This is a genomic window from Rhizobium sp. SSA_523 (genome assembly GCF_030435705.1).
GTDB lineage: Bacteria > Pseudomonadota > Alphaproteobacteria > Rhizobiales > Rhizobiaceae > Neorhizobium.
This window is the reverse complement of sequence record NZ_CP129382.1, coordinates 734498-845650: the sequence shown is the minus strand read 5'-3', so window position 1 is coordinate 845650 and position 111153 is coordinate 734498. Positions and strand designations below refer to the sequence as shown.

The 111153-nt window shown below is 60.9% G+C and carries 126 protein-coding genes, 5 tRNA genes and 1 pseudogene (2 of these 132 only partly in view); 48 read left to right on the top strand and 84 right to left on the bottom strand.

What is annotated here, in order from left to right; translation table 11 throughout:
- Positions 1–554, bottom strand: partial view of a ComEC/Rec2 family competence protein gene (locus tag QTJ18_RS12470; protein ID WP_252754658.1) — the 5' end (the start) only. Its footprint begins 2101 nt before the window's first position; only the first 554 of its 2655 coding nucleotides appear in the window; its start codon is at positions 552–554; the stop codon falls past the left edge of the window.
- A gap of 421 nt (positions 555–975) precedes the next feature.
- On the opposite strand from QTJ18_RS12470, the gene gltA reads away from it, so the two are divergent.
- Positions 976–2265 carry a citrate synthase gene (gltA, locus tag QTJ18_RS12465; protein WP_252754659.1) on the top strand — a complete coding sequence of 430 codons (1290 nt, stop codon included), beginning with the start codon at positions 976–978 and terminating at the stop codon, positions 2263–2265.
- 138 nt (positions 2266–2403) lie between these two features.
- Here gltA and lpxB read toward each other — a convergent pair whose 3' ends face one another.
- From lpxB to rpsB, 13 genes are all read right to left on the bottom strand, one after another.
- The gene (gene lpxB / locus QTJ18_RS12460) at positions 2404–3582 is read right to left on the bottom strand and encodes a lipid-A-disaccharide synthase (RefSeq protein ID WP_252754660.1); all 1179 of its coding nucleotides are present in this window, start codon (positions 3580–3582) and stop codon (positions 2404–2406) included.
- Positions 3579–4466, bottom strand: a complete 888-nt coding sequence (locus QTJ18_RS12455) for an LpxI family protein (RefSeq protein WP_252754661.1) — start codon at positions 4464–4466, stop codon at positions 3579–3581. Before QTJ18_RS12455 ends, lpxB begins: the two co-directional genes overlap by 4 nt.
- A gap of 1 nt (position 4467) precedes the next feature.
- A complete protein-coding gene (gene lpxA / locus QTJ18_RS12450) occupies positions 4468–5283 on the bottom strand; it encodes an acyl-ACP--UDP-N-acetylglucosamine O-acyltransferase (protein ID WP_252754662.1) in 816 nt (271 codons plus the stop codon).
- Positions 5283–5747, bottom strand: coding sequence for a 3-hydroxyacyl-ACP dehydratase FabZ (gene fabZ / locus QTJ18_RS12445; protein WP_252754663.1), 465 nt, complete (start codon positions 5745–5747; stop codon positions 5283–5285). Before fabZ ends, lpxA begins: the two co-directional genes overlap by 1 nt.
- Positions 5740–6801 (bottom strand): UDP-3-O-(3-hydroxymyristoyl)glucosamine N-acyltransferase, encoded by a 1062-nt coding sequence (gene lpxD / locus QTJ18_RS12440; RefSeq protein WP_252754664.1) that lies wholly within the window; start codon positions 6799–6801, stop codon positions 5740–5742. The genes fabZ and lpxD overlap by 8 nt, the downstream gene beginning before the upstream one ends.
- 50 nt (positions 6802–6851) lie before the next feature.
- Positions 6852–9170, bottom strand: a complete 2319-nt coding sequence (gene bamA, locus QTJ18_RS12435) for an outer membrane protein assembly factor BamA (protein WP_252754665.1) — start codon at positions 9168–9170, stop codon at positions 6852–6854.
- Positions 9171–9359: 189 nt separating this feature from the next.
- A complete protein-coding gene (gene rseP / locus QTJ18_RS12430; RefSeq protein WP_252754666.1) occupies positions 9360–10487 on the bottom strand; it encodes an RIP metalloprotease RseP in 1128 nt (375 codons plus the stop codon).
- A gap of 189 nt (positions 10488–10676) precedes the next feature.
- Entirely contained in the window at positions 10677–11510 is an 834-nt protein-coding gene (locus QTJ18_RS12425) for a phosphatidate cytidylyltransferase (protein WP_252754667.1), read from the bottom strand.
- Entirely contained in the window at positions 11510–12253 is a 744-nt protein-coding gene (locus QTJ18_RS12420; protein ID WP_252754668.1) for an isoprenyl transferase, read from the bottom strand. Before QTJ18_RS12420 ends, QTJ18_RS12425 begins: the two co-directional genes overlap by 1 nt.
- Positions 12254–12301: 48 nt before the next feature.
- A complete protein-coding gene (frr, locus tag QTJ18_RS12415) occupies positions 12302–12862 on the bottom strand; it encodes a ribosome recycling factor (protein WP_252754669.1) in 561 nt (186 codons plus the stop codon).
- 55 nt (positions 12863–12917) lie between these two features.
- Entirely contained in the window at positions 12918–13643 is a 726-nt protein-coding gene (pyrH, locus tag QTJ18_RS12410; protein ID WP_252754670.1) for a UMP kinase, read from the bottom strand.
- A gap of 213 nt (positions 13644–13856) precedes the next feature.
- Positions 13857–14783 (bottom strand): translation elongation factor Ts, encoded by a 927-nt coding sequence (gene tsf, locus QTJ18_RS12405; protein WP_252754671.1) that lies wholly within the window; start codon positions 14781–14783, stop codon positions 13857–13859.
- Positions 14784–15025: 242 nt separating this feature from the next.
- On the bottom strand, positions 15026–15793 hold the full coding sequence (gene rpsB, locus QTJ18_RS12400) for a 30S ribosomal protein S2 (RefSeq protein WP_252754672.1): 768 nt from the start codon (positions 15791–15793) through the stop codon (positions 15026–15028).
- A 309-nt stretch (positions 15794–16102) separates the two neighbouring features.
- Here rpsB and QTJ18_RS12395 point away from each other — a divergent pair, with 309 nt between their 5' ends.
- Positions 16103–16456, top strand: coding sequence for an STY0301 family protein (locus tag QTJ18_RS12395; RefSeq protein ID WP_252754673.1), 354 nt, complete (start codon positions 16103–16105; stop codon positions 16454–16456).
- 33 nt (positions 16457–16489) lie between these two features.
- Here the strand turns inward: QTJ18_RS12395 and QTJ18_RS12390 are convergent, their stop codons facing one another.
- On the bottom strand, positions 16490–17323 hold the full coding sequence (locus QTJ18_RS12390) for a cell envelope integrity EipB family protein (protein ID WP_252754711.1): 834 nt from the start codon (positions 17321–17323) through the stop codon (positions 16490–16492).
- Positions 17324–17464: 141 nt separating this feature from the next.
- On the opposite strand from QTJ18_RS12390, the gene QTJ18_RS12385 reads away from it, so the two are divergent.
- The 5 genes from QTJ18_RS12385 to QTJ18_RS12365 all read left to right on the top strand — a co-directional run bounded on the left by QTJ18_RS12385 (position 17465) and on the right by QTJ18_RS12365 (position 22022).
- Positions 17465–17935 (top strand): RidA family protein, encoded by a 471-nt coding sequence (locus tag QTJ18_RS12385; RefSeq protein ID WP_252754674.1) that lies wholly within the window; start codon positions 17465–17467, stop codon positions 17933–17935.
- Positions 17932–18669, top strand: coding sequence for a glycerophosphodiester phosphodiesterase (locus tag QTJ18_RS12380; protein WP_252754675.1), 738 nt, complete (start codon positions 17932–17934; stop codon positions 18667–18669). The genes QTJ18_RS12385 and QTJ18_RS12380 overlap by 4 nt, the downstream gene beginning before the upstream one ends.
- Positions 18666–19895, top strand: a complete 1230-nt coding sequence (locus tag QTJ18_RS12375) for a GNAT family N-acetyltransferase (protein ID WP_252754676.1) — start codon at positions 18666–18668, stop codon at positions 19893–19895. Before QTJ18_RS12380 ends, QTJ18_RS12375 begins: the two co-directional genes overlap by 4 nt.
- Positions 19876–20301 (top strand): HIT family protein, encoded by a 426-nt coding sequence (locus tag QTJ18_RS12370; protein WP_252754677.1) that lies wholly within the window; start codon positions 19876–19878, stop codon positions 20299–20301. Before QTJ18_RS12375 ends, QTJ18_RS12370 begins: the two co-directional genes overlap by 20 nt.
- A 578-nt stretch (positions 20302–20879) precedes the next feature.
- Entirely contained in the window at positions 20880–22022 is a 1143-nt protein-coding gene (locus tag QTJ18_RS12365; RefSeq protein ID WP_252754678.1) for a GGDEF domain-containing protein, read from the top strand.
- Positions 22023–22032: 10 nt separating this feature from the next.
- On the opposite strand, the gene QTJ18_RS12360 is transcribed toward QTJ18_RS12365, so the two are convergent.
- From QTJ18_RS12360 to QTJ18_RS12325, 8 genes are all read right to left on the bottom strand, one after another.
- Entirely contained in the window at positions 22033–22368 is a 336-nt protein-coding gene (locus QTJ18_RS12360; protein ID WP_252754679.1) for an AzlD domain-containing protein, read from the bottom strand.
- Positions 22361–23149, bottom strand: coding sequence for an AzlC family ABC transporter permease (locus QTJ18_RS12355; RefSeq protein WP_252754680.1), 789 nt, complete (start codon positions 23147–23149; stop codon positions 22361–22363). The genes QTJ18_RS12360 and QTJ18_RS12355 overlap by 8 nt, the downstream gene beginning before the upstream one ends.
- Before the next feature lie 353 nt (positions 23150–23502).
- Positions 23503–26016, bottom strand: coding sequence for an ATP-dependent Clp protease ATP-binding subunit ClpA (gene clpA / locus QTJ18_RS12350; RefSeq protein ID WP_252754681.1), 2514 nt, complete (start codon positions 26014–26016; stop codon positions 23503–23505).
- 9 nt (positions 26017–26025) lie between these two features.
- Positions 26026–26379, bottom strand: coding sequence for an ATP-dependent Clp protease adapter ClpS (gene clpS / locus QTJ18_RS12345; RefSeq protein ID WP_252754712.1), 354 nt, complete (start codon positions 26377–26379; stop codon positions 26026–26028).
- Between the two features lie 273 nt (positions 26380–26652).
- Positions 26653–27009 carry a phasin family protein gene (locus QTJ18_RS12340; RefSeq protein WP_252754682.1) on the bottom strand — a complete coding sequence of 119 codons (357 nt, stop codon included), beginning with the start codon at positions 27007–27009 and terminating at the stop codon, positions 26653–26655.
- Positions 27010–27218: 209 nt separating this feature from the next.
- A complete protein-coding gene (locus QTJ18_RS12335) occupies positions 27219–27422 on the bottom strand; it encodes a DUF3126 family protein (protein ID WP_252754683.1) in 204 nt (67 codons plus the stop codon).
- A 128-nt stretch (positions 27423–27550) separates the two neighbouring features.
- Complete coding sequence (gene cysE / locus QTJ18_RS12330) at positions 27551–28375, bottom strand: serine O-acetyltransferase (RefSeq protein ID WP_252754684.1); 825 nt, start codon at positions 28373–28375, stop codon at positions 27551–27553.
- Positions 28376–28459: 84 nt separating this feature from the next.
- Positions 28460–29245 (bottom strand): alpha/beta fold hydrolase, encoded by a 786-nt coding sequence (locus QTJ18_RS12325; protein ID WP_252754685.1) that lies wholly within the window; start codon positions 29243–29245, stop codon positions 28460–28462.
- A 245-nt stretch (positions 29246–29490) separates the two neighbouring features.
- Here QTJ18_RS12325 and QTJ18_RS12320 point away from each other — a divergent pair, with 245 nt between their 5' ends.
- Positions 29491–29736 carry a zinc-finger domain-containing protein gene (locus QTJ18_RS12320; RefSeq protein WP_252754686.1) on the top strand — a complete coding sequence of 82 codons (246 nt, stop codon included), beginning with the start codon at positions 29491–29493 and terminating at the stop codon, positions 29734–29736.
- Between the two features lie 14 nt (positions 29737–29750).
- Positions 29751–30917, top strand: coding sequence for an FAD-dependent oxidoreductase (locus QTJ18_RS12315; RefSeq protein WP_252754687.1), 1167 nt, complete (start codon positions 29751–29753; stop codon positions 30915–30917).
- 72 nt (positions 30918–30989) lie between these two features.
- Here QTJ18_RS12315 and QTJ18_RS12310 read toward each other — a convergent pair whose 3' ends face one another.
- Positions 30990–32183 (bottom strand): cystathionine beta-lyase, encoded by a 1194-nt coding sequence (locus tag QTJ18_RS12310; RefSeq protein ID WP_252754688.1) that lies wholly within the window; start codon positions 32181–32183, stop codon positions 30990–30992.
- 404 nt (positions 32184–32587) lie between these two features.
- Between QTJ18_RS12310 and QTJ18_RS12305 the strand changes: the two genes are divergently transcribed.
- The 5 genes from QTJ18_RS12305 (at position 32588) to QTJ18_RS12285 (ending at position 36920) form a co-directional block, all read left to right on the top strand.
- Positions 32588–33610 carry an amino acid ABC transporter substrate-binding protein gene (locus QTJ18_RS12305; RefSeq protein WP_252754689.1) on the top strand — a complete coding sequence of 341 codons (1023 nt, stop codon included), beginning with the start codon at positions 32588–32590 and terminating at the stop codon, positions 33608–33610.
- 98 nt (positions 33611–33708) lie between these two features.
- Complete coding sequence (locus QTJ18_RS12300; RefSeq protein WP_289852185.1) at positions 33709–33834, top strand: hypothetical protein; 126 nt, start codon at positions 33709–33711, stop codon at positions 33832–33834.
- Between the two features lie 7 nt (positions 33835–33841).
- A complete protein-coding gene (locus QTJ18_RS12295; protein ID WP_489667256.1) occupies positions 33842–34966 on the top strand; it encodes an amino acid ABC transporter permease in 1125 nt (374 codons plus the stop codon).
- A gap of 1 nt (position 34967) precedes the next feature.
- Positions 34968–36122 (top strand): amino acid ABC transporter permease, encoded by a 1155-nt coding sequence (locus QTJ18_RS12290; protein WP_252754690.1) that lies wholly within the window; start codon positions 34968–34970, stop codon positions 36120–36122.
- A 48-nt stretch (positions 36123–36170) separates the two neighbouring features.
- Positions 36171–36920: an amino acid ABC transporter ATP-binding protein gene (locus tag QTJ18_RS12285; RefSeq protein WP_252754714.1), complete on the top strand. Its 750-nt coding sequence runs from the start codon at positions 36171–36173 to the stop codon at positions 36918–36920.
- An 84-nt stretch (positions 36921–37004) separates the two neighbouring features.
- On the opposite strand, the gene QTJ18_RS12280 is transcribed toward QTJ18_RS12285, so the two are convergent.
- Positions 37005–37793, bottom strand: a complete 789-nt coding sequence (locus QTJ18_RS12280; RefSeq protein ID WP_252754691.1) for a hypothetical protein — start codon at positions 37791–37793, stop codon at positions 37005–37007.
- Between the two features lie 349 nt (positions 37794–38142).
- Between QTJ18_RS12280 and QTJ18_RS12275 the strand changes: the two genes are divergently transcribed.
- The 3 genes from QTJ18_RS12275 (at position 38143) to QTJ18_RS12265 (ending at position 39439) form a co-directional block, all read left to right on the top strand.
- The gene (locus tag QTJ18_RS12275; RefSeq protein ID WP_252754692.1) at positions 38143–38385 is read left to right on the top strand and encodes a hypothetical protein; all 243 of its coding nucleotides are present in this window, start codon (positions 38143–38145) and stop codon (positions 38383–38385) included.
- 305 nt (positions 38386–38690) lie between these two features.
- Entirely contained in the window at positions 38691–38981 is a 291-nt protein-coding gene (locus QTJ18_RS12270) for a hypothetical protein (protein ID WP_252754693.1), read from the top strand.
- Between the two features lie 149 nt (positions 38982–39130).
- The gene (locus tag QTJ18_RS12265; protein ID WP_252754694.1) at positions 39131–39439 is read left to right on the top strand and encodes a hypothetical protein; all 309 of its coding nucleotides are present in this window, start codon (positions 39131–39133) and stop codon (positions 39437–39439) included.
- A gap of 10 nt (positions 39440–39449) precedes the next feature.
- Here the strand turns inward: QTJ18_RS12265 and QTJ18_RS12260 are convergent, their stop codons facing one another.
- Positions 39450–39581 carry a hypothetical protein gene (locus QTJ18_RS12260; RefSeq protein WP_289852176.1) on the bottom strand — a complete coding sequence of 44 codons (132 nt, stop codon included), beginning with the start codon at positions 39579–39581 and terminating at the stop codon, positions 39450–39452.
- A 189-nt stretch (positions 39582–39770) separates the two neighbouring features.
- Complete coding sequence (locus QTJ18_RS12255) at positions 39771–39956, bottom strand: hypothetical protein (protein ID WP_252754695.1); 186 nt, start codon at positions 39954–39956, stop codon at positions 39771–39773.
- Between the two features lie 280 nt (positions 39957–40236).
- On the opposite strand from QTJ18_RS12255, the gene QTJ18_RS12250 reads away from it, so the two are divergent.
- Positions 40237–40650: a thermonuclease family protein gene (locus QTJ18_RS12250; RefSeq protein ID WP_225246000.1), complete on the top strand. Its 414-nt coding sequence runs from the start codon at positions 40237–40239 to the stop codon at positions 40648–40650.
- 434 nt (positions 40651–41084) lie between these two features.
- Here QTJ18_RS12250 and QTJ18_RS12245 read toward each other — a convergent pair whose 3' ends face one another.
- The 3 genes and pseudogenes from QTJ18_RS12245 to QTJ18_RS12235 all read right to left on the bottom strand — a co-directional run bounded on the left by QTJ18_RS12245 (position 41085) and on the right by QTJ18_RS12235 (position 42922).
- On the bottom strand, positions 41085–41798 hold the full coding sequence (locus tag QTJ18_RS12245) for a hypothetical protein (RefSeq protein ID WP_301557817.1): 714 nt from the start codon (positions 41796–41798) through the stop codon (positions 41085–41087).
- Between the two features lie 403 nt (positions 41799–42201).
- Positions 42202–42513: pseudogene (locus QTJ18_RS12240) on the bottom strand (FecR family protein); the annotation flags it as partial.
- Between the two features lie 217 nt (positions 42514–42730).
- A complete protein-coding gene (locus QTJ18_RS12235) occupies positions 42731–42922 on the bottom strand; it encodes a hypothetical protein (RefSeq protein WP_252755604.1) in 192 nt (63 codons plus the stop codon).
- A gap of 308 nt (positions 42923–43230) precedes the next feature.
- Between QTJ18_RS12235 and QTJ18_RS12230 the strand changes: the two genes are divergently transcribed.
- The 3 genes from QTJ18_RS12230 to QTJ18_RS12220 all read left to right on the top strand — a co-directional run bounded on the left by QTJ18_RS12230 (position 43231) and on the right by QTJ18_RS12220 (position 48173).
- Positions 43231–43506 (top strand): ribbon-helix-helix domain-containing protein, encoded by a 276-nt coding sequence (locus QTJ18_RS12230; protein ID WP_225246499.1) that lies wholly within the window; start codon positions 43231–43233, stop codon positions 43504–43506.
- A 248-nt stretch (positions 43507–43754) separates the two neighbouring features.
- On the top strand, positions 43755–45743 hold the full coding sequence (locus QTJ18_RS12225; protein WP_301557803.1) for a methyl-accepting chemotaxis protein: 1989 nt from the start codon (positions 43755–43757) through the stop codon (positions 45741–45743).
- 561 nt (positions 45744–46304) lie between these two features.
- A complete protein-coding gene (locus tag QTJ18_RS12220; RefSeq protein ID WP_252754890.1) occupies positions 46305–48173 on the top strand; it encodes a DUF4214 domain-containing protein in 1869 nt (622 codons plus the stop codon).
- A gap of 381 nt (positions 48174–48554) precedes the next feature.
- Here QTJ18_RS12220 and QTJ18_RS12215 read toward each other — a convergent pair whose 3' ends face one another.
- Positions 48555–50348: a beta strand repeat-containing protein gene (locus QTJ18_RS12215; protein ID WP_252754889.1), complete on the bottom strand. Its 1794-nt coding sequence runs from the start codon at positions 50346–50348 to the stop codon at positions 48555–48557.
- 323 nt (positions 50349–50671) lie between these two features.
- Between QTJ18_RS12215 and QTJ18_RS12210 the strand changes: the two genes are divergently transcribed.
- Positions 50672–51064, top strand: coding sequence for a helix-turn-helix domain-containing protein (locus QTJ18_RS12210; RefSeq protein WP_354669091.1), 393 nt, complete (start codon positions 50672–50674; stop codon positions 51062–51064).
- Positions 51065–51455: 391 nt separating this feature from the next.
- Here QTJ18_RS12210 and QTJ18_RS12205 read toward each other — a convergent pair whose 3' ends face one another.
- From QTJ18_RS12205 to QTJ18_RS12050, 32 genes are all read right to left on the bottom strand, one after another.
- On the bottom strand, positions 51456–51836 hold the full coding sequence (locus tag QTJ18_RS12205; RefSeq protein ID WP_252754888.1) for a DUF1515 domain-containing protein: 381 nt from the start codon (positions 51834–51836) through the stop codon (positions 51456–51458).
- Between the two features lie 260 nt (positions 51837–52096).
- Positions 52097–52474, bottom strand: coding sequence for a hypothetical protein (locus tag QTJ18_RS12195; RefSeq protein WP_252754887.1), 378 nt, complete (start codon positions 52472–52474; stop codon positions 52097–52099).
- 1 nt (position 52475) lies between these two features.
- Complete coding sequence (locus QTJ18_RS12190) at positions 52476–53054, bottom strand: lysozyme (protein WP_252754886.1); 579 nt, start codon at positions 53052–53054, stop codon at positions 52476–52478.
- Positions 53044–53256, bottom strand: a complete 213-nt coding sequence (locus QTJ18_RS12185; RefSeq protein ID WP_252754885.1) for a DUF7940 domain-containing protein — start codon at positions 53254–53256, stop codon at positions 53044–53046. Before QTJ18_RS12185 ends, QTJ18_RS12190 begins: the two co-directional genes overlap by 11 nt.
- A 37-nt stretch (positions 53257–53293) precedes the next feature.
- Entirely contained in the window at positions 53294–54457 is a 1164-nt protein-coding gene (locus QTJ18_RS12180) for a phage late control D family protein (RefSeq protein WP_252754884.1), read from the bottom strand.
- Between the two features lie 5 nt (positions 54458–54462).
- Complete coding sequence (locus QTJ18_RS12175) at positions 54463–54690, bottom strand: tail protein X (RefSeq protein WP_252754883.1); 228 nt, start codon at positions 54688–54690, stop codon at positions 54463–54465.
- A gap of 4 nt (positions 54691–54694) precedes the next feature.
- Positions 54695–55129 (bottom strand): phage tail protein, encoded by a 435-nt coding sequence (locus tag QTJ18_RS12170; RefSeq protein WP_252754882.1) that lies wholly within the window; start codon positions 55127–55129, stop codon positions 54695–54697.
- The gene (locus QTJ18_RS12165) at positions 55129–57315 is read right to left on the bottom strand and encodes a phage tail tape measure protein (RefSeq protein ID WP_252754881.1); all 2187 of its coding nucleotides are present in this window, start codon (positions 57313–57315) and stop codon (positions 55129–55131) included. The genes QTJ18_RS12170 and QTJ18_RS12165 overlap by 1 nt, the downstream gene beginning before the upstream one ends.
- A gap of 123 nt (positions 57316–57438) precedes the next feature.
- Positions 57439–57711, bottom strand: a complete 273-nt coding sequence (locus QTJ18_RS12160) for a phage tail assembly protein (protein ID WP_252754880.1) — start codon at positions 57709–57711, stop codon at positions 57439–57441.
- Between the two features lie 103 nt (positions 57712–57814).
- A complete protein-coding gene (locus tag QTJ18_RS12155) occupies positions 57815–58339 on the bottom strand; it encodes a phage major tail tube protein (RefSeq protein WP_252754879.1) in 525 nt (174 codons plus the stop codon).
- 23 nt (positions 58340–58362) lie between these two features.
- Positions 58363–59592: a phage tail sheath protein gene (locus tag QTJ18_RS12150; protein ID WP_252754878.1), complete on the bottom strand. Its 1230-nt coding sequence runs from the start codon at positions 59590–59592 to the stop codon at positions 58363–58365.
- Between the two features lie 340 nt (positions 59593–59932).
- On the bottom strand, positions 59933–60355 hold the full coding sequence (locus tag QTJ18_RS12145) for a hypothetical protein (RefSeq protein WP_252754877.1): 423 nt from the start codon (positions 60353–60355) through the stop codon (positions 59933–59935).
- Between the two features lie 5 nt (positions 60356–60360).
- Complete coding sequence (locus tag QTJ18_RS25550) at positions 60361–61290, bottom strand: glycine-rich domain-containing protein (protein WP_354669090.1); 930 nt, start codon at positions 61288–61290, stop codon at positions 60361–60363.
- Positions 61287–62108, bottom strand: coding sequence for a hypothetical protein (locus QTJ18_RS12140; RefSeq protein WP_252754876.1), 822 nt, complete (start codon positions 62106–62108; stop codon positions 61287–61289). Before QTJ18_RS12140 ends, QTJ18_RS25550 begins: the two co-directional genes overlap by 4 nt.
- On the bottom strand, positions 62080–62487 hold the full coding sequence (locus QTJ18_RS12135) for a hypothetical protein (protein ID WP_252754875.1): 408 nt from the start codon (positions 62485–62487) through the stop codon (positions 62080–62082). Before QTJ18_RS12135 ends, QTJ18_RS12140 begins: the two co-directional genes overlap by 29 nt.
- Before the next feature lie 10 nt (positions 62488–62497).
- Positions 62498–64795, bottom strand: coding sequence for a hypothetical protein (locus tag QTJ18_RS12130; RefSeq protein WP_252754874.1), 2298 nt, complete (start codon positions 64793–64795; stop codon positions 62498–62500).
- Positions 64792–65451, bottom strand: coding sequence for a phage tail protein I (locus QTJ18_RS12125; RefSeq protein WP_225246506.1), 660 nt, complete (start codon positions 65449–65451; stop codon positions 64792–64794). The genes QTJ18_RS12130 and QTJ18_RS12125 overlap by 4 nt, the downstream gene beginning before the upstream one ends.
- Entirely contained in the window at positions 65451–66398 is a 948-nt protein-coding gene (locus tag QTJ18_RS12120; protein WP_252754873.1) for a baseplate J/gp47 family protein, read from the bottom strand. The genes QTJ18_RS12125 and QTJ18_RS12120 overlap by 1 nt, the downstream gene beginning before the upstream one ends.
- A complete protein-coding gene (locus QTJ18_RS12115) occupies positions 66395–66793 on the bottom strand; it encodes a hypothetical protein (protein ID WP_252754872.1) in 399 nt (132 codons plus the stop codon). Before QTJ18_RS12115 ends, QTJ18_RS12120 begins: the two co-directional genes overlap by 4 nt.
- Entirely contained in the window at positions 66780–67043 is a 264-nt protein-coding gene (locus tag QTJ18_RS12110) for a hypothetical protein (RefSeq protein ID WP_252754871.1), read from the bottom strand. The genes QTJ18_RS12115 and QTJ18_RS12110 overlap by 14 nt, the downstream gene beginning before the upstream one ends.
- A gap of 15 nt (positions 67044–67058) precedes the next feature.
- Positions 67059–67577 (bottom strand): baseplate assembly protein, encoded by a 519-nt coding sequence (locus QTJ18_RS12105; protein WP_252754870.1) that lies wholly within the window; start codon positions 67575–67577, stop codon positions 67059–67061.
- A complete protein-coding gene (locus QTJ18_RS12100) occupies positions 67577–68389 on the bottom strand; it encodes a hypothetical protein (RefSeq protein ID WP_252754869.1) in 813 nt (270 codons plus the stop codon). Before QTJ18_RS12100 ends, QTJ18_RS12105 begins: the two co-directional genes overlap by 1 nt.
- Entirely contained in the window at positions 68389–68772 is a 384-nt protein-coding gene (locus tag QTJ18_RS12095; protein ID WP_252754868.1) for a hypothetical protein, read from the bottom strand. The genes QTJ18_RS12100 and QTJ18_RS12095 overlap by 1 nt, the downstream gene beginning before the upstream one ends.
- A gap of 4 nt (positions 68773–68776) precedes the next feature.
- Positions 68777–68998: a hypothetical protein gene (locus QTJ18_RS12090; RefSeq protein WP_252754867.1), complete on the bottom strand. Its 222-nt coding sequence runs from the start codon at positions 68996–68998 to the stop codon at positions 68777–68779.
- A 68-nt stretch (positions 68999–69066) separates the two neighbouring features.
- Positions 69067–70095: a major capsid protein gene (locus QTJ18_RS12085; protein ID WP_252754866.1), complete on the bottom strand. Its 1029-nt coding sequence runs from the start codon at positions 70093–70095 to the stop codon at positions 69067–69069.
- A 15-nt stretch (positions 70096–70110) separates the two neighbouring features.
- Positions 70111–70482 (bottom strand): head decoration protein, encoded by a 372-nt coding sequence (locus QTJ18_RS12080; protein ID WP_252754865.1) that lies wholly within the window; start codon positions 70480–70482, stop codon positions 70111–70113.
- Between the two features lie 15 nt (positions 70483–70497).
- Positions 70498–71559 carry a head maturation protease, ClpP-related gene (locus QTJ18_RS12075; protein WP_252754864.1) on the bottom strand — a complete coding sequence of 354 codons (1062 nt, stop codon included), beginning with the start codon at positions 71557–71559 and terminating at the stop codon, positions 70498–70500.
- A 13-nt stretch (positions 71560–71572) separates the two neighbouring features.
- Positions 71573–71749 (bottom strand): hypothetical protein, encoded by a 177-nt coding sequence (locus tag QTJ18_RS12070; RefSeq protein WP_252754863.1) that lies wholly within the window; start codon positions 71747–71749, stop codon positions 71573–71575.
- A gap of 80 nt (positions 71750–71829) precedes the next feature.
- On the bottom strand, positions 71830–73491 hold the full coding sequence (locus tag QTJ18_RS12065) for a phage portal protein (protein WP_252754862.1): 1662 nt from the start codon (positions 73489–73491) through the stop codon (positions 71830–71832).
- Positions 73488–75608 (bottom strand): terminase gpA endonuclease subunit, encoded by a 2121-nt coding sequence (locus QTJ18_RS12060; RefSeq protein ID WP_252754861.1) that lies wholly within the window; start codon positions 75606–75608, stop codon positions 73488–73490. The genes QTJ18_RS12065 and QTJ18_RS12060 overlap by 4 nt, the downstream gene beginning before the upstream one ends.
- A complete protein-coding gene (locus QTJ18_RS12055) occupies positions 75605–76231 on the bottom strand; it encodes a hypothetical protein (RefSeq protein ID WP_252754860.1) in 627 nt (208 codons plus the stop codon). Before QTJ18_RS12055 ends, QTJ18_RS12060 begins: the two co-directional genes overlap by 4 nt.
- Positions 76232–76386: 155 nt before the next feature.
- On the bottom strand, positions 76387–76956 hold the full coding sequence (locus QTJ18_RS12050; protein WP_252754859.1) for a hypothetical protein: 570 nt from the start codon (positions 76954–76956) through the stop codon (positions 76387–76389).
- Between the two features lie 87 nt (positions 76957–77043).
- Between QTJ18_RS12050 and QTJ18_RS12045 the strand changes: the two genes are divergently transcribed.
- Positions 77044–77832 carry a collagen-like domain-containing protein gene (locus tag QTJ18_RS12045; protein ID WP_252754858.1) on the top strand — a complete coding sequence of 263 codons (789 nt, stop codon included), beginning with the start codon at positions 77044–77046 and terminating at the stop codon, positions 77830–77832.
- Between the two features lie 149 nt (positions 77833–77981).
- Here QTJ18_RS12045 and QTJ18_RS12040 read toward each other — a convergent pair whose 3' ends face one another.
- The 9 genes from QTJ18_RS12040 to QTJ18_RS12000 form a co-directional block, all read right to left on the bottom strand.
- Positions 77982–78782 (bottom strand): hypothetical protein, encoded by an 801-nt coding sequence (locus QTJ18_RS12040; protein WP_252754857.1) that lies wholly within the window; start codon positions 78780–78782, stop codon positions 77982–77984.
- A gap of 405 nt (positions 78783–79187) precedes the next feature.
- Positions 79188–80999, bottom strand: coding sequence for a DNA primase family protein (locus QTJ18_RS12035; protein WP_252754856.1), 1812 nt, complete (start codon positions 80997–80999; stop codon positions 79188–79190).
- A 1-nt stretch (position 81000) separates the two neighbouring features.
- The gene (locus QTJ18_RS12030; protein ID WP_252754855.1) at positions 81001–82404 is read right to left on the bottom strand and encodes a primase-helicase zinc-binding domain-containing protein; all 1404 of its coding nucleotides are present in this window, start codon (positions 82402–82404) and stop codon (positions 81001–81003) included.
- On the bottom strand, positions 82401–82610 hold the full coding sequence (locus QTJ18_RS12025) for a hypothetical protein (RefSeq protein WP_252754854.1): 210 nt from the start codon (positions 82608–82610) through the stop codon (positions 82401–82403). The genes QTJ18_RS12030 and QTJ18_RS12025 overlap by 4 nt, the downstream gene beginning before the upstream one ends.
- Positions 82603–83163, bottom strand: coding sequence for a hypothetical protein (locus QTJ18_RS12020; RefSeq protein ID WP_252754853.1), 561 nt, complete (start codon positions 83161–83163; stop codon positions 82603–82605). The genes QTJ18_RS12025 and QTJ18_RS12020 overlap by 8 nt, the downstream gene beginning before the upstream one ends.
- Entirely contained in the window at positions 83160–83537 is a 378-nt protein-coding gene (locus tag QTJ18_RS12015; protein ID WP_252754852.1) for a hypothetical protein, read from the bottom strand. Before QTJ18_RS12015 ends, QTJ18_RS12020 begins: the two co-directional genes overlap by 4 nt.
- Positions 83534–84106: an MT-A70 family methyltransferase gene (locus tag QTJ18_RS12010; RefSeq protein ID WP_252754851.1), complete on the bottom strand. Its 573-nt coding sequence runs from the start codon at positions 84104–84106 to the stop codon at positions 83534–83536. Before QTJ18_RS12010 ends, QTJ18_RS12015 begins: the two co-directional genes overlap by 4 nt.
- 190 nt (positions 84107–84296) lie before the next feature.
- Positions 84297–84797 carry a hypothetical protein gene (locus QTJ18_RS12005; RefSeq protein ID WP_252754850.1) on the bottom strand — a complete coding sequence of 167 codons (501 nt, stop codon included), beginning with the start codon at positions 84795–84797 and terminating at the stop codon, positions 84297–84299.
- Positions 84798–85324: 527 nt separating this feature from the next.
- Entirely contained in the window at positions 85325–85528 is a 204-nt protein-coding gene (locus tag QTJ18_RS12000) for a transcriptional regulator (RefSeq protein WP_252754849.1), read from the bottom strand.
- 56 nt (positions 85529–85584) lie between these two features.
- Between QTJ18_RS12000 and QTJ18_RS11995 the strand changes: the two genes are divergently transcribed.
- The gene (locus QTJ18_RS11995) at positions 85585–86289 is read left to right on the top strand and encodes an XRE family transcriptional regulator (RefSeq protein WP_354669089.1); all 705 of its coding nucleotides are present in this window, start codon (positions 85585–85587) and stop codon (positions 86287–86289) included.
- Here QTJ18_RS11995 and QTJ18_RS11990 read toward each other — a convergent pair.
- Complete coding sequence (locus QTJ18_RS11990; RefSeq protein WP_252754848.1) at positions 86286–86531, bottom strand: hypothetical protein; 246 nt, start codon at positions 86529–86531, stop codon at positions 86286–86288. The genes QTJ18_RS11995 and QTJ18_RS11990 overlap by 4 nt on opposite strands.
- 149 nt (positions 86532–86680) lie before the next feature.
- Between QTJ18_RS11990 and QTJ18_RS11985 the strand changes: the two genes are divergently transcribed.
- The 15 genes from QTJ18_RS11985 to QTJ18_RS11915 all read left to right on the top strand — a co-directional run bounded on the left by QTJ18_RS11985 (position 86681) and on the right by QTJ18_RS11915 (position 95320).
- A complete protein-coding gene (locus QTJ18_RS11985) occupies positions 86681–86824 on the top strand; it encodes a hypothetical protein (RefSeq protein ID WP_252754847.1) in 144 nt (47 codons plus the stop codon).
- A 9-nt stretch (positions 86825–86833) separates the two neighbouring features.
- Positions 86834–87553 carry a hypothetical protein gene (locus tag QTJ18_RS11980; protein WP_252754846.1) on the top strand — a complete coding sequence of 240 codons (720 nt, stop codon included), beginning with the start codon at positions 86834–86836 and terminating at the stop codon, positions 87551–87553.
- 2 nt (positions 87554–87555) lie between these two features.
- Positions 87556–87717 (top strand): hypothetical protein, encoded by a 162-nt coding sequence (locus tag QTJ18_RS11975; protein WP_252754845.1) that lies wholly within the window; start codon positions 87556–87558, stop codon positions 87715–87717.
- Entirely contained in the window at positions 87717–88226 is a 510-nt protein-coding gene (ssb, locus tag QTJ18_RS11970; RefSeq protein ID WP_252754844.1) for a single-stranded DNA-binding protein, read from the top strand. Before QTJ18_RS11975 ends, ssb begins: the two co-directional genes overlap by 1 nt.
- Positions 88226–88576 carry a hypothetical protein gene (locus QTJ18_RS11965; protein WP_252754843.1) on the top strand — a complete coding sequence of 117 codons (351 nt, stop codon included), beginning with the start codon at positions 88226–88228 and terminating at the stop codon, positions 88574–88576. The genes ssb and QTJ18_RS11965 overlap by 1 nt, the downstream gene beginning before the upstream one ends.
- Positions 88577–88608: 32 nt before the next feature.
- Positions 88609–89538 carry a DUF2303 family protein gene (locus tag QTJ18_RS11960; protein WP_252754842.1) on the top strand — a complete coding sequence of 310 codons (930 nt, stop codon included), beginning with the start codon at positions 88609–88611 and terminating at the stop codon, positions 89536–89538.
- Between the two features lie 53 nt (positions 89539–89591).
- Positions 89592–89888: a hypothetical protein gene (locus QTJ18_RS11955; protein ID WP_252754841.1), complete on the top strand. Its 297-nt coding sequence runs from the start codon at positions 89592–89594 to the stop codon at positions 89886–89888.
- A gap of 93 nt (positions 89889–89981) precedes the next feature.
- Entirely contained in the window at positions 89982–90338 is a 357-nt protein-coding gene (locus tag QTJ18_RS11950; protein ID WP_252754840.1) for a hypothetical protein, read from the top strand.
- Between the two features lie 439 nt (positions 90339–90777).
- Positions 90778–91017 carry a hypothetical protein gene (locus QTJ18_RS11945; RefSeq protein ID WP_252754839.1) on the top strand — a complete coding sequence of 80 codons (240 nt, stop codon included), beginning with the start codon at positions 90778–90780 and terminating at the stop codon, positions 91015–91017.
- Complete coding sequence (locus QTJ18_RS11940) at positions 91014–91853, top strand: HNH endonuclease signature motif containing protein (protein ID WP_252754838.1); 840 nt, start codon at positions 91014–91016, stop codon at positions 91851–91853. The genes QTJ18_RS11945 and QTJ18_RS11940 overlap by 4 nt, the downstream gene beginning before the upstream one ends.
- Entirely contained in the window at positions 91850–93223 is a 1374-nt protein-coding gene (locus QTJ18_RS11935; protein WP_252754837.1) for a hypothetical protein, read from the top strand. The genes QTJ18_RS11940 and QTJ18_RS11935 overlap by 4 nt, the downstream gene beginning before the upstream one ends.
- Complete coding sequence (locus QTJ18_RS11930) at positions 93220–93726, top strand: hypothetical protein (RefSeq protein WP_252754836.1); 507 nt, start codon at positions 93220–93222, stop codon at positions 93724–93726. Before QTJ18_RS11935 ends, QTJ18_RS11930 begins: the two co-directional genes overlap by 4 nt.
- Entirely contained in the window at positions 93723–93998 is a 276-nt protein-coding gene (locus tag QTJ18_RS11925; protein ID WP_252754835.1) for a hypothetical protein, read from the top strand. Before QTJ18_RS11930 ends, QTJ18_RS11925 begins: the two co-directional genes overlap by 4 nt.
- A gap of 69 nt (positions 93999–94067) precedes the next feature.
- The gene (locus QTJ18_RS11920) at positions 94068–94250 is read left to right on the top strand and encodes a VOC family protein (RefSeq protein ID WP_225246529.1); all 183 of its coding nucleotides are present in this window, start codon (positions 94068–94070) and stop codon (positions 94248–94250) included.
- A gap of 32 nt (positions 94251–94282) precedes the next feature.
- Positions 94283–95320, top strand: a complete 1038-nt coding sequence (locus tag QTJ18_RS11915; protein WP_252754834.1) for a tyrosine-type recombinase/integrase — start codon at positions 94283–94285, stop codon at positions 95318–95320.
- 29 nt (positions 95321–95349) lie between these two features.
- Here QTJ18_RS11915 and QTJ18_RS11910 read toward each other — a convergent pair.
- From QTJ18_RS11910 to QTJ18_RS11890, 5 genes are all read right to left on the bottom strand, one after another.
- Positions 95350–95426 (bottom strand) — tRNA-Arg (locus QTJ18_RS11910).
- Positions 95427–95454: 28 nt separating this feature from the next.
- The gene (locus QTJ18_RS11905) at positions 95455–95760 is read right to left on the bottom strand and encodes an ETC complex I subunit (protein WP_252754833.1); all 306 of its coding nucleotides are present in this window, start codon (positions 95758–95760) and stop codon (positions 95455–95457) included.
- Between the two features lie 159 nt (positions 95761–95919).
- Positions 95920–95996, bottom strand: a tRNA-Pro gene (locus QTJ18_RS11900).
- Positions 95997–96079: 83 nt separating this feature from the next.
- Positions 96080–96583 (bottom strand): DUF192 domain-containing protein, encoded by a 504-nt coding sequence (locus QTJ18_RS11895; RefSeq protein WP_252754832.1) that lies wholly within the window; start codon positions 96581–96583, stop codon positions 96080–96082.
- A gap of 28 nt (positions 96584–96611) precedes the next feature.
- Positions 96612–97190, bottom strand: coding sequence for a cold-shock protein (locus tag QTJ18_RS11890; protein WP_252754831.1), 579 nt, complete (start codon positions 97188–97190; stop codon positions 96612–96614).
- A gap of 227 nt (positions 97191–97417) precedes the next feature.
- On the opposite strand from QTJ18_RS11890, the gene gloA reads away from it, so the two are divergent.
- The 5 genes from gloA to QTJ18_RS11865 all read left to right on the top strand — a co-directional run bounded on the left by gloA (position 97418) and on the right by QTJ18_RS11865 (position 99541).
- A complete protein-coding gene (gene gloA / locus QTJ18_RS11885) occupies positions 97418–97858 on the top strand; it encodes a lactoylglutathione lyase (protein WP_252754830.1) in 441 nt (146 codons plus the stop codon).
- 157 nt (positions 97859–98015) lie between these two features.
- A complete protein-coding gene (locus tag QTJ18_RS11880; protein ID WP_252754829.1) occupies positions 98016–98675 on the top strand; it encodes a hypothetical protein in 660 nt (219 codons plus the stop codon).
- Positions 98676–98830: 155 nt separating this feature from the next.
- Positions 98831–98905, top strand: a tRNA-Glu gene (locus QTJ18_RS11875).
- Between the two features lie 311 nt (positions 98906–99216).
- Positions 99217–99291, top strand: a tRNA-Glu gene (locus QTJ18_RS11870).
- 175 nt (positions 99292–99466) lie between these two features.
- A tRNA-Glu gene (locus QTJ18_RS11865) sits at positions 99467–99541 on the top strand.
- A 41-nt stretch (positions 99542–99582) separates the two neighbouring features.
- Here the strand turns inward: QTJ18_RS11865 and recJ are convergent.
- The 5 genes from recJ to QTJ18_RS11840 all read right to left on the bottom strand — a co-directional run bounded on the left by recJ (position 99583) and on the right by QTJ18_RS11840 (position 104996).
- Positions 99583–101385, bottom strand: coding sequence for a single-stranded-DNA-specific exonuclease RecJ (recJ, locus tag QTJ18_RS11860; protein WP_252754828.1), 1803 nt, complete (start codon positions 101383–101385; stop codon positions 99583–99585).
- Positions 101386–101533: 148 nt separating this feature from the next.
- Positions 101534–101764: a hypothetical protein gene (locus tag QTJ18_RS11855; RefSeq protein ID WP_252754827.1), complete on the bottom strand. Its 231-nt coding sequence runs from the start codon at positions 101762–101764 to the stop codon at positions 101534–101536.
- 139 nt (positions 101765–101903) lie between these two features.
- Positions 101904–103220 (bottom strand): homoserine dehydrogenase, encoded by a 1317-nt coding sequence (locus QTJ18_RS11850; protein WP_252754826.1) that lies wholly within the window; start codon positions 103218–103220, stop codon positions 101904–101906.
- 61 nt (positions 103221–103281) lie between these two features.
- Complete coding sequence (locus QTJ18_RS11845; RefSeq protein ID WP_252754825.1) at positions 103282–104505, bottom strand: LL-diaminopimelate aminotransferase; 1224 nt, start codon at positions 104503–104505, stop codon at positions 103282–103284.
- A 92-nt stretch (positions 104506–104597) separates the two neighbouring features.
- Complete coding sequence (locus QTJ18_RS11840; protein WP_252754824.1) at positions 104598–104996, bottom strand: SHOCT domain-containing protein; 399 nt, start codon at positions 104994–104996, stop codon at positions 104598–104600.
- 139 nt (positions 104997–105135) lie between these two features.
- Between QTJ18_RS11840 and QTJ18_RS11835 the strand changes: the two genes are divergently transcribed.
- From QTJ18_RS11835 to sthA, 4 genes are all read left to right on the top strand, one after another.
- Positions 105136–106977 (top strand): PHA/PHB synthase family protein, encoded by a 1842-nt coding sequence (locus tag QTJ18_RS11835; RefSeq protein WP_252754823.1) that lies wholly within the window; start codon positions 105136–105138, stop codon positions 106975–106977.
- Positions 106978–107233: 256 nt separating this feature from the next.
- Positions 107234–108073 (top strand): type I methionyl aminopeptidase, encoded by an 840-nt coding sequence (gene map / locus QTJ18_RS11830; protein ID WP_252754822.1) that lies wholly within the window; start codon positions 107234–107236, stop codon positions 108071–108073.
- Positions 108074–108135: 62 nt separating this feature from the next.
- On the top strand, positions 108136–108906 hold the full coding sequence (radC, locus tag QTJ18_RS11825) for a RadC family protein (RefSeq protein ID WP_489667260.1): 771 nt from the start codon (positions 108136–108138) through the stop codon (positions 108904–108906).
- 159 nt (positions 108907–109065) lie between these two features.
- Entirely contained in the window at positions 109066–110565 is a 1500-nt protein-coding gene (gene sthA / locus QTJ18_RS11820; protein WP_252754820.1) for a Si-specific NAD(P)(+) transhydrogenase, read from the top strand.
- Between the two features lie 91 nt (positions 110566–110656).
- Here sthA and rpsD read toward each other — a convergent pair whose 3' ends face one another.
- Positions 110657–111153, bottom strand: partial view of a 30S ribosomal protein S4 gene (gene rpsD, locus QTJ18_RS11815; protein WP_165219920.1) — the 3' portion only. It continues 121 nt past the right edge of the window; the window shows 497 of its 618 coding nt (coding positions 122–618); its start codon lies off the right edge, out of view; its stop codon occupies positions 110657–110659.

Sequence of the window (111153 nt, the reverse complement as noted above, 5' to 3'; positions counted from 1 at the left end):
CCTTCGATGCGGGTGGTCACCGCGCTGTCCAGAACGACCGTTGTGGTGCGTGCATCTTCAAGCGCCGCAAGCCCGAAGCCGGCCAGGATCAGGCCCGCCGCCATGCAGGCCGCAGCCGCGCGCATTGCGCATTTCTGCCTGAGATGGAAGGCCGCGCCCATGAGCGGCAGGCTGAGCCAGCCCAGCCAGAAGACCGGGTTTTGCGCCGCGCCGATCCACAGCGCTATGCCGCAGGCCAGAAGCACCGGCACGAGGAGAAAGAACAGCCCATGCGCCCGCTCCTCCTGCAAGGCCAGCACCAGGCCGGAGGGCGACCAGGCGGATCGGGCCTGGCGAAGGGCGACCAGACCGGCAAGGCGGCGGGTTGGTCCAGCCCGTTCCCCGGAAATGATGAGATCGCCGCCCGGCCGCGCCGACCAGTCGAGCATCCGGTCGAAGGGCGCCTGGTCGAAAGAGCGGGCCTCCGCCTCCTCGGTCGGGGATGCGATGGCAGACCCTGCGGCGAAGGGTCTCACCTGCACACTACGGCTGTGGTCGTCCTCACGCGGCGACACTGGTCATCCCCGGTCTTTTCCACCCCCTGCAGCAAGACCATTTCCGCATTCTCAAGCTTGCATGCCAGCGGGCCGATGCTGGCGGCGGCGATGAAGGGCCGAAGGTCCGGCCGTCTCGCCCGCATCCTCTCTTTCCGTCGGGCCCGTCCAGCGTCGCACAGGTCAGACTGCACCCGCCGTCATTGCACGGTCAACTGCCTGCGGCTGTGCTTTTCGTCTGGACCTTGCGTTCAGATGTTCTACATTTTGCCGCGACTGGCGAGCGCGATCCTTGGTGGCGGGAGTCAGCCCCACCATAAATTTCGCGCTGCACCAATTAGCCTTCAGGAGTGCTTGGCAGCGCGCGACGGATCATATAGCTAACTCATATGCTTCATTTCTTTGGCGCGTTCGGCGCCATTCCGCCCATCGGAGGATCAGCATGACGGAAACAAGCGCACATCTTGGATTGGGAGATAAGAAGGTCGATCTCGGCGTCCGCAAAGGGACGATCGGTCCCGATGTGATCGATATCGGTTCGCTCTACAAGCAGACCGGCGCCTTCACCTACGATCCGGGTTTCACCTCGACCGCGGCCTGCGAATCGAAGATCACCTTCATCGACGGCGACGAAGGTGTTCTGCTGCATCGCGGCTATCCGATCGAGCAGCTCGCAGAGCACGGCGATTTTCTGGAGACCTGCTATCTGCTGCTCTATGGTGAATTGCCCACCGCAGCGCAGAAGAAGGATTTCGACTATCGCGTCACGCACCACACCATGGTGCATGAGCAGATGAGCCGCTTCTTCACCGGTTTCCGCCGCGACGCCCACCCGATGGCCGTCATGGTTGGCACCGTGGGCGCGCTCTCCGCCTTCTATCACGACTCGACCGATATCACCGATCCGCATCAGCGGATGGTTGCATCGCTGCGGATGATCGCCAAGATGCCGACGATCGCCGCCATGGCCTATAAATACCATATCGGCCAGCCCTTCGTGTATCCGAAGAACGATCTCGATTACGCATCGAACTTCCTGCGCATGTGCTTTGCAGTTCCTTGCGAGGAGTATCAGGTGAACCCGGTTCTGGCGCGCGCCATGGACCGAATCTTCATCCTGCATGCCGATCACGAGCAGAACGCATCCACCTCCACGGTCCGCCTGGCCGGCTCCTCCGGCGCCAATCCCTTTGCCTGTATTGCTGCCGGCATTGCCTGCCTTTGGGGTCCTGCCCATGGCGGCGCCAATGAAGCGGCTCTCAACATGCTGACGGAGATCGGCACGCCGGACCGCATTCCGGAATTCATCGCGCGCGCCAAGGACAAGAACGATCCGTTCCGCCTGATGGGCTTTGGCCACCGCGTCTACAAGAATTACGATCCGCGCGCCAAGATCATGCAGAAGACCACGCATGAAGTGCTGGGCGAACTCGGCCACAAGGACGATCCGCTGCTGCAGGTCGCCATGGAGCTGGAAAAGATTGCGCTGACGGATGAGTATTTCGTCGAGAAGAAGCTCTATCCGAATATCGATTTCTATTCCGGCATCACGCTGAAGGCGATGGGCTTCCCCACCACCATGTTCACGGTGTTGTTCGCGCTTGCCCGCACCGTCGGCTGGATCGCCCAGTGGGCCGAGATGATCGAGGATCCGCAGCAGCGTATCGGTCGCCCGCGCCAGCTCTATACCGGCGAGCCGAAGCGCGATTATCTGCCGATTTCCAAGCGCTGATCGGCGCTACCGGCGCATCGAAAAAAGGCCCGCCTCGTGCGGGCCTTTTGTTTGCCACGATTTCTGTTGAAGAAGGCGTGGTCTCGCAGGCTCGGCCTCTATCTGAGAATGCCGTTCGCCAGCCGGTTGTGCGACGCGCTAGGCGAGATCCCTGGCCGCCCGGTCGGAGAGAAGCTCGAGCACCAGCCGCGCGCCTGCCTCTCCCGGCGCAATGCCGGTGGACAGCCTCTCCCACACGGTTGAAAATCCCTCCAGCATGGCGCGCCGTTGCGGCGTGTCGCTTGAAAGGCATTCGGCCCAGCGCGCCAGATAGCCTGGCCGCACCAGATCATTGACGTGCTCGGGAATGACCGGCTGGTCGGCGATCAGATTGGGCAAGGCCGCCGACCAGATCTTGATTCTGTGGGCCATCAGCCGCACCAGCCAGTCCGCCTTATAGATCGATACGGTTGGAACGCCGCAGAGCGCCAGTTCCAGCGTGACCGTTCCGGACGCGGCAATGGCTGAGTCGGCTGCGGCAAAACCTGCCCATTTCTCGGCTGGGGTCGATGTCAGCTTCGGCTGGATCGACCAGTCGGCCAGCATTTTCTCGAGAAGCGGACGCTGGCGAGCGACGGTGGGCAGCAGGAATTCCATTGCCGGATTGCGGGCCGCAAGAATCTCGACGGTCTCTTTCAGCGCCGGCAGCAGCATCCGGATTTCGGTCGAGCGGGATCCCGGCAGCAGCAGCACCGTCTTGGCCTCCCGGCCCGGTTGCTTGTCCTGCCGCAGGCGCCGAACGGCCAGTACATTTTCGTCCGCCGTCAGGCGATGGCCGACGAAATCCGTTTTCGGTCCGCCGAGACGGCGCATTGCCTCCGGCTCGAAGGGCAGAAGCGCCAGCACCTGATCCACATAGGCCAGCATGGCCGGAGCACGATATTCCTTCCAGGCCCAGACGCTCGGGCAGACATAATCCACCACCGGCAGATCCGGCAGAGCCTCGCGGACCCGCTTGGCGACGCGATGAGTGAAATCCGGGCTATCGATGATCAGCAGCAGATCCGGCCGCGCGGCAATGATGGCATCGGCAGTCTCGCGGATCCGGCGCAGAAGCTTCGGCAGGCGCTTCAGCACCTCGCTGACGCCCATGATCGAGAGTTCGGAAAAGTCGAAGAGCGAGGTCAGACCCTCCGCCTCCAGGGCCTCGCCGCCCACACCGACCAGCGTGATCTCGGCCGGATGCGCGGCTTTCAGGGCGCGGATCAGATCGCCGCCCAAGAGATCGCCGGACACTTCCCCGGCAACGACGGCGATCTTCAAAGGCTTCTGGCTCATCTCAGTCCTCTTCCGGAAAGGCCACGATCAAGGCCGCAGACGAAAATCCGGTTCTCATCCGCCAGATCGATCATGGCTTGCCGATCGATGATCAGGGCGCGTCCGGCTTCCACGGCAATGCCGGCCAGTCCGGCCGCGATCGCCCCGCGCACCGTCGACGGTCCGACAGTCGGAAGGTCGGCGCGCATGTCCTGTTGCGGCTTGCACAGCTTGACGAGCACGCCACGGCGACGAACCGAGATCCGGCCGGCCGTCCGCAAGGCGGCCACTCGTTCCAGCATGCTGTCGGTGCCTTCCGCCCCTTCGAGCGCCACGATCCGTCCGCCGACGCAGACTGCCCCCTGCCCGACATCGAGCTGTCCGAGCATTGTCGCCGCCTGCGCCCCGATCTCGATGTCGCGGAGGTCGTCGGCCTGCGGCTGAAGCCGCGTCAAAGCGCCGGTCTCCGCCAGCAGTGCCGGCACGATCTCATGCACGCCGACGACGCGGCAGCCCATGCCCTCGAAGAGGCCGATCACCATTTGCAGCACCGTATCATCACCGCCGGCCAGCAAGGTGCGCACGACATGCGGCAATTTCAGGAGAGAGCGGAAGGTGGGATGAATATCGCGCCATTCCGGACGCCGGCGGACACCGCCGCAGAGCACGACGCGGGTCACGCCCTTTTCGCGGATCAGCCGCTGAATGCCGGCAAAATCACCGACGCCGGTGACCATTTGCTCAAAGCCGGAGAAGTCGCGATCCGCCTCCTGGCGCAGGGCCACCACCACCGGCTCGTCTCCGGCGGCGCGGGCGGCCTCGGCCACATGCAGGGGCAGATAGCCCATGCCGGCGATGATTGCGAGCCGGCCCTCACTCCTGTGCGCGGGAGCGGCCGGCACCATGTCAGGCCTTGCCGCGATAGGGTGACGAAATGGCCCGATCGCTGTCGGCGCAGATGAAGTCGATCACTTCCAGCGCCTCCTTGCAGTCGAGATAGTCTTCGCGGATCGCGGCCGCATTGGCACGCACCGATCCTTCACCCTCGAAGATCTGTTTGAAGGCGCGACGGACCTGGTGGATCACTGCCCGCTCGATGCCGGCGCGCGACATGCCGACAACGTTCAGACCGCCGAGAATGCCCGGATTGCCGTTCAGCATGCCATAGGGAATGACATCATAATTGACGGCCGAAAGCCCGCCGATAAAGGCGTGGCGACCGATGCGGGTGAACTGGTGGACGGCGCAGCCACCGCTGAGGATGGCGCGATCGGCAACCTGGACATGACCGGCCAGCATGACATTGTTCGACAGGATGATATGGCTGCCCAGGCGGCAATCATGTGCGACGTGCGAATTGGCGAGGAAGAGGCAGTCATCCCCGACGCTGGTAATGCCGCCGCCACCGACCGTGCCGGTGTTCATCGTGACGCCCTCGCGGATCGTGCAGCGCTCACCGATCACCAGACGCGAATCCTCACCCGCCTCGTGCAGGCTCTGCGAAACGCCGCCGATGACCGCCATGGGGAAGATCCGGCTGCCGCGACCGATTTCCGTGAGGCCCGTGACGACAGCATTGGAGATGACCTCCACTCCGTCGTGCAGGACCACGCGCGGCCCAATGCGGCAAAAGGGGCCGACAGTGACATGGTCGCCGATCACCGCCCCGTCCTCGATCACGGCAAGCGGACTGATGCGCGCGGTAGCGGCAATCCTGCTCATCAGGCTTCCTTCTGCCGGATCATGGCGCCGACATCGGCCTCTGCGACCAATGCGCCCTCGACCTTGGCCTCGCAATGGAATTTCCAGATATTGCCGCGCTGCTTCTGCTTGACGACATGGATCTCGACCCTGTCTCCCGGCACGACCGGCTTGCGGAAGCGGGCATTGTCGATGGTCATGAAATAGACCAGCTTGCCGCCCTCACCCTGCTTGCGGGCACAGATCGCACCGGCCGTCTGCGCCATGGCCTCGATCAAGAGGACACCCGGCATGATCGGCTGTTCCGGGAAATGGCCGGTGAAATGCGGCTCGTTGGCCGTGACATTCTTGATCCCGGTCGCGCTATTGTCACCATCGATATCAATGATCCGGTCGACCAGAAGGAAGGGATACCGATGGGGCAGCAGCTTCATGATCTCAAGGATGTCAACGGATCCCAATTCCGCCTTTTCCTGATCAGCCATCCCTGTTTCTCCTTTTCCTTGCCCGTTCGTCCGATCGCGCCATGATCTCTGCGATGTCCCGCATGAAATCGGGCATGGGACGCGCCGGAATTCCGCCGAAACGACCGCCTGCCGGCAGCGAGCTGATCACACCGCTCATGGCCGCAATCTGTACGCCGTCGCCGATCGTGATGTGTCCATTGACACCCGATGCGCCGCCAATCCGAACGCCGTCTCCGATTTTCGTCGAGCCCGCTATACCAGCACCGCTCGCAATCGCGCAATGCCGTCCGATCCATACATTGTGGGCAATCTGGACCAGATTATCGATTTTGGTGCCCTCGCCGATCACGGTGTCGTCCATCGCGCCACGATCGATCGTTGTATTGGCGCCGATTTCCACGTGATCCTGAATGATGACGCGGCCGATCTGAACGATTTTCAGCATGCCGCGCGGACCGGGCGCAAAGCCGAACCCGTCCTGGCCGATCCGCACACCATTGTGGATGATGACGTGATTGCCGATCAGCGCCGCCATCACCGTGGCCCCGGCCGCGACGGAACAGTTCCGGCCGAGCCTGACGCCTGCGCCGATGACGGCGCCGGGTCCGATATAGCTGCCTGCGCCGATTTCCGCCCCAGCGCCGATCACCGCCATCGGTTCGACTGTCACATCGGCCTCAAGACGCGCCGAAGGATCGACATGCGAGGCCGGCGAGACACCGCTCTCTGCCGTGACCGACGGAATGCGCATGGCATCCGGATGGAGCAAAGCGCCCGCCAAGGCAAACGCGGTGGCCGGGTTTGCGGTGAGAAGTACCGCCACATGGTCGGGGATGATCGGACGCAGAGCCGCGTCGCAGATAATGGCAGAGGCCTGGCAGGACTGGAGATCGGCTCTGTGCTTGCGCGACAGAATATAGCAGATGTCGCCCGCCTTCGCCCTCGCCACCGGCGCAACGGATCGAATGACCCGCTCGCCATGATCGAGGGATTCAAGCTCCGCGCCGATGGATGAGGCAAGCTCGCGCAGCCTCACCCCGCTATGCGGAGGAAAGAATGTGTGGTCGTCCATCAGCCAAGGCTCCAGAACAGATTTTCACCCACAGTTCTGGATGCCGAAGGTCAGAACTGGTTCGCCATGCTGAAGCGGAAGCGCTGTTCCTGATCGTAGTCTTCCTTGACGACCGGCACGGCATAATCGACGCGCAGCGCACCGAAGGGCGACGCCCAGGTGATGCCGGCGCCAACCGATGCACGCCAGGAGCCGCTGGTGCCGCTGACCGACCCGGCAACCGGAACATCATTGCCATACAGCGTGCCGGCATCGGCGAAGACGGCGGCGCGCAGGCCGAAGTCTTCCGGAATGGCCGGCATGGGAACGCTGATTTCAGCCGAGGCGTTGAAATAGGTCGTGCCGCCGATTGCATCGCCATTCGAGACGCGCGGACCGATGCCATCGCTTTCGAAGCCGCGCACCTGGCGACCGCCGAAGGTGAACTGATCGAAGACGTTGAGCTTGTCGCCGGTTGCCACAACATGACCCGCGCCGACAGCCACCTGACCGATCAGGTCGAGCTCGTCCGACAGGAGGTGGAAGTAGCGTGCACGACCGTAGATCTTGTAGAATTCGGAATCACCGCCAAGGCCGGCGAATTCGTGCGTGACCGTTGCGTAGACGCCTTCCCGCGGCAGGGTCATGCTGTCGAGCGAGTTATAGGTCAGGGTCTGACCGATGATCGACTGCTGATAGGTGCCGCCGGCAACCAGTTCGCGGAACGGAGAGACGAGGTTGCTGCTGCTCTCGTCATATTCGATTTCCTTGTAGGTATAGCGCAAGGTCGTCGCCAGCTGCTCGGTGATCGGCGCCGTGACGCGGAGCGTGCCGCCCTGTTCGGAATATTCGTAATTGTCGTTCGACGAGGTCTGGCTCTTGAACAGGTCGAAACCGGCCGCCAGGCGATAGCCGAGGAAATAGGGCTCGGTGAAGCTCAGCGAGTAGGTCTGGGCATCGTTCTCACCAGCACCCGCGGCAACGCGGATATACTGACCGCGGCCGAGGAAGTTCTTCTCCTCGATCGAGGCTTCGAGCAGCACGCCGTCATTGGCGGCATAGCCAGCGCCGATGCCGAACGAACCGGTCGACTGATCTTCCACATCCACGACGATCACGACCCGGTCGGACGAAGAGCCGCCCTGGGTGGTGATGTTGACGCGGCTGAAATAGCCCAGGGCCTCAAGACGGCGCTTGGCGCGGGTGATAGCCAGCTGATTGAAGGCATCGCCTTCGCTCAGATCGAATTCGCGGCGGATGACGTAATCGCGCGTGCGGGTGTTGCCGCGGATCTCGATCCGCTCGACATAGGCGCGCTCGCCCTGATCGACCAGATAGGTCACGCCGACCGTATTGGTCTGGAAGTTGCGGTCGCCACGCGGCGTTACGCGTGCAAAGGGATAGCCGGCGGCTGCGACCTTGGTGGAGATCGCCTCCATGCTCTTCTGCACTTCGCGGGCATTGTAGATGTCGCCCGATTCCGTCTCGACCAGATTGTCCAGCTGCGAGCCGTCAATGCCGGGAACCGTCGACTCGACGGCGATGTTGCCGAAGCGGTAGCGCGGGCCTTCCTCGACAGTGAAGGTGATCGTGTATTCGTTCTTGGCTTCATCCAGCACGGCATCGGAGGAAATGATGCGGAAATCCGGATAGCCGTGATTGTAGTAGAACTGGCGGAGCGCCTCTTCATCGGCACGCAGCTTGTCTTCCGAATAGACATCCTTGCGGGTCAGGAAGGAGAGCGGGCCGCTTTCCTTGGTGATCAGCGCGTCATGCAGACGGCGATCGCCATAGGCGTTGTTGCCGACGAAATTGATGTTGGCGATCTTGGTCCGGTCGCCTTCGTTGATCACGTAGGCGATGTTGACGCGGCCCTGGCCGATCGGCGCGACCTGCGTCGTGACCTGGACATCGTTACGGCCGATCTGCGCATAGGCCTCGCGGATACGCTGGATATCCGCATTCATCAGCGCCTCGTTGTAGGGCCCGAGCGGCTGGGTCTGGACGACGCCCTGGAGCTTGTCGTCCTTGATCTTGCGGTTGCCGTTGAAGACCACCTGGTTGACCAGCTGGCTCTCATCCACGGTCACCACCAGCGTGCTGCCGGAAACCGAGATGCGGACATCCGAGAAATAGCCGGTGCCATAGAGGCGCTTGACCGATTCATCGATGTCGGCGTTGGAGAAACTCACACCGGGACGAATGGTGATGTTGGAACGAACGGCTTCCTGTCCGGCGCGCTGCGCTCCGCGCACGTCGATGCGCTGGATCACGGCTGCCTGAGCAACCAGCGGCGAGGCAAGTACGACCACACCCGCACCCGACGCGACAACACCAGCAGACAGCGCAAACGCCGAGACTGCGTTCAAAAACTTTGAACCAGCTTTCATTTTCAAATCTTACCTTTTCCCGTTGTCCCTCGGCGGGCGGCACCCGACTCCGGCCACGTGTGTCGTTTTACCTGCTTTTGACCTACAAGCAAGGCATCCCGTTAATTTCTATTTACTTCCTTACAAGCCGTGACCCAATCGCCACGCAGACTTGTTAACAGGGTAAACAATTGGTTTAAAAGCGTGATATCAGCCGATCCATCGACCGATCGTGTCATTCCACGTCGCGAAGACCATCAGCGTCAGAAGAAGCGCGAAACCGATGCGGAAGACAGTCTCCTGCAGGCGCTCGCTCAGCGGCCTCCCCCTCACTGCCTCCAAGGCATACAAAACCAGGTGTCCGCCATCAAGCACCGGAATTGGAAAGAGATTCATCAATCCAAGGGAAACAGAGATCACGGCGGCGAAATTGAGGACGGCGACGAAACCCAGCGTTGCGACCTGGCCGGTTGTCTCGGCAATGCGGATCGGACCGCCAATCTGGTCGGCCGACATCTTGCCGGCAAAGATATTGCCCAGATATTGGAACGTCCCGCTGATGATGTGTCCCGTTTCGGCAAAGCCCTGGCCGATGGCTTCCAGGGGGCCATAGGTGACGCGGCGGAAATTGCCCCGCTGTTCGTCCGTCACAATGCCGATCTGGCCCAGTTCGACCCGGTTGCCGAACTGGTCAGTGATGTCCACCCGCTTGGGCACCATCGGCAGATCGAGCACCTGCCCGGCGCGCTCCACGGTCACGATGATTTCGGTCTCCGGCCGGACGCTCACATAGCGGCGCACGTCATCGAAGGTGCGGATCTCGCGGCCGTCAAGCGCCACCAGACGGTCGCCGACCGCGACCCCGGCCGCCTGGGCGGCGCTGTCGGCGCGCACCTCGGCCACCACCGGATCCGCGACCATGCGGCCGTATAGGCTGAAGACGACGGCGAAGATGAGAATGGCGAGCACGAAATTGGCGATCGGGCCGGCGGCCACCGTCAGCGCCCGCTTCCACAGCTTGGCGCCGCCCAATGTCTGGGCCCGCTCGGCCTCGCTCATCTGCGCCATGGCGCCGGAGAGATCCGGCCGGCTTGCTGCGTCCTCATCGCCGAGAAAGCGCACATAGCCGCCGAGCGGGATGAGGCTCAGCTTCCAGCGTGTCCCGTGTCCATCGGTAAAGCCCACGATTTCGGGGCCGAAACCGATCGAAAAGGCCGTCACGCGAATGCCGCACCAGCGCCCGACGAGATAATGACCCATCTCGTGGATGAAGACGAGGAAGGACAGCACGAGAAGGAAGGGAATGATGTAACCCGTGATCACGCTCACTATCGCCATTCCGCTGCATTCCTTTCGAACCTATTGCATGTCGCGCAAAAATGTACTGCGGTTTTGCGAAGACGACATGCATAAACAAAGAAATAAAGCGCGTTGCACGAATCCGTTTGAACGCAACGCGCTGTAAGAGATGTCACCAATGCCGCAACCGGCCCGCTCTCCCGATCTCGGTCGAGCGCTTCGGCCAGGCTACAATCCGAACAGGAAGGCCGCGACCGAAGGGGTTACCTGTTCGGACCATGCGGCATGCAGGATTGCAAGTAGAAAAGCGGTGAAGCCGGCAAAGACCAGCCCGTCCACCCTGTCCATCACCCCGCCATGGCCAGGAATGAGATGGCTGGAATCCTTGACGCCGAATCGGCGCTTGATGAAGGACTCGAACAGGTCTCCGATCTGGCTCATCACCGAGAGAAGGCAGGCGAGAAACAGGGTCCGCACAGGCAGGGCGGGGAAGAAGGCCAGCGAGACGAGGCCCCCTGCCGCGACACCGGATACCGTGCCGCCAATCGCGCCAGACCAGGTCTTGCCGGGCGAAATGCGCGGCGCAAGCTTTGGCCCTCGCAGTGCGCGCCCGACGAAATAGGCAAGGATATCCGTGGCCCATACCACCGCGAAGATGAACAGCATGGCAACGAAACCCGGCTGGTCGGCGGCGCGAATGGCCGCCAGGGCCACAGCGCTGAGACCGGAATAGAATATGCCGCCGGCAAGCCAGCCCGTGCCGCCCCGGATCGCCTTCAGCAGCAGCGCGGTGATGGTGAAGCCGCCGATCAGGGGAACGCCGAGCCCCTCGTCGCCGATCACCAGGTTGATGGCGACGCAGGCGGTCGCCAGCCAGCCGAGCGCATTGCCGCGGAAATCCGTATCGGCCAGCCGCGTCATGCGCGACCACTCGTAATAGACGAGAAGGCTGATGAGCGCTGCGAGAAGGCGAAAGGCAAGCCCGCCCATCCAGGTGGCCGCCAGCGTCACGACAGCGAGAACGAGGGCGGATCCGATCCGCTTCTTCAGCTCCGGCGACATCAGCCCGCCACCGCCGTCTTGACCGGAGACAATCCTCCGAACCGCCGTTCGCGGCCGCTATAGAGCTTCAGCGCCTCGGCAAAGGTCTCGGCGGTAAAATCCGGCCAGTAATCCGGAAGGAAGACGAATTCCGAATAGGCCGCCTGCCAGAGGAGGAAGTTCGACAGACGTTCCTCGCCGCTGGTGCGAATGATCAGATCGGGATCGGGAATTCCGGCTGTGTCGAGATTTTCGGCAATGAGGTCCGGGGTGATGAGCGCCGGATCCAGGCGACCGGAGGCCGCCTCCTGCGCCAGCCGGCGCATCGCCCGTGCAATCTCGTCCCTCGCGCCGTAATTGAAGGCGATGATCAGCGTCAGGCCTTCATTCAGCCGCGTCGTCTCCTCCGCCTCCAGGAGAAGCGGCAGCACATCGCCGCGCAGGTTCTCGCGATCGCCGATGACGCGAATGCGTACATTGGCCTTGTGCAGCTCAGCCAGGTCGCGGCGGATGAAGCGCCGCAGGAGACCCATCAGATCGGAAACCTCGGCCGCCGGGCGCGACCAGTTTTCCGAGGAGAAGGCAAACAGCGTCAGATAGCGCACCCCGCAGCCGCCGGCGGCGCGTACCACCTGCCGCACCGCATCGACGCCCTTGGTATGGCCCATGGTGCGCGGCAGTCCCCGCTCCTTGGCCCAGCGGCCGTTGCCATCCATAATGATGGCGACGTGCTCCGGGACTGGGGACAAACCACCGCTGACCATCGTGACCGCTCGCTTTTACCGTTTGAGTGAAACAGGAACCCGCAGGCTTTAAACCTGCATGATTTCCTTTTCCTTTTCCGCAAGCAAGCGGTCCACTTCGGAAATCGTATCATCCGTCATCTTCTGAACCCGTTCCGACTGTGCGCGACTGTCGTCCTGGCTCATCGAGCCGTCCTTTTCCGCCTTTTTCAAGGCTTCCATGCCGTCGCGACGCACATGGCGCACCGCCACCTTGCTCTTCTCGGCATAGTCATGCGCGACCTTGACGAGCGATTTGCGGCGCTCCTCGTTCAGTTCGGGCAGCGGAATCCGCAGGTTCTGGCCGTCGACGATCGGGTTGAGGCCGAGATTCGATTCGCGAATGGCGCGGTCCACGGCGCCTACCATGGTCTTGTCCCAGATGGAAACGCCGAGCATGCGCGGCTCGGGCACTGTGATATTGGCAACCTGGTTCAGCGGCATGCGCGAGCCATAGGCTTCCACGGTCACGGGATCGAGAATGTTTGCCGAGGCGCGCCCGGTGCGCAGCGATGCGATATCGCTCTTGAACGCTGCAATCGCGCCGTCCATCCGGCGCTTGATATCGTTGAGATCAATGGATCCGCTCATTGTTCCACTCCGTTCGAATTCAAAGGGCTAGGGGCACGCTCGGCCTCAAGCCCCGTCAGCTGTCCGTCACGATGGTCTTGCGGCCACCGCCGAGGAGAATTTGCCCAAATCCGCCTTTCTCGTGGATCGAGAAGACGATGATGGGAATTGCATTTTCACGGGCCAACGCCACGGCCGCGACATCCATGACGGCCAGGCCCTTTTCGAGAACCTCGCTATGGGTCAGCGTGTCGAAACGCGTTGCAGCCGGATCCTTCTTCGGATCGGCGGAATAGATGCCGTCGACCTGGGTGCCCTTGAAGATGGCTTCCGCGCCGATTTCGGCGGCCCTGAGCGCGCCGGCGGAATCGGTGGTGAAGAACGGATTGCCCGTGCCGCCGGCAAAGATCACGACGCGACCCTGCGCCATGTGATGCAAGGTCCGGCGCTGGGAGAAGCTCTCGCAGATCTCCGGCATGGCGATCGCCGACAGAACCACCGTCTCGACATCCAGCTTGCGCAGCGATGTCGCCAGCGCCAGCGCATTGATGACGGTTGCGAGCATGCCCATGTGATCGCCGGTGACCCGGTCGCCACCCTTCGAGGCCACGGCCACGCCGCGGAAGATATTGCCGCCGCCGACCACCAGTCCGACCTCGACACCCATCCGCACCGCTTCCGCAATATCGGCGGCAATGCGATCGGCCACGGCGACATCGATGCCGAAGCCCTGGCTGCCCATCAGGGCCTCCCCGGAGACTTTGAGCAGAACACGCTTGTAGACGGGTTGAGTGGAAGTCATGGAAATTCCTTCAAGGATCATACCGGAAGCCGGATACACGAAGGGCATCGCATTGTCACGCGATGCCCCTTGCATTCACAGGTTTTGGCGTCGAAAGCTCAGATCATGATCGTTTCAGACCGGATCGGCCCAAAAACCCTAATCATGATCCACACCCAGAGATGAGCGAGGGAGCCGCGGCGAGAAATACCAGGATTTCCCGCCGTCGCGTCCTTAGTGCTTGACGGCCGCAGCGACTTCAGCCGCGAAATCGGACTCTTCCTTCTCGACGCCTTCGCCGAGCAGGAGACGCACCATGCCGGTCACTTCGATCGATGCGCCGGCTTCCTTTTCGGCAGCCTTGACGGCTTCACCGACGGTCTGTTCCGGGTTGATGACGAAAGCCTGCGACAGGAGGGCGACCTCCTCGAAGAACTTGCGCATGCGGCCTTCAACCATCTTTTCGATGATCGCATCCGGCTTGCCGGACGCGCGCGACTGCTCGATGAAGACGTTGCGCTCGCGCTCGGCGACGGAGGCATCGACTTCCTCGGCGCGAATGGCCAGCGGGTTGGTCGCTGCGATATGCATGGCAACCTGGCGACCGATCGAGGTCAGCACAGCCTTGTCGCCTTCAGACTTCAGCGCCACGAGCACACCCAGCTTGCCGATGCCGTCGCCGGCCGCGTTGTGGATATAGGTCGCGACGACACCGTGCTCGACCTGAAGCAGAGCCGAGCGGCGCAGCGTCATGTTCTCGCCGATCGTTGCGATGGCATCCTTGATCGAGTCAGCAACCGACTTGCCGGTGGCCGGATAGGTGGCAGCGGCAACGGCGTCGACAGTCCCATCGGTTCCGAGCGCGACATTGGCGACGCCGCGAACGAGATCCTGGAAGGCATCGTTACGCGCAACGAAGTCGGTTTCGGAGTTGAGCTCGATCACGACGGCCTTATGGCCGGCGCCGGCAATCCCGATCAGGCCTTCGGCGGCCGTGCGGCCCGACTTCTTGTCGGCCTTTGCAATACCCTTGGCACGCAGCCAGTCGATTGCGGCTTCAATATCACCATTGGTCTCGGTGAGAGCCTTCTTGCAATCCATCATGCCCGCGCCGGATTTTTCGCGCAGTTCCTTAACCAGTGCTGCAGTGATCTCGCTCATGTTTGCCTCTTGTCCAATCAGGGGTGCGCCTGCCGGAATCGCTGGGCGGGCGCCCGTTTGGGGCACGAATGTACCCGGAAGTGTGACAGCGTGATGAATAATCGTCCGCGCGATCTCACGCGATGATTGGCGAAACGGGGTTCCGCCGGCGCCGGACGGCGTTCTTTGGTCGCGACGAGCCTTCAAGGCTCAATCGTCAGCAGGCCGGGACGCGGAACATGTCCGCGTCCCGGCCGCCAGGATCAGGATTCGGCTTCTTCCGAAAGAGCCGGCTCGACCGGAGCATCGGCCATGGCGCCGATATCGCGGCCCGATGCGCCCTGCTGACGAGCCAGGCCGTCAATGGCGGCGCGGGCGATCAGGTCGCAATAGAGGGCGATGGCGCGCGATGCATCGTCATTGCCCGGGATCGGGTAGTCGATGAGGTCCGGATCGCAATTGGAATCGATGATGGCAACGACCGGGATGCCCAGGCGCTTTGCTTCATCGATGGCGATCTTTTCCTTGTTCGTGTCGATGATGAACATCAGGTCCGGCGTGCCGCCCATATCGCGGATACCGCCGAGAGCCTTTTCGAGCTTTTCGCGCTCGCGCTCCAGGTTCAGGCGCTCCTTCTTGGTGAAGCCCTGAGCGTCGGAGGCCAGGATTTCATCGAGCTTGCGCAGGCGCTGGATCGAGTTCGAAATGGTCTTCCAGTTCGTCATCATGCCGCCGAGCCAGCGGGAGTTGACGTAATACTGGGCAGAGCGCTTTGCCGAATCGGCGATCAGCTCGGAAGCCTGGCGCTTGGTGCCGACGAAGAGAACGCGGCCGCCACGGGCCACGGTGTCGGAAATCACCTGCAGGGCGCGCGACAGCATCGGAACCGTCTGGGCCAGATCGATGATGTGGATATTGTTGCGATCGCCGAAGATGTACGGCTTCATCTTCGGGTTCCAGCGATGAGTCTGGTGACCGAAGTGGACACCAGCTTCCAGAAGCTGGCGCATGCTGAAATCAGGCAATGCCATGCCTTTTTCTCCTTGTTTCCGGTTTAACCCCCGCGAGGCGAACAGCCGGCCCTTCGGACCGACCACCGGCGGAACGGTCCGGATTTCTCCCGGACAATCCCATGCCTCGCGTGTGGAATGGGCTGCGCATAACCGCATTGGCGGGCAAATGCAAGATGATACGCAGCCGATTTGCGCGGCACGCATCGGGAATGGCGAAAAACCCGGGTTTTGCCAATCGCATGGACGGGCATGCACCGGCATGGCAAGCTATTGGAGACCAGATGCCAAAGCGAGCAAAATCCGGAGAGGAATGAAATGAGGCCCATCGTGAAACGGAATGCCGTCGCCTGCCTGATCGCAACGCTCATCGGCTTTTCTCCGGCTCTGGCGCAGACGAATGGCTGTCCCGTCAGGCCCGGCAAGATCCTGACCGCAGCGGAGATCTATGACGGTCCTGTCGAGGATAATGCCATTCTCGCTCCGGACAGCTCGACCGGCACGGCCGCGAAGGCGGTGAACCGCTTCGATGTCGGCGCCATTGTCGCACAAGGCCGCAAGATCGTGCTGAGCTGTCACTACAAGGGCGAAGCCAAGCCCGTTTACATCGAGATCAGGACCAAGGTCACGACCTGCGAACAGCGGGTCGACAAGGTGGCGGGCGGCAGTCTCGACTGCCGCTGAGGGCGGTAAGTACAAACCGCCGCCATCTGCCGGTCAGCGGCAGGTTTCCGGCTGTCTGTCGAGGACTTCCAGCTTCGACAGCGTGCCGGACAGGACGAAGTCGCCGTAATCCATCGTCAGGTCGCGGGTAATGCCATTGTCGTAGAGCTTGAAGGACATGCGATAGGCCGGCAGCGAATCGGTCTTCGAATCCTCGTTGTAATAGGCGATGGTCACCGGCCAGTAGGGCGTGCCGGCAAATTCGCCGGCGCTCTTGGCCTCGGGATCGTCGGCCGCCGGCGTCTGCTGCTTGCCGACCACGGTGCTCGTCATCAGGCTCTTGTCGCCATCCTCCGAACCGTCGAACACGCGCGCTTCGAAGAAGCGCTTGCCGGCCCGCGCATTCTCGATCACTTCCAGCATATGTTCGGTGGGGAATTTCGCGGCGATCAGATCGACCTCGCGCGAATCGGGCTTGGCGAGCTCGACGGTAACGCCCTCGGCGCTATCCTTCGCCTCGCCCGTCACCTGCTTGTCCAGCTTCTCGTCCGTATAGCTCTTGGTGTCGAAGCGGAACTGGCCGGCATTGACATTCTCGAAGGTCGTCGTCTGCTGGTCGGTCAGCCGCATGTCCTCGCCGGTATCGATCTTGGTGACGAAGCGGAAATGCGTGGTGAAGCCGGAACAGGCGGATCCCGTGAATTCATAGACCATGCGGCCGAACATGCCCTCGATCCCGGAGCGCTCGGACACGTCCTTCAGTTTCAGGTCGTAGACGGCGCGATGCGGGATCAGGGCGCGCGCGGCTTCGATGCCGGCCAAGGCAGGGCTGGAGGCTGCCGGGATCAGGCCTGCCAAAATCAGTCCTGAAAGGGCAGCGGTTTCCAGTTTCGGTCGCAACATCCACAAACTCCTATGGGACTCGAGAGGCGGTGTTATATGTACGCCATCAGATGATGCGTAAGCTCGCCGTCCACCTGTCATGTGTGACGGAATCTGGTCTTTTTTACAATCGAGTGGGAGAATGAAATGTCGCAAGCGATCGATACGCGCCTGAAAGAACTGGGGATAGAACTGCCGGTTGCAGCGGCACCGGCGGCCAATTACCTGCCCTATGTGCTGAACGGCAACACGCTCTACATTTCCGGGCAACTCCCCATGAAGGACGGCAAGATGGCGGTGACCGGCCTTGTCGGCAGCGAGGTGGACCTGGCATCTGCCCAACAGGCGGCGGAACTCTGCGCGATCAACATTCTCGCCCAGGCAAAGGCGGCATTGGGCGGCGATCTCGGCAGGGTGCGGCGCGTCCTCAAACTCAACGGCTTCATCGCCTCCGCCCCGGGCTTCATCGAACAACATGTCGTGATGAACGGCGCGTCCAATCTCGTCGCCAATGTGCTGGGTGAAGCGGGAAAGCATGCGCGTGCGGCGGTCGGAATGGCGGCCCTGCCCTTCAATGCCGCCGTCGAGGTGGACGCGATCCTGGATGTCGAGGCATGAGCATGACGTCTAGCTGGATCAAGGATCTTCCGGTCGCCCATCGCGGCTATCACGACATGAACCAGACGGTCTGGGAGAACACGCTCTCCGCCTTTTCGCGGGCCGCGGATGCCGGTTTCGCCATCGAATGCGATATCCAGCTCTCCTCCGACAGCGTCGCCATGATCTTTCATGACGATACCCTCGAACGGCTCTGCTCCATCAAGGGCGATGTGCGCGAGAAATCGGCCGGCGAACTCGGCCTTCTCTCGGTCGGCGGCACCGGCGACCGCATCCCGACGCTCAAGCAGATGCTGGCCCTGGTCAAAGGCCGGGTTCCGCTGGTCATCGAACTCAAGGGCCGCTCGCCGCAAGAGGATGACGGCTTTGCCGAAACAGTCCTGGAGACGCTGGAAGGCTATCAGGGCCAGGTGGCGCTGATGAGCTTCGACCATCACCTGCTGGAGGATCTGAAGCGCGCGGAGGCGCCCTTCCCGCTTGGCCTGACGGCCATGGGCGACAAGCCGGAGGACTTCGCCAAGCATGACGAAGCCATGCAACTGGGCCTGGATTTCATTTCCTATCACTGGGCGCATCTGCCCAACAGCTTCATTGCGGCGCAGCGGGAGCGCGGCGTGCCGGTGATTACCTGGACGGTGAGGGATGAAAATGCCCGCGCCCATACCTATACTCATGCTGATCAGATGACCTTCGAGGGCTTCGACCCGAGAGAAAGCGTTGCACCTGCCGCATGAATGACGACCTTACCCTCCGCGTCGCGTCCTCCTTCCTGGACATTGCCCCCGATCAGTGGTCGAGGCTGTCCGGAACCCGACGCGGCGGGCCGGGTCCCTACAATCCTTTCCTGTCGCAGGCCTTCCTCTCCGCCCTCGAGCAATCGGGATGCGCGACCACCCGCACCGGCTGGCTTGCCCATCACCTTCTGCTGGAGGATGCCGAGGGCGCGCTTCTGGGCGCCGTGCCGGGCTACCTGAAGAGCCATAGCCAGGGCGAATATGTCTTCGACCACGCCTGGGCGGATGCCTTCGAGCGGGCGGGCGGGCAGTATTACCCCAAGCTGCAATGCACCATTCCCTTCACACCGGCCACCGGTCCGCGCCTGCTCGTGCGCGGCGACCAGCCGGCGCACCCTCTCCAGGCCACGCTGTCTTCGGGCCTGGCGGAGGTCACGCGTCAGCTGGGCGTCTCCTCCGCCCATGTCACCTTCCTGCCGGAGGAGGAACTGCCCTTTTTCGAGGAAGCGGGCTTCCTGCACCGCACCGACCAGCAGTTCCATTTCATCAATCGCGGTTATGGCAGTCACGACGATTTCCTGGCCGAACTCTCGTCGGCCAAGCGCAAGAACCTGCGCAAGGAGCGGCGAACGGCGCTGGAGAACGGCATCTCCATCGACTGGCTGACGGGCGCCGATCTGACGGAGGAGATCTGGGACCAGTTCTTCGCCTTCTATATGGACACCGGAAGCCGCAAATGGGGCCGCCCCTACCTGAACCGGGAGTTCTACTCGCTGATCGGCGAACGCATGGCGGAGGACATCCTCCTGGTCATGGCCAAGCGCGATGGACGCTATATTGCAGGCGCAATCAATTTCATTGGTGACGAGGTCCTGTTCGGCCGCCACTGGGGCTGTATCGAAGACCACCCCTTCCTGCATTTCGAGGTCTGCTATCACCAGGCGATCGATTTCGCCCTTGCTCACAAATTGAAGCGTGTGGAAGCCGGAGCGCAGGGGCAGCACAAGCTGGCGCGCGGCTATCTGCCCGTCACCACCCATTCCGCCCATTACATCACCCATCCCGGCCTGCGCCGGGCCGTTGCAGACTATCTCAAACAGGAGCGGCGCGAGGTGGAATATACGGGTGAAATCATGACCGAACACAGCCCCTTCCGGAAGGGAGAGCGGCAGGAACCCATCACGATCGAGAAGGATGACGGCCGCCATGACGAGCCAGACCTATGATCCCAACAACATTTTCGCAAAGATTTTGAAGGGGGAGATCCCCTGCCATAAGGTCTATGAGGACGATGACGCGCTGGCCTTCATGGATGTGATGCCGCAGGCGGAGGGCCATCTGCTCGTCGTTCCCAAGGTCGCATCCCGCAACCTCCTGGATGCCGATCCGGCCGTGCTCGCCAAGCTCTATCCGGTGGTGCAGAAGCTTGCCGTCGCCGCCAAAGAGGCCTTCGATGCCGATGGCGTGCTGGTTTCGCAGTTCAATGAAGCGGCCGCCGGACAGACGGTCTTCCACCTGCACGTGCACATCATTCCCCGCAAGGAAAGCGCGCCGCTGCGGCCGCATTCGGGCTCCATGGAGGATCCGGCTGTGCTTGCCCGGAACGCCGAGAGGCTTCGGGCGGTCCTTTAGGGTCAAAACTCAATCAGGTTTCGGGCAGGTTTCGGGCAGGTTTCGGGCGTGGCGCGAGCGGATTTTGTTTGCGAATAGGTGAAGAGGCTGCCGTGGAGCGAAACTCCACAAAGCCTTTTCGACGCCTTCGCAGGCAAAATCCGCCGCGTCCCGTAGGGATATGGCGAAAATCGCCCATTTCTGTGTCGCGAAGCCTTGATGCCTGTTGGATCCACCGGCGGCTTCGCTCCTCGAACTGAACGATTTTCTCTCATACCACGCGCCAAATCCTGATTGGCTTTTGACCCTAGAGGGTCAAACAGCGCCGCCAAGCGGCCATCACTTCGATTTCTCCGACGATCCATGGCTTTGTCGAAGTCAGGGAAAGGGATTGCTAACCGGCAAATGCGATCTTCGATGTATAGTGAAGTGGAATCGCAGTTCTGCGACCGCATCGACTGGTCCAGGTTACAAACCATGCTGTTGCTTCGATTGTCTATACGCCAGATCCTGTGCCAGCGCGACAGATGCGATCGTGATGCTGATGATCTTATACTGTCTGGTAGACCGTCAGCGCATTGCGTATCGAGGATGATTGCATGTTGCTCGGCCTAGCCTCTCCGTTCGATGACAAGCATGAGGCGGCCATCAAGCCGGACCTGATCGACCTCCTGTTCAGGTCGACCTTCACAGCCCTCTATATCGGCGCGACGGGCGCCCTGTTCTGCGGCGCAATCGCCGTCAGGACCGGGGACGTCACCTTTTGGATCCTCGCCACCCTCTCCGGCGTGATCACGCTGTTTCGCTATGCGATCGACAGGGCCTACCACCAGGCGCGGGCCAGCCGCAGCCTGGCTTTCTGGGAGATGTCGCACGCCGCCGGAAGCGTGATGTTTGCCCTTCTGGTCAGCACGATCGGCGTGCAGGTCTTCTTTCAGGGCCCTCCGGAGGCCAGTCTCTTCACGGCTTTCTTCCTTGTCTCCTATTGCAGCGGCGTCGTCACGCGACTGGGCGTCCGGCCCTGGCTGGCGATCGGCTGCATCCTGATCGCGGTCCTGCCGCAGGTGATCGCATTGTTCTTTGCGCAGGACCTGCTGAACCTGATGGCCGGCGTCTTTCTGGGCTTCACGTCGCTCGCCGGCATCAAGGTCATTCGGACCTCTTACGGGCAGATCGTCGAACTGCTGCTGGCACGGGCGAAGATGGCGGCGCTGGCCGGCAGCGACGCCCTGACCGGGCTTGCGAACCGGCTTGCCGCCGATAATTTCCTGCAGCACCTCGTCGGACACAGGCCGCCGGGAGGCCAGACGCTGGTGGCCGTGCATTTCATCGATCTCGTTTTCTTCAAGGCGGTCAATGACGGCTTCGGCCATGAAGCGGGTGATGCCGTGCTGGTGGAAGTGGGACGCCGCCTGACGGCGCTGATGCCGGCACGCGCCATGGCGGCACGCCATGGTGGCGACGAATTTCTCGTCATCCAGCCGCAGATTGCATCGCCCCTGGAAGCCGTACAACTCGCCAAGCGCATTGTGGAGAGCCTGTCGCGGCCCTATCTCGCGGCTGGCCAGTCCCTGCGGATCGGCGCCAGTGTGGGCATTGCCGTGACCAAGGACAGTCATCGCACGGCGGCAAGTTTGGTGGCCTCCGCCGATGACGCGCTCTATCAGGCCAAGCGCAAGGGGCGCGGCGGGATCGAGCTGCATGATCTGCAGATCGACCGAAGCCAAGCCGAATTCGGCTGATGAACCGCGCTCAGAGAAGGGCAAGGCCGATCATCAGCAGCGCGATCGAGACGCCCACGCAGACGATCACGCGCTGGCCCGACAGCAGGAAGGCCAAGAAGCCGCAGCCAAGCGCGCCGACCCGCAGCCAGAGCGGACTATCCGCGAGCGCCCCGGTGGGAAAGAAGACGAGCTTGGAAGTCACTGCCATCACCAGCGCGGTGGCCACCGCCCTCACCCACTGGAGCGCTTCGGAATCCTCGTCCAGCCGGTTGCCCACCAGGACGCCCAGCCAGCGCCAGAGATCGGTCGCCAGCCAGCCCGCGACGATGATGACCACATAGACCCAGAGAGCGCCGTCACTCATAACCGGCCTCCTGCGGCTGGGAGGGGCTCGCTGCGGCCTGTCGGCGCTTCAGACGGCGCGGCCGCAGAAGATAGCGGTCGATCAGATAGGCGAGTGTCCCGCCGCCCAGCCCGGCATAGACGACATCGAATTCGCGATCGACAAGGCTGAACAGCGGTCCGAGAACAACGCCGAAAATGAAGGCGGTCTTCACCACCGGATGGCGCGCGCTGGCCCAGATGGAGCCGAAGAAATAGACCGGGGTCAGCATGAAGAGCGCACCGGCAACAATCGGCGGAAACTGCGCCACAATGCCATAGCAGACACCGACGATCACCGCATTGACGAGGGTCAGGGTAATGGCGAAGCCGCCGAAATAGGCCAGCCGGCGATCTCTCGGAACCGACCCCAGATGCTGATTGGCGAAGACCCAGGACGTGATGGCCACGAAATGCGAGAGAAACAGCAGGAGCCAGGTGGGGCTTTTCTCGCTCTTCATATCCGGCATCAGCGAGGCCACCATGGGCATCATGCGGATCGACGAGAGGGTAACGGCGAGAAAACTCGCTGCCAGCGGTGCGCCGCCCACCATGGTGCCGATCAGGATCATCTTGGCCGGAAGAGCCCAGACGGCCAGCGTCATGAACACGGCCTGGTCGCGCGTGATGCCGGATTCCAGGGCGAAGGCGCTGAAGCCGACGAAGGATGTCATCAGGATCATTGCGGGAAGCGAGAAGATGCCGCGCATTCCCGAGATGATCCACGGCAAGGCGGACTGGCTGTCAGGCGAAGGCAGGGGCATCGATCGTTCCGTGCGCGCGCAGGCAAGCCTGCCGCAAAAGTTCAGATCCGCTTGTCACGCTTTCGCCTTCTGTTTGGTGAGGCCTGTCGGAACCGCAGGACGCGGCCTGGTATGACATGACAGGCTTCCGAGTCTTTTCCGGGCAAGTTTGCCTCTGCAGCCGCGTCGCGCCAAGGTCGAATTCGCCACAAGCCCGCGTTATTGCGATACCGGCAACAAAAGCCATGCGCTGAGGCTAATTTCCCACAGCATACTGGCGCACTTCCGCCGCCGTCCCTCAAGGCACGCAGCAAGCCGCCAGACAGCAAGATGCCGGGGATTGCTCCCCGGCATCCATCTCTTCTTTATCGATCTTACTTCTTCTTCGGCACGCGGGGCACCGTCGATCCCTTGCGCGGCTTGCTCTGTTCCGGCTCCTGCGTGATCACGTCGGAATCGGCTTCGAGCGTGCTGCTCTTGGGCGCGGCCTTGCCTTTCGAGCGATCGGAACCGCCTTTGCCGGTCTTGGCCTTGGGTGCGTCCTCGGCGGCGGCTTCCACCTCCGGCTTGGGCTTCACCGGCGCCGTTTCCGGAATGGATTCCAGCACCAGACCATCGGTACCGTCCTCCTTCTTGCCGACCGTCACCTTCACGACACCGCCCTTGCGCAGCGCGCCGAACAGGATCTCGTTGGCGAGCGGCTTCTTGATGTGCTCCTGGATGACGCGCGACAGCGGCCGTGCGCCCATACGCTCGTCATACCCCTTGTCGGCCAGCCAGGCGACGGCATCCTGATGCAGATCGAAGGTCACATTGCGCTCGGAAAGCTGCGTTTCCAACTGCATGACGAACTTCTGCACCACCTGGTGGATGACCTCCGTCGGCAGCGGCGCGAAGGCGATCGTCGCATCGAGACGGTTGCGGAATTCCGGCGTGAACAGGCGGTTGAGCGCCTCTTCATCCTCACCCGTGCGCCTGGACGAGCCGAAGCCGATGGCGGCCTTGGCCATTTCCGCGGCGCCCGCATTGGTGGTCATGATCAGGATCACATTGCGGAAATCGATCTTCTTGCCGTTATGATCCGTCAGCGAACCGTGATCCATGACCTGCAACAGGATGTTGTAGATGTCCGGATGTGCTTTCTCGATTTCGTCCAGCAGGACAACCGAATGCGGATGCTGGTCGACCTGATCCGTCAACAGACCGCCCTGGTCGAACCCGACATAGCCGGGAGGTGCGCCAAGCAGACGCGAGACCGTATGCCGCTCCATATATTCCGACATGTCGAAGCGCAGCAGTTCCACGCCCAAAGACGTGGCGAGCTGCTTGGCGACTTCCGTCTTGCCGACCCCCGTGGGACCGGAAAAGACGTAGGAGCCAATCGGCTTGTTCGGTTCGCGCAGACCGGCGCGCGCCAGCTTGATGGCGGTTGCCAAAGCCTCGATGGCCTTGTCCTGGCCGTAGACCACCGACCGCAATTCCTTTTCCAGATTGGCGAGAACCATCTCGTCATCCTTGGACACGGTCTTGGGCGGAATCCGCGCCATGGTGGCAATCGTGGCCTCGATCTCCTTTTCGGTGATCAGCTTGCGCCGCCGCGAGGCCGGAAGCAGCATCTGCGCTGCTCCGGTTTCGTCGATGACGTCGATCGCCTTGTCCGGCAGCTTGCGGTCCGAAATATAGCGTGCCGACAGTTCCACCGCCGACTTGATCGCCTCATTGGTGTAACGCAGCTTGTGATATTCCTCGAAATACGGCTTCAGACCCTTCATGATCTCGATCGCATCATCGATCGAAGGCTCATTGACGTCGATCTTCTGGAACCGCCGGACAAGCGCCCGGTCCTTCTCGAAGAACTGGCGATATTCCTTGTAGGTGGTCGAGCCGATGCAGCGGATCGCCCCGGAGGACAGAGCCGGCTTCAACAGGTTCGACGCATCCATGGCGCCGCCGGAGGTTGCTCCGGCACCGATCACGGTATGGATCTCGTCGATGAAGAGGACGGCACCGGGATAGTCTTCCAGTTCCTTCACCACCTGCTTCAGGCGTTCCTCGAAATCGCCGCGATAACGGGTCCCGGCCAGAAGCGTGCCCATGTCCAGCGAAAAGATCGTGGCATCGGCGAGAGCTTCCGGCACCTTGCCTTCGATAATCCGCTTGGCGAGGCCTTCGGCAATCGCCGTCTTGCCGACGCCCGGATCGCCGACATAGAGCGGATTGTTCTTCGAGCGGCGGCACAGGACCTGGATCGTCCGGTTGACCTCGTCATGCCGGCCGATCAGCGGATCGATGCGGCCATCCTTGGCCTTCTCGTTCAGGTTGACGCAATAGGCCTTCAGCGCATCCGGCGCCTTCTTGCCGGCAGCCTCGTCCTGCTCGCCGCGAGGTGCCTTGGCCTCGGCCTCGCCCTCGTCGGCGCCGCGCGGCGGACGAACCCGGGACGAGCCCGGACGCTTGCCAATTCCGTGCGAGATGTAATTGACCGCATCGTAGCGGGTCATTTCCTGTTCCTGCAGGAAATAGGCCGCATGGCTCTCGCGTTCGGCGAAGATGGCGACCAGCACATTGGCCCCGGTCACCTCTTCCCGTCCGGAGGACTGGACGTGGATCACCGCCCGCTGGATGACGCGCTGGAAGCCCGAAGTGGGCTTGGAATCCTCGTCATAGCCGGTGATGAGATTGGTCAGATCATGATCGACATAATCGGAAACCGTCTTGCGGAGGGCTTCCAGGTCGACATTGCAGGCTCCCATGACCGCAGCCGCGTCGGCATCATCGATCAAAGCCAGGAGCAGATGTTCTAGCGTTGCATATTCGTGGTGCCGCTCATTGGCGAAGGTCAGTGCCTGATGCAGCGCCTTTTCTAGACTAGGCGAAAATGTTGGCACGTGCGGTCCTCACTTCTTTTCCATGACACATTGCAGCGGGTGCTGGTGCTGGCGGGCAAAATCCATGACCTGGCTCACCTTTGTTTCAGCGACCTCGTACGTGAAAATCCCACATTCGCCGACGCCATGATGATGGACATGCAGCATGATGCGGGTGGCCGCTTCGCGGTCTTTCTGGAAAAAACGCTCCAGAATGTGAATGACGAAATCCATTGGGGTGTAATCGTCATTCAGAAGAAGGACTCGATAGAGACTTGGCTTTTTCGTCTTCGGCTTCGTGCGGGTTATGACCGACGTGCCGCGACTGCCCTGGTCACCTTGGTCGTCCTTCTCAGTCTCCATTAAGATCGGCGATGCGATCATCATTGTCTATTCCCCGGTCGCCCGGCCCCTTGCAGCGAAGCGCCGTTCCGGACCGAACATCAGATGCCTTTATTTAGTTCGCTGAACGTGGATTTTAAGCCCCTTGCGGCAGGGCGCAATCACTATTCCTTGCGTGGCTTGCCTGGAACAGGAAAAACAAGGCCCCAGCCGGGGGCGAAGCACAAAAAAGAACCGGCAGCACCGCTTGTGCCGCCGGTTCAGGACCGTGGTCGAAAAATGTCGGACGCTTGTCTCTCGGCCTTGTGCCGGAGATCAGGCCGCTGCCTGGGCCGGAACGATGGCCGTCGCTGGCTTCTGCAGCGAAGCCTCGGCGGGCTTGTAGGCGCTCTTTGCCAGATCCGCATACATGTCGCTGAGCTTCATGGCTTCGGCCACGAAAGTCTCGTAGGACGTTCTGGCATAGGCCGTCTGCACTTCGTAGACGGTCTCGATGCTGCGGGCCGAAGCCAGTTGCTCCATGTAGGACATCATGCCCTGGAACGACTTCTTCTGGAATTCGCCCGTCTCCGTCGCGATGGCCTGGAAACCCTTAAACAGGTCCGAGTAACCGCGCATCATGCCGTCCACCGCTTCCTTGCTCTTCCGGTTGGCTTCATCGAAATTGAACATTCTCCGCCTCCTGAGGGGTTGCTTCGCACTGCAAATAGGAGATTTTGCACTGCGAAAGTCAAGCGCGGATCGCCCTTAGCGTGTGAAGAATCGGTAACAAAGGGCCCATCAGACCCATTCGCCGCAAGCAAAACTGACGAAACGCAAACGGGACCCGCAGGTCCCGTTCTGGTGATGTGATCCGAATGGATTGCGCGATGCGCCGCCGCTCACAGATCGACGTCGAGGATCGCCATCGAGAAATTGTAGGAGCGGTCTTCGTCCTCGTCGTCGACATAGACGACGCCCAGGAACTCGTCGCCGGCGTAGACTTCCGCGGAATCATCCTTGCGCGGGCGAGCCTTGACGTTCATCGAGGGATTGAACACCCGCTTGAAATAGGCGTCCAGTTTCTTGATTTCTTCGGCTTTCACTGATGTTTTCTCCGTCAGGATTCGCAGTGCGGTGGCTTTTGGCACGGGTCGGTCACGAAAGTAAAGGACGCAAGGCCCAGCTTTTTTCCGCTCCCTCGACACCTAACATGGCGCACCAGGGCAAAGCCTCAATCCTCTGAGCGCAGCATCTGGTCCATCAGGCGCGAGGGCTCAGAACAACCGGCTTCGCCAACCACCTTGGCCGGCACGCCGGCGACCGTGGATTTGGCCGGCACCGGTTTCAACACGACCGAACCGGCCGCAACGCGCGAGCAGTGGCCGATTTCGATATTGCCGAGGATCTTGGCGCCGGCGCCGATCAACACGCCATTGCCGATCTTGGGATGGCGATCGGCGCCTTCCTTGCCGGTCCCGCCGAGCGTCACGCCATGCAGGATCGAGACATTGTCGCCGATCACCGCCGTCTCGCCCACGACGAAACCCGTCGCATGATCGAGGAAGACGCCGCGGCCGATGCGCGCCGCCGGATTGATATCGGTCTGGAAGACGCTGGAGGACCGGCTTTGCAGATACATGGCGAAATCGCGCCGGTCCCGCTTCATCAGCCAATGCGCCAGCCGATGTGTCTGGATGGCATGAAAGCCCTTGAAGTAGAGCACCGGCTCCAGAAAGCGCAGGCAGGCGGGATCGCGATCGTAATAGGCCTGGATGTCGACCCGCAGGATCGTCCCCCATTCCGGCCAGTCGCGCAGCATTTCCTCGAAGGTCTGACGCAGCAGCACGGCCTGCAGATCCGGATGGTCCAGCCGCTCGCAGATCCTATGGATCACGCAATCTTCCAGCGAGCGATGGTTGAGCACCGTGGAATACAGGAAGGCCGCAAGCAGCGGATCCCGCTCCGCACCTGCCTTGGCCTCTTCGCGCAGCGTATCCCAGATCGGATCCACGGAAGCCACCGGCTCCGAGGCGCGTATATCAGTGCGTGCCGCCATGGCAGAACCCTCGTTTGACTGAGACGTCATTATATAGAACAAACTTGCGCAAACTCCAATGCGCGCGGAAAATCCGCATCGGCCTCACGCCGCGGTCTGCCCGGCCAGGAAATCGAGCACGGCAGCCTTGAACACCCGGTCTCCCACCGCCAGCATATGATCCCGATTGGGGATGTCGAGCGCCTGCGCGTTCGGCATCAAGGCTGCCAGTTCCTGCGCAGAGCCGGCGATATCGTCCCTGGTGCCGACGCCGATCAAGGTCGGCACGGTGATGCGCGCCATATCGGCACGCGTTACGAGATCGCGCGATCCGCGGATGCAGGCGGCAAGCGCCTGGCGATCACTCCTGGTCTGGTCGGCAAAGGCGCGAAACATCCGGCCGCGCTCATGCGTCACGGCGTCGAGCGAGGGCGCCAGGAGGGCGTCGGCGATCGGATCCCAGTCGCCCACGCCGTCCGTCATGCCGATCCCCAGGCCGCCCAGCACGAGGGAGCGGACACGCTCCTGATGCGCGAGCGCTGCGAATGTGGCGATGCGCGCACCCATCGAATAGCCCATCAGATGCGCGTTCGGCAGATCGAGGTGATCGAGCAGGGCGACGGCATCCTCGGCCATGATCCATGGCCGGTAAGCCTCCGCATCGGCTGGCTTGTCGCTTGCGCCATGGCCGCGATTGTCGAGCGCGATCACCCGGTAGCCCGCCTCGCCCAGCACCTTCAGCCAGCCGGGATGCACCCAGTTGACATTCGCCGTGGAGGCAAAGCCGTGAATGAGCAGAATGGCATCGCCTGACGCCGTTCCCTCATCGAAATAGGCAAGGTTGAGGCCTTGATGCGTAAAGGTCGAGTATTTCGGTGTGTTCAAGTTCATCCTGCTGCTTCCCTGCTCTGCGATCCGCCACGCTGATGTCCGGTCCTGCCGGCCCTGGCATGGGTGCTGTTCGATGCCGTCCGTCCCTGCTTTGGTCCTGGCCGGCCCTGGCGATCCGGTCTCGAAACCACCCGCCTGTTGCGGACGGGCCGATTTTTTTAACCCGCCGCACCGTCTTGGCACTACACTTTCAACCCCCGCCTCTATAATGTCCGCGGCAGAAATTCAAAGCATTGGAGACGATAATGGCCGGACACGGTATCCCCCATTTCCAGAACGACGGCGGCCACCGGGTGATCGAGGTCGGCGTGAAGGAATTCATGTGCACCGGAGCGAATGTGCCTTTCGACCATCCGCACATCTATATCGACATGGGCGACGACAATGAGAAGGTCTGTTCCTATTGTTCGACGCTTTACCGCTATAACCCGGCGCTGAAGGCGGACGAGACCGTGCCTGCCGGCTGTGTCTTTCATGTAAAGGCCGCCTAGGCGCAAGGATTGCCATGAGCATCAAGAGTGCCGCCATCATCGGCGCCGGTATGGCGGGCCTGACAGCGGCGCTCGCACTGTCCAAGCGCGGCATCCGCGTCCAGATTTTCGAACAGGCGCCCTACCTCGCGCAGGTCGGCGCAGGCCTGCAGATTTCGCCCAATGCCTCTCGCATTCTCGACGCGCTGGGCGTGCTGGATCGCATCGAGGCGGTCTGGACGGAGCCGGAGCGGATCTCGCTCGCTTCCGGCCGTACACTCGGCCATATTGCGCATGTGCCGGTCGGGACAGTCGCGCGGCAGCGCTGGAAGGCGCCTTACGGCGTGCTGCATCGCTACAGCCTGCAGAATGCGCTGAGCCAGGCCGTGGAGGACCAGCCGCTCTGCACGCTCAATCTCGGCAGGCGGATCAGGACCGGAACCACCGAGGAGATCGCAGCCGAAACCGGCGAGCGCCCGGAGCTGATCGTCGGGGCAGACGGTGTCTGGTCAAGCCTGCGAGAGGCCATCCCCTCCCCGCCGGAGCCCGATTTCTCGCATAATGTCGCCTGGCGCTTCATGCTGGATGCCAGCGACGCACCACGATTCCTGCCGCCCGATTCGGTCACCGCCTTTCTCGGTCCGTCGGCGCACATCATCTGCTATCCGCTGAGGGAAGCCGGCGGTTTCAACGTTGTGGCGATTGCCAGCGGTGTGACCCCGGGCGAAACCTGGGACGCGAGCGCCACGGCGGCGGAACGCAGCATGCTGCTGCGACAGTTCCGGCAGTGGAATCCGCAGATCGTCGAGATGCTGAGACGCGCGCATGATGCGAAATTCTGGCCGCTCTACCAGGTCAGCGACGGGCGATGGCACGATGGGGAGAGCAAGGTGCTGATCGGCGATTCCGCGCATGCGATGATGCCCTTCGCCGCCCAGGGCGCGGCCATGGCGATCGAGGATGCGATGGAACTGGCGCGTCAGGTGAGCCAATGCCCGACGCTTGCCGAGGCGCTCGTCTCCTACGAAGCCATCCGCAAGCCACGGGTGGAGCGGGTCCGCCGGCGTGGCCAGTTCAACCGCTTTGCCTACCATCTGCGCGGCCCCATGCGACTTGGCCGCGACGTCGTTCTTGCCTTGCGTCCGCCGCAGGCGCTGGCGGCGGATCTCGATTGGCTCTACGGCTATGATCGCGGCTCCTGAGGCGTCGCGTGAGGCGTAACCTCGTGCGGCGCGTCACGCCTCAGGCGATGCGTGATGGGATGCGGAACCTGATCAGACGGCAGCGGCGGCGGCAAAGCCATTCTCAAGGTCTCGCTTGAGATCCTCGACATCCTCAAGACCGATCTGAAGCCGGATCACCGGCCCCTCCTTGGGCGCCTTGCAGATTGTGCGGTCCTGCAGATTGACGTGCACGGCAAGGCTTTCATAGCCACCCCAGGAATAGCCGAGCCCGAAGAAGGACAGGGCGTCGAGGAAGGCGTGCGCCTTCTTCTTGAACTGCTCGGGCGCGTCGACTTTCAGGACGAAGGAAAAGACGCCGCTGGCGCCCTTGAAATCGCGCTTCCAGATCGCGTGGCCGGGAAAGCTCTCCAGCGCCGGATGCAGCACCCGCGCCACATCCTCACGCGCCTCCAGGAAGCGGGCGATTTCCAAGGCGCTGGCCTGATGATGCGCCAGACGAACGCCCATGGTGCGCAGGCCACGCAGGATCTGATAGGAATCATCCGGCGAGCCGCAAATGCCAAGCGTCAACTGCGCCTCCAGCAGTTTGGGCCAGTGCCTGGCATTGGCCGAGACCGATCCCATGACGATGTCCGAATGGCCGGAGGGATATTTGGTCGTGGCATGGATGGAGACGTCCGCACCGAAATCGAGCGCCCGGAAGAAGAGCGGCGTTGCCCATGTATTGTCGATGGTTACCACGCAATCATGGCGGTGAGCCGCATCGGCGATGGCGCGGATATCCTGCATTTCCATCGTGTTCGAACCGGGCGCTTCGGTGTGAACGAGGCGCGTATTGGGACGGATGAGCTGCTCTATGCCGGCACCGATAGCGGGATCGTAATAGTCGATCTCGACGCCCAGGCGCTTCAGCATGGTATCGCAGAATTGCCGGCACGGCGAATAGACCGAATCGACGATCAGCGCGTGATCGCCGGCCGAAAGATAGGCGAGAAATGGAACGGTGATGGCGGCAAGGCCGGACGGCACCAATATGGTTCCCGCCGCGCCCTCCAGAGCATTGAGCGCCTCGCAGAGGGCGTCGGTGGTCGGCGTGCCGCGGGTCCCGTATGTATAGGGCTGGGCGCGGGTTTCCATGGTCCGGCTGTCGGGAAAGAGGACCGTGGAGGCATGCACGACCGGAGGATTGACGAAGCCGAAATAATCCTGCGGATCGTGGCCGAGATGGGCAAGGCGGGTATTCGGACCGGATTCGTCGAGAGAGAGGGTTTTCTGTCTTTTCATCGCAAGGCGGGCTTTCCAATAAACAACAGCTGTTTTGTGGAGCCGCCGGTGGCGGTCGTCAACCCGGCAGGATGAGGAATGCGGTGGCCGTCCAACCGTCACGGCGAGGCCGATACTGTCACAATCCGGCTTGCGGCAAGCCGATCCACAGTCCTCTGTGGTCAAGACTTGATCAGCGCCTGCACAAATACGCAGGCTTTGCCTGATATATCACCAGTAAACGACAATTTGTCTGATTTAAGGCGCAAAATTTTCAGGCGAGGCTTGACCCTGCACATATTTGCGACTGTGATACGGCCAGCTCGTCAGGGAGGCCTCACGCGAGCGGTCCCCGCCGACCGAGGAAAACAGGCGCGGTGCCGGGACTATGGGTCGATTTAAAAAAACAGACAAAGGTTGGGAAAATGAAGAAGACGATTCTGTCAGCCGCGATTGGCGCGGCAGCTCTTGGCGCTGCCTCGGCTGCATCCGCTGCCACGCTTGACGACGTGAAAGCACGGGGCGTTGTGACCTGCGGCGTCAGCCAGGGTATTCCAGGTTTCTCGAACCCCAACGACAAGGGTGACTGGTCCGGCATCGACGTCGATTACTGCCGCGGCATTGCTGCAGCCGTCTTCGGCGATCCGTCCAAGGCGAAGTTCGTCGCTCTGTCCAGCAAGGACCGTTTCCCGGCCCTGCAGTCGGGCGAAGTGGATGTCCTGACGCGTAACACGACCTGGACGGTCAGCCGCGATACCTCGCTCGGCTTCAACTTCCGCACCGTCAACTACTATGACGGCCAGGGCTTCATGGTGAAGAAGAGCCTGAACGTGAAGTCGGCTCTCGAACTCTCCGGCGCAGCCGTCTGCGTTCAGCAGGGTACGACGACCGAACTCAACCTCGCGGATTACTTCAAGGCGAACAACCTGCAGTACAATCCGGTCGTCTTCGAAAAGGAAGCCGATGCGACGAGCGCCTATGATTCGGGCCGTTGCGACGTCTACACCACCGACCAGTCCGGCCTTTATGCCGTACGTCTGAAGATGAAGAACCCGGATGACAACATGGTTCTGCCGGAAGTCATCTCCAAGGAGCCGCTCGGACCGGCCGTTCGCCAGGGCGACGACCAGTGGTTCGACCTCGTCAGCTGGGTCCATTACGCCATGGTGGGCGCCGAAGAACTCGGCATCACCTCCAAGAACATCGACGACATGAAGGCCAGCGGCGGTCCGGACATCAAGCGCATGCTCGGCTCCGAAGAAGGCACCAAGATCGGCACCGATCTCGGCGTCTCCAACGAATGGGCCTACAATGTCGTGAAAATGGTCGGCAATTACGGCGAAGTCTTCGCCCGTAACCTCGGCCCGGAAACGCAGATCAAGATTGAGCGCGGCCTCAACGCATTGTGGACCAAGGGCGGCCTGCAATACGCTCCGCCGATCCGCTAGTCGCCTTTCCAGATATGGAAAACTTGAAAGGCGGGGGTAAACCTCGCCTTTCAACGTATCAGAGAACCAGAACCCGTAACGGGCAGCAACAAGCTCGAATGAGCGAGAACCAAGAACAAGCTCAAAAGAGCAAGAACAGAGGGAAAGCGGCCTATGGCAGGCTTCGCGCTGAATTTGGCAAAACAGCAAAAACCACGATCATCCACATCATCGCTCATCTATGATCCCAAAGTGCGGGGGATCTTCTATCAGGTGCTCACCGTCGCGCTCGTCGCGCTCTTCGTCTGGACGATCACGCAAAACACCATCAACAACCTGGCCAAGGCGAATATCGCGTCCGGCTTCGGTTTTCTGGAAGGGCGGGCCGGCTTCGACATCGCCCAGACCCTGATCCCCTATAGCAGCGATTCCACCTATGGCCGCGCGCTGATCGTCGGCCTGCTCAACACGCTGCAGGTGGCGATCTTCGGTATCATCACGGCCTCCATCATCGGCTTTATCGTCGGCATTGCGCGGCTGTCGCGGAACTGGCTGATCGCGCGTCTGGCCCAGGTCTATGTGGAAATCTTCCGCAATATCCCGCCGCTGCTCGTCATCCTGTTCTGGTACAAGGGTGTGATCGCGGTCCTGCCGCAAGCGCGCGATTCGATCGAATTGCCGCTCTTCTCCTATCTCAACAATCGCGGCTTCTTCTTCCCGAGAGCCGTCTGGGGCAGCGATGCCTGGCTGATCGGGCTCGCCTTCATCGTGGCGGTCGTCGCATCGTTCATCATCTTCCGCTGGGGGCGTCGGCGCCAGGCCGCCACCGGCAAGCAGTTCCGCTCCGGCTGGACGGCGGTCGGCCTGATCATCGGCCTGCCCACCCTGACCTATCTCGCGCTCGGGACGCCGCTCTCCTTCGACTATCCGATCGCCGGGCGCTTCAACCTGACCGGCGGCAGTTCCATCGGCCCGGAATTCATCTCCCTCTTCCTGGCGCTGTCCTTCTACACCGCATCCTTCATCGCCGAGATCGTCCGCGGCGGGATCATGGCCGTGCCCAAGGGCCAGACGGAAGCGGCAAGCGCGCTCGGCATCCGGCCTTCCGTCACCACAAGGCTGGTGATCATCCCGCAGGCCATGCGGATCATCATTCCGCCGCTGACCAGCCAGTATCTGAACCTGACGAAGAACTCCTCGCTCGCGGTTGCCGTCGGCTTTGCCGACGTGGTGGCTGTTGGCGGGACCATGCTGAACCAGACCGGCCAGGCTGTGGAAATCGTCGCGCTGTGGCTTGTGATCTACCTGTCGATCTCCGTCACCACCGCACTGTTCATGAACTGGTTCAACGCCAAGATGGCCCTGGTGGAGAGATAATATGGCGCATACCGACTCTTCCTTCGTGCGCCTGCAGATGGCGCCCGCCCAGCCGGCCCCATCGAGCCAGGTCGGCCCGGTCCACTGGTTGCGGCACAATCTTTTCGCGACGGTTGGCGACACGATCATGACGATCCTGGCGCTGGCACTGCTCGTCTATACCCTGCCCGGCATCATCCAGTGGCTGTTCATCGACGCGACCTGGAGCGGCGCGGACCGGACGGCCTGCGCAACGGTGTCGCAGGGCGGGGTTCTGCCGGATGGCCAATCCGGCGCCTGCTGGGCCTTTGTCTCGGCAAAATTCGAGCAGTTCATCTTCGGCCGCTACCCACGCGACCTTTATTGGCGCCCCATGCTGGTCATGGTGCTGTTCGTGGCCCTGCTGATCCCCATGCTGATGCCGAAGGCGCCGCTGAAGGGGTGGAATGCCCTGGCGCTGTTCATCGTCCTGCCGGTCATCGCCTTCTTCCTGCTGGGCGGCGGTTTCGGTCTGCAGCCGGTCGAAACCCAGCTGTGGGGCGGCCTCATGGTCACCCTGATCCTGTCCTTCTTCGGCATTACCGTGTCACTGCCCTTCGGCATCCTGCTGGCCCTGGGGCGGCGGTCGAACATGCCGGTCATCAAGATGCTGTGCGTCCTCTTCATCGAGGTCATTCGCGGCATCCCGCTGATCACCGTCCTGTTCATGGCAAGCGTCATGCTGCCGCTTTTCCTCCCCGATGGCTGGACCTTCGACAAGCTGCTGCGGGCGCTGGTCGGCGTGTCGCTGTTTTCCTCGGCCTATATGGCCGAAGTGATCCGCGGCGGGCTGCAGGCCATTCCCAAGGGACAGTTCGAGGGCGCCGACTCGCTCGGCCTCAGCTATTGGCAGAAGACGCGGCTGATCATCCTGCCGCAGGCCATCAAGCTGGTCATTCCCGGCATCGTCAACACCTTCATCGGTCTCTTCAAGGACACCTCGCTCGTCTACATTATCGGCATGTTCGATCTCTTGGGCATCGTGACGCTCAACCAGTCGGACGCCAACTGGTCGACGCCGGTTACCCCGATGACCGGTTATGTCTTTGCCGGCTTTGTCTTCTGGATCTTCTGCTTTGCCATGTCCCGCTATTCGCTCTTCATGGAGCGGCATCTCGACACCGGCCACAAGCATTAAACGAATAGGATTGAACCCATGTCTGCAATCTTAACTCAGCAGCAGCCCATGCCGGTTTCCAGCACCGATGTGGCCATCCAGATCACCAAGCTCAACAAATGGTACGGCGATTTCCACGTGCTGCGCGATATCGACCTGACGGTCATGCGCGGCGAGCGCATCGTCGTGGCCGGGCCATCCGGTTCGGGCAAGTCGACGATGATCCGCTGCATCAACCGCCTGGAAGAGCACCAGTCGGGCCAGATCATCGTCGACAATATCGAGCTGACCAACGACCTGAAGAAGATCGACGAGGTCCGCCGGGAAGTCGGCATGGTCTTCCAGCATTTCAACCTCTTTCCGCATCTGACGATCCTGGAAAACTGCACGCTGGCGCCGGTCTGGGTTCGCAAGATGCCGAAGAAGGAAGCCGAAGCGGTGGCGATGCACTATCTGGAACGCGTCAAGATTCCGGAACAGGCGCATAAATATCCCGGCCAGCTTTCCGGCGGCCAGCAGCAGCGTGTCGCCATCGCCCGCTCGCTGTGCATGAAGCCGAAGATCATGCTGTTCGACGAACCTACCTCGGCGCTGGACCCGGAAATGGTCAAGGAAGTTCTCGACACCATGGTGAGCCTTGCCGAGGAAGGCATGACCATGCTCTGCGTCACCCATGAAATGGGGTTTGCGCGCCAGGTTGCCAATCGGGTGATCTTCATGGACCAGGGGCAGATCGTCGAGCAGAACGCGCCGGCCGAATTCTTCGACAATCCGCAGCACGAGCGTACCAAGCTCTTCCTCAGCCAGATCCTGCACTAGGGTCGAAACGGTGGAGACCGCGACGGGTCTCCACCACCCCGGACAGGGCCTGCACCCCCGGACGGGGCAATGCGATGCCGGATGCTACCAGCGCATCGTATAGCGCGCGCTGATGCTGGCCGTGACATCTTCGCCCGCTGCCTGGCCGACTTGGCCTTTCACGCTGATGGCCGGCCCGAGCTTCTGCTCAAGCGTCACCCCGCCGCCAAGCCGCTGGAAATTGTTGATCAGCCCCACCTGCGCCGTCAGGGACGTACCCTGCTGCGGAACCGTCCAGCGGATAGACTGGCGGACATCGACCCCCTGCCACGCCGCAGCGGCACCATCATAACGCAGGCTGACATCGCGGGTCAGCTCCAAGGTCAGATCGCCGCTGAGGATCTCCACGTCGCGATCGCTGACCTTCACCATGGCATGGCCGTTCAGGGCATCGAGATGGAGATCGACATCCTGGCGCAGCTGATAGGCAGGGGTCTGCAGGGCTTCGGTCGTAATGCGTCCCCACAGCTTGACCGGCACATCGATGCGGCCGCCCTTGGAGGGCGCGTTCAGGCCGACATCCACGCCGGCCGAGGCAAAGGCATAGCCGGGAATGCGGGAACCGAGCCGCGCCTGATAGGAGGTATCGGAGGCCTTGGTCGGATTCCAGATCAGCGTCCCCTCATTGGCAAGGGCCATCGCCGGCGCCGCCAGCCCTGCCGGCAAGCCTGTCAGCACGGCCAGCCCAGCCAGCGCTGAAAGGCCGGTCCGGCGGCAGCCGACGCGTCGAGCCGCGCCAGACCTTGCCCGCGCGTCACTGATGGCGCCACCCATCATCAGGACCCTGGTGGTCCCGCTATCGCTGGCCGGGTTCTTGCCCCGCTGCTGTCTCATGCATCCGTCCGCATTGCGTTCGATCCTGTTCGCACCGGGCCTTCCGCCAGCCGCTTCTCCGCTCAACGTGGCGGAAAACGGGCCGGGTTCTACGCCCGGGGGAATCACGTCAATTCGCCTGCACTGGTAGCGGAGCCAGGCTGATTTGGCCCCAGGCATCGGGAAAGTTTATGCCCGTTGCGGGGGCACTCGGTGGATGAGCGTCACTCCCTTGCAACAGAGCCGCTGCGAATGCCATGCCGTCCTGCCCACACGGCACGGATTGGAAAATTCGCTTGCTTAGGACTGGTTTTGCGAAAATATTGCGCCATGTCAGTGGTGCAGCGCCTTCAATGCGCCTGCAAGACGCATGATCCGCCCGCAGGGCACCTGGACATCCGACGCGTTCGACAGGCGCGCGGTCATCCATGATCTCGATCAGAAGACGGGTAGAATGGCCAATACAATCGTATCGAAGCCGCGCATCGAAAAAGCCACTGTCGCAAAATCCGCGCCGCCACGCTCGCTGACGTCCCGCAGCCTGTCGCGTCTGGCGATCTTTGCAGCGGCAGGCATTATCCTGATTTACTGGCGTCATACCGGCGGCTGGTAACGTCCCGCCCATCTGACTCGCCCTCCTCCCTCTCCTTTGTCCTTCCCTCCTTCCCGCTGCAGATTTTCACGCAGGGAATGAAACTTCTGACGCCTATCCGCGTTTCGCCGCATGGCGCGATTTCGCCTGCGTCCCATCCCGCAGGCCATCTCGCCAATGCAAGGCGAAAGGCATTCCATCCAGTGGCAGATATTCCCGTAGCAGACAGTTCAGTAACAGACGGGCCAGTAACAGACGGGCCAGAGCCAGACAGGCCAGAGCCAGACAGGCCAACGACAACAGACAGGCGCGGCATTGCGGCGTGCATGATTGCACGCCTGCGCGAACGCGGCGCAGATTTCGATGATGATCCCGCGGCGCAGGACCTGCTGGAAGACTGGATTTCCGGGGTCATCGACTCACCCACCTTGCGGCAACGCTATCTTGACCTTGTGCGCCACAGAGCCGGAACGGCAAGACGGCGCTTTTCCTCCAGCAATGCCACATATAGAAAAGGGCGCTCGACCCTTGCGGGGAGCGCCCTTCCGAACCCGGACATTCTCGAACGTCCGGCCATGCCGGGACAGGAGGATGTCGATACGGGTGATGATCGCTAGATGGCATCGGGTCGCGGGGAATTCAAGAGGCATAGCGGGAGCCAGCCTGCGACTCCAACTATTTTAGCATAACAGCATTTGACATAACGCAATTCTCACCGCCATCGAATCGCTTACATCGGGGTCCAGAGCGGGCACAGATGGGCGGGATGATGACGGATACGCAGCGGTTCAACACGACGAGGTTTCAGTCACTGCCGTCCGCTGAACAGGATCGCGTCTTCGATGCCGTGCTGCTTCTGCTGAGCCGACCGGACCGCATCGAACCCTTCGGCCGCACCCGGTGCCGGCTTGAACTGCGCTCCGCGGTGGAGGCCATGCGGGCTGACCCGGTGCGGGATGCAGCCCAGGCGGAGAGCCTGACGCTCTTTGCCATTCGCTTTTTGCGCTCCGTCACCGACATCCCGGAACAGGATGTCCCGGCAGGCTGCCGTAGCGCCGCGGATCAGGGTGCCTGACGATCCAAGGTCAGCCGATCAGGTAGAAGAAGGTCCCGCCGAGGATCGCAAATCCGATGAAGAACAGGATGGCACGCAGAGTGCCCGTCATCATGTTCGTCTGATAGATGAAATCAAACAGGTCTCGCCGGCGCTCGTTCATGGTTATCTCCGATCATTGCATCTGATGACAGCTTGGCTAAGGCCGCATGGCTGCCACGTCAACAGCTGGTTGAACAACCTGGAAAATCAACCTGAAGCGGGTGACGGCTGCCACGCCGAGGACGTCGTCAGGTTACAGCCGGCTTGAAAACGGATGGCAGGCTTTGCCGGCCTCGCCCTGTCTGCTCGCTCATTGCCTCACGAGGGACAGAGGCCAATCGAGCAGCTGGCCGAGATCACCGCCCATCTGCCGCAGATCGGCAAGGACATCCAGCGTCTCGTGATAGGCGAAGATCACGACAAGGACGACAAGCAGGAGCACCAGCCAGGGCCAGAGAGGAGGCCTTCTGCTCGGCTTCGCCGCGTCGGTGCCCATGGAGATCCTTTCCGTCACGGCCTTCGTCGCGGTAGCGGGAGCATTCGCTTGAATCCGCCAAACCCCCACCCAAGCGATCGACCAGATCCCCGGCCGGTCGCACCTTCAATGAAATCAATAATTTGAGTGCAGTATTGGCGACCCCTGCAGGACTGCTATTTATCCTGAATTCTTCAATCAAAACAAAGAAAATCGCTCTAGGTGTGGGAAAATTTTCGGTGATTGATTTTGTTCTGATAATTTAGGGCTTCCCCTCACCTTCCAGCCCAAGGACCCCTTCTTGAGACATATCATAGTTGTCATGATCGCTGTGCTGCTACCCACGACCTCATATGCCATTGAGGAGTGTACAGGCGACGACCGCGCGGCGCGCAAGGTGACATGTGTCGTCGATGGTGACACGCTTTGGGAGAAGGGGAAAAAGCTCCGCATGCTGGAAATAGATGCGCCCGAGACTTTCTGTGCGGCATGCGAACGAGAGCGACAAATGGGTGAGGCCGCGAAGAATCGGCTGATCGCTCTGATGGAGCGGGGATACCGGATCCGCTACTCTGGAGAGAAAGACAGGACCAGCGACAAGCGTGACCTGGTCGAGGTGATCCTGTCCGACGGAAGAGATGCCGGGCAGGTCCTCATACGCGAGGGTCTCGCCCAGGCGTGGCCTAACAAGGGCAACAAGTGGTGCGGCCGCTAATGCGTCCTCGATATTCACCTTTCGGCTGGTATCGATCCGCCGTTCTGCTGGTCGCTGGCTTGACCGCCTTGCTTGAGCGCCGGATTACTATTTTCATCCTCTACCGCGCTTGGAGGCTTGTCGGCCGTTCGGTCGTAGGACTCCTCCCCCCGTATTGACGCGCCTGAGGGCAGGTCGTCAACCACCCAAAAGAAAGAGCCGGCAGCTAGCGCAATCACGACTGCGCCAGTGAGTACGAGGGTCAGTTGTCTGGGAGATATAGGCCATCTTTTGCTTCTGCCGACAGCTAACTCAGCCTTTGGCTAGAAGTTGCGTAACGGCCACGTGGCAATTCGGCTTTGGCGAGACCCAACCATTCAATGGATCGGAGCGAAATGTGGCTCATTAACGCCCCCTTACTGGCAAATGCTTGATTGAGTAAGAGGACGTTACCGCTAGCCAATTTCCTGAGCAGCGTCAGGACTTCCCTTTACCGCCGCCGTTTCCGTTGCCGCCGCCGTTTCCGTTGCCGCCGCCGTTTCCGTTGCCGCCGCCGTTTCCGTTGCCGCCGTCGTTCCCGTTGCCGCCGCCGTTCCCGTTGCCGCCGCCGTTCCCATTGCCGCCGCCGTTCCCATTGCCGCCACCGTTCCCATTGCCGCCGCCGTTCCCGTTGCCGCCGCCGTTCCCGTTGCCGCCGCCGTTCCCGTTGCCGCCGCCGTTCCCATTGCCGCCGCCGTTCCCGTTGCCGCCACCGTTCCCATTGCCGCCGCCGTTCCCGTTGCCGCCGCCGTTCCCGTTGCCGCCGCCGTTCCCGTTGCCGCCGCCGTTCCCATTGCCGCCGCCGTTCCCGTTGCCGCCGCCGTTCCCGTTGCCGCCGCCGTTCCCGTTGCCGCCGCCGTTCCCGTTGCCGCCGCCGTTCCCGTTGCCGCCGCCGTTCCCGTTGCCGCCGCCGTTCCCGTTGCCGCCGCCGTTCCCATTGCCGCCGCCGTTCCCGTTGCCGCCGCCGTTCCCGTTGCCGCCGCCGTTCCCGTTGCCGCCGCCGTTCCCGTTGCCGCCGCCGTTCCCGTTGCCGCCGCCGTTCCCGTTGCCGCCGCCGTTCCCGTTGCCGCCGCCGTTCCCGTTGCCGCCGCCGTTCCCGTTGCCGCCGTTGCCATTGCTGCCGGCGTCATGTCCGCTGTTGCCGCCTCCATTGCCGCCACCGTCAGGTCCGTTGTCGCCCCGCTCGCCACTCTGCTCGCTCGCCTCACCTATACTGCCTACCGCATTCTCTGTAGGGCTGGATGCATAGCCGCCGAAGATGGAGCCGCCGCTTGACGAGGCTGCGCTAGAGGCTGCTGCTGGACCTTCGAGCGCGGTTGCGCCGGCAGCACGAACTCGCGCGGGGCTGGGTTCGCCAACGGAGATCGACGGAGCAGAAGTTGCACCTCCGACGCTCATTCCTCTATCTCTGTCGACTGCTGCACTTTGTCCGGGCCCAACATTTGAGGACTGTCCACTGGCGAAGGCATTTACCTGAACGAGACCCTCTTCCACCGATACATTCGCAGATCGCTTACCAACCGATACGCGGAAGCTTGTGCCCTTCACAACGGCGGCTAGATATGGCGTTTGCACCGTTGTATGTGGCCGGCTGCGCTTCTCGATTTCCAGATCGAGCGTGCCCGTCTGCTGAAAGATCTGGGTAGTCTTGGTGAAAAAGCCTTCGGTGGTCGTGAGGCCTGCCATTGTGTTGGGCTGAAACAACACGCTTTCCTCGCCACGGGTCAATTGTACTCGCCCGCGTGGGCCGGTTTGAATCCATGCCTTGTTAGGAATGACGTCTCCCGCTTTCACTGGTAGCCAAGTGCTCTTGTCAACGGTGTAGGTGACCTGTCGCGTCGCCATTTTCACTTGCCATTCAGTGGCGGCATGCGCCGACGAACAAAAGAACCACAGAATGAAGACACTCAACCAGCGACACATGCCGAAAACTCCCACAAATCGTTCTTCAGTAGTGTGGGAGCGCAATTAAAATGTTCTGAAGAAATTCCCTGTAAGTTGCTATTTTCGTGCTTTTATTAGAGACGCTTCATGTTCAATCGCCGATCCGACCGGCGATCATTCAATGCCGACGTCCATCGTCATTTTGAAAAATGATTGCGGTGACGATCGCGCTGGTGTTTTCCCGCTTGTCGTTCAGGCAAAAGCCTGTCTCGCTGGCAACGCGATCTGTCACGAAAACATGCGGGACGTTATGTGCGTCCAAACCTTCCGAAAGATAAAAGAGCTGGCGCACGTCGAGCTCAACGTCCAATAGCGCGCCTACTACGCTTTGCAGTGGCAGTGGCAGTGGCAGTGGTTGGCATTGGCATTGGCATTGGCATTGGCATTGGCAGAGTGAACTCGTGAATGTCATGGACAACAAGTTCGTATCCTGCCTCGCTCCAGCCGCGCGAGATTGCTGGCGTGACAAGATCGCGGCAATACTGAGGACCAAGACCTTCTTAAGCATTATAGCACCGCATCACATTCACTATCAGTCGCACTGACAATTCCGCCTTGACGAGAAGCTTGATTAAGCCCCAAGCTTGTTGAAATTTTCCACTTTTTCGGAGCAGTTCGATGAAAACGCCGACCATGCGCAACTTTTCAGTATCTCTGACGCTCTATCACGCTGCCATGATGGACGCCGCGGTTGAGAGCGGCAGCTACGCATCGAACAGCGAGATAATTCGAGAAGGGCTGCGCCTTTGGGAGATGCGCCAGGAAATCAAAAAGCTGGAAATGGCCCGCCTTAGACGTCTGGCTGTGGAAGACGCTCTAGGTGGCGACATATCTGAAGCCGAACGGGAGATTATCAAGGCTAGCTTAAAGGCTGACGGCTTGGTCAGCGACTGATCCTGCGGGAGCCGCGCCATGCACAAGGAGCACGACTGAGATCCGGCGGTTACAGTGACAACCCTGATCAACTCGTATGACGACCCCTCGCTGTTCGCCGGCCACTATAGTAGCGCACAGAAAGATGGCCTCTTTGGCTCGCAACAGTGACATCAGGCTAAGCTGCGGGAGCGACTAAGATTAGCGTGCACTAAGTTTTAAATATTTTTCATCAAATTTGGTGCCCTATCTATGGGAGGCACCTGTCCATGAGCATTCGGAGCAAAATTCTCGCACTCGTCGCGGCGATGGCGTTCGTTGCAATTTCCATCGGCGCAATCTGTACCTACACCCTGAACGCATATGATGGCCATGTCTCCGAGTATGAGCTTGCAGCGAAGCGTGCGCAGTATGGCGAGCACCTGAACCGCATCGTGACGGCGGTCGTCATGGAGTTGCGAGGCGCTTATAACTCCGAAGGAACAGAAGAAGCGAAGCCGTTCGCGGCCGGAGCAGCCAAGCAACTAGAGAATATGAATGCCCTTCTGGCGGAATGGCAAAAAGTGATACCTTCAGAAGAAAAGGCCGATTTCGATAAGTTGCTACAGAACGCAGCAGCCTTCACTATCTTCAGAACTGAAACTATTCGGCTGGCTACCGAGATTGGAGGCGAGGCTGCCAATGCTCATGGCAATACCGATGACAATCGCGCCAACCGCAAAGCCTTCCAGAAGGAAATCGATAATGTCGTGAATGCCGACAAGGCAAAGCTGGCCGCCATGTCGCAATCCATGCATGAGTTTCAGGCGACGGCATTGCTGATCATCATCCTGGCGACCGTCGTGGGCGTGGTCGGTGGTGCGGGCGCGGCAATCTATGTCGCGACCTTCAAGATCAGCCGGCCCATCGTTCAGGTCACCAAGGTCATGGGCACGCTGGCCGATGGCGACTATAGTGTTGAGGTTCCCTTCACCGGCCGGTCGGACGAAATCGGTGCCATGGCGGCGGCTGTCAATGTGTTCAAGCAGAACGGCCTGGACGTTCAAAGGATGAACGCCCAGGAAACGGCTATGAGGATGAAGAACCAGGAGCTGCAATCGGGGCTGGCGACCGTCGTCTCTTCGGCTGCCGACGGAGATTTCTCCAAGCGGATCACCAAGGACTACGGCGACGAAAACCTCAACCAGTTCGCGCGCAACGTCAATCAGCTGGTGGCCTCGGTCGAGATCGGCGTGACAGAAACCAGCCGGGTGATGAAACTTCTCTCCGGAGGTGACCTGACCCAGTCCATGCAGGGCGAGTTCCGGGGCGTGTTCGACGAGCTGAAGAAGAACGTGAATGGCACCGTCGCTCATCTGGAGCGGACGATCCAGGACATCCGCTCTGCAAGCGACAGCCTGAACGCCAACAGTGCGGAACTGCGCAATTCCTCCGACAGTCTTTCCAAGCGGACGGAACAGCAGGCCGCGGCCCTGGAAGAATCCTCTGCCGCGCTGGACGAGATCACCGCCGTGGTGCGCAATTCGACAGATCGTGCTCAGGAAGCAAGCAAGATGGTCGGTGAGGCCAAGGCGCGCACCGAACAGTCCTCCCGCATTGTGACGGACGCCATCAAGGCCATGGCAGATATTGAAAACGCCTCGCGCGAGATCACCCAGATCATCAATGTCATTGACGAGATCGCCTTCCAGACGAACCTGCTCGCGCTCAATGCCGGCGTCGAAGCCGCCCGTGCCGGCGAGGCGGGCAAGGGCTTTGCGGTGGTGGCCCAGGAGGTGCGGGAACTGGCCCAGCGCTCGGCTACCGCTGCCAAGGACATCAAGAACCTGATCACCAAATCGGGAGAGAGCGTGCAGGTGGGCGTGGCTCTGGTCGAGCAGACGGGCAGCTCCCTCACGGATATCGAACGCTACGTGTTGCAGATCAACGAGCGCATCCATTCGATTGCCAATGCATCGCAGGAACAGTCGACAGGGCTGCACGAGGTCAACACCGCCGTCAACCAGATGGACCAGGTGACGCAGCAGAATGCCGCTATGGTGGAGGAGACGGCCGCCGCGACGCACAAGCTGTCTGCCGAGGCGGACAGCCTTGGCCGGCTGGTCGCGCAGTTCAAGATCCGCCAGCAGTCCGTCTTGCGCGCCGTCGATGGCCGCGACCGGCAATCCTCGGCGCCGGCCGTGCATCGCATGACGAGCGCGGTGGCAAGAGCCATGGGCGGAGCGGCTGCCGAACGCCGGGAATGGGCGGAGTTCTAACCTCGGCTGCGAAGATACAGGCAGAAGCTACTGGATCCAGAAGCTGGGCGATGGACTGACGAGAGAGCATTTCTTGGCGTTTTCTCAGAGAGTTCCGAAAACCAGACGCATTTGCTGCCCGACTATAAGGCCGGCATCTGGCACACCTGATTTACGAAGACCTCTAGGATGCACAAGGCCCGGTTCGCCGGGCCTTTTTGTTGCCGCGGACCGGAGAGAGGTAACCCAGCGCATTGCGACAGCGAGAACGAAGAGTGATCGCATACGTGATAGTTCATCCAGCCGAAATTGCATGCGCGGAACATTTCGTAAATATCAACAGAACACACCGAGCACGATTAGCCATTTATGCTTTAGAGATTATGAAAGTCATAACTGCGTGCGAGGTCGGCCCGAGGTTCGGTAACCGATTCGAAAATTAACCAAGTGCTAATCTTAATGATTGATTAATTGCCATTTCTACCCTTAACTGTAGAGGCAGGTGGGCCAAAGCTTTTTGGGGAAACAACTGTTTTCGGCCCGACTGCACGTCATTCGTGTAGAACAATCGGGAGAATCACCATGGCTTCAATTCAAGGAGTCTATCTGGCCATATTCGGTCGTCCGGCAGATCCGGCCGGCCTTGCCTACTGGACCCAGCAAAGCAACAACGGAGCCGATCTCGGCAAAATCATCGACGTGATGACCAAGCTACCGGAAGCCACCGGCCGTTTTGCCGGTCAATCCGATACGGCCCTCATCACCAGCATTTACCAGGCGCTCTTCGACCGCGCGCCGGATGCCGCGGGCCTGGCCTTCTTCACCCAGCAGCTCGCCAGCGGCAAGCAGACCATCGGCAGCATCGCGATCAATATTCTGGACGGCGCCAAGGGCAGCGACCTGACGCTGGTGCAGAACCGCGAGACGGCCGCCAATGTCTTCACCGCCAGCCTCGATACGCCGGCGGAAATCGCCGCATATAACGGGACGACGGCCGCCGATTTCGCCCGCTCCTTCATCAAGACGGTAACGACCGACCCGGCTTCGATCCCGACCCCTGCCCAGGTGCAGACCTCCATCAATTCCGGCCTGCCCGGCGCCTCCGGCGGCCAAACACCGGGCGAAGGTCAGACGCCTGGCGGTAGCGGTGGTGGTGGCGGGCCAACTCCGCCAGCTTCGACAGACATCATCAAAGTGAACACCTCCATCGCCGCACGGGACGCCTTCGATAATATGTACGTTGGCTCCGGCAACTCGGCGAAAGGCTTTGTCACCACAACAGACACCGCTACAGGCATAGAACTGGGGCTGAGCGTGCGCCATCGATTTGGCGGAATTGAAAAAGACGGTTCTTTACTAGCGGATAACGCTGTCAAGTTCGCCAACATCGGAACAGAAGATCTCGCCGTTGCGTACTCGGTGTATAAGAATGGCGGCCTAGATCTCAGCAACCACACTTACAAACTGTTCTTCGACAATAACCCTAATACTCCGACGAAAAACGACGGCCTGATATTCATTCTGCAAAATGATGAGGCTACGAAGAGCGACTACAAATGGGTGTTAGATGCCGACAAAAATGGCGTTATCAATGACCTTGACAAAGTGAATAACACTTATGTTGCGATCGTCGATGATGCATCGAGCCCTTCCAAGGACGCTCTTCAGAACATTCAACCACTGCGAACGTACATCAACGAAGCCACTAACAAGACGGGTACGACTCTCGACACCGCTGGATCGTATGACATCAGACTTTCAGCATACAATAATGCAGGCTACTTGGAGGCTGAAAATACTGTCCGAATTGCTGTCAGTTCTAATGTATCACGAAATTCAGACACTAGCGCTGCGAGCTTCACTGATAATACGCTTTACGCAGGAAAGGGCAACTCAGCAGATCACTTCTCGATCGCAACTATCAATCCAGGTGGCACCCCTCTTCATCTTGGACTGAGTGGCAGGAAATCTGGGGTGGCCGACCACGGTGCAGGCGTCTTGAGCAAACAAGACGGCCTAGTTCACTTCAAAGCAACGCCGGATGCGATCAATGAAAGATTTGCTTATTCGATCGAGTCCACGGAAAAGCCGCTATCCGACTACAAAATATTGCTGAAGATCGACAACGACAGTTCGCAAAGCTCAAATTTCGTTGTCTATGAGCTGGTCGCACAACCGTCGGTTTCCAAAACCAATCCTAATAATAGCGACTCGCAGGTCAGTTGGAAAAAGGTCACCGATGGTTACGGATTTGACAGAATCGGTGACGACGGCGGCGATGCCCAGGGCCACATTACGCAGAATATCATGAATATCTCTTGGTTTGATGCAACACCGGCAGATTATAAACTTGCGGGCGGACGGTATGACGTGATTCTTGAGGCTTGGAGCCCCGACGGCTCAACCTTACTTGGGATGAACCACGTTGTCTTCGACGCAACGCTTACGTAAATTCCCCTGATTGTCTGTCAAAATCACCGTCGCAATAGCTATGAAGCCCGCCGTAACTGGCGGGCTTCATTATTTGGCGGACGGGGCACGGTACTTTGACGACACACGCTGGAACTATGAGTAGCGTATTAAACGCTCGCGATGCGAAGGGATAATCAATTTCGATTCCTCTCCAGAGCAGGCACGAGGATCGCGGGCGCATGAACATGACCCTCGAAAGAGTTTGCGGTGTCTTTGATCCTACCACCATTGAACATTTGTAGCAGCAGCGAGCGGATCTGTCGCAGCTTGACAGCATTCAGTCCGCGAGTTTGGCCATCAAAAAAATAACCCCCGGTTTTGACACCGGGGGTTTGCCTATCAAAGGCTCTGCTAAGCAGTTTACGCTGCCAGAACGAAGTTCGTTGCCGTGAAGCTTGTAACGTCGCTTACGCCAGCGACTTTCACCAGCATGTCACCCGTGGAAAGCGCACCGCTTCCATCCACGTCCTGATAGATGTAGCTGTCTGTGCCGTAGGCAAAAACAGCCACCTTGCTGGCGCCGCTGTTAAAGTTGGCGAGTTCTGCCGCCTTGCTAGCGGCAAGATACAGATCAGACTGGCCAGAGATAGTGCCCAGATCCGTCCCGGTGAGGGTAGCGCGCGCGGTCGCCGGCGTACCTGCCACTACCTTGATTGCGTCGGCAGCCTTATCGAAATCGGACACGGTCACCAGTGTCTTGACGATCTCAGCAGCAGTTGCACCACCAGCAAGGTTGACGTTAGCCAACAGCGTTCCCGTTGCGCCGAACACGAAGGCATCGGCACCCGCGCCGCCCGTCAACGCGATGGCCTTGGTCGCGCCAGCGTCGGAAACAACGTTAATCGTATCGTTACCGGCTCCTGTGTTGATGGTGACGTCATTGGCGTGCGTAACGTCGATCGTCACAGTATCGTTACCGCCACCAGTGGTAACAGTCTTCAAGTTGCCCAGCCCACCGACATTTGCATTCAAATTACCGGAGAAAGACGAGGAATTGACGGCTTCCGTCACGGTCGTAGTCGCGAACCCAATAGTGAGATCGCCCGAACCCGCGACAGTCACAGTCTTAGCTGCATCAAACGTAAGATTTGTCTGAGACGACGTTCCGCTGTTAGTGATAGCGATGGTACCAGCAGAAGCGATCGAAACCGCACCAGTTCCCGTGGCTGCGTTGAACGCCAGCTTAGCAGTGTCGCTGGTGCCTACGCCCGTGAAACCAAACGTGCTGGTGTTAGTGCCAAGAGCACCGCTGAGGCCAGCCGTCGTTTGTGCAGCAGACAATCCGATAGCAGAGAAATTGCCAGTAGAGCCGACGTTCCAAATCTGCGTCAATTCTTTGGCGGCAGTCAAATCGAGGTTGGTGGCGACACCGGTCGAAGTGACGTTCACAACTTCCACGCTCTTCAAGCCGTCAGTGGCCACCTTGCCGGAGGTTGCCGCAGCCGTCGTAACGTACATCGTTGCGTTCAGCGTATCGGTACCAAAGCCACCATTGATGGTGTCAGATGCCGGAGCCCAGAAGTTCGCAAGACCTGCGCCGTCCTTCGCGTTGAACGTGTCGTTCTTGTCAGTTGAGTTCGTTGCGGCTGTACCGACAACGATCGCGTCAGTGCCCGTTACGAGCGAAAGCGTATTCCCAGGCACGCCGCTGTTGGTGACCATGGTAGCAACAGCTGTATCAACAGCGCCGGCCGTAGGAACGGTCGTGGTGACGCCAGAGATAAATGTCCGACCGGCTGCTGCGGCGTTGTTGCCAACATACGAAGCAATTTCTACCGGCGTGTCGAGCGCCTTGGTGTAAAGATCGGCAGCAGCAACCTTGTTGGTCACGATGGTCTTATCAGTGCCCTGAGCGCCGTCGAGAATTGCGATCGCGATATTCTTTACGTTGAGCGTACCCTTATTTAGGGCGTCTACGAAGAAATTCAGGCCAGCAGCTTCAGCGTCGCGGCCGAAAAGCGAATTGTAAATCGAGTTAACGATCTGCGTGTTGCTGAAATCCTTGAAGCGATCTTTGAACTCCTGAGTCCCCGCAAGATCACCGATCCCGTTCAGGTTGGCGCCGTTGCTGGTGACGGAGTTGAAGTAAGCCAGACCTGTCGGGTCAGCCGGACGGCCGAACAGCGCGACGTATACGCCCTGGATGGTAGCCATGGTGAAATTCCTCTCAATTGGAACGACCAATTATCGGTCGGTTGTGAGTGCTATACAGTGTTTCGCTTACGGTCAAGCAGGTGCTGTATAAAAATTTCACAAATTTTCGCCTCAAGGCATTTGTGGCCGTCATTCATATCGATGCGGAGATCAAAAAAAGCCCGCCTTTTCGGCATAAAAGAGCCCTAACTGGATAATCTTTTAGATGTTCCGGAAAAAGGTGTTCGATTCGCTTTACAACGGTATATGGATTGCTCTATAGCACAAGATAACGATCCACCGCCATACGAGCGAATCGCTTTACGCCAGCAGGAGCAGAAAAAATGACATCGCCCGTTGTATCAACGAAGAGCCGTGACGACCTCGGAGCTCTCCGTCGTGAGTGCGGCGCATGGCTTAAAGAGCGTCGCGAAGCAGCGGGCCTTTCTCAACGTGACATTGCGGCGAAAGTTGGGATCGAGTATTACACTTTTATCTCGCAGATCGAAGCTGGTCGCGGCCGCGTGCCGCCGGAGCGCTATGAGGCCTATGCGAAGGGGCTTAATGTGGACCCGCGCGAATTCACGATGACAATGCTGCGTTACAACGAACCCATCATGTACGATCTGCTGTTCAAGGATGAGCAGAAGGCTGGTTCGGTCCAAACCAGCGGTCCCGCCCTTTCCGATCTGGAGAAGCGTTTGGCGCTTCTTGAGTCGAAGCTGATGCACGACTGAAATGAGGCCGGTGCGCGAGATTGATTGGGAAGTCGAGCTCTCTGCAGCTAAGCAAGCCGGCCTGACCGTCAAGGAACTGAGCCAAAAGCTAAGCGTCGCCACCTCTACGATCCACAAGTTTGAGAACCGTACCGGTTTACGCTTAAAGCGTATCAGGTACGCTCTTCCTCACAAAGGAAATAGCTCGGGCATCGATTGGCCGGGTGAACTTCAGCGCGCCAGAACTTTGGGGCTTAGCACTACGGCCTTGGCAACGGAGTTGTCAGTCAGCGTTACGACGATTCTGCACGCCGAGGATCGAACTGGCATTTTCCTTCTCCGCAGACGACCCGATAGGCGACGAGTGGGCGGCGCGCTCTGAGGGGAAGGGTCTGACCATGGCTTGCCTGCTCTATTCGATCCTCAGCCATCTCCGAAAGATCGGGACGAAGGTATCGCTCATCCAGATCGCAAACCCTCCTGCTGTCAGGCCGAGACCAAAGAAGACGGTAGCGGCGAGTTTTCCCATCGCCTTCACCTGCTTCACCTCATTGACTGTGGGCAAGACCTCATCTTCGACCGTCCTCTTAAGCCCGTCTGTCAGATCTCTCTGTTGAGCCACGATCTGACCCGTGATGACGATGTCCTCCGCCTGGCGGTCTAGTCGCCTGTGGATCTCCGAGCGGCTTTCGCGGGCCGACTGCTTCTCTTCCTGGAAATCCTCCCGCAGCCGGTGGATACCCTCCTCCACGCGACCCAGCACGCGGAGGATGTCGTCATTTGAACCCGTCATGTTATCGCTTTCGATTCGCAGACATTTATCGTGATCCGGCGAACCGGGTGCGGGTCTCGTCATAGAAACCGGCGCAGCGATCGGTGCGGGTGTTCTGCCGGTCGAGTGCGGCGCGCTCGCGGATCAGAATTAATCTGACCTCGGCGCTTTCCGTGATTGTGGCATGCGCCTCTTTTACCCGGCAGTCATCCGGCAGCGGAGGCAGATTGATCCCTGCCCTGGTCCCGCCTAGATCCGATGCGGTCGTGGTCAGCCGCTGCTCATTGGTTGCGCAGGAAGTCAACGTCAGAGCGATCAAGATAGCAGGCGCGATTCGCCTGAGAAAGCCGAAGCTCAAACCCGAGTAATTCATCTTCACGCTCCTTTTCGCGCGCGGCGTCGGCCTTGGCGTCAGCTTCAAGACGTTGACGGAATGATGTGAGGGAAGCGTTCGCCGCGGTTAGCTGTCTCTGCAGTTCGGCCGCCTTGGCCTGGGCCGTGGCTTTCTCTGCCAGCAGGACATAGCCGCGGCGGGCCTCGGCTGCGACAGAGGCATCGTGTGCCGCCAGCCAGACGCGGAAGCCGATGGCGGCCGCCATCAGGACCAGCAGCCCAGCGACTGCTCGTCCAATTGGGTTGTTGATAAGGAAGGTCAGCATATCAGAGGCCCGACACGCAAAGCTCAGCCTCACCGATGCGGTTTTGGTCGCCCATCTCGCGACGAAGGACGAGGCCGCGCAGGACTTTGCCTCCGGCCTTGTTCCAGGCCGTCGCCGCCTCGCAGCTTTCCCGATAGCGTCCTTCTCTTGCCAGACGGAAGGCTGTGGATCCGCATGCGCCACCGGTCCCAATATTCCAGGCAAGCGACAGCATTGCCGCGCGCCAGGCCAGCGGCCGATGATCCCAGTCCTTGGTGCATGCGACCAGCGGGGCCCGGTAGTCATCCACCAGCTTTGACGCCAGACGCTTGTTGCACCCGTCGTGCGTCTCGCGCATCCCCTGCCGGACATTGTTCGTGTCCCCGTCGCAGATCGTCCAGACCGGAGGCTTTGCCAGCTGGTCAAGGTAGGCCGTCAGCGACCGCCCTTCCCACGGCTGGATGATCTTCACGGCAAGTGCGACATCGTCGGGCACGCGGTAGCCGCCGAAGATGGTGGCAAAACCAGCGACCGAAAGGGCAACCACACCAGCGATTGCAGCCTTGGCCCGGCTGCTGGGCCTGATCTTGTTAATCGGCATCGGGGATGTTCCTTTGAGCAAGAAGGCGAGCAACGAAGGCCGCGGTCGTGAAGATCGCGGACAAAACCGCGAACCAACCAGGCTTGATCTCGATCGGGAGAAGTGGAAGGGCGACCTCGACGCCGGACAGCAGGCCGGCAACGATCATCAGGCGGACGGACCAGGCGCGTTTCAGCACCTGCCGCCAATTGGCGATCAGCATGGAAAACCTCTCGGTAAAAATAAGATCTCGATGGAGATTAGTTCATGTCGGTTCGCCCGTAGCGGCGATTGAAGTCGTCGAACGTCCGCGCAGCCGCCGCGGGCTCGGCGTCTTTGCCAGCAGCATCAGCGGTATCCGAGCTTGAGGCGCCGGACTTGCCGCTGCCGGCTTTCCGATCATCCTTGCCAGCGCTGCCTGTCGGCTGCTTCAGCTCGAGCGATGTCGTGGATCCGCCGGAGCGATCTGCTTGATGTGTCACTCCGGAGATCCTGTAGACGCCATCAATGCCGGGGCGCGCACCTGTTAGGACAAAGGTGCCTTCCGCCTGCGCCGTCGGCTCGAGATCGAGGGTGACGCTGCCCTGTCCGCCCTCTCGCTCGCTGTCGGTTTTGCGACCTTCCGCGACAGCTTCCGCCTGCCCCTCGTCTGCAGCCGCGGTTCGCGCCTCGTCGGCCGCCTCGGCATCGTCTCCGATCTCGACCTCGACCTCTTTGAAGCTGGCTGTCTTCCTGTCGAAGTAGCGGACTTTCGACTTCTTGAACTTGGCTCGACCGGTGATCGGCTCAATGTCCCAGTTGATGACATTGCCGGATTTTTGGCCGGGAGGCGGAGCAATCCCTACCACCGTCGGCATTGGCTGCCCCGTCGGGCTCAACCCCTGGCCTCGCTTCGCCAGCACCGCCTGGTCGCCGCGGATCTTGAAGGTGCCGCCAAGCTCGCGGGCGAGCTTCTGGCCGAGATGTAGCAAACTCTCCGAACTCGCTGACCAGTAATCCCGACGGATGCTCGCGAATGCCGGGTCGATGGTGATCCCCTTCAGGCCCGCTTTGCTCGCGACCTGGTCGAGAAACTGCTGCAGGGTCGCATCATCCATATGGTGCGACTGCGGCTCCTTGGCTTTGCCTTTCGTGTCGAAGCCCTTTGCGCCAACGGACAATGTCCGGCCGCCGCCTCGCGAGCCGCGCGATCGGACACTATCGACCTTGCCGACGAAGACCGAGACACCCTGCAGGAAGACCTGCACGGCCGCACCCTTCGCCGGCAGCTTGACCTGCCCGCCGCTGTCGTCGAACTCCAGGCTGCAGCTGTCACTCGCCGTGCCGTCTTTATCGGAGACGGTAACCTTGATCAGGTACGGCCGCATGGCCGAGGTCAGATCCACGCCATCGACGAGAACCTTCCAATCTACACTCCATGGCATGGCGATCAGTTTCCGAAGAGGGACACAACAGGTCGATAGACAAGTGCGTCAGGAGCAGGCTTGTCCGGGATGGTGAGGACGGTTCCGAGCGGCAGTACGGGGCCGAGGTCAGATAGACCGGGGTTCTTGGCAAGCGTCTCCTCGAGGAGTGATCGGCCCTCCACACCATAAGCCTGGTGCAGCAGCAGCTCGACGGTCATCCCCTCGCGCTTGACGCGATATGTCTTGGGCACGGCGCTACTCCATCTTGCCGAACAGAGACAGGATCGTACCGATGACACCGGTCGATGCGCCGGCAGCACTGACCTTCGTCAGTTCCAGCGAGTGCTTGATGAAGAAGCCGACGCCATCGCGCATCAGGTCGCGGTGCGTCTCGGCGATCTTGTCGAGGGTGAACCAGCCGAGCCGGGCCCCATCGCCGCGCAGTACCGGAAGCGGCTGGCCGGACAGCATCAGCTGCCGGGCCATTTCGAGCTCCGTCAGACCACCGGTGCGAAAAGGCAGGATCTGGCCGGAGAGAGTGATCTTGTCCTCACCCTCCCCCATGAATTCGCGGGCGACCATGCCGCCTACGATTGGCTTTTGCGCAAAATCCACCGACGACGACCGCTGAAGATCGTCGACGGCGAACGGCTTTGTATCAAGGCTGAGCGCGCCGATCATGTAGAGCATCAGGCAACTCCATATCCTGTATCGGCATAGATGCCGGCAACTTCGTCGCGGATCCGCTGACCGACGAGACCAGATACCCGGCTTGCCAGCTCTTCCGGATCCATCACGCCGTGCGCGTGGAACTGCAGCGAGAGGCTGATATTCGGCGCCGGCCGTGGATTGGTGACGTTCACATCCTGCGTGCCGCGCGGTTGCGCCAGAGCGTCAATGCTGGCGGCATCGATGCTGACGGGTTCCGACAGGCTCGACGTGTCCGGGCCGACCGCTGGAGCGGCCGGGCCAGGCGATGCTCCGGGCCCGGTCTGAATGCCGAAGTGATCATGGGAATTGAAGTCAGGCTCCGCCGACTTGCCAAACCAGAACCGATCCCATCCGGACACACCCTTCTCATCCGGGTTCAGACCGAGGATCCGCTGGAGATCCTTGCGATACTGCTTTTGCAGCCGCACTTGGTCTTCGAAGGTGTCGCCCGGCGTATACGACATGGCGCCCGACATCATTCCCGGCGCGCCGGCAACAAAGGCACCTTTTGCCCACTTGCCCCATTCCATCAGGGTGGCAAGAAGGCCCGATTCGGCAGCCGGTCCCGGCACCTTCGGCCCTCCGGTCTTTGGTGACCCGCCCTTCGGCATGGTGCCGCCGGAAAGCACGTCGGCAATCTGGCCGACCGTCTTCAGGGCGCCAAGCGCCGCCGATGCGCCGGTCAGCAGCATCAAGGCACCGGCGAGCGTGCGGACTGTCCCGGCGAGGATGCCGATGCCAGCGCTCCAGAGAAGGATCTGCAAGCCGTAGGGTGCGAGCTCAGCGAAGAACTGGGCGATCGGGTTCTCCTGGATCGCCTGGTTCAGGTCGCGGATGGCTGCACCCCATTCCTTTGCCTGCATGAAGACCTGGCCGAGCTGATCGGCCGCCGTCGGATCGATCTTGCCAAAGAACAGATCGCCCAGATCCTCGATCACCTCGCGAATGCCGGTATAGCCCAGCCCTTGCGCAAAGCCTCGGATCGAAGTGTCTATCTTGTCGAAGACCGAAACCCGGTTGTCCAGTGTGTCGAGCACATAGCCCGCACCGGCCGCCGCCTCCTTGATCGTCGGAAGCATCCGGTCGCCCATCGCCCAGAAGACGTTGGAGATCTTGTTGCTCAGCAGCTGCAGCACGTTCGCGGTGGTATTGGACCGCTGGACGTATTCGTTGAACGCGGACCCGGCATAGCGGGTCTTGTCGCCGACACTATCCAGCGCCTGCTCCAGCAGCCCCATATTACCGATCAACGGTGCAAACGCCTTCGCCTCGTCGCCGAAGAAGTCGGACAACAGCGCGATGTGTTGATCCTTGGGCGCCTTGCCGATCGCGAGAAGGACCTTCTTCATCGCCTTCGGCGCGTCCTTCTGCATGTCCTTGGCGATCTGCGGCAGATCGAGGCCAAGGGCTGCAGCAACGTCCTTCTGGCTCTTCTTTGCAGATCCGCCGCGGGTCAGTGCCTTGACGACGTTCTGCATTGCCGTTGCGGCAACCTCCGCCTCCGCACCAGCGGCGATCATCGCACTGCCGATGCCGGCAATCTCTTCCTTGGTGAAGCCGCCCATTTCCGCCAGAGCACCGACCCGCAGCATGTAAGCGGTGATATCTTTGGCCTTGGACGCCATATTGTTCGACAAGTGGTTGATGGCGTCGGCCATATCACCAGTCTCTGTCACCGTCAGGCCGAGCTGCGTCTTGAGCTTGGCAAGGCTTTCGCCCGCCTCACCTGCCGACATGTCAAAGGCGATGCCGACCCGGGCCGCCATCTCCGAAAACGCCTTCAGGTCGGCAGTGGCGACACCCGATTCGCCGGCTGCCGCGAAGAGAGCCGCAATGTCATTGGCTGCGATCGGCAGCTCTGTCGACATCTGCCGGATGGTCCGGCGCATGTTGTCGAACTGCTCCTCGTTCGCGTCAACAACCTTGCGCACGTCTGCGAACGCGCTCTCGAACTCAATGGCTGAGCCGGCGGTTGCTTTGATCCCTTCGGAGACGCCGAGATAGGCGCCACCGAAGGCCAGCAGCTGACCGCCAAACGAGCGGAAAGGCGCCGTGATCGATGCAGCCTGCCGCTCAATGCCATTCAGGGCGGCCGAGATCCCGCGGGCCCGACTGGTCACCTGGTCCAGCAGGGTAATCTTCAGCCGGCTTTCATGGGTTGTCATGGCCGCGACCTTTCGGCTTCTCAAACATCTTCTGGGTTCGCTCGAAGCACCGGAGCAAGCGCTCTGGCGGCCACCGCCAGATCATGTCGAGCGGTGTGTTCGTCCGGTGCGCGACGTAAATTGCTAGTCCGAGCCAGTCGGCTGGAGGATGGCGTTTCCCAGGATGCTTCCGGCCGCCTTCATGATGTGGGTCAGTTCGCGCGGCTTCATCGCCCGAAACGTCTCGAGCGAGACGCCGGTAACGGCAGCCATGACCATGACTATGCGCTCGAGTTCATTGCGGGCATTTCCGGCATCGATCAGATCGCCGACCGTCGATTCGCGAAAGGTGAGTTCGGTGATTGTCTTGGCGCCGTCCTGGATGGGCGACAGGAGCGTGACCTTGATGTCCGACATGAATCGGTTCCTTTGAAGATGAGATGGGCTGCTCGCGTCAGCGAAGCAGCCCAGAATGGGAGAAGGATGATGAGGAAAATGACCGGAGCCATCGACCAGAAAATCAGCCGCCGAGCGCGCGTCGATGGCTGGCAAAACGGTCGACGCCGTTGACGCGCAGGATGCGCTCCCAGAAGTCGATGTAGAAGAGTTCCTTGCCCTCAAGGTGGAACTCGTAATGCGTCACCTCCGCAAAGGTATGGGTGCAGCCCTGGAATTCCGCCGGCGCACTTTCGTCCGGTTCCCAGCTGTTGATCACGCCTTCGATGATGGCGCGGCCGGGCACTGCACCGCCGCCGCCCGGGCCGCGCTTCAGGTAGCTTCCCGCCATGATCCAACGATCGATCTCGCCCATGCCGTTGAAGATGTCGGTGTCGATGCCCTTGGCGTTGAAGGCGGGCTCCGGCGCTTCGATGCGCGGCAGCGAAAAGTTGACGGCCATGACGCCGCCGCCCGGGTTGTGCTCGCCGGTTGCAAACGTGATGCTCGGCAACGTGACCGAGGCGATGGTGATGCCGCGCTGCGTGTCCGGCTGCGAGACCCGGCGCACATCGACTGCGGTCAGCAGGAAGAGAGGCATTTGTGCCATGTGTGTGATCCTTCCGATCTGGCTTAGTTGACAGTGCTGAGGCGGGCGATGATGTCATCCACCAGGCCCAGGACCGCGTCGCGGTAGCGACGGACTTCATGCCGGGCGAGCTTAAAGGCAGGCGCCGGCTCGATCCCGAGATTGACCGTCAGGTGGCCGAGGCGGATCTCTTCCGGACTGTTCTTGTCAGCGCGGAAGTCCACCTTGTAGCCGAGAATGTCCTCGTCCGCCTTGTGGTCGCGCAGCATGAACTTCAGGCTGTTCAGCCACGCCTCGGCCCTGTTGGCGGTGATCTTCTTGCCGAGGTACTGGCGGGTAATCTCCATCACCTTGACGGTCAGATAGTCGGCGCCGCGCACCTGGTGGATCTGCTTCCACAGTTCGCCGGTCGTGGTGTTGTCTGTTCCGATGAAGACGAAGCCGCCGTCGGCGACTGCGCCGTCAACGCCGCTCTCACCGGTCGCGACGATCGACACCTCGCTTTCCAACATCTGCTGGCCTTCCGTCGACCCATCGAGCAACGAGAACGGGATCTGCCGCGACAGCCCTGCAATCCCATAGGTCGCCCGGTTGGCGATCGGCTCGAAGGGTTTGCCGCCATTCTCGGCATCGACACGCTGAAAAAGACCGATGACGCGCGGTCCCATCGGCCGAGTAACAAGGTTCGCACCCTCGTAGACCCTTGCGGCAATGCCGACCGGCATGATCCGCTCGGAGTTCAGCGTCTCGCGCGCGTCGCTGGCATTGGCGGCCGAGGTGTCGTCTACATCGAGCACCGCAACCGCAAGCAGCCGCTCGCAAGCCGCATGCAGAGCTGCCGCGACCGGCCCAGTCGTGTCGAGGTTGGCGCGGTATGCGCCGCGGCCAGCCCAAATCAGCCGTGGTGTGGCATTCACGGCCGAAGGAATGGCCGCGACATTGGTCGGCGCCAGCGCCGCGGCAATATTGGCAGCGGTGTCGGCTGCCGTGGCACCCTCCGCCACGCGGTAGATCGTGACATCCGCGCCGGCATTGAGGCCGGAAAGCTGCGCATTGATAGCCGCAACACCATCGCGAAGCGCGCCGGTACCCAGCATGGCCACCATGCCGGCATCTGCCGTCGAGATGCGCACCGGTTGGCCGAGGGGATAAGCAGCGGCTTCAGCATCCGCTGAGGTTTCGATCAGAAGCGCCTTGGAGAAGTCCGCGCCAAGTGCCGGCACGGGTTCGTCACCAGGACGCGAAAATGTCATGCCGAACACAGGGTCGGACATTTTGGAACTCCTATGGATTTTGAAACGCCTTGCCGAAGGGCAGAAGAGGCAAAGAAAAGCCCGCCTTGAGGGGCGGGTTTCATGCGAGCGGTCTGTTGATCCAGGTCAGGAACGTCAGCGATTAGCGCGGCGCCGGAGCACCCACCACACCGTTGTCGCGAGAGCCATAATGGCGCCCATGACAGCCCCGCCGCTGGTCTGTGCAACACAGAGACCAAGATCAAGATGCGTTTGCAGCGTCACTGTATCCGTGGCGTAAGCCAGGTCGTGCGCCTCGCAGCAATGCCGCCATGTGCCGTCGAACCAATAGGTGCAGCCGTCCGAGAACATGGCCGGCGCCCTATTGCCCTGCCGACCACATCCACAGCGCATCCACCTGCTCGGGTGGAAGCGACATGGCGGCGGCGATCTCGTCCACGAGCGGATAGGTCCGCTCATAGGTCTGGGTGTCCTGCCAGTCGATCATGGCCGCCTCACGGTCCAGCGGATCTGCGATCGCCGTGATGTGAGCCTCAACATCGGCCGAGGTGACGCCGATCGACAGCAAGCCGTTGCGCAACTGCTTGCGAGTTAGCGTGGGGAAGCCAGAAGGCGCCTCCGGCAACGCTGGCGGATGCCATTCGCTGCCGTTGAAGATCCAGCCGATGCCGACGCCGGCTGCTCCGAACACTTCCAGGTGCGGGAAGAGCTCCTGTGCTGCAGGGACGGACGCGGCTTCAATGATGTTCTGGATGATGCCGCCAGAGGCGATTGCAACTTGCATGGCCGTTACCTCCGAATGATCGTGATGACGACTTCACCGCGACCGCCTGCACCGGAGGTGACGGTACCGGCCGTGGCTCCACGCTTAGCCCCCGAGCCACCACCACCGCGTGGTTGACCATCATTTCCATTAACGTTTGCGGTGTTTGAAGGGATAAGAACTGCATCCCCGCCATTACCGCCGAACGAGCTCAGACCGCCCAATAGAGCAAGATTTGTAACAGCCCCAGAGCACGAACCACCTGCACCTCCACCCCAAACAGAAGATCGAAACCTTCTGTCCGTGTTAGAGTATATCAGTGCTGCTGCCCCACCATGAACAGGGAGGTTAAATTCAGCTGCATAGCCGGAATAACTGCAACCTCCACCCCACTCCCCGGGCGCCCAAAACACAATAGACGTGTCTTCGAAGCTAGATTGTATGTTGTTGGTATTTGGCAGTGTGATCAGGGGTTGACCACCAGCTTTACTCGAGGCGTTTATGTACCCCCCTTGCCCAGCGGAGTATATTCCACCACCAGATGCCGCGTACCCCGTGTTGTCAGGAGAGACCATAGACCCCCCGCCGCCTCCGTAAGCCTTACGCCCCTTAAAAGACGACATACCCCCATCGGCGCCATTCAATGAGTTGGATGTACCCGTAGTGGATTGTGCGGCACCCCCAGCCCCTACGATCACAGCCTCGGTCGACTGAAGTTCAAAAGCCAGACACTGAAGTCGGTTATGAGCGCCGCCCGCACCCGAACCAGCACCAAGAGCATCACTATTGAGAGCAGTGCGCAGGGCGCCACTTCCGCCACCGCCCCACAGGTCAACGATGACGGTATCCGAAGGCAGAACCCCTGCAGGCTTTATCCAGGTGCCTGATGCAGTGAACGTCTGCTGATCGATGATCTGAGCGCCTGACGAAGGGAAAAGATCAGATAGATTGCTCATGCGTATGCCCTCGCCTCGACCTCCCAATTGGAAGTGTTCGCGTTGTATTGGAGATCGATTTCCCGCTTGTCGGCGTCGATGGTGAGATCGGTTGCAGAGCCGGCGATGGTCTTCCCGTTGCGCGCCACAACCACGTTGCTCGTGCCTTTGCGGCGGATCGTGATGATGGTTCCGTCCGCAGGCGCAGCCGGCAGCGTTGCTGTGATCGCGCCTCCGCCGGTTTCACAGCGGTAGCGGCGGAAGGCGGCGGTTGCAAAGTTTCCCGTTTTTACCTCGTGCGGACGCGTGGTCGCGAAGCTCACGGCCGCCAAGCTGTCGGCAACACTCTCAGCCAGAGCATCGAGATCCGCCACCAGCTCGGCAAACGCCGCCTGGCTGTTCGTTGCAGCCAGGCCGTCGATCGCGGTGATGGCAACGTTCGCCGCCGGCACGCCGCCGGCCAGCATCTGGTCAAGCGTCTCTTGCAGATCGGCGATGCTCTGGCTGGCGGTCGCCAGCGCCGCAGCGAAGGCGGCATTGGCATCTTCGACGGTATCCGACAGTTCTTGCTGCGCTGTGGCAACCGCAGCCTGAAGAGTTGCGAGCGACTGCTGCGTCTGCTCGATCAGCGGGTTGATCGCCTCGTCGAGGCGCTGGATCCCGAAGTTTTGCAGCTCAAGCTTCAGCACTTCGATGCCGGAGTTGACGTCCTCCAGCACCCGCAGCCGGCCGCCGATGCTGGTGAAGATTAGATCCCAAGACGCGCGATCGAGGGTGAAGCGCTCAGGTGCCGGCGGCGCCCGGTAGTCATTAGCTGGGTTCGGCAGAGCGGATGGCATCAGGACCATACTCCTTGATGATGCTGTTGATCAGGCTCCCTTTCGCCAGCACCGAATGCCGAGGGAGGTACCTGAAGGAGCCAATCGACACCGGCTTCTTCACGAAAAGAGTGAAGGTCTTTTCCGGCTGGTAGATCGGTGCTTCATCTTCATCGCCAGCATCGGCTGCTGAACCTGCAAGAGCACCCGGGCCAACGACTGAGGCTGTATCGGTCAGGCCACTGCCTTGAGCCTCTGCGGACACTGCCGCCCGCAGGGTCGCGGAGCTTTCCTGCGCATTCTCGATCGGCGGCGCGACTGCCTCTCCGGCGTTACTCGCGGTACCCGCCGCCTGCGCATCGGTCTGCGCAGGCGCTGCCTGTTTCTTTGTCCTGGCCATGTTCGGCTCCTCAATATCCGATGATCTGGATGTCCTGACCGAACGGGACGTCGGTCACCGATGTGGTGGTGGCATCCACCCGCGCACGGACCTGAGTGGTGCCGGCGGGAAGATTGAAGTCGGCCGTGATCTTGACGCGGCTCGGCTTGGTGATGTCCGTCTCGGCCACAATGGCCGTCGCAGTCACCACCGTGTTGTTCGCCAGGACGATCATCGGTACGGCCGTGTGCTTTGCCGGATCGAAGTTATCCATCTGCAGAACGATGCGCGCCTCGTCAGTCGAGAACCCGAAGGTCTTGAGCTTCGAGAACGCCCTCATGTCGAGCCGCATCCTTCCGCACACCGCGCGCGCATACTGATCGAGTATGATAGCCGGCGCGACATCCTGCGTGCCGACGAAGACGAGCCGGATCTGCACCAGCGGCGGAAGGTTGGCGAGCGGATTATCCTCTCGCGCATCGAGCGGGATCCACTCGGTATCGCCCTGCGCCTTGATCTCCCACGACAGCTGCGTGGCAGCCGGCCGCCAGCGCTTGTAGACCATCTCGATTTCGGTCATGCCGTTTTCGAGCGGGCCGATGCTTTCGAACTGGACCACGGTGCGGTTCTGCTTGAACTTCGCCACGTTGAGCCGGAAGGTGAAGTCTTCCGTCACGGTCCCTTGAGCCCAGGCGCCATCGGTGCAGACAAACTTGCTGCCGCCGGTGTAGGCGTTCTTGTCGTTGGTCATCAGCTGATGATTTCCCGACGAGACCACGAACCAGCCGTAGCGCTTGCCCTGCTCGAGGAGAGCCGGCGGCAGGGGGAAGTTATTCCACCCCACCTTCAGCTGGCTCTTCGGCTTGATCACCTTGGTCAGGATCGCGTCAAAGGCGGGCGCTGCACTCGCGTTGACCTGGCACAGGCAGAGCATGACGTCGGAGTCATCCGAGGACTGGTCGACCTTCGTGAAGTAGAGGTCGACCGAGGTCGCCACCGACACCTGCGAGTTGAGGAACGTCTGGCCGTAGATGGCGCCATCCAAACCAAAATACTCGGTGTTGTAGGTGGTGTAGGTCTCGTAATAGGTGTCGACGATCAGCCGAGCGACAGCGTATTCCGTGTGACCGTTCTGCGCCGTCTCGGTCTGGTTCCACGGGTTCGACGTCTGGCCGTAGTTGACCCAGGTCTCGCCGTTCGCCTGGAACGCCGCGCCGTACTGCTGGCTCCCGAGAGAACCCCAGCCCGCGGTGTTCTCGCAGACGTTGATCGTCTCGCCGTAGCGAATGCTTTCATGCGCCACCGTGTGCTGAACAGCCGTCACTATCGTATGAACGATGTTGGAGATGTCCTGCCGGCCGGTGCCTTCCGGTGAGGTGATGCGCGTCACCTCGGTATATGCCGGCAGCACCAGGTTGTTCGCGTGCACCTTCAGCTGCGGATCGTCATAGTTCAGCAGCCGCAGGATGCTGTCTTTCTGGGACGCATACTGGAAGCGGATGCCTTCCTTGATGCGGAAATAGCCGCCCAGGGTGAAGTCCCAGAACTCCTTCAGCAGCGCCTGGTCGAAGAAGTAGTTGCGCGCCTCGTCCGGCATGTTGAGCGCCTGGTTATGGCGCGCAACGTCGCGAACCATCTGCGCCACAAGACGCGGGTCCGGAATGTTCTTCTGACCAGCCGCGATATTGGCGACGTCGGTTCGGATCGATGCCGTCTCCTCGAAGAGCTGCGTGATCCGAAGCTCAAGCGATGTGACACGGCCTTCAACTTCCGCCAGCGACTTCACGCGCCAGAAGTTGCCGGGCTCGATCGTCTGGATGCCCTGCGTGGTGACCAGCACATAGGCAAGGCAGGCATCGGTGTCGGACACCTGTGGCTTTGCCGCCGGTGACGGCCCGGCAGCACCTGCCAGAACCGTATATTTTACCGTCCGACTCTCGATCGTAGGCGTCTGGATCTCCACCGGGAGCTGCGTCTCCGGATCGGTCGAGGTGTCGATGTTGCGATCCTCTTTGATGACCACGACTTCGCCGCGAGGCAGGATGGCAAGCCACCGCTCGTCGTCTTCATCCGTCGGGAAGTAGATGGTGAGGTTGAGATCCTCGGCATCTTCGCGGGTATAGATGATGGCGCCTTCGAAGAACCGGCCAGGCGACACCGTCAGCAGCTGCGCCGACTTTCTGGACACCGTGTAGCCGGCCCAGCCATTGGCATAGCCGATGGCGTCGCCCACCACGTTGTCGATCGCGGCCCTCGGAAACAAGCCGAGGTTGTTAACATCGGCAGCCTCAAGGAACTCGGCATCGACAGTGTTTACGATTTTGCTCATAGAGAAGTCCTGTCCATGTAGGAGCCGAGCACGTAGCCGGCGTCGATGTCGTAGCCATCGTCGAGGGTGATCGGCCGCCGGTGAGCGAACGAGACGCTGTATTGGGTGTGCGGGGCCTTGGAGACGACCAGCGCCTTCTCAGCACGTTCCAGCGGGCGCCGGTCGCGCGGGCGAAGCGCCGCCTTGCCGAGAGCCGAGCGGCCGACGCAGAACGAGCCGCGCGGCTGCACGAGCGTCGTCTTGACCAGGAAGCGCGCAACGAATGGCGGATGGTTGATGGGGCTCTTCCCCAGCACGATGCGGCCGACCGGGAAGCGAGCTGGGTGGCTGCGCTTGTGGATGATCGTCGCATCGACCAGCTCGAGGTATCGAGCGGCCGCAGCGCGTGTCGTCTTCAATGCGGCAAGCTCGCCGTCGTAAAGCACTGACACCCCGGCATGCTGCGCGATCACCTCGCGTTTGCGTGCCTCCGGCCACTCGTCAAACCACAGATCGACCGAATATTGCGCAGCCAGCCACGGCAGCATTTCGGCGGGGCACCGGTAAGGGTCCAGCAGCACAGCATACGGGACCGGTAACCCATCCGACATTCCAGCAGCCACTGCGCGCTCGAAGGGGCCGGTGCTGGATGTCAGCAAAGGGACGACATCAGCCATCAGCGCACCTCCGCAACAATTGTCAGATCGGTCATCACCGGCACCTGGTACGGATCAGGATCGATCGCCACCGGCGCCAGGTCGCGGACCTTGATGACGCTGTTGCCGTACGCTGCCGCCGCCAGGTAGCCGAGGGGGATCTCGCCACCGATCAGAATGCGATCCCGAGCTGCGGCAGTCACGCGCGCAATGGCTTCCTGCTTGATGATCTCGGCAGAGGGACCAATGCCCGGCACCTCGATCACCAGCGACACCTGATACTCGACCCGCTCAGCACTCATCACCGTGATGCCGCAGGCCTCCGGAGCCCTCGCCGGGTCCGTTACGGCAGCCCGGACAGTGGCAAGCTCGCCGACGGTTGGTAGACGGCCAAACGGCCCGATGATCACGAGATCTGTTTCACCCTGCCGCTTGTGGATCGCACGGCCATTGACGCGCGCGTCCCAAAGGCCAATGGTCTTGTCCGGCGACTGGGGCCAAGCCTTCCGCGCATCGTAGAGATAGCGACCAGCCGAGCCGGCGGCTGGAACATCAAAGCTTTCGAGATACCGCCGCAGTAGCGCCTCGTCACTCTCCAGTACCGCGGCCTCCGTGGCCGTCTCCGGCACGATCACCAGGCGCTCGATGTTCCGGCGGGCGACAAGCACGTCGAGATTGCTGCCGGTGGCCAGCGGCGCCAGAAGTGCCCGGAGGCCGTCATTGACGCGCTGACGATCCAGCAGGCGCAGGTACGTCCATGCCCGACCGACGACGATCGCGGGGCTCGTCTGTAGACGCTGCTCGTCGAAAGCAGGCAGGGTTGGATCGATGAGTCGCTGCTCTGCCCAAAAAGAAAGGAAGCGATCAATGAAGCCCTGCAGGAGATCTGTTGCCGAAAGCGCCTCTATGGCTTCCGGCGCTGGAATACGAGACAGATCAATGGCTGTCGGCGCATAGGCAATGGTCATGATGTGTCCGCCCTTATGGTCCTGCCGCCGAAGTTGAGGGTGAAGCCGACGACACGCTCCACCGTGAAGTCGCCGAGATGGCCGCGCGGCCGGAAATCCGCCTCGATGAGAAGCCCTGCCTTGCCTGCCCGGATGTCGTCCACAGATCCGGTCGGCACCATGCGCCGCACCGACAAGCGCGGCTCCCAAAGGTCGATGGCCGTGGCGATCAGTTGCTGCCAGGCAGCAAATAGAGATGGCGTCACAGCCCGGCCAAGAAGCTCGATCACGCCGCCACCGAACTCACGCAGCAGCACGACCGATGATAACCTGGTCGACAGGATGAAGACCGCGGCCTGCAGGGCAGAGGCAAGATCGTCGAGGATCGCGCCTGTGCGCCGGTCAATCCCGACCATCGGCGTCACCCGCAGCGATGTCCGGAGCCGGCCAGTCCTCGGGCCACGGCTGATCAGCCGGCGAGATGCGGCCGAGACCGAGATCATAGGCGGCTTCGTGCGGTTCGAGTTTCACGGTCGAAGCGCCGCCGGTCCGTTTTCCGTCAATCCACGCCACACCCGGCTTGATGCGGTATTCGACCGACCCGCCTGCCGGCGCAGCCGTATCCGCCTCGTCGGCCTTCGCCGGCAAGCTGATTGCCTTTTTCATCGATGTTCTCCTGGTTTAGCCTTCCGGCGCGTCTGTCCGTTCGCCGCCTTTGAAGATCCCCCCATGGACATGGGTTGATCCAATGTTTTTACCGTCATGCTCGAAACGACCACCGGTGACAGACACGCCCGAACCGCTGATGGTCACGGTGACGCCACCGGCTTCGATGACCAGCGCACCATCGGCGATCGATACCCTGACGCCAGCATCTTCGAAGACATTGGCATCCATGTCCTCGTTCGGGCTGGGGTTGGCGTCGGAATAGCCGGCCCGAAACATTAATCCCTGCCGCGGATCGCCACTCGGGTTGATGATGCCGACGATCTGCCCCTTCTTCAGCGGGACCGAGGTCTTGCCGCTTTCGGGATGAGGGTACCAGGGCGACAGGAAAGGCTCCTCATCCGTGCCGCCGAGGCGCAGTCGGTAACCCTTCTTTGCGTCGACCAACTCGACAGGGCCGACCTTCAGGCTATTGCCGAAAGCGGTTTTGAGCATTTCGAGCTCGACGCGCTGCGCTATGAATTCCGACAACATCAGCTTTGCACCGTAACCGTGATTGCATTCTCGATATCCAGCGTCGCCTCAGTTAGAGGCGGCGTTTCGCGTTCTTCGTCGGCATGAAGCGGGCCGCGGCCGACCGCGAGCAACTCGCTGTTCGTCAGACCAAGCCGGCGCTGGTACGATTGCCAATCCTCGTTGCTGCCGGCGAGTATGGCTCGCATCAGGACCGCCTGTTCTTGATAAGTCGCATCTGTCATCGCCTCGATGCCGGACAGGAACAGCATAAACGGGCTGTCATCAGGCAGCGCTTCACCTGTTACCGGATCATCCGCCAGATCGACCGTAACCCGCACCTGATGCCCGGTGAGCTTTTGGCCGTCATCGGTGCTGCGCGCGCCGTAGAACTCGACCTTCATCACCCGATATTGCAGCCCGCGATAGATTTCGGCCCAGTTGCTCGACGGGTCGTTCAAGGCGTCGAAGATTTGCCGCTGCACAATGTCGAGAAAGAATTCGCGATTGCGGTCCGAAGCCGGAATGTCAATTCCGACCAGATGCGTTTTGCCCGTCGTCCGGTCCTTCTGAAACATGGCCGTCGACACCCCAATTTCGAAGACGATATCGCAGGCACCGTTTTCGACCAGGCTGCGGCCGGACGGACCCTCCATCTTCGAGAGGTCAGTGAAGACCGAAATGAACGGCCTTTCCTCTGCCGTCCGCAGCGTCCCGTCTGCCTGGATGTCCAACGCTCCGTTCGGGCTGTCGAGCACATTGTCCCCGACAAGTGTGCGCCCGCGGATTGCCTCGATAGCAGCGATACGCAAGGCAATTCGAGCAAGCGACATCAGGCTTCTCCCAGTTCCAGAACAAGGCGAGTTTCGCCGCGGTCGTCGACCCGCAAAACTTCGAACATCGGCTCGCCGACCCGCTCGAGCGCGACGATCAGATCGCCCGCAGTCGCCTTCACCTGCGGCCAAGCCCTATGGTCGACGTGCAGCTCCGCCTTGCCGGCGGCAAGCGAGGTGCGCCAGGCCGAGCCGCTGCGGCTGCCAAGATTGGTTTCCTGGCCGCCGCCAACCCGCAGGATAGCCGAGAACTCAACGCTCTCCCGGCTATCGTCCGGCTCAGACTTTGCCATCGGCAGATGCCGGACGCGCTCAGCGAACCGCTGATCGAGACCTGTCGTGACGATCGTCTGCAGATCCCGCACGTTTGCCGCGATCGGCATCAGTTCATTCCTCGTCCAATACGGCGAGAATCTCGGCTTTGGTCTTACTGCGATCGACATCGATGCCGCGGCGCTCGGCCTCCGCCAGCAGCTGATCCTTTGTCATAGAGGCAAGGTCGACGGCGTCATCCCCGGCACCCTTGCCCTGGCCCTCGACATAGGACATGCCAGGCTTCAGGAACTTGCCGTTGTAGTAGCCGGGTTCGGTCACCATTTTCGTAGACATGTTTCACTCCTGCTGTGTTGCCCGGCGCGACCATCGCGCCGGCAGTTTGTGGTGAGGCACTCTGCCGCTTACTTGGCGCGTGCGCTCAGCAGCATCTCCGGCCGCGTGCAGATGAAGAGCGGGTAGCTGTAGAGCTCGACCCGATCCCACTCGTCACGACCGGACTTGTCCGACAGCAGGAGCCCGTAAAACTCTTGGCCGCGCTTGTTGAGGTACGGCTTGAACTCGCTAGCCGGCGCCCAGCCTACCTGGAACGCGCCGCGCGCGCCGATCGGGAAGAAGCGGGCCTTCTCGCTGCCGATCGAGATTGTCGTGTCATCGTCGGTACCGCGATAGTTGATGAAAACGATGCCCTCGATCTCGATCGAGGAGTAACCCTCGATGTTTTCGAGCGAAGCCGCGCGTTCCGTGCCGAGCTTGGTCTCCTTGATCTGGGCGTGGTTGACCAGCAGATCGAAGAACTCGTCGCCAACCAGAGCACCGATCTTGGTGTTCGGCGTCCAGAGCCCCTTGCCGCGGCGCTGCATGTCGCGCTTCAGGTCGCGGCACTTCTTGCGCACGTCGGTCGTCGGATCGTCGAGCTCGAAGTCGATCTCGGCCGGCTCATCGATGCCCCAGAAGTCGTACCAGTCGATGAGGACGGTCTCGCCGTCGGCATCGAGGACCTTGCCCTGCACTGCGCCAAACCGCATGTGCTCCCAAGTGAGCTCCATGTCTTCCTTGATCTGCCCCGTGCGACTGGTGACCTCGTCGGCCACCTCGACGGTTTGCTCGTCGAAAGGCAGCGCCAGGACGCCGGCAAGCTCAATCGCATAGATCGTCGATCCTTTGGCGAGGCGAACGGTCTCCATCGTCCGCATCTTGGCCCCTTTCGGGATCAGTTCCTCCGGCGGCGCGCCATTGGGCGACGTCGGGATTAGCGTGCGCGAGCCGTTCCGATCGACGATGCCGATGGTGCGCGACCGGGAGTAGATCGGCGCGAAGAGGCCAAGCGTGCCGAGAAGCTGCGGCTTGAAATCGACCTTCTCGACGATCTCTTCCTGCACCTCGACAACGCCCCAGGCGTTTTGGGTAAAGATATCTGCAACAAGTGCCATTGAAGTTGCCCCTCCTTAGCGGGCGACGATGCCTAGCGCTGCCAGAGCGGCAAGGGCTGTGGTTTTCTGGGCGTCGGTGACACCGTTGGCGTAGACGAGAACATCCGCCTGCACTTCCGTGTCGCGGACCGTCAGCGTGCGCCGGACGTCTGCGGTCCGGGCATCGCAGCCCTCATAGAGGACAGCGACCGCGTTCTGCGATCCGTCGGCGGCGCCCGGCGTGTACGCCTTGTACTTGCCGCTCGCCGTCACCCTGCCGAGGACGGCGCCCGGCTCGAGAATGCCGGATCCGCTGGCAATGACGCCGGTATCGCGCGAGCGATAGCCATGCGATTCGGAGACGATGTAGTGCGCCGTATGGCGCAGTTTCTGGGTAAGCACGGTCATGGAAGCTGCCTCCTGTTAGCGGCGCTTGTTGGCGCGGTCGACGGATGCGGAGAGAACAGAGCGGCTGGCTTTTTCACCGCCGGCCCCGCCACCGCCATTGTTGAGACCCTGAGCGTGCATGGTCTGGCGCGGGCGGTACTCACCCTCACCCTCAGAGCCGTTGCCAGCGCCGGCGTCGGCCTTCGGCGAGACGGCAAGCGTTGCCTTGGCCTGGTCGACGCTGTTGCCGACCATGAACAGGTGCTCGGCAAGCTTCTCGCGGCCATTGGCTTCGTCGAGCGACATGATGGCATCGCGACGCTCGCGATCGGCCTTCACCGCGGCTTCGATCCCGCCGTTGGCCTTGTCGAGATCCGCCTTCAGCTTGGCATTTTCGGCGGCAAGCTGATCCGCACGTTCCTTGTCCGTCATGGTAGGCTCCTTGGGTGGACGGGGTTCTGCGGCGCGTGCCGCCATGGTGGCCGGTGACGACCAGTTCTTTTCCTTCGCCAGTGCGGTCAGGCTCGAAGGCGCATGCGCGAACAGGCGATAGTCGAAGGCGGCAACCGGCTTGGCGACCGTCTCCGTTGTCTTGTCGGCGAAGCCTTCCTTGACGGCATCTTCCGGTGTCAGCCATCGCTCCGCCTTCATGATCTCGCGGCACTCTTCCGGTGTTTTGCCGGACTTCGCCGAGTAGACGCGGGCATAAGCCGTGGCGAGTGCATCGAGCGCTTCCATCGTTTTGGAATGGTCGGATGCGTTGCCGAAGGTGTGCCCGCTCGGATCGTGGATCATCATCACGGCACCCGCCGACATGGTGACGGTTTTGCCTGCCATGGCGATCAGGGAGGCGGCCGAGGCGGCAATCCCCTCGACGACTATATTCGTGACGCCGGGTCGAGCTGACAGCAGCGCATGAATGGCGGCGCCCTCGGACGCGACACCCCCGCCGGAGTTGACGAAGACATCGAGCTCGGAGGTCGCGTCGATGCCGGCCAGCGCCAGCACCACATCCTGGGCGGTAAAACCGTCGTCAAAATAATAGTCGCCGACATAGCCGGTAAGCCTAAGCTTTCCGTCTTCAACAATCGCACTCATGTTCGGGTAATCCTTAGTAGGGGCGCATGCGCCCGGAGATCGCGTAACGCCGCGGCTTCACCCGCTCGCCTCTAGCAATCCGGCACTGCCGGATTGCCTTTTCCAGTTCCCGCTGCACGACATCCAGACCGGCCGTGGCATAGGCCATCATGTCGGTACCGAAGCGGGCTTCGGTTACCATCTCACCCATGAGCAAGGCTTCTTCCACATTACGAAGCTTGATGGCTCTTGCGCACCAATCGACAGCAATCGGATCAGGTTCGTCTGCCATCATGCCGCCTTTGCCGGTTCGCGGTTACCTTCCATGGCAGCGCCCTGTGGTCCGCCGCCGCCTTGCGTACGTCCGAATGGGTGCGGCACGCCGGCGTCCTCGAACATCTTTTTCTCCCGACTGAGCTGGTCGATCTGCTCCTGGCCGTTCTTGCCACGCTTGGCGCAGATGTCGAAGAAGCTCGAAATGCCGAGCTCGAGCTCGATCTTGTCGGCCATCGCCGCCTTGTAGTTGTCGGCTGACGGTGCGCCCGGTCCGTGCCATTCCGCCTGGAAGATGTCCTCACGGAACCGTCGAAAGGCCTGAACACCGCCCCGGATCCGGATCTTGCCCGTCTCGATCATCTCCTCGAGCCAGCGCTCGAAGATCGACTGAAGGAACGGGATCATGATCCGGTTGCGCCTGCGAAGCACGATTGGCCAGATGCTGGCGACCGACATCAGCACCGACGAATAACTTGCGTCGGTGTGATCCATCGACAGCGATTCGTAGGTGACCCCGATGCACCGGGCGATTTCCCGTAACAGATTACGGAAGAACTCCAGGTAATCGCTGTTGGGCGTCGAGGTCGTGTGCAGCGTGAACGTCTCACCTGGGCCGAGGTGATTGACCCGCGCCGGATCGGACATCGAAATGCCCTTCTCCTTCAGCGCATCGACACGCATGCTCCAGACATCCATCAGATCCTGCTGCAGGCCGCCAATGAAGTCGGTCCAGCTGCCGGATTCCTCGTCCTTCCAACCTTCCGGCTGTTCGATCTCCTCCAGTGTCTGGAGCGACTTGAACGCGTCCTCACTCGGCTCCGGGCTGTTGATGGTCGCTGCGAACACCGTCTGCAACAGCGCCTTCGCCAGTGTAAAATCCGCAAGCTGGTCGGCCTGCGACAAGACCTTCAGCGCCGGCGCGATAGGCGATATCCCCCGCGGACTGTTGACGTTCTCGCCACGGTCCATCACGTGGATGACATCGGCCGCGTCAACATCCCGCTCGCTTTCGACGCCGCGCGTGCGGACCTTGAAGCGGTAGGCCATCGCCCGGCCGTTCAGATCGTGAAACACGCCATCATCGAGCCCCTCCGCCTCGCGCGTTATACGCGGGCAACGATGCGAGGCGACCAAAGAGACCTTGATGCCCGTGGACAGGCCGTAGCGTCGACGCTCGCGCGCCTCCATAAAATCGAGGATGCCGAAGGCTTCACCCGTTCCAAGGAAGCTGCGCAGGACTGCATCCGCCATCTCGGCAATCGTTGCCTTGCCGGCCAGATCGCATTCCTTCGGGTTCCAGGCCCATTTACGCCATTCCTCCTCGACGAGGCTGCGCCATTCGCGGGCCTGCTTGTCGGAATAGCCGAGCTTCTTCAGCTTTGCCCGGCAGCTGAGCTTCAGCTCCTCGCCGATCGTGTCGCACAGCACCTGCGTGACAGCGCCGGCGATCCAGCCGGAATTGTGCATGAAGTCGATGGCCAGAGCCGCGGCGCGTTCGGCCGCTTCCCGCACATCGCGATGACCGTCGCGCATCGTGGCTTTACGCATGGCAAGCACGCCCGCCCGATCGCTGCGCAGGTAGCGCGCCACCGGCTTGCCGCGGCGCTCCGCCTGACCTGCCGGCTGAAGGCGCTCGCTGGTCGCCTTCACTCTGTGTCGCGGTTTCGGCTCGGTCACGAGTAGGATTTCCACTTCCTGCGCGGCGGCCGTGGGGCTGCCGGTTGTGTCTTGTCCGGTTTCGGCTTCTGTTTCACGAACGGGTTCTGCTCGGCATGCTCGAACAAATCCGCCGGCTCTTGGTCGTCACCATGCAGATCACGAACGAGATCGGCCCAGCGATCGAGCGTCAGCCTGCGTTTGTTCTGCAGGTACCAGGCCAGAGCGTAGGCGTAGACGGTTGCATCGAACCAGTCGTTGACCCGCCCGACGATCTTCTTCCATTGGCGGCCCGCCTTCGGCTTGATGAGACGCCGAGCCCGGCGGGATACGCTGGCACGCGCCTCCTCGTCCGCATCGACCAGACGTTCGGCCGTCAGCTCCTTAGCGAACTCCTCGTCGCAGAGGTCAGCGCCAAAGTGGATCGTGTTGCGCGGCCAATGGCCGTTCTCCGCGCGGCCCTGCACCAGATTGGCGAGCGCCGCGGTGACAGCGGTTTTGACATCGTAAAGCCCGACCGGATAGAGAAGCACCTTGGCCACCACACGCTTGCGATGATCCTTGATGTCCTTCTTGACGGGCGTTCCGAGCCACGGCAGGCCGATCGGCTCACGCCCGTCGAGCGGGAAGACGTTCGGGCGCCCGGCGCAGTATCGATAGACACGGTCCGTTGCCCAGCCCGAATCGACGCCGCTCAGATCGATGCCTTTCTCGCGCTTGCCGTTCTCCGTCGGATAAGTCCGCGCCTGGGCGTCGGAAAGCTTGATCCACGGCTCGTCGGACTGGTCCGGCGGACCCTCGAAGATCTCGCGGTCGATCAACTGCATCTGGTCGCGCGGGCCGATCGCATAAACCAGCCATTTGATCCCGTAGCCCTGGACGTCGGCGGCCGAGACGACAAGGGCCGCCCATGAAGGGATCTTTCGTGCCGGCAGCATCTCGTCTCTCGCCGCCTCGACGATCTTCTCCCATTCGACGGTGACGCCGCCCGGATCGTATGGTTCCGCCAGATCCTGCTGGCAGAAGGTGCGCATCTTTGTGACGTCACCCTGAGCATCCTCCCAGCGGGCCCAGATCTCCCACCACTTCTCCTTGGGCGCGTATGCGGCCCACAGGTGATAGCTGGGCTGCCAATCCCGGCAACGCCCTTCGCAAGGGTCGCAGCGCCACAGATCGATATCATCGGGTGCGATGACCATCGGCACAGGATCGTCGCCCTCGCGGACCCGCCGCGGTATCCAATGGCCCCGGGCGTTCATCTCGTGCTTATGACCGTCGAGGATGACCTCGTCGCAGCGCATGCACCTGAAATGTACCGGCAGGTCGCGATCAGGATCTGCCGGCCGCATCATGTCGAACGTCAACGGCTGCCAGTGCGCACAATGCGGACAAGGCACATACCGATAGCGCTGATCACCGGACTCGAAGTCGTCAGTGATGGCGCACTCGCCTGCAACGCCTGGTGTCGAACCCTGCCATTCCTTGGCAAGATCGCCGTACATCTTCTGTCGGGCCCGCGCCTGGTCACGCGGACTGCCGCGGCCATCGACGTCTTTCGGGTAGCCGGTGACCTCGTCCATGGCGAGATACTTGATCGACACCATCTGCAGGCCCTTGGAAGAGCCTGCGTTGACGATCTGGCAGAACCCGCCGGCGTAACGCTTGAACGAGGTCGTGCTTCCCTGCTCGTCGCGGCTGCTGACCGGCAGAACCTTGTGCGCCACGCGCGGCGAAGCCTCGATCGTCGGCTGCAGCTTGACGCGATTGAACTTCGTGGCCTCCTCAAGCGTGGGCAGCACGATCATCATCGAGCCCGGCGCCTGATCGACGATGTAGCAGAACCAGTTCTCGATCGCTGTCGACTTGCCAAGCTGGGCCGCCCAACGGCAGGTCACCCGCCGCGCCGGATGATCAGGATGCAGGCAATCCTGCGGCTCGCGAAGATAAGGCACGCGATCCACCTTAAAATCGCCCGGCCAGGGTGAGCCCGATTCCGGCGAGACCTTGCGGTAGCGTTCGGCATGCTCGCTGAGCGTCAGATCCTCGACGGTACGGCTTGCGGCAGCAAGGCCCGAGAACAAGGCGACCGCGCCGTCCGGCAAATGCGGAAAGCGTGTCCTAATATCCTGAACAGTCATTGCAGCGACGTGTGTTCCGCTTCATCCGAAAAGCCGGCGCCGGCTGCATCGTCGCGACGACGCATGGCATCGAGCTTCTCGAGCACCTGACGATTGAAGACGGCGATGCCGGTCTTCGTGAATGTCTTGAGAGCTAGGCGAACGATACGCTCGTCCCAGCCGTACTTGAGCGACAGCATCTGGGCTTCGCTTTCGATTGCCCGCTCGAACGCGCTCTGCATCATGGCGACCGCATCGCGGCCGGCCTGGTCGACCTCTCCGACCGGCGTCAGCTCGAGCCGGCGCTCGGCCAGGTCCATTTCCTTCAGCTCGGCATCGGCCTGCGCCTTACGTGCGGCCCCGTCCGACTGCGACCCGACAAACCGCGGCTGCTGCAGCCTGCCATGCACGACGGCCGTCTGCGGCTGGGATGCGGCCGCGACCGGCGCCCGGATGCGGATGTTCTCGCCGCGGTGCTGTACCAGGGCGATGTAATCGACCAGGTTCGATTTTCCCTCCGGCTTCAGCGGCAGCGCTTCCGCGTGCTGTTTCAGGTAGCGCGACAACGTCGAGCGGTCGATCCGGTCGCCAACAGCCGTCAATCGTGACGCGGCCTCCGTGATCGAGATCCAGTCTTCTTCCATCGTGCATGTCCCGTGCATCACGTGTGCTTGCCACGTGTATCCGTGTACCGGTTGCGAAGTATCGCACTGGCAAAATCGCGCAGTCGCGCCGCCCCGTGTGGCTGATTTTCTGCGCTACGGTCCCTGAACCCGGGGGGTGCCCCGACCGATGAGGGTCAAGGGACCAGCTTCTGCATAGCCGCGTCCACCCTCTGCTGCAGGAGCGGGCCAGCGATCCGGTCGAAGGCTGCCTTCGTTGCGCCTCTCGTCATCTCCGTGGGGATGAAGACGCCGGATCTGGCGAATGTGATCTTCGTTCCCGATCGGTTCAGCCGATAGAAGGCATGACCGTCAAACTTCGCCACCTCTTTGCGGTTCGGGAAACGGCCGCCGCGCATGAAGGCGCCAGGATAGAGCGTAGTCTTGCCGAACGGTTTGGCAACGACGCCGGTCTCCGTCTCTCTTGCCCCCAGATATTTGAGGCGAATGTTCCCGCCACGCGTCACCATCTCATAGGACAGGCGACCAGGGCGAGCGACGGCCGGATCACCAACCGCCTTCACGATTGTCTTTCTCGGCAGACCCGTCTGCTTCGTCAGGTTTCGTATGACCTGCGTCTTTGCCCGGTTGCCTACCTGATTAATGATCCGAGGCAGAACCTTCGGAAACCGTTCGTTGAGATCGAGGATCCGCTTGCCGTAATGCTGCAGCACCTGATCAGCCCAGGCCACATGGACCATTCTCATCGCCTCGCCTCCCGTTCCGCACGCGGCGGCGAAGGCTCGACAAGCCAATGCTCACATGCAAAATCTTCGCTATCAAGCATGGGGGTGATGATGACAACTGAGAGTTGGTTCAAGACCACGGTAAAAGACCTTCCGAGCCTAATTGCTGTGGCCGGCGCATTGATCGGTCTCGGCATATGGGTCGGGAACCTGAAGAACCAGGTCGACAACTCTCGGGCCGAGGTCGAGCAATTGAAGGGGCAGATCACACAATTGCAGTCGCTCTTGTCCAATCGAAAGGCCGATGAGATCGGGCCGCGTGGCCCGAAAGGTGAGACAGGAGAGCAAGGCCCGCCTGGCATTCCGGGGCTCAGGGGTCCTCAAGGTGAAGAGGGACCAAAGGGCCGAGATGGGATCGATGGCCGCCAAATCGAACTGCGAAACGATGCGTCCTATATTCAATGGCGCTATTCAGGCTCGGCAGATTGGACGAATTTGATCTCGGTAAGCGAACTTAGAGGACCCAAGGGCGATCCCGGCCAAGCTGGACCCGAAGGACGAAGTATCCAAGTTCCCAGTCAGACGGGAGCGGAGCAGGCGAATGTATCAAACGGCGCTGGTCAAACAGCGGGCTCGGGGTCATTCACAAAGAAATACCGCGTCTTTCAGAACGACACCGTTTACGTAACCGATGACGATGTACTCATTGCCGTAGGTGATGCGAACAGTGCGAACTCACCTTTCAAGATCGATCAGAAATGGTACCGATTGAAACCTGGTGACGAGGTTCCCCTTCCGACGGCCATGCCATGTCGCATGATTTACGATCGCCTTTCACATCCTTTGCCGAATGATAAAGACCAGGCGGTGGATATCACCGTCCGATGCCGACCGTAGCGACGCGACCCTTAGGACCACATCTTCTTCTCGATGATATGCGAAGCCCGCCTGAGCGTCTCCGCCGGCGGGCCGTTTCCTGATCTTTTTTACTGTGTCTAAGCTATGTCAAACATCTGTCTTCGCGAAAGAGGGGCAACTGAAAATAATTAAATAGCATTTTCAACGACATGAGCTTCATCTGCCATTTTTTTGTACCCTCCCCACGGAGCGCGGTTTGGGAAGAACGGCATGAGACGGTGAGCGCCGAGGTTGCCATCCAGTTGATTCGCTAGTTGCTGGAGCGCATCTTGCCAGAGCTGCCAGTCTAGACGAGACAGGATATCGCCACGCAGCATACGCTCCAGTTCATACTTGCGGTATGCACCGCGAACCGGCTTGCACCGCTTGCTGTCATAACCGTTTCCCTCGAACTCATAGATCCGATTGAAGGCGTCGCGCGCTTTCTTCTTGACGAACCAACGCGGTTTGCCGTGGGCGCTGACCACCAGGAAGCTAGGTTGATCGCAACGCCAGTCGGGTCCGTGACCAAGGATTGCCGCTCGCGTGACCAAGGCGACCAGATGGCGCCCTGAAAGCAGATCACCTTTGATGCGGACTTCATCCGCAACGCGCTCGACCTCGCCGGCGATCAGACCATACGGGTCCTCGAACTCGGGAAATGGCATCCAGCCTTCCGGAAGATCGATGCCGATACCGGCGAGAGCCCGAACCGCCTCGCCGACCTTCACCGCATCGGGGTGAGGCTCACCATCCTCGATGAAGCCTGGAACAACGCCGTAGAGGTTCGGGCTCTTGTCGATGATGGTGCCGAGCACCGCCATGTCACGAGTGACCTCCCAGTTCGATGACGCGACTGCCGTCAGACCATCACCGCTGCCAGCACCGACTTTGCAGAGCTCCTGGCAGAATGCCCACTGCAACAGACCTTCGATTGTAACGGTTTTCATGGTTTCACAAGCCTTTATTTGACTTTTGGGACGTTAGGGAAGGAAGAAGAATAATTAGGGACGATAAATGGGACGAGATTTCGCAATGATTTTAATGCTTGGGAGGGTAGGGAAGCAAAGTTGATACCTCTAATGATGCGCGAGGAAGCATTTGCAATACGAACCGATACATGAAGGGTTCTTACACGCGCGCACACGCATATGCGAAAGGTTGCGACTTTGCGTCCCTAGCGCCCCAAGCATTGTTTTCATTATCTTTTACCCTCCCAACCTCTTGAATTATCGACCCAATGTACGGTCGGATCGTCCCTTCCGCCCCATATCGATGGCCCCGGACCCTCAGAACTGGGCGCAAGGCAAGCTGAGGCCATTGCGGCCCTGGTCTCCCGCGAAGGGTCCGGGTGATCAGCGGATGTCATCTGGCCATTCCTCGTGATGGTGCGACGGTGGCGCGGCGTCGCCATGGGTAGTCCCGCGGAACTCATCCCTGATGGAGATGCCGAAGTAGAAGGTTGAGCCGGACTTGCCCTTCCGAAACATGTGCATAAGTCCGTCCGGGCCTTTCCACGTCTTCCGGCACTGGTCCGGCAGACGCCTTGTGAATGTATTCGGCCTGAACTCGGATAGGCCCTCACGTCTTGCGAACCGCATGTAAGCGTTGAACAGCTCTTCTGGCGTGACGCGATCGGCATCAGATCCCGTCACGTGGCAACCGTTGCGAATGAACGCGCCAATCGGATCGCTCTCCTCTCGATATTCGGCTGTCGCTGCCCGAACGCCGGCAGGCACGCCAAGCCCATTCTCCAGGTAATCCAGCGCACCTTTCACCATCCAGGCGAAGATGCCGTGCCGCTCCGCTCGCAGTTTGCGCGGCAGATCGCGGTCGACCTCATCCTCGGGGATCTGGATCTCCCAGGGCACCAGGTGCACGCGCCGCCAGATGCCGTCGCTGTCATCCTTGATGATGGGCTTGTGGTTGCCGGACAGAATGATCTTGAACTGCGGGATGAGCTCGAAGAAGTCTTTGTTCAGATGACGGACCGGTATCGGCTCGCCCCCTGTCAACACCTTGATCAAGGCATCCTTCAGATGCACACCCATTTCCGGCTCCGAGGCGGCTACAAGGCGTACGCCTGGAAGGCGCGCGAGATCCGGTGTCGCCTCCGCCCCGGATCGTCGCTTTTCGCCAGCAAAACTGTCGATCGACATCGAGGCCGCATAGTCGCCGAGAATATCGACCATCAGGTCGACGAAGGTCGATTTACCGTTGCGGCCGGCGCCATAGAAGAAGAGAAGGCATTGTTCGCCGGTAAGGCCCAACAGGCAGTAACCCATGTAGCGCTGCAGGAAGCGCCGGTAATCGACGTCTGGCATCACCCGCTTCAGGAACTGGTCAAACAGCGGGCACCTGGCGTTGCCGTCGAACATGACTTCCGACAGCTTGGATACGAGGTCGCGAGGATCATGGCGGTCCACCCTCACCTGCCATTTGCCCGTCTTCCCCGCGCCAGCTTCTGAGGAGAAGAACCTCAATGTGCCTGTTTGGGTGTTGATGGCATAGAGGTCCGTATTCAGCTGCTTTACCTCGACCGAGCAGTAAGGCACCGTCTCCCGCATCATGTTGTCGATCTTCGACGACCCGCAGGAGCTTTTGGCAAAGCTGTGCCTGGCCGACATGCGGCCTGCGCGGGCGTCCTCGACATCCTTCATACGCTTGACGAGATCAGTGTGCTTCTCGAATTCGGCAAGCTTCGCAGCATCCCAATCCTTGCTCTTGCCGCCGAGCGCCTTCAGATCTTCACGTGCCTGTCGGCCGGCGACGATGATCGCCTTCTCCTCATCCGAGCAATCGAGCATGATTGCTTCCTCATCGATGAACTCGGCGGTCCGGTGCGCGAACTTGCGAACGACGGCGCCGGATGTGTCTTCCATCCATCGCTGCCCATCATAGCCGTGCCACCCGACATGCGTTACATGGCGCAGAAACTTGCCGTAGCGAATACGGAGACGCTCACCGTTGCCGATATCGGTCTCCGGCAGCGCCGCGCATTCCTCGAGCAGCTCGTCAGCGGTGAGCTCAAGGTCCGGCTCTTCCTCTCGGGCCGGCTGAACGGGCAGAGGGTCCGGGTTGCTGGAATAGACAGCCCGCTGTTCAACAGCCATTTGCAGGATACGGGCGACTTCATCAGGAACGCCATTCTTTTTTGGGTCGGTCAACCTACTCCCCCTTGTTCAATGCTGCGCTGGTGGCGCCGGAAAAATCCATGTGTGCGGGCGGCCAGATCTGCAGGATCGTGAGGCCAGGCCGGTGGAGACGGGCCTCAGCGCGCGCCATCGCGCTCGCCGTCATCACCTCCTCGCTGTCGCCATCGGCCACCAGAACGAGCTCGACGACATGCGACGCGACCTGCATTGCGTCGTCTGGGCCCTGTCCGGGCTTCGCCTTCGGCCCTTGCACCTTCACCCGACGCGCCCGACCATGCCGGTCCGGTGCAGTCAGTGTCGGATGGGAAAAGTCTGAAGACGGATCTCGCGGTCCGGCCAGATTGCCGAGATCACCACTGGTGAAGTAGAACGTGTCCTCTCGAAAACCTTCGGCTCCGGCGAACGCCAGGACGTTCTCAATCCCCTCGCCGCCAGCCCATCGACGAAGCTCTGGCCCACCAATCAGCGGCAGAAGCCCGCCCTTCTTCGTGCCTCGCATTTTCTTTGTGGCGAGCTCTTCGAAGAAGCCGGCGTCGACATCGGCGGGTGGCGGCGCGGATCGATAGAAGACATCCTCCGGCGCAAGTCGACCGGCCTCATTGCCCGCTTTTGTGACGCCCCACAGCAGCGGACGGCATTTACCCGGCTGACCCAGGTCGATCCACGTCTGATGGCAACCGACAATTCGGCCGGCACCATCGGCAGTCGGCGTAACGAAGGGCAGCACCATGGCTGGTCCGGAATAGACGTGCCGTGGCCGCCCCTGCTGGTCCTGGCCGTGGTAATATCCTGCCGACGCGCGGAACCGCGCATGCTCGAAGAAGCCGGAGGGAATGAGGAAGCCGGTGCGGGCTTTGAGGTAAGCACGAATCGTCTCGCGGCCGATCTCGGCCTCAGGCAATTCTGCCAGGCAATCGACTGCATTCAGCCAAAGGCCCCGGGCTTTCCGCACCTCGACCTCTCGAAAAGCGTTGCCTGCTGCCTCTGTCTCGCTACGCTCTTGGGCGGCACGCGCCTCAGCCTCGGCAATGCGACGTTCGCGCGCTGCGCGCTCTTCATCCGTCTCTTGCTCGCCTCCTTCCGGGATAGGCTCGCCGAGCAAAACAGAGCATGCTTTCAAGAAGCCTGCGCCGCGCAGATCGAGAAAATGATAATGCGCAGCCAGGCCGATCCCGTCGCCACCACCTTTGCCGCAGCCGCGGCAATTCCAGACGCCCTTGCCTCGGTTGACGGAAAACCGATCGGTCCCGCCGCATTGCGGGCATGGGCCCTGGTATTCTGATCGGCTCGACACCTTCTTCTGACCGGGCTTGACCTTGACGGCGCCCGGCTGCGGCACACCGAGCAGATCGCACGCACCGATGAAGGAGATGGCGCGCGCCTTCGCGACGAATTCCGAGATGGCCGGCGACGTCATTTGCGCGTCTCCTTCAGCAGACTGCGCGTTGCATGAAGGGTACGGCAGATCGCGTCTTCCTTGACGTGCAAGGTCCTGGCGATTTCGAGCGTGTCGAAATATCCCGATTGCCAAAGGATGATCGCTGCAAGCGCCTGATTTTCGTCAAGCGGCCCGCTCATCAAGGAAGATGTTGCCCGCTTCGCACCTAAAGCGACATCACGCATTGGCCACCTCACGTCCGGCAGCTTCCTGGCGGGTGAGGATGTCATTGACCACGGTTCTTCCGGCCGCCGTGATCGCATATGTGCCCGGCTTTCTTCTGGCCGGTTTTACCACCGCCTCGAGGTATCCACGGTGGATCAGCCACGCCAGGGCGCGGCGCCCTCCTTCATTGTAGGAGATGTCCGCGGCCTGCTGCAGCTTCACGAAGGATATCGTCGCCTGGCCATTCTGGTCCGCAAACCAAAGGAGCGCCTTGCAGTAGGTTTCCGCCATCTCACCCAGCTTTAGGGGCCGGGCCTCGACCACATCATGATCTACTGCATTATCCCGGCTCGCCGGCACCTTCTGCTGCTGCCGCGCGATCTTGATGACCTGTCTCGGGGCGAGGCCGGTCGATCGGATAATATCCAGCGCCGGCGTCTGCACGTCCACCATCATCAGGATTGCTTCCTTCTGGCAGGCAGGCGACAAGCCCGCGAAGGTGTCCGGATCGATCCGCGTCGAGATGTGCGCAGCATGCGGCGCGTTGATCCCGTGGAAAAAGAACAGGCTCATGACCACCTCGTACGTCTGATTTGTGGGGAAGTAGGTTGCCGAAACGCCACCACGACAGAAGACGGCGGCTGCGGTTCGCTCGCGTCATCATCGGTCCAGATGTCGATCCGCCATTGCGCAATCTCGTCATAGATCTGCCATTCGCGCCCGCAGTCGAACCGATGACGCTGCTCGCGCCACGTCTGCCGCAGCACGTCATCGCTCCTCGACCAGAACGCTATCGCGCGGCTGTCAGTCGGAATGATGAGAACCTGCCGGATTTCGGTGACAAGCGTCACAAACGCCGGCAGAAACTGGGCTTCACGGGCGAACAACGTCAGCGACGCCTCGTGCGGATCATCCGTCACGAGGTGGAACGGCTTCGGGATCTTCATTCCGCGGCCTCACGTGAGAATTTGTCGCTCTCATCGCCGAAGCCATGCCAGCCCGGCCGAGCCTGACGGGAGAAGACATCAGCGCGACGCGCATGCGGCATGACGCGAGCACACAGGTCATAGAATTCTTCAGGCTTGCGGCTGTGTTCACGCGCGACGCCGTCGAAAATCGTCTGGGGCACCAGTCCCTGCTTTGGATTTCCAAGCGTCGCGACAACGATCAATTCGCCGGTGGTACGAACGCGGTAACCAGTGCCCATCCGCACTTTGCCGCTTGGCGTAGTTTTGCGCCAAACCATCACCGACTTGTACTCAAACCCCCAGCGCTTGACGCATTCGATCGCCAACGGCAGCTGCGGAGCGGTCGCCCAGCAATAAAGAAGGCAGTGAAACGAGGCGAGCTGCCCGACCGGCATGTCGAGGATGTCGCCGTCGCGCATCAGGCGATATTTCGCGAGCGCTGACTTCTTCGCGCCCTCTTCGCTGTAGAGGTCGAAGCCCCACGGCGGATCGATGACGATCATGTCGTAATGCAGCGGAATGAGCGGGTCGAAGAACCAGGCGGTCATGATCGCAGCCGCCGCGCGTTCTCAGAGCAGCTGATGCAGTGGCTTTCGATGATCTCGGCCATCGTCAGCGTTTCACCGCACTCGCTGCACCGTGCCCGCTCGCCCTCACCACGAGGTATGGTGCCGGGCAAGAGACTGTCCGTCCAGCGCTGCTCATGGCTAAACCGAATAACCGTGTCGGGATGAGGCTTCATTCGCCATCTCCCACGACACGCAGCGCGGCCGGAACGCCGCCCTTGGACTTGATGCTGGCAAGCGCCGCGCGCACGTCACTCGTCGCCGTCTGCAAGTTGGCAGCGACACGGTCGACTGTATGAGCTTCAGTCGGCGTCACCTTGCCGTCCGCGATAGCCATTGCGATGCTGTTGGCGAGCTCAGCCGTCTGACGCATCAACTCAGCATGGCTTGCCATGACGCAGACCTCTGCCGCCCTCTCTTCCTCCGGATCGGTCAAACGCCGGCCAGAAAGCTCAGCCAGGACCTGGGTGACAAATGGAATGCCGCAATCGGCTTCCAGCGCCACGACAGCGTTCAACGGCATCAAGGTCGCGTCGAGCGGATTGGACCAGCGCCCGATCGTGCTCTTGCCATAGGCATACTTCTCTTCAACCCGCCGAACAGTGCCACACGCCTCGATGAGGTCGCGCTGCGCGGCTTTCATGCGGTACATCCAGGCATCGTTCAGACGCATCGTCGTCTCCAAAAGGCAAAGGGGTCCCGCCACGGGACAAACCCATGTTTTTTCCCGTCGCGGGACAATGACAAAACTGCGAGAGATCAAGCCGTTACGAGATCACGGAGATCGACATGCACACTCTCGGGAGATTGGTTTGGACAGGCCGCGATGCCGCTGCAGCCCGCCATTTTCCATCGCGAAAATCGGCATCCGCGCTCGGGGTATTTGTTCCTCGCCCGTCGGTCGCTGGCTTCGGACGCACAACGGGCGAGGTCTCGCAATTTGCAGAGGGAAATCCACTAGCTGCGTGCGGGGTCTTTCACCCCGGTATCCAAAATATTGGATACCGGGGATGGCGCGCAAGCCTTGAGAGGATGACTGATCTTGCACGCGAACAGGAAAAGAAGAGCCAGCCGGCAACGCGCTTGGCGCAGGGCCGAGCAAAGATCGCGTCGAACCACCTGTGTCAGATGGCGCCGGCTGGCAGTGTGCGCGGGTACTTGGGGAACTATCCCGCGCGGGGGAAAAGTGAGGCAGAGCGGTCATTCGGCAGCCTCCAAGCTATCACCATAGAGATCTGGCCGGATGCGATGACGGGGAATTCCCGTCAGCTTCTCGATTTTAATCACCCTTTCGGCCGGCACTCGGGTCCAGGAATGTAATGATGGGTGCTTGATGCCTAGCTCTCGAGCTAACGCAACAATCCCACCTGCCTTCTCGGCTGCTTCCTGAACAATTCTGATCATGGTTCATACGTAGGCGATAACTACGTAACCTGTCAACCGCATTCCGTAGGTGAAAAATGGTAGCCTTCAGCTACAACCCTCTCATGGATACTCTCGGTTCTCGCCTACGATACGCACGAACAGCGCTAGGTCTCTCCCAGCAGAAGGTCGCAGAGGAGTTAGGGATCAATCGCGTGAATATCTCTACGTGGGAGAGTGATAGCACTAGGCCAGATATTAGCCGCATTTCAGAAATCGCCAGACTGTACAAAGTCAGCGAAGCATGGCTCCTGACAGGCCAAGGCGACGCTCCTCAAAAGGCTGAAAGATCTCGACCTCCAGCAAAAAATGTGGTCGAGCTTGTCCCCGGCGAGCAGTTGCTGGGAGCTGGCCGGATGCCGCTATACACAGGCGCGATGGGAGGTGACGGCCACGTTATCATTACTTTTGACGCAATTGACTATGTTAAACGGCCTGCGGAGCTGGAAAATGTCAAAGGCGGTTACGGACTCCTGATCGTTGGAGAGTCTATGATCCCAGCTTTCTGGCCGGGCGATATGGCCCTGGTAAATCCCCATTTGCCGCCAGCCCGGATGAAAAACGTCATCCTCTACCATACGCCCCCGCACGGTGGGGACGTTGAGGCAATTGTAAAGCAACTCAACAGTTGGACAGAGCGCGAGTGGCACCTCCAACAATACAATCCGCTGCAAGAATTCACTGAGTTCCGGCAGGAGTGGCCAGTTTGCCACCGGGTAGTTGGCAAATACGACGCGCGTTAGATGGCCGCTTCAAGCAGTTCCGCAGGCAACTCGCCCAACTGAGAGATTACGACAGCATCTTCCCATTCGCCCGCCTCCGGATCACCCGACCGGGAGAACGCAACAACACTCGCAGCCTTTTCAGCCAACCGATCTGCAAGCGCTCTGCAGTGAACCTCATCCCTTGCCTGCTTTGGCAAATCAGGGATCAACATGCCTTTTTTGCCTTTTTGGAAGGTTTGGACAACGAAAAGAGTAACCATCACATGCCTCCTGTTCTTGTTTCGTTCACATAAAGACTCAGAAGTCGCCGAGAGTCGACTCCCAAAAATGATAGTTTTAGCCTACATTTTGTCGCTTGACCTGTAGGTAGGTATCAACTACGCTCCTCTGTATAAATGAGGAGTGTGCAATGACCTACCATAGCCAGCAATTGGAAATCGAATTTCGCGAGCTCCTCGCGGAGCGCATCATGATCTACAATCGTGCGCTCGCTTACCTCCTCTCCGCCACCATCGTTTACGGGCTCGGCTTCTATGCCGCGTTCCAGATCTAAGGGGGTGGCATGATCCCTGCCCTCTGCGCCGCACCGGTAGATTGCTTCAGGCCTGACGGCTCGCTGCTCGATCTCGCGCGGCCGATGGTCGAGGAGGTGGATTTCGTGAGCGTGGCCGGTACGCTTTCCCGACTGGCGCGGTTCAATGGAACGCCGAATGCTGTCGCATTCTCTGTCGCGCAGCATTGCGTGATGGGCGCCGAGGCGCTTCTGGCCGAGGGCCATGACGAAATCACGGCCGCGCTCTTTCTGCTGCACGACGCGCACGAGCATTTCATCGGCGACAAGACGCGGCCGTTCCAGGCCCTTCTTACGGAAGGGCTGGCGGATCGGGCAGGATCGAAGGCAGCGGCAGCATTGCGTGCCCTGTTTCACGACATCAAGTCGCGCTGGGACCTGGCCATCTACACCGCCGCCGGCTTGCCGACGCCCGATCTCTGGACGAACCGGCAGAAGGCCGCAGTCTCCCTGATGGACGAGCGGATGGTTCTGGCCGAATCGCGGTCGCTTTTCGGCCCGCAGGCGCTGAGCAACATCAGCCGCAGCATTGCCGCACATCGGTCACCGCCCCTGAAGCTGCGAGGCAGCCTGAAACCCTGGGGCGCCATGAAGGCAGAGGACGCCTACCTCACCCTGCTGACCACGCTGATCGGCCAGGAGCGCATCACCAGCCAGCGCGCCGTTCACGCGGCTCACGTGGCCACCTTCCCACGATCGACGAGGACATGACGATGGCTGACAAGCTCCTGCCCTTCCGGGTGCATTTCGATGACGGCTCGACGTTCGATGTCGATGCCACCGATGCCGTTGCCGCTCGCAAGCGGGCAGCGCCCATCGCGGAAAGCCGCGACACCTTCATCAAGAAGACCAAGCTGATCAGGGAGAGCCATTGATGTCCGGCTCCGTCAACAAGGTCATCCTCATCGGGCACCTCGGCGCCGATCCGGAAATCCGCCGCACCCAGGATGGCCGGGCGATCGCGACGTTGCGCCTGGCGACGTCGGAGAGCTGGCGCGACAAGAACAGCGGCGAGCGCCGCGAGAAGACCGAATGGCACACCGTCGTCATCTTCAACGAGGGCCTGGCCAAGATCGCCGAGCAGTACCTGAAGAAGGGCTCGAAGGCCTATGTCGAAGGGCAGCTCGCGACACGCAAGTGGCAGGACCGTGACGGAAACGACCGGTGGAGCACTGAGGTCGTCCTGCAGGGGTTTGGCGGCAGCTTGACCTTGCTCGACCGCCGCGAGGGCAGCGGTTACCGCGCCGGCGGCGATCCCGATGACTATGGCTATGACGCCGACCGTGCGGCTGGGCCGACGAGTTCAGCCGGTGGCGCACCCGCTCGCAACATGGGCGCCGGCCTCGACGATGACATTCCCTTTGCACCCGAATGGAGAGGCTGATGCAAACGATTATCCGAGACACCCAGGCGCTGCTCGGCATGCTGGAAAGCGGCGACCTGAACAGCGAGATGACGGAGACCGTCGAGACGGTTCTCAAGAAGCTGCAGGAGCTGTCCAACGACCAGCCCAAAAACACCTTCAAGGGCGAAATCACCCTGAAGCTCAAGTTCGCGGTGAAGAACGGCATGGTCGACATCGATGCCGAGATCCCGCCGCCCAAGCTGCCGAAGCTGCCTCGCAAGACATCGGTCTACTTCCTGACGTACGAAGGCCGGCTGTCGACCGAGCATCCGCAGCAGCGTGACATGTTCGGCGGTCCTCGCGAAATCGACCATCGCCGCCAGCAATAGCCAATCCACTTTTCACCCGGAGACCATGATCCATGGAAGAGCAGACTATCCTATCCGCCGGCCTCGACATCGAGGCGCTGCGCAAGCTGGCCGACGATGCAGGCAGCGACATCACCTACATCGAACTGGATGAGGCCATCGACGGCTTGCCGACGCGCATTCCGGCGCTCCTCGACCGCAAGACCGGTCGTATCCAGTCCGTCAGGGACGAGTTCGAGCGCTGGCGTTCTCAGCCAACGCTGAAGGTCGGGACTGCACGTGTCGACACCCTCGACAGCTTCATCGACCTGACGGCGCGCCACAAGACGATGCACAGCGTCATCTTTGCCGACTTCGATTGGCAGAAGCCCAGCCTGACCGCCGTCATCGATTACCACGAGAACGAGGTCTACGGGCAGGCCGACAATGGCAAGCACCGGATCCACTATGCCTTCCCGCTCTCCGAGGAATGGAAGGCCTGGACCGGCATGAATGCCAGGGTCATGGACCAGGGCGAGTTCGCGGAGTTCATCGAGGATCATATTCCGGATCTCGCAACGCCGCATGAAGAAGAGGCCAGGCACTGGCAGCAGACGCTGGGCGGACGGGTTGCCACGCCGGCCGACATCATCACGCTCTCGCGCGGCCTGAAGGTGTTCGCTGAGACGAAGGTGACAAATACTGTCACCCTCCAGAGCGGCGAAGGCCAGCTGACATTCGAGGAAGAGCACAAGGACGCGAACGGCCAGAAGATCAATGTACCGAGCCTCTTCATCATCCGCGTGCCGCCGTTCTTCCGCGGCGAATTCGTTCGCATCCCGGTTCGGCTGCGCTATCGGGTGAAAGCTGGCTCGATCGTCTGGTTTTATCAGCTTTACAAGCCCGACCAGTGGATCACCGAGGAGGTCGAGCGCGCCTTCATCCGCGCACATGGCGCAACCGAGCTTCCCGGCTTCGTTGGCAAACCCGAGATGGGAGCCTGACGATGCGGAGTGAGGCGGTCGGATCCAACGAGGATACTGGGCGGACCTTGCGCATGCGCCGGCTGGACGAGCGCACCGACCAGCTGCGCACCTATCAGCGTCAGTTCTGCCGCCTCACCTTCTTGCGGAAGAACGACGGCGGCCACGAAGTCCGCTGCACCGAGGCCGACGACTGGGAGATCTGCCGCGTCGGACCGGCCGGTAGCCTGTCGAGCTACGGCGAGCAGAGTTTCACGATGCAAGAGACGTATCAGCGGGACGGTCTGCTCTCGCTGCTGGAACAGGCATTCGAGCGCGGACGCACCGAGAAGGCTCGGGAGGTCCGCCAGGCACTGGAGATCGTCAAATGAGCAAGCACGCCTTCAAGATCCACATCGCGCTGCTGGTCGCCGCGCTCGTCTTCGTCAGCCTGTCCATCCTGCTGGCGGAATAAGGAGAAGACAATGAACACCGACGCCTACCTGTACGACCTCCAGAGCCTTCTGCTCATCGTCCTGGGCTTTTCAGTGCTGGGAAATTGCTTGTCGGCATTTGTAATCTTCACCCTGCAGCGGACCTCCCGTTCGTTGGGATACATCAGCTCGACGACAAGGCGGATGTTTTCGATTTTGGATACGGTCGATTTCGAACCCATCCCGGACTTGTCGTCAGCCACCATCCAGTTCTGTGGCCGGACATACAAAGTCATCGAGCCGGAGGGCCTTCGATCGGCGGTTCGCGACGAGCTCAGCAGATCCAAGCTCACGCTCAATTCAGAACCTGCCCGATCTCGGTCTGGCTGGGAATTCGATGATGAGTAACTGGTGGTGATTTCTGCACGCGATTTCCCCAACAGAAAGATCCGATACACGGTCGCTGGCTCATCTCGGCGGTTTCTGAGGGAGAGTTTGGTGGGAAGCCAACCGTCTTCAGTGGCCCCCCCGACAATCTTCCAATCAGGTATTGGAAGCTGATCCAGCTTCCGATCTCGGCGGTCAGCCCATGTCCAGAAGAAAGCAATGAAGCCAGGCGTGGCAACCATGACAGGCCAGATGATGTCGAACCAGCTCTTCCAGTGATGCAACGCAGCGTCTCCCTGGCTACAGAATAACCTCTCGAGGTCTTGCTTAGGCGAGGGGTTATGCGGATCGGGGGTCGTTCTGAGCACCCCGATCCGCCCACATCATTTGTCTACCGTTTCCGAAGTTTCGCAAGTCTAGGCCGTAGCCTAGTGCAACAGATAATCAGCGAGTTGACCTCATGAAGAACAAGCTCATCGACCTGAACAACCATCTCTTCGCCCAGCTTGAACGCCTCTCGGAAGAAGGCCTGACATCCGACCAGATAGAAAACGAGGTGAAGCGCACGGAGGCGATCGTCTCGGTAAGCCAGCAGATCGTATCGAATGCCGACCTGGCGCTGAAGGGTGCAAAGCTGGTTGCCGAGCATGGTTCCTACGTCGGCAAATACCTGCCGATGATCGAGGTCAAACCCGAATGAGACGCGGTCGGATCCCCTACAGCACCGCCGAGCTCGAATGGCTCGAGACAAACTTCCGGATGGTGATCAGCGATTACCACCAAGCGTTCGTCCAGAAGTTTGACAGGCACGACGTGTCTCTGGTGCACCTCAACCATCTTCGCAAGCGAAAGGGCTGGAAAGTCGGCCGCGATGGCAGCCGGTACAAAGGCCGGCTGCGCACCTATAGCCGCGCCGAGATGGACTGGCTGGAGGAAAACCGGCTGCTGCCCATCAGCGAGTACCAGAAGAGGTTTGTGGAAACCTTCGGCCGCGATGTCAGCGCAAAAAAGCTACATGCCCTGCGCAAGCGGCAGGGCTGGAAAACCGGCAGGACCGGCCAGTTCCAGAAGGGACAGGAGCCCCAGAACAAGGGCAAAACTTGCGCGCCGGGTACCGGTGGTCACCATCCGAACGCGCAGCGCACACATTTCAAGAAGGGGGGCCTGCCCCACAACACTGTCGGCGCCGGCCACGAGCGCATCGACAGCAAGGACGGGTACGTCGTGCTCATCGTCGACAAGGTGAATCCTTGGACAGGAGCGAAGACCCGGCCGGTTCATAAGCATCGTTGGCTTTGGGAAAAGGCGCATGGCCCTATTCCGGACGATCATGTGCTCAAGTGCCTGGACGGTGACAAGACGAACTGTGACCCGTCTAACTGGGAGCTCATCCCGCGCGAAGTGCTGCCTCACTTGAACGGCAGGTACGGTCTCGCTTTCGACTACGCCGAGCCGGAGATCAAGCCGGCAATCATGGCGATGGCTAAGCTGAAAAATGCCGCCAAGCAGGCAAGGAAAAGGAGTTCAGCGCGATGAGTTCGAACCAAGGCTTTGGCATCGGCAACATCTCTGCCGAAGCCACATCAGTGCAAGGTGGTGGTCTTTTGCTCCCGGTAATTGAGGAGGTCCGCAAGCGCCGTGGCTGTGTCTCGAGTGAGAAAGGCCGCCGGGAGGCCGCGGAGTTGGTAGACGCTGTAAGTGTCCCGATCGATGACACTCCAGTTATGATCCGGCTTCGGAACTGCCAGATATCGGGTTCTATGCCTCAGGTTCTCCATAGTAGGTCAATCCTCGGTCAGGCCCATCCGTTCCATGACGCCCGCGGATTTAGCTCAGATGGGGACGTCTGGAGCTATTTAAAGCCATCAGATGCTCCAGCGCAATGCGTCGGTGTCGGATCACCGCTTAAGGCCTCTGCCGATACTGCGGCCATGTTTGTGGGCGAAGCTATCGCCGGCCGCTCGATCACCAGACCAGGCAGCACCTCACGCTCCAGCCCATCGAACGCGGACAAAGCTGCAGTCGACGGAGTAGGGGCTCAGCAACTCGCGGATCTAAAGCTTATTAATATCGATTACGCGCAGTACCGCCCCATCCTCGTCAGCGATCTGGACCACTTCCTCTTCGATGTCATCGTGCAGGGAAATCCGCTCGGCGAACAGGTCCGTGACGAAAGCGACAGCAGCATCAACGGTGGCGAATTCCGCGCCTTGATTGTCGGGCTCGTCAATTCCGCCTCTACGAATATGGAAATAGAACTTAGGCATGCCTCCTCCAGCCGTTCTGTTCTGGGCAGCCCTTCGCTCGTGTGGGAGGCAAGAAAAATTGCGCTTCAATTTTATGTCAGTGTAGTCATTCCCGCACACAACCGTATCAAGACCACAGTATTATCTATGAGCAACGATCCAGCACATGGCTTGTTCCGCCATATCTTCAGATCTTCTGACATACCTGGAGGACATCGATCTGATGGTGACGGCCGCATTGTAACGAGCGAGCGTAACTCTTCGGCGCATATGCTCACGTCAGCAGGTGACAGTCAGGTCATGGCTAGAGAGATCTACACTTGCGATCTGCCTTCCACTATTGTCGATCAGATCGAGAGATGCATTGGGCCATTTGTGTTTCATCCGAAAAATCGCGGCCACGATCAGAACAGTTCGAAATGCATCTCCAACAGTCTCCTCATCGAGTTTCTCCTTGGCCAAAATACCAAGCTTCTCGTCGCGGACCTGATACCAATACTTCATGAGCTGATCCTCCGTCGTCACACTGACAAACCCGCTAAGAGCCGATTTGTTCACGCAGTAGTTGCACGTGCGTTGCGCAGGGTCATTTCAGCGTTAACTGCCAGGTTTAGGTGTTTGACCGAAATTTACGCAGGTTTCGAGGGAGCAGCGGTATGATCCACAGTCAAACCTCGACGGCTTCAGGCAATATGAGCCCTTTTGCCGCTGCAACGACCGATCACACAAGATGCGTTCACATCGGCGCGGTTGAAGGCATCAAAGCCATCGCGGCCGCCGGCTCAAAAGGACCGATAGAGGTGGTCTACCTCTATGTAGGACCTGCACCATCGGCATTACAGAGCAAGCGTGCTGAGGAAAAAAAGAGCCCGCCAGGAAGGCGGGCAGTTGAGAATAAGTGGACCATCTTTGCGGGTAAACATCCTGACGCTGACTTTGTTCCCGCTGACCACGCGCCCCAGACGTATGTGGATTGGGTGAAGGTCGCGAAAGCGGCCGGAGAACACGGAGCGCCACTAACAGCCGGAGCCGCCGCTAAGCTCTCTGTTTTCCTCGAAGCCCTGTCCGAATGGGGGTGTATCAGTAATGATGAGCGGGCAGTCGAGATATTGAAGTTTCAGCAGAGTGGCTACGATCTTTCCGCTTATGAGGAGGGTCGATGATGTCAAGTCTGAGAGACAGGCAACGGGCACACCCCCTCGTTGAGGCTTTCTTCAACGAAGTCGGGGAATTTTCTATCAAAGATGCGGCCCGCAGGTCCGGGCTCGATCGATACACCATCATCCATTGGCGAACGGGGCGCGTTGCCAGTCCGAAGCTGGTCGAGTTCGACTATCTTCTGAAAACTCTCGGATACGAGCTTTGCTTCAAGAAGATGTCTGAGCTGAAGTCCGACACACCCGCGCCCCAACCGAGGACGGAGGGCAAGCCGTGAACCTTACGACAAGGCAGAGGCGCAGGCCGGTCGCGGCGCCATCAGGAAGCTGAAGGAGGAACAATAGCCATGGGCCGCCGTGCCATTGCATTCACTGAGGACAGCGTCGCCCGCGCCATCAAGGCCGTAAAAAGGGCTGGCGTGGAAGTCAAGACCGTTCGCGTCGAGCCGGATGGTTCCGTTGTGATTAACGGGGATAACGGGGGTTACTCCCACGCAGAGCTTGAAGAAAGCGCAAGGGGTTATCTCTGATGGAGGGTATGCCCCGACCTAGATATCAATATGTGCAAAAGCAAGTGACCAGACACGGTAAAGTCGTCTGGTACTTCCGCATTGGTGATGGGAAAAGAGCCCGCTTACCGGGCGAATATGGTTCACCTGAGTTCATCAAAGCCTGGAAGGCGCTAATTGCTGGTCAGAAAGTTGAGACACAGCCAGCAGGCCGACACACCCTTGCATGGCTGGTCGAGAAGTATCAGCAAAGCGCAGCGTTCAAGGGTCTGAAAGCTTCGACGCAGGCAAACCGCCGCAACATCCTGGCAAAGGCATGTGAAAAGGGCGGGAAGATTCTGACGAGCCAGATAACACGCGCCACGATTGCCGCTGGTCGCGATCGGCGCGCTGCAACACCACATGCCGCTATCAACTTCATGAAGGTAATGGGCTATCTTTTCGAATGGGCCGTTGATGCTGGCTACATGAAAGATAATCCGGCGCGAGGGGTAAAGAGGCCCAAGGTAAAATCCGAAGGCTTCGCGCCGTGGACCGAGGACGATGTCATTGCCTTCTACAAGAAGCATGGCGCCGGCACTCAGGCCAGGCTCGCCTTAGAGCTTCTGCTTTTCACCGGCCTTCGGCGTAGCGACGTGTGGAAAATCGGCCCGCAGCACATCAGAAACGACGTGATCGAGCTCAAGGCGGAAAAGAACGAGGCGCCCCTATTCATCCCGCTGCACCCGGTGCTGAGAGAAAGTCTCTCACGGGTCAACACGGGCCACCTCGCCTTTCTCGTGACGCCGGTCCATGGCCGGCCTTTCAAGAGCAAGGAAAGCTTTGGGAACTGGTTTGGGAAGATGTGCGAGGAAGCTGGTGTCTCCGGCCGCGCGCACGGGATCCGCAAGACGGTTGCTCAGCAGCTCGCAGAAGCAGGCGGGAGCAATGCAGAACTGAAGGCGCTATTCGGCTGGTCGAGCGATGCGATGGCCACTCTTTACACCAGGGGAGCCGACAAAAGAAAGCTCGCGGAAGCTGCGGCTGGGAAACTTAAGGAGAACATCCTATCCCCACACCCTTATGATGGTGAGGGGACGAGAGCGAAATAATCAATAAAAACAATACGATACAAAGTCGTTGGCGACCCCTGCAGGACTCGAACCTGCGACCTACTGCTTAGAAGGCAGTTGCTCTATCCAGTTGAGCTAAGGGGCCGAACCTGATCAAGCCTTTGGCTCGAAAATCAGTGAGTCCAGGGCTGGATACGGTTGAAGCGGAAATTATCCGAATAGGACACCTGCTGGCGCTTGGCTTCCTTCGGCGGGATGACGCGGTAATCGATGCCGTTGCGTTCGGCATAGGCCTGCGCCTGTTCCTGCGTCTCGAAATTCAGGCGAACCTGCTGCTTCATGTCGGATGAGGACGTATAGCCAAGGATGGGATCGATGCGCCGCGGCTCTTCCTGGTCGAATTCCAGAACCCACAAATGGGTCTTGGCCTTGCCGGATTGCATCGCAGTCTTTGCAGGACGATAAATTTTGGCAGTCATTTCAATCGACGCTCCTTGCACCACGTTGATGGCCGATCGTCACGCAGCACGGCCCGTTATTCGACATTTCACGGCCGAGATGCCATGACGGCAGACCGAAATGCGGTCGCTTCCGCCGATCAACGCCTCAGGGAACGCACCGCGCCCGATCAACGACGATGGTCGGAGTGGAGAGATTCGAACTCCCGACCCTCTGGTCCCAAACCAGATGCGCTACCAGACTGCGCTACACTCCGTTCCAACGGTGAGAAGCGAGATACACGCTTCGCCCCTCACCCGCAACTGTAAAATCGGTTTTTCAAGAAGAGGTTAAAGCAGTTTACCCGGCGGTGCCGATTTGCCGGCTCTCGATCTGATCGCCAACCTTGATCCCGCGTTTCGCAACCTCCCCGGCATTCAGTTCCAGCACGTAGGTGATCGGGCCGTTCGACGAGATGATCGCCTCCGACAAAGGCTCCGCGCCTTCATGAATATGGGTGATGCGACCGCCGCGATCGATGAACAGCATGTCGAGCGGCAGCAGCGTATTGCGCATCCACATCGTCACCTCGCGGGCCACGCCGAAATCGAACAGCATGCCGTGATCGGCCGCCATGGTCCGGCGATACATCAGACCCTGCTGCCTCTCCTGCGCGTCGAGCGCGAGCTCGACAGTGAAGGCATGGCGTTTGCCATCCGCGGTCCTGATCGCCAGCGGCTCGGTGGAAAAGACGATTTCGGCAGCGCTGACGGCATGGTTCGCGGGCGAGACAAGAGGAACGGCCGCAAACAGAAGAAGCGCCAGAACGGCGCTTCCGAGGAAAGTGGAATGGACATGTCGCATGAGAATTCCCGGCATCGAGACCCCTTGGTCAGTGAGCCCGCGGCAGGAGCGAGGGGCCATCCGGATGGATTTCCGCCGCCATCAAACCCTTTTCGCCAGGCCCGAACCGTACAAGAACCACCTGGCCCGGCCGAAGTTCCGTCAGGCCGAAGCGCCGCAGCGTTTCCATGTGAACGAAAATATCCTCCGTGCCCTCGCCGCGGGTCAGAAAACCGAACCCTTTTGTGCGGTTGAACCACTTGACCAGCGCGCGCTCCAATCCGCTGGTCGGGGTGACCTGCACATGGGTGCGCACCGGCGGCAGTTGCGAGGGATGCACCGCTGTGGACTGGTCCATGGAGAGAATGCGAAAGGCCTGGTAGCCGCGATCGCGCTGCTGGATGAGGGCGACGATCCGCGTCCCCTCCAGGATGGCCTGATAGCCATCGCGTCGCAGGCAGGACACGTGCAGGAGAACATCCTGCATGCCATTGTCGGGAACGATGAAGCCGAAGCCCTTCGCCACGTCGAACCACTTCACCACGCCGGTGATTTCGATCAGCTCGACCGGCTGGCCCCCCAGCTCTTCCAAGCTGGCCACGCCCTTCGATGACATTCTGTCCGCCATTCTGTCAGCCCCTGGGTTACGCGTCACGGTGGCACGGTTAACTGATTCTTATAAGATATGTTAACATCGCGTCGTTCGTCCAGCGCAAGCCCCCGCCCGCGCTTTATTCCGATCTTTCTAATCGCCGCTGCTTGCCTGAGGCTTGTCTGAGGCGGGGCCGTGCCGCATATCCCTTCCTGCCCGGCAGGCCTGTCGGGACCTGACGCAATCTGGAGGATTTAAGACCCATGCGTTATCTGCACACCATGGTCCGCATCAAGGATCTGGACGCATCGCTCGACTTCTACACCCGGATCTTCGGCCTCAAGGAAGTGCGCCGTTCGGAGAATGAAAAGGGCCGCTTCACGCTCATCTTTCTGGCTGCGCCCGAGGATGTCGAGGCCGGCACGAATCTCAAGGCACCGCTGCTGGAGCTCACCTATAACTGGGACAGCGAAGACTATAGTGGCGGCCGCAATTTCGGCCATCTGGCCTATGAAGTCGACAATATCTACGATTTCTGCCAGCGCGTGATGGAGATGGGCGTCACCATCAACCGCCCGCCCCGCGACGGCAACATGGCCTTCATCAAATCGCCGGACGGGATTTCGATCGAGCTCCTGCAGAAGGGGCCGGCCCTGGCCCCTGCAGAGCCCTGGGCCTCCATGCCGAACACCGGCAGCTGGTAAGCGGCCCTGCCGCTCCGCAGAATGTCCGGCGCAGCCGCTGCGCCGGACGGCCTTAGAGCGGTTTTGCGAAGCTTCAAATGCCCAGCCTGACACAGGCTTCGTGTGGCATGCCTGCTCCAGTTCCGTTTTCCTGGACCTCCTGTCGCTGGACCATCTGATGCCTTTTCCCAAGACCCTTGCCTCCTCGCTTCAAGCACCCGCCTCCACGGTCACCGGACCATTGCGCCCAAAAAGATCCCTGCGCGGTCTGGCGCTCCTGCTGGCGATCGGAGCCGCGCTGCCCGGCTGCAGCCTCTCGACGCTGATGAAAGCCGATCGCCAGGCGGAAAAGCCGGCCGTGACCGAGGTTGCACAGGCCGCAGAGGATGCCGATCCCAAGGAACCGATCACTGCGGCCGCCGGGGAAGAGACAAAGCCCAAGGCCGGGCTTTATGTCGATCCCATGGTTTCGGCGGCGGGCAAGGCCCGGTCCGGGCCGCAGGATTTGCCGCTGCGCACACCGAACGGCGCTGCCCCTCCGGGATCATTCGCATCGGCCGCCTCGCCACCGCAGTCCGGTGCCTCTCTCCAGGCCGGCGCAACGGGCGCTCCCGCCGCCAACAATCTCAACGCCGTCGTGACGCAGCCGACCGGCGTCCATGCCTACCAGAACAGTATCTTTGCGATCGCCAACGGCCAGGGCGCGGGGGGCAGCGGCGCGGAGGCCTCCTATGCGCCCGTGCGCGGCATCAATCCCATGGCGGGAAGCGTGTTCAGCAGCCGCAGCACGGCGGCCCCGGCAGAACCCCCGGCAGGTGCCGAGAGCGGCATGTGGTGAGCGGAGGCCTGAAAGGCCTCTTGTCGTAATGCACTGAAATCGCGGCTGAATTGGCCTGCCTTCCGCAGCGTTAGGCTGTCTTTGAAATTATCCACATGCTCGAAAAAAGACGCTTGCGCTCGGCACATCACCTCCCTATAAGGGCGCCACGGCACGCGCCCTTCGTCTATCGGTTAGGACGCCAGATTTTCATTCTGGAAAGAGGGGTTCGATTCCCCTAGGGCGTGCCACCCCATCTCCCTCATTTCCCTTTTGATCGCCTGCCGTACGGCCGCGCAAAGCACCGTCCTGACATGCCGCCTGCGCGTGGCAGTGCCTCGTGCGAGCGTGAGAGCAGCTCGCCGCGGGCAAGCGTCGTTCGAGGCGTGATGATGTCTTCGCGCCGCATGTCGCTGTCGACGAAATCGCCGCCGGTATTTGCGATACATGCTCCGGTTTTGCTGCCGCCCGCCGGGTTTTCATAGGGTCCGCAAGATTTGCGTCATGCCTGTCATTTTTCCCCTTGCATCGCAAAAATCCGCGGGTATAAGGGCGCCCACACGCGCCCTTCGTCTATCGGTTAGGACGCCAGATTTTCATTCTGGAAAGAGGGGTTCGATTCCCCTAGGGCGTGCCACTTTTATTCCCCTTTCTTCTGTTTCCTGAAGCGCTTACCCGCCAGGGACGCGCTTATGAAACCTGTCCGCGAAGCGCGGTTTTGAAGCTGTGGGAAAGTCGAAAAAACCGTCACCAAAACATCATTTTGACGCTTGCATGACAGGCTCGCCCCACCTATAAGGGCGCCACGGCACGCGCCCTTCGTCTATCGGTTAGGACGCCAGATTTTCATTCTGGAAAGAGGGGTTCGATTCCCCTAGGGCGTGCCACCCCTTCCCCTTCCTTCGATAATCTTCTGCAAAAATTTCCTCTAGGTCGCTCTGGCAGCGTCCAGAATGCGCAGTTGAAGCCGGCGCGTCCCCTGCCACTGATCGGCGCTGAGGCAGCCTGCCAGGTGCAGCTGCTGGCCGCGGGCATTCAGGAGCAGATGACCGAGCGGCGTATCGGCAGCCCGGAAGGCGATCGCCTCCAGACGCTGGCCATCCAGAGATTGCAGCGACACCTTTACATGCGACGTGCCGATCAACCGGGAATCGACCACGCGATGGGCAGGGACGGCGAAGATCGGCTGGCTGTGTCCGGAGCCGAAGGGACCGGCCTGCTCCAGCTGATCGTAGAGCGCGAAATTCGCGCCGGAGGCGGACAGTGCGCCATCGATTTTCAGGACGTGGCTGGCGACAAGCGCCGGAACCTGCGCGGCGGCAATGGTTTCGAAATGCGCCCGCAGCGCGCCGAGCCTTTCGCGCTCGACAGTGAGGCCTGCGGCCATGGCGTGCCCGCCACCCTTGACCAGCAGCCCCGCCTCCACCGCGCCGCGCACCATCTTGCCCATGTCGAAGCCGGGAATCGAGCGGCCCGATCCCGCCCCCTTGCCGGATGCATCGAAAGCAATGGCAAAGGCCGGCCGCTTGAACTTCTCCTTCAGCCGCGCGGCAAGCAGACCGACAATGCCGGGATGCCAATTGCGGCTCGCCGTGACCAGCACCATGGCACTTTCGCCGGAGCCATATTCGGCAATGACTTCCGCCTCCGCTTCGGCCAACATGGCCGCTTCCATGGCCTGGCGCTCGCGGTTCAACTCGTCCAGCCGTTCGGCGATCTGACCGGCTTCGGTACTGTCATCGAGGGTCAGCAGCCGGCTTCCAAGCGCCGCATCGCCAATCCGACCGCCGGCATTGATGCGCGGGCCGACCAGGAAGCCGAGGTGATACGGCGTGACCGGGCCGCCGATCCCGACCTTGCGGAACAGCGCCGCCAGGCCGGCATTGCCCATATGGCGTGCGGCCATCAGGCCTTTGACCACATAAGCCCGGTTCAGGCCCTTCAGCGGCACCACGTCGCAGACGGTCGCGAGCGCCACAAGATCGAGATGCCGCAGGAGGTCGAGCGTCGCCGCGCGCGGATCCCCGCTTTCGCGCAACAGCCGTGCCGTTGCCACCAGCACCAGGAACACCACGCCAGCGGCGCATAAATGCCCCTGCCCCGACAGATCGTCCTGCCGGTTGGGATTGACCAGGGCCATGCAGGGCGGCAGATCCGCCCCCATCTGATGGTGATCGATCACCACGACGTCACACCCCTCCTGTGCCGCCGCGGCCAGCGCCTCATGGCTGGTCGAACCGCAATCGACGGTCACGATCAGCTGCGCGCCCGAGGCGATCAGTCCGCGTATCGCGGCCGGATTGGGCCCATAGCCCTCAAAGATACGATCGGGAATATAGATCTCCGCCTCGATGCCGAAATGCGCCAGGAAGCGCCAGAGCAGAGCCGAGGAGGATGCGCCGTCGACATCGTAATCGCCGAAAATGGCGATCTTCTCCTGCCGCTGGATGGCCAGCGCGATGCGCGCCGCGGCCTTGTCGCAATCGGTCAGGGTCAGTGGATCCGGCATCAGCGAGCGTATGGTGGGATCGAGAAAGGCCGGCGCCTCGTCCAGCATGACGCCGCGACCGGATAAAACGCGGGCGATCAGTTCCGGAATGCCATGCACCTGCGCGATCGCAAGCGCACGGTTCTGCCCGGCCTGGTCCAGGCGGGGAACCCACCTTTGTCCGCTGACGGATTGCTCAACGCCGAGAAAGGCACGCGGGACGGGGTCAACCGGTTCGGTCATCACGCTCTTTGTTCAGTCAATAATGGCTGCTTCTACCCCAGTCGCCGCCAAACCCCAAGCCGCTCGCGTGATTTTAAAAGAACGGCCCGGCCCACGCCTCAGCCTTCTCCGCCAGGCCGCCGGCTGCAGGATGGCCCATGCCTGCCGCTCAGAGCGTCGCCAGCACGATGGATGCACCCAAGCACAAGGGCCAGGAGGCCAAAGCGAGCGCCACGCCCCAGTGCCGCTCGATATAGCCCTCCAGCATCTGATCCCGGGCCTCATGGGGAAAGGCGGTCACACCGCGCGTCAGAAGAGCCGAGCGGTGATCGGCCGGTTCAACCGCGGGGATCGGCAAAGCTGCAGCCGCTCTCCGGCGAAATGGAATGATCGTCGACACTTGGCGCCTCCCTCGCTTCGTGAAGATGAAGCGAGTGTAGACGCAAATCTGCCTCGGCACCAGAGCCGCCTGCAGCGCTGCCCGCGGCCTGTTGAAGTGCTGCCGACGGCGTCCCACGCTCAGCCTCGCAATGAGGGCGTCAGAGAGCCTTTGGCCGCTCGATTCGGATGACCTGCGGCTCGCCGGCGAGATAGGTTTCCGCCTTCATTCCTTCGACGGCGCGTCGAACCGCGACTTCCATCGTCGCATGCGTCACCAGAATGATTGTCTTGGCTTCGGTGTCGGTGCCTTTGGCGCGCTGAACGATGGATTCGAGCGAGATGCCGTTCTGCGCCATATGGGTCGCCACATTGGCGAAGACGCCTGCGCGGTCGAGCACCGTGAGGCGAATGAAATAGCCCCCTTCATGGCTCTGGATCTGCGCCTTGCGATAGGGCGACAGGCTGAGAGCGGGCGTGCCCAGGACCGGCACACGCTGCGTACCGGGACGGCTCTTGGCGATATCGGCAATATCGCCGAGAACGGCCGAAGCCGTCGCATTGCCGCCGGCGCCCGGGCCTACCATCAGAAGCTCACCCAGAATATCGGCCTCGATGGCCACCGCATTGGTCACGCCATCCACCTGAGCGATCACCGAATCATGCGGCACCATGGTCGGATGGACGCGTTGCTCGATGCCGCTTTCGGTGCGCTGTGCCACGCCCAGAAGCTTGATGCGGTAGCCCAGATCGGCCGCGGCATGGATATCGTCGATCGAAATATTGGAAATGCCTTCGAGATAGATCTCGTCGGCGGCAATCTCGGTTCCGAAAGCAAGCGTGGTGAGAATGGCAAGCTTGTGCGCGGTGTCATTGCCCTCGATGTCGAAGGTCGGATCGGCTTCGGCATAACCCAGGCGCTGCGCCTCCTTCAGGCATGCCTCGAAGGTCAGCCCCTCCTTCTCCATCCGGGTCAGGATGTAGTTGCAGGTGCCGTTCATGATTCCGTAGATGCGGCTGACGGCGTTGCCGGTCAGCGATTCGCGCAGCGCCTTGATCACCGGAATGCCTCCGGCAACGGCGGCTTCGAAGTTCAAGAGCACGCCCTTTTCTTCGGCCATGCGCGCCAGTTCGACGCCGCAGCGGGCAAGCAGGGCCTTGTTGGCCGTCACCACATGCAGACCGCGCGACAGCGCCGCCCGCACCGAACGATCGGCCGAGCCCTCGGCGCCGCCCATCAGTTCCACGAAGACGTCGATATCGGCGCTCTGGGCCATCTCCTCAGGCGTATCGAACCAGGTGACGGCGGTGAGATCGATCCCGCGATCCTTGGTCCTGTCCCGCGCACTCACAGCCGAAATCTCGATGGCACGCCCGCATGTCACGGCCAGTTCATTCGCCCGGCTTGTCAGAATGCGTGCGAGCGAAGCGCCAACGGTGCCCAGACCCGCAATACCGATTTTGAGGGCGTCTGCCATACTATCATTCCTGTCGATAAAGATCGGGCGGCAGAACGCCGCCCTTTGCGCCATGAAAAAATCAGCGATGTGCGTTCAATGAAATCACATTGTGCAGCGTATCGTCGGCCGTTCCGAGAAAACGTTTGATGTTGCGGGCTGCCTGCCGAATGCGGTGCTCGTTCTCCACCAGCGCGATACGGACGAAATCGTCGCCATGCTCGCCGAAGCCGATGCCAGGCGCCACCGCCACATCCGCCTTTTCGATGAGGAGCTTGGAGAATTCCAGCGATCCGAGGGGCCGGAATTTCTCCGGCACCGGCACCCAGGCGAACATGGACGCCGCCGGAGGGGGAATCTCCCATCCGGCACGCCCGAAGCTTTCCACCATGACATCGCGCCGGCGCTTGTAGGTCTGGCGGACCTCTTCGATATGCTGGTCGATATCCGGATCGTTCAGCGCCGCGGTCGCAGCCACCTGGATCGGGGTGAAGGCGCCGTAATCCAGATAGGATTTGACCCTCGTCAGCGCCGAAATGAGCCGTTCATTGCCGACAGCAAAGCCCATGCGCCAGCCGGCCATGGAGAAGGTCTTCGACATGGAGGTGAATTCGACGGCAATATCCGAGGCGCCGGGAACCTGCAGGATGGACGGTGTCGGCTTGCCGTCGAAATAGATCTCCGAATAAGCGAGGTCCGAGAGCACGAAGATCTCGTGCTTTTTGGCAAAGGCCACGACATCCTTGTAGAAATCGAGCTCCACGACGGTCGCCGTCGGATTGGAGGGATAGCACAGGATCATGGCGATCGGCTTGGGGATCGAATGGGCGACCGCGCGTTCGAGCGCGCGGAAGAATTCCTCGTTCGGCTCCACCGGGATCGAGCGGATGACGCCGCCCACCATCAGGAACCCGAAGGCATGGATCGGATAGGACGGGTTGGGGCAGAGCACGACGTCGCCCGGCGCGGTGATCGCCTGGGCCATGTTCGCAAAGCCCTCTTTCGAGCCCAGCGTGGCAACGACCTGCGTATCGGGATTGAGCTTGACGCCGAACCGGCGGGCATAATAGGCCGCCTGCGCCCGACGGAGGCCGGGAATGCCCTTGGACGACGAATAGCCATGCGTATCGGGGCGCTGCACGGTCTCGATCAGCTTGTCGACGACGAGCTTGTTGGTCGGGAGATCGGGATTGCCCATGCCGAGGTCGATAATGTCCGCGCCCGCCGCTCGCGCGCTGGCCTTCAAACGGTTGACCTGTTCAAAGACGTAGGGCGGCAGTCTGCGGACTTTATGAAACTCTTCCATCGCGAACCTCTTGCGACATTGGGGCTAAAGCGAAGCCATGCGACGACTTCGCCCATCGTTGCTTTGCGTCCAAACCCCCGGGAAGGCAAGGCCTAATTGGTGATCTGCCGTTCGGCCTCGCCGGCATGGTCGCTGGCAAGGCGGCGCAGCGCGGCAATCCGGCGCTGATACTCGGCTTCCGAGATGGATCCGTTGGCCCGCGCCGCCGCCAGCGCGGAAAGCTGCGATTCCTTGCGCGTATATTCCTCGTCGCCGATCTGCGTATTGGCTGCCGTCAAGGGCCGGCCGAAGGTCGGGTAGGTTCCGGTATCCAGGCGCGTGAGCGCCACCGGCCGTGCGACCGTTCGCGGACCGACCACCACGGCAGGCGGTGCAGTATTGGGGATGCCGTCATCCAATGCGAAATTCGTGCAGCCGGACAGAAAAAGCGGCATGCCCGTCACGCAGATGAGGACCGGCAGACCCACACACCGTCGCGCCCGTTTTACCATTTCGCAATCCTACCCTTTACTATGGAATAAGCCGCCCGGCAGCCTTGATCGCTGGAACTTGTATTCGTTTTCAGGCACAATGTAAAAACCAAAACAAGCATTAACCGGTTCTTCCGGGCTTACAGGGAGCGCAACATACATGGACGACAAAGGCCAGTCGAGCCATGCAGGCGAAGACTTCAAGGGTTTCGATCCGGCTGCGTTCGAAGCCTATGTCGTCAAGGATCCCCAGTCGCTTGCCATGAATATTGCCCGGGCGGCGGAAAACCTCGGAAAGGCCGCCACCGAATGGCTTGGGCCCCGCGAACGCGGCGAGATCGTCGATGCGATCGACCCGATGACCGACATGGTCAAGACGCTGTCGCGGGTGATCGAGTACTGGATGTCCGAGCCGCAGCGCACGCTGGAGGCGCAGAGCCTGCTGATGGCCTCCTATATGGGCATATGGATGTCCACCCTGCAGCGCCTGTCCGGCACCGGCGGCGAGAGCGAGCCGGAGGATCTGCCGAAGGATAAAAGGTTCTCCGACGACGACTGGCGGCGAAACCCTTTCTTCGCTTTGCTGCGGCAGGTCTATCTCGTGACCTCGACCTGGGCGGAGAAGCTCGTCGAGAAATCCGAGGGTCTTGACGAGCACACCCGGGCCAAGGCGACCTTTTACGTCAAGCAGCTGACCTCGGCTCTTTCGCCGGCCAATTTCGCTCTCACCAATCCGGAAGTCTACCGTCAGACGGTCGCCAGCAATGGCAGCAATCTCGTCGAAGGCATGCGCATCCTTGCCGAGGATATTTCCGCTGGACGGGGCGAATGGCGTCTTCGCCAGACGGATACGACGAAATTCCAGCTGGGCGTCAATGTGGCGGTCACGCCCGGCAAGGTGATTGCCCGCAGCTCGGTCTGCGAGGTCATCCAGTATGCGCCCTCCACACCGAAAGTCTTCAGGCGGCCGCTGGTCATCGTGCCGCCCTGGATCAACAAATATTACATCCTCGATCTCGGGCCGCAGAAGAGCTTCATCAAATGGTGCGTCGACCAGGGTCACACGGTTTTCGTGATCTCCTGGGTCAATCCCGATGAGCAGCATGCGCTGGCATCCTGGGAGGATTACATCCGCGACGGCGTGGATTTCGCGCTCGATGCGGTGGAGCAGGCCACCGGCGAGACCGAGGTCAACGCGATCGGCTACTGCGTCGGCGGTACGCTTCTGTCTGCCGCCCTCGCCTATCATGCCAAGCGCGGCGACGAGCGCGTGAAATCCGTCACTTTCTTCACGACGCAGGTCGATTTCATGCATGCCGGCGAGTTGAAGGTCTTTGTCGACGAGGAGCAGATCGACGCCCTGGAGCGGCAGATGAACATGACCGGCTACCTTGCCGGATCGAAGATGGCGAGCGCCTTCAACATGCTGCGGGCCTCCGAACTGATCTGGCCCTATGTCGTCAGCAATTATCTGAAGGGTCAGGAGCCGACGGCCTTCGATCTCCTCTACTGGAACTCCGATTCGACGCGCATGACCGCGGCGAACCACGCCTTCTACCTGCGCAACTGCTATCTGGAGAACCGCCTGAGCGCCAGCGAGATGGTGCTCTTCGACCAGGTCCTGTCGCTCAAGGATATCACCGTTCCCGTCTACAGCCTGGCGACCAAGGAAGACCATATCGCGCCGGCGCGGTCGGTCTTTCGCGGCTGCCAGTTCTATGGCGGCGAGGTAACCTTCGTGCTGAGCGGATCCGGCCATATTGCCGGCGTCGTCAATCCGCCGGACAGGCGCAAATACCAGTACTGGACCAATGGGCCGGTCAAGGGCGAGCTTGCCGACTGGCTGGCCGAAGCGACCGAACATCCCGGATCCTGGTGGCCGCACTGGCAGGCCTGGATGGAGGCCCGCAATGACGAGAGGGTCGATGCGCGGGAACCGGGCGGCCGAGCTTTGCAGCCGCTCTGCGATGCGCCCGGGACCTATGTCATGGTCCGCAGCTGATCCAAGTCCTTCTGATCCAAGTCCTTCTGATCCGGTTCGATCCGCCGCTTCCCCTTACTGATGCCGTGCGGCGACCGTGTGGGCATCCCGGCTGACGCGGCCTTGCCTACCGTCTGCGCGTCGCGACCCTGCATCAATCAGCGCGGCGAGGGCGGCAGAGTGCCAGGTGGGTGCCAGGGATTTTGGCCGAGATCGCGATAGACGAAAGCGGAGCCGCCGATTAAAACGGGCAGCGGAAAGATGAAAGCAGGCATTCATGGTTACCTATATCGAAGCCGCGAGCGCACCGAAGAAGAACACCGGCGCCATTCGGCTCTATGACACACAGACAGATTTTGCGGGCATGCGCGCAGCATGCCAGCTCACGGCGCGTTGCCTCGATGCGCTGGCCGAGATCGTCAAGCCGGGCGTCACCACGCAGGAGATCGACCGATTCGTCTTCGAATTCGGCATGGATCACGGCGCCCTTCCCGCGACCCTGAACTATCGCGGCTATAAATACTCCGTCTGCACCTCGATCAATCACGTCGTCTGCCACGGGATGCCGGATGACAAGCCGTTGCGCGAGGGCGATATCGTCAATATCGACGTAACCTATATCCTTGATGGCTGGCATGGCGATTCCAGCCGCATGTATCCCGTTGGCCAGATCAAGCGGGCGGCCGAGCGGCTGATGGAAGTGACTTATGAATGCCTGATGCGCGGCATTGCCGCCGTCAAGCCGGGCGCGCGGACAGGCGCGATCGGACAGGCGATCCAGACCTATGCGGAAGCGGAACGCTGCTCCGTGGTGCGCGATTTCTGCGGCCATGGGGTCGGCAGGCTGTTCCACGACAGCCCCAATATCCTGCATTACGGCCGGGCGGATGAAGGTCCCGAGCTGCGCGAGGGCATGATCTTCACCATCGAGCCGATGATCAATCTCGGCAAGCCGCACGTCAAGGTGCTCTCCGACGGCTGGACTGCCGTGACACGCGACCGGTCGCTTTCGGCGCAATACGAACATGCAGTCGGCGTGACCGCCAATGGCTGCGAGGTCTTCACCCTTTCGCCGGGCGGTCTCGACCGGCCCGGCCTTCCTCCACTCCAGGGCTGATCATGTCGCCAGCGCGTCCTCCGACCGAGACGGAAAAGGTTCAGGACGAATCGGATGAACCGATGGAGGCGCTGGACGACGAGCGGGGATTTTTTGCCGAGCAGGCGGCGAAGACCGGCGGGCGCAAGAAGCCCGCTCTGCCGGTCAAGCCGGATGTGGCCGTCGCGCATTATCACGGCCACCGGGAGCGGCTGCGGGATCGCTACCGCGAGCATGGCGACACGGCGCTGGCCGATTACGAGGTGCTGGAACTCCTGTTGTTCCGGCTGATCCCGCGGCGCGACACCAAGCCTATCGCCAAGGCGCTGATCGAGCGGTTCGGCAATCTGGCCGGCGTGTTCGGCGCGCCGCTCTCGCTCCTGCAGGAGGTCAGCGGCGTCGGCGAAGCGGTGGCGCTCGACATCAAGCTGATTGCCAGTGTCGGTCACCGGGTGCTGAAAAGCGAGTTGCGCGGTAAGCAGCTTCTCTCCTCCTGGGCCGCGGTGATCGATTACTGTCATGCTGCGATGGCCTATGAGGCACGCGAGCAGTTCCGCATCCTTTTTCTCGACAAGCGCAACGCCCTGATCGCCGACGAGGTCCAGGGCCGCGGGACGGTGGATCACACGCCGGTCTATCCCCGCGAAGTGGTGCGACGCGCCCTCGAACTTTCCGCGACAGCCATTATATTGGTGCATAACCACCCCAGTGGCGATCCGACCCCATCGCGCGCCGATATCGACATGACGAAGACGATCATCGACACGGCCAAGCCGCTCGGCATCACCGTCCACGACCACATCATCATTGGAAGGGACGGCCATGCAAGCCTGAAGGGGCTGCGGCTGATTTGATCGGTCCGCCGGCGGGGTCCTGTCGATTTGCGGGATTTTTATCTCTTTTGCGGGAACGACCTGCCGCGACAGGAAATTGGTCAGAAATCCCGGTTATCATTGACCATCAGCGACTGCTGCAGTGCAATAGAGTGGTCCATCCCAAGACGAGGCACATTCATGTATCATTACGATCTAATCGTCATCGGCAGCGGGCCGGCAGGACGACGGGCCGCCATCCAGGCAGCCAAGCTGGAAAAGAAGGTGCTGGTCGTCGAGCAGGGGCGGCGCGTCGGCGGCGTCTCCGTGCATACCGGCACCATTCCATCCAAGACACTGCGCGAGACCGCTCTCAACCTGACGGGCTGGCGCGAGCGCGGCTTTTACGGCCGCTCCTACCGCGTCAAACAGGATATCAGCGCCGATGACCTGCGCCGGCGCCTGCTGATCACGCTCGACCATGAGGTCGAGGTTCTGGAGCACCAGTTTGCGCGCAACCGCGTTCAGCAGATGCGCGGGCGGGCGACCTTCGTCGATCCCCACACGATCGAGATCGCCAAGGTCGATGGGGAGGTCCTGCGCGTCACCGCCACATCCGTCCTGCTTGCCGTCGGCACCCGTCCCTATCGGCCGGCCCATATCCCCTTCGACGGCGATGCCGTGCTGGACAGCGACGAATTGCTGGAGATCAAGCAGGTGCCGCGGTCGCTGGTGGTCGTTGGCGCCGGCGTTATCGGTATCGAATATGCCACGATTTTCAGCGCTCTCGATACGCAGGTCACGGTGGTCGAGCCGCGCGATTCGATGCTCGACTTCATCGACAAGGAAATCGTCGAGGATTTCGCCTATCAGCTGCGCGACCGCAATATGAAGCTGATCTTCGGGCAGACCGTCGAGGCCGTGCAGCGGGAACCCGATCACGGCAAGTGCCGCGTGACGCTGAAGAGCGGCCGGACACTGCAGGCCGAGATGGTGCTTTTTGCCGCCGGGCGCGTCGGTGCCACCGACACCTTGAACCTTTCCGCCGCCGGCCTGCAGGCCGATAGCCGCGGGCGCCTGAAAGTCGATCCGGAGACCTTCCAGACCGATGTGCCGCATATCTACGCGGCTGGCGACGTGGTGGGCTTTCCGAGCCTTGCCTCCACTTCAATGGAGCAGGGCCGCATTGCCGCCCGGCATGCCGTGGGTGCGCCGGCCAGCGAGCCGCCGCAATATTTCCCCTATGGCATCTATGCCGTGCCGGAGATCTCCACCTGCGGGCTTTCCGAAGAAGAGGTCATCCAGCGCGGCATCCCCTACGAGACAGGCATCGCGCATTTCCGCGAGACCTCACGTGGCCATATCATGGGCCTCGATACCGGGCTCCTGAAGATGATCTTCTCGCTGAAGACCCGGCGGCTTCTCGGCGTCCATATCGTCGGCGAGGGCGCGACCGAGCTCGTGCATATCGGTCAGGCCGTCCTGAACCTGAAAGGCACGGTCGAATATTTCGTGGAAAATACGTTCAACTATCCGACGCTTGCCGAAGCCTACAAGATCGCCGGCCTGGATGCCTGGAACCGGATGGGAGAAGGACCGAAGGAAGCGCCGGTGGCGACCGCGCAATCGACCGATCCCGCAACCGCCTCCGTATCGCCCATGCCGGTGAGCGAACCCAAGCGCAAGGCCGCCTCGAGCTGAGGCGGCCGGCACCGGCGAGACGATCTTCAGACAAGAAAAAGGCGGCTCGAAAGCCGCCTTTTCTGTGCTTGGGTCGATTGGCCGAAACCGATCAACGCGAATAGAATTCGACGACCAGGTTCGGTTCCATGATGACCGGATAAGGAACGTCGGACAGCGTGGGCACGCGAACGAAGGTTGCGACCATCTTGTTGTGATCGGCGTCGATGTAATCGGGAACGTCACGCTCGGCGAGCTGAACCGCTTCCAGAACGGTGACGAGCTGCTTGGACTTCTGACGCACTTCGATCACGTCGCCAGCTTTGCAGCGGTACGAACCGATATTGACGCGAACGCCGTTGACGGTCACGTGGCCGTGGTTGACGAACTGACGGGCAGCCCAGACAGTCGGCACGAACTTGGCGCGATAGACGATGGCGTCCAGGCGCGACTCGAGCAGGCCGATCAGGTTTTCGCCGGTATCGCCCTTGCGACGGTTGGCCTCGTCATAGATCGCGCGGAACTGCTTCTCGCGGATATCGCCGTAATAGCCCTTCAGCTTCTGCTTGGCGCGCAGCTGAACACCGAAGTCGGACAGCTTGCCCTTGC

Coding starts and splice junctions, on each gene's coding strand:
- gltA (WP_252754659.1), top strand. CDS start 976: ATGACGGAAACAAGCGCACATCTTGGATTGGGAGATAAGAAGGTCGAT.
- lpxB (WP_252754660.1), bottom strand. CDS start 3,582: ATGAGCCAGAAGCCTTTGAAGATCGCCGTCGTTGCCGGGGAAGTGTCC.
- QTJ18_RS12455 (WP_252754661.1), bottom strand. CDS start 4,466: ATGGTGCCGGCCGCTCCCGCGCACAGGAGTGAGGGCCGGCTCGCAATC.
- lpxA (WP_252754662.1), bottom strand. CDS start 5,283: ATGAGCAGGATTGCCGCTACCGCGCGCATCAGTCCGCTTGCCGTGATC.
- fabZ (WP_252754663.1), bottom strand. CDS start 5,747: ATGGCTGATCAGGAAAAGGCGGAATTGGGATCCGTTGACATCCTTGAG.
- lpxD (WP_252754664.1), bottom strand. CDS start 6,801: ATGGACGACCACACATTCTTTCCTCCGCATAGCGGGGTGAGGCTGCGC.
- bamA (WP_252754665.1), bottom strand. CDS start 9,170: ATGAAAGCTGGTTCAAAGTTTTTGAACGCAGTCTCGGCGTTTGCGCTG.
- rseP (WP_252754666.1), bottom strand. CDS start 10,487: ATGGCGATAGTGAGCGTGATCACGGGTTACATCATTCCCTTCCTTCTC.
- QTJ18_RS12425 (WP_252754667.1), bottom strand. CDS start 11,510: ATGTCGCCGGAGCTGAAGAAGCGGATCGGATCCGCCCTCGTTCTCGCT.
- QTJ18_RS12420 (WP_252754668.1), bottom strand. CDS start 12,253: ATGGTCAGCGGTGGTTTGTCCCCAGTCCCGGAGCACGTCGCCATCATT.
- frr (WP_252754669.1), bottom strand. CDS start 12,862: ATGAGCGGATCCATTGATCTCAACGATATCAAGCGCCGGATGGACGGC.
- pyrH (WP_252754670.1), bottom strand. CDS start 13,643: ATGACTTCCACTCAACCCGTCTACAAGCGTGTTCTGCTCAAAGTCTCC.
- tsf (WP_252754671.1), bottom strand. CDS start 14,783: ATGAGCGAGATCACTGCAGCACTGGTTAAGGAACTGCGCGAAAAATCC.
- rpsB (WP_252754672.1), bottom strand. CDS start 15,793: ATGGCATTGCCTGATTTCAGCATGCGCCAGCTTCTGGAAGCTGGTGTC.
- QTJ18_RS12385 (WP_252754674.1), top strand. CDS start 17,465: ATGTCGCAAGCGATCGATACGCGCCTGAAAGAACTGGGGATAGAACTG.
- QTJ18_RS12380 (WP_252754675.1), top strand. CDS start 17,932: ATGAGCATGACGTCTAGCTGGATCAAGGATCTTCCGGTCGCCCATCGC.
- QTJ18_RS12375 (WP_252754676.1), top strand. CDS start 18,666: ATGAATGACGACCTTACCCTCCGCGTCGCGTCCTCCTTCCTGGACATT.
- QTJ18_RS12370 (WP_252754677.1), top strand. CDS start 19,876: ATGACGAGCCAGACCTATGATCCCAACAACATTTTCGCAAAGATTTTG.
- QTJ18_RS12365 (WP_252754678.1), top strand. CDS start 20,880: ATGTTGCTCGGCCTAGCCTCTCCGTTCGATGACAAGCATGAGGCGGCC.
- QTJ18_RS12360 (WP_252754679.1), bottom strand. CDS start 22,368: ATGAGTGACGGCGCTCTCTGGGTCTATGTGGTCATCATCGTCGCGGGC.
- QTJ18_RS12355 (WP_252754680.1), bottom strand. CDS start 23,149: ATGCCCCTGCCTTCGCCTGACAGCCAGTCCGCCTTGCCGTGGATCATC.
- clpS (WP_252754712.1), bottom strand. CDS start 26,379: ATGATCGCATCGCCGATCTTAATGGAGACTGAGAAGGACGACCAAGGT.
- QTJ18_RS12340 (WP_252754682.1), bottom strand. CDS start 27,009: ATGTTCAATTTCGATGAAGCCAACCGGAAGAGCAAGGAAGCGGTGGAC.
- cysE (WP_252754684.1), bottom strand. CDS start 28,375: ATGGCGGCACGCACTGATATACGCGCCTCGGAGCCGGTGGCTTCCGTG.
- QTJ18_RS12325 (WP_252754685.1), bottom strand. CDS start 29,245: ATGAACTTGAACACACCGAAATACTCGACCTTTACGCATCAAGGCCTC.
- QTJ18_RS12320 (WP_252754686.1), top strand. CDS start 29,491: ATGGCCGGACACGGTATCCCCCATTTCCAGAACGACGGCGGCCACCGG.
- QTJ18_RS12315 (WP_252754687.1), top strand. CDS start 29,751: ATGAGCATCAAGAGTGCCGCCATCATCGGCGCCGGTATGGCGGGCCTG.
- QTJ18_RS12310 (WP_252754688.1), bottom strand. CDS start 32,183: ATGAAAAGACAGAAAACCCTCTCTCTCGACGAATCCGGTCCGAATACC.
- QTJ18_RS12305 (WP_252754689.1), top strand. CDS start 32,588: ATGAAGAAGACGATTCTGTCAGCCGCGATTGGCGCGGCAGCTCTTGGC.
- QTJ18_RS12300 (WP_289852185.1), top strand. CDS start 33,709: ATGAGCGAGAACCAAGAACAAGCTCAAAAGAGCAAGAACAGAGGGAAA.
- QTJ18_RS12290 (WP_252754690.1), top strand. CDS start 34,968: ATGGCGCATACCGACTCTTCCTTCGTGCGCCTGCAGATGGCGCCCGCC.
- QTJ18_RS12285 (WP_252754714.1), top strand. CDS start 36,171: ATGCCGGTTTCCAGCACCGATGTGGCCATCCAGATCACCAAGCTCAAC.
- QTJ18_RS12280 (WP_252754691.1), bottom strand. CDS start 37,793: ATGAGACAGCAGCGGGGCAAGAACCCGGCCAGCGATAGCGGGACCACC.
- QTJ18_RS12275 (WP_252754692.1), top strand. CDS start 38,143: ATGATCCGCCCGCAGGGCACCTGGACATCCGACGCGTTCGACAGGCGC.
- QTJ18_RS12270 (WP_252754693.1), top strand. CDS start 38,691: ATGATTGCACGCCTGCGCGAACGCGGCGCAGATTTCGATGATGATCCC.
- QTJ18_RS12265 (WP_252754694.1), top strand. CDS start 39,131: ATGATGACGGATACGCAGCGGTTCAACACGACGAGGTTTCAGTCACTG.
- QTJ18_RS12260 (WP_289852176.1), bottom strand. CDS start 39,581: ATGAACGAGCGCCGGCGAGACCTGTTTGATTTCATCTATCAGACGAAC.
- QTJ18_RS12255 (WP_252754695.1), bottom strand. CDS start 39,956: ATGGGCACCGACGCGGCGAAGCCGAGCAGAAGGCCTCCTCTCTGGCCC.
- QTJ18_RS12245 (WP_301557817.1), bottom strand. CDS start 41,798: ATGACGCCGGCAGCAATGGCAACGGCGGCAACGGGAACGGCGGCGGCA.
- QTJ18_RS12230 (WP_225246499.1), top strand. CDS start 43,231: ATGAAAACGCCGACCATGCGCAACTTTTCAGTATCTCTGACGCTCTAT.
- QTJ18_RS12225 (WP_301557803.1), top strand. CDS start 43,755: ATGAGCATTCGGAGCAAAATTCTCGCACTCGTCGCGGCGATGGCGTTC.
- QTJ18_RS12220 (WP_252754890.1), top strand. CDS start 46,305: ATGGCTTCAATTCAAGGAGTCTATCTGGCCATATTCGGTCGTCCGGCA.
- QTJ18_RS12215 (WP_252754889.1), bottom strand. CDS start 50,348: ATGGCTACCATCCAGGGCGTATACGTCGCGCTGTTCGGCCGTCCGGCT.
- QTJ18_RS12210 (WP_354669091.1), top strand. CDS start 50,672: ATGACATCGCCCGTTGTATCAACGAAGAGCCGTGACGACCTCGGAGCT.
- QTJ18_RS12205 (WP_252754888.1), bottom strand. CDS start 51,836: ATGACGGGTTCAAATGACGACATCCTCCGCGTGCTGGGTCGCGTGGAG.
- QTJ18_RS12195 (WP_252754887.1), bottom strand. CDS start 52,474: ATGCTGACCTTCCTTATCAACAACCCAATTGGACGAGCAGTCGCTGGG.
- QTJ18_RS12190 (WP_252754886.1), bottom strand. CDS start 53,054: ATGCCGATTAACAAGATCAGGCCCAGCAGCCGGGCCAAGGCTGCAATC.
- QTJ18_RS12185 (WP_252754885.1), bottom strand. CDS start 53,256: ATGCTGATCGCCAATTGGCGGCAGGTGCTGAAACGCGCCTGGTCCGTC.
- QTJ18_RS12180 (WP_252754884.1), bottom strand. CDS start 54,457: ATGCCATGGAGTGTAGATTGGAAGGTTCTCGTCGATGGCGTGGATCTG.
- QTJ18_RS12170 (WP_252754882.1), bottom strand. CDS start 55,129: ATGCTCTACATGATCGGCGCGCTCAGCCTTGATACAAAGCCGTTCGCC.
- QTJ18_RS12165 (WP_252754881.1), bottom strand. CDS start 57,315: ATGACAACCCATGAAAGCCGGCTGAAGATTACCCTGCTGGACCAGGTG.
- QTJ18_RS12160 (WP_252754880.1), bottom strand. CDS start 57,711: ATGTCGGACATCAAGGTCACGCTCCTGTCGCCCATCCAGGACGGCGCC.
- QTJ18_RS12155 (WP_252754879.1), bottom strand. CDS start 58,339: ATGGCACAAATGCCTCTCTTCCTGCTGACCGCAGTCGATGTGCGCCGG.
- QTJ18_RS12150 (WP_252754878.1), bottom strand. CDS start 59,592: ATGTCCGACCCTGTGTTCGGCATGACATTTTCGCGTCCTGGTGACGAA.
- QTJ18_RS12145 (WP_252754877.1), bottom strand. CDS start 60,355: ATGCAAGTTGCAATCGCCTCTGGCGGCATCATCCAGAACATCATTGAA.
- QTJ18_RS25550 (WP_354669090.1), bottom strand. CDS start 61,290: ATGAGCAATCTATCTGATCTTTTCCCTTCGTCAGGCGCTCAGATCATC.
- QTJ18_RS12140 (WP_252754876.1), bottom strand. CDS start 62,108: ATGCCATCCGCTCTGCCGAACCCAGCTAATGACTACCGGGCGCCGCCG.
- QTJ18_RS12135 (WP_252754875.1), bottom strand. CDS start 62,487: ATGGCCAGGACAAAGAAACAGGCAGCGCCTGCGCAGACCGATGCGCAG.
- QTJ18_RS12130 (WP_252754874.1), bottom strand. CDS start 64,795: ATGAGCAAAATCGTAAACACTGTCGATGCCGAGTTCCTTGAGGCTGCC.
- QTJ18_RS12125 (WP_225246506.1), bottom strand. CDS start 65,451: ATGGCTGATGTCGTCCCTTTGCTGACATCCAGCACCGGCCCCTTCGAG.
- QTJ18_RS12120 (WP_252754873.1), bottom strand. CDS start 66,398: ATGACCATTGCCTATGCGCCGACAGCCATTGATCTGTCTCGTATTCCA.
- QTJ18_RS12115 (WP_252754872.1), bottom strand. CDS start 66,793: ATGGTCGGGATTGACCGGCGCACAGGCGCGATCCTCGACGATCTTGCC.
- QTJ18_RS12110 (WP_252754871.1), bottom strand. CDS start 67,043: ATGAAAAAGGCAATCAGCTTGCCGGCGAAGGCCGACGAGGCGGATACG.
- QTJ18_RS12105 (WP_252754870.1), bottom strand. CDS start 67,577: ATGTTGTCGGAATTCATAGCGCAGCGCGTCGAGCTCGAAATGCTCAAA.
- QTJ18_RS12100 (WP_252754869.1), bottom strand. CDS start 68,389: ATGTCGCTTGCTCGAATTGCCTTGCGTATCGCTGCTATCGAGGCAATC.
- QTJ18_RS12095 (WP_252754868.1), bottom strand. CDS start 68,772: ATGCCGATCGCGGCAAACGTGCGGGATCTGCAGACGATCGTCACGACA.
- QTJ18_RS12090 (WP_252754867.1), bottom strand. CDS start 68,998: ATGTCTACGAAAATGGTGACCGAACCCGGCTACTACAACGGCAAGTTC.
- QTJ18_RS12085 (WP_252754866.1), bottom strand. CDS start 70,095: ATGGCACTTGTTGCAGATATCTTTACCCAAAACGCCTGGGGCGTTGTC.
- QTJ18_RS12080 (WP_252754865.1), bottom strand. CDS start 70,482: ATGACCGTGCTTACCCAGAAACTGCGCCATACGGCGCACTACATCGTC.
- QTJ18_RS12075 (WP_252754864.1), bottom strand. CDS start 71,559: ATGAGTGCGATTGTTGAAGACGGAAAGCTTAGGCTTACCGGCTATGTC.
- QTJ18_RS12070 (WP_252754863.1), bottom strand. CDS start 71,749: ATGGGTGAGATGGTAACCGAAGCCCGCTTCGGTACCGACATGATGGCC.
- QTJ18_RS12060 (WP_252754861.1), bottom strand. CDS start 75,608: ATGACTGTTCAGGATATTAGGACACGCTTTCCGCATTTGCCGGACGGC.
- QTJ18_RS12055 (WP_252754860.1), bottom strand. CDS start 76,231: ATGGAAGAAGACTGGATCTCGATCACGGAGGCCGCGTCACGATTGACG.
- QTJ18_RS12050 (WP_252754859.1), bottom strand. CDS start 76,956: ATGAGAATGGTCCATGTGGCCTGGGCTGATCAGGTGCTGCAGCATTAC.
- QTJ18_RS12045 (WP_252754858.1), top strand. CDS start 77,044: ATGATGACAACTGAGAGTTGGTTCAAGACCACGGTAAAAGACCTTCCG.
- QTJ18_RS12040 (WP_252754857.1), bottom strand. CDS start 78,782: ATGAAAACCGTTACAATCGAAGGTCTGTTGCAGTGGGCATTCTGCCAG.
- QTJ18_RS12030 (WP_252754855.1), bottom strand. CDS start 82,404: ATGACGTCGCCGGCCATCTCGGAATTCGTCGCGAAGGCGCGCGCCATC.
- QTJ18_RS12025 (WP_252754854.1), bottom strand. CDS start 82,610: ATGCGTGATGTCGCTTTAGGTGCGAAGCGGGCAACATCTTCCTTGATG.
- QTJ18_RS12020 (WP_252754853.1), bottom strand. CDS start 83,163: ATGAGCCTGTTCTTTTTCCACGGGATCAACGCGCCGCATGCTGCGCAC.
- QTJ18_RS12015 (WP_252754852.1), bottom strand. CDS start 83,537: ATGAAGATCCCGAAGCCGTTCCACCTCGTGACGGATGATCCGCACGAG.
- QTJ18_RS12010 (WP_252754851.1), bottom strand. CDS start 84,106: ATGACCGCCTGGTTCTTCGACCCGCTCATTCCGCTGCATTACGACATG.
- QTJ18_RS12005 (WP_252754850.1), bottom strand. CDS start 84,797: ATGCGTCTGAACGATGCCTGGATGTACCGCATGAAAGCCGCGCAGCGC.
- QTJ18_RS12000 (WP_252754849.1), bottom strand. CDS start 85,528: ATGATCAGAATTGTTCAGGAAGCAGCCGAGAAGGCAGGTGGGATTGTT.
- QTJ18_RS11995 (WP_354669089.1), top strand. CDS start 85,585: ATGGTAGCCTTCAGCTACAACCCTCTCATGGATACTCTCGGTTCTCGC.
- QTJ18_RS11990 (WP_252754848.1), bottom strand. CDS start 86,531: ATGGTTACTCTTTTCGTTGTCCAAACCTTCCAAAAAGGCAAAAAAGGC.
- QTJ18_RS11985 (WP_252754847.1), top strand. CDS start 86,681: ATGACCTACCATAGCCAGCAATTGGAAATCGAATTTCGCGAGCTCCTC.
- QTJ18_RS11980 (WP_252754846.1), top strand. CDS start 86,834: ATGATCCCTGCCCTCTGCGCCGCACCGGTAGATTGCTTCAGGCCTGAC.
- QTJ18_RS11975 (WP_252754845.1), top strand. CDS start 87,556: ATGGCTGACAAGCTCCTGCCCTTCCGGGTGCATTTCGATGACGGCTCG.
- ssb (WP_252754844.1), top strand. CDS start 87,717: ATGTCCGGCTCCGTCAACAAGGTCATCCTCATCGGGCACCTCGGCGCC.
- QTJ18_RS11965 (WP_252754843.1), top strand. CDS start 88,226: ATGCAAACGATTATCCGAGACACCCAGGCGCTGCTCGGCATGCTGGAA.
- QTJ18_RS11960 (WP_252754842.1), top strand. CDS start 88,609: ATGGAAGAGCAGACTATCCTATCCGCCGGCCTCGACATCGAGGCGCTG.
- QTJ18_RS11955 (WP_252754841.1), top strand. CDS start 89,592: ATGCGCCGGCTGGACGAGCGCACCGACCAGCTGCGCACCTATCAGCGT.
- QTJ18_RS11950 (WP_252754840.1), top strand. CDS start 89,982: ATGAACACCGACGCCTACCTGTACGACCTCCAGAGCCTTCTGCTCATC.
- QTJ18_RS11945 (WP_252754839.1), top strand. CDS start 90,778: ATGAAGAACAAGCTCATCGACCTGAACAACCATCTCTTCGCCCAGCTT.
- QTJ18_RS11940 (WP_252754838.1), top strand. CDS start 91,014: ATGAGACGCGGTCGGATCCCCTACAGCACCGCCGAGCTCGAATGGCTC.
- QTJ18_RS11935 (WP_252754837.1), top strand. CDS start 91,850: ATGAGTTCGAACCAAGGCTTTGGCATCGGCAACATCTCTGCCGAAGCC.
- QTJ18_RS11930 (WP_252754836.1), top strand. CDS start 93,220: ATGATCCACAGTCAAACCTCGACGGCTTCAGGCAATATGAGCCCTTTT.
- QTJ18_RS11925 (WP_252754835.1), top strand. CDS start 93,723: ATGATGTCAAGTCTGAGAGACAGGCAACGGGCACACCCCCTCGTTGAG.
- QTJ18_RS11920 (WP_225246529.1), top strand. CDS start 94,068: ATGGGCCGCCGTGCCATTGCATTCACTGAGGACAGCGTCGCCCGCGCC.
- QTJ18_RS11905 (WP_252754833.1), bottom strand. CDS start 95,760: ATGACTGCCAAAATTTATCGTCCTGCAAAGACTGCGATGCAATCCGGC.
- QTJ18_RS11895 (WP_252754832.1), bottom strand. CDS start 96,583: ATGCGACATGTCCATTCCACTTTCCTCGGAAGCGCCGTTCTGGCGCTT.
- QTJ18_RS11890 (WP_252754831.1), bottom strand. CDS start 97,190: ATGGCGGACAGAATGTCATCGAAGGGCGTGGCCAGCTTGGAAGAGCTG.
- gloA (WP_252754830.1), top strand. CDS start 97,418: ATGCGTTATCTGCACACCATGGTCCGCATCAAGGATCTGGACGCATCG.
- QTJ18_RS11880 (WP_252754829.1), top strand. CDS start 98,016: ATGCCTTTTCCCAAGACCCTTGCCTCCTCGCTTCAAGCACCCGCCTCC.
- recJ (WP_252754828.1), bottom strand. CDS start 101,385: ATGACCGAACCGGTTGACCCCGTCCCGCGTGCCTTTCTCGGCGTTGAG.
- QTJ18_RS11850 (WP_252754826.1), bottom strand. CDS start 103,220: ATGGCAGACGCCCTCAAAATCGGTATTGCGGGTCTGGGCACCGTTGGC.
- QTJ18_RS11845 (WP_252754825.1), bottom strand. CDS start 104,505: ATGGAAGAGTTTCATAAAGTCCGCAGACTGCCGCCCTACGTCTTTGAA.
- QTJ18_RS11840 (WP_252754824.1), bottom strand. CDS start 104,996: ATGGTAAAACGGGCGCGACGGTGTGTGGGTCTGCCGGTCCTCATCTGC.
- QTJ18_RS11835 (WP_252754823.1), top strand. CDS start 105,136: ATGGACGACAAAGGCCAGTCGAGCCATGCAGGCGAAGACTTCAAGGGT.
- map (WP_252754822.1), top strand. CDS start 107,234: ATGGTTACCTATATCGAAGCCGCGAGCGCACCGAAGAAGAACACCGGC.
- radC (WP_489667260.1), top strand. CDS start 108,136: ATGGAGGCGCTGGACGACGAGCGGGGATTTTTTGCCGAGCAGGCGGCG.
- sthA (WP_252754820.1), top strand. CDS start 109,066: ATGTATCATTACGATCTAATCGTCATCGGCAGCGGGCCGGCAGGACGA.